Source organism: Clostridium lacusfryxellense, assembly GCF_018861735.1.
Lineage (GTDB): Bacteria > Bacillota > Clostridia > Clostridiales > Clostridiaceae > Clostridium_AD > Clostridium_AD lacusfryxellense.
Genome location: NZ_JAHLEB010000004.1, coordinates 57,672 through 162,909 on the forward strand (window position 1 = coordinate 57,672; position 105,238 = coordinate 162,909).

The 105,238-nt window shown below is 30.1% G+C and carries 95 protein-coding genes, 4 pseudogenes and 1 riboswitch; of the genes and pseudogenes, 92 read left to right on the top strand and 7 right to left on the bottom strand.

Annotated elements, in window-relative coordinates:
* The first annotated feature begins 45 nt into the window (after positions 1-45).
* Entirely contained in the window at positions 46-216 is a 171-nt protein-coding gene (locus KPL55_RS04145) for a hypothetical protein (protein ID WP_216305447.1), read from the top strand.
* A gap of 306 nt (positions 217-522) precedes the next feature.
* On the opposite strand, the gene rpmB is transcribed toward KPL55_RS04145, so the two are convergent.
* Positions 523-714: a 50S ribosomal protein L28 gene (gene rpmB, locus KPL55_RS04150; protein ID WP_216305448.1), complete on the bottom strand. Its 192-nt coding sequence runs from the start codon at positions 712-714 to the stop codon at positions 523-525.
* A gap of 209 nt (positions 715-923) precedes the next feature.
* Here rpmB and KPL55_RS04155 point away from each other — a divergent pair, with 209 nt between their 5' ends.
* From KPL55_RS04155 to KPL55_RS04180, 6 genes are all read left to right on the top strand, one after another.
* Entirely contained in the window at positions 924-1,274 is a 351-nt protein-coding gene (locus tag KPL55_RS04155) for an Asp23/Gls24 family envelope stress response protein (protein WP_216305449.1), read from the top strand.
* Positions 1,275-1,287: 13 nt separating this feature from the next.
* On the top strand, positions 1,288-2,937 hold the full coding sequence (locus KPL55_RS04160) for a fatty acid kinase ATP-binding subunit FakA (protein ID WP_216305450.1): 1,650 nt from the start codon (positions 1,288-1,290) through the stop codon (positions 2,935-2,937).
* A 97-nt stretch (positions 2,938-3,034) separates the two neighbouring features.
* The gene (gene recG, locus KPL55_RS04165) at positions 3,035-5,071 is read left to right on the top strand and encodes an ATP-dependent DNA helicase RecG (protein WP_216305451.1); all 2,037 of its coding nucleotides are present in this window, start codon (positions 3,035-3,037) and stop codon (positions 5,069-5,071) included.
* Between the two features lie 77 nt (positions 5,072-5,148).
* On the top strand, positions 5,149-5,700 hold the full coding sequence (gene rsmD, locus KPL55_RS04170) for a 16S rRNA (guanine(966)-N(2))-methyltransferase RsmD (RefSeq protein WP_216305452.1): 552 nt from the start codon (positions 5,149-5,151) through the stop codon (positions 5,698-5,700).
* A 96-nt stretch (positions 5,701-5,796) separates the two neighbouring features.
* Positions 5,797-6,279 (top strand): pantetheine-phosphate adenylyltransferase, encoded by a 483-nt coding sequence (coaD, locus tag KPL55_RS04175; protein WP_216305453.1) that lies wholly within the window; start codon positions 5,797-5,799, stop codon positions 6,277-6,279.
* 17 nt (positions 6,280-6,296) lie between these two features.
* A complete protein-coding gene (locus KPL55_RS04180; protein ID WP_216305541.1) occupies positions 6,297-6,821 on the top strand; it encodes an ATPase in 525 nt (174 codons plus the stop codon).
* On the opposite strand, the gene spoVV is transcribed toward KPL55_RS04180, so the two are convergent.
* Positions 6,804-7,982 (bottom strand): dipicolinic acid transporter SpoVV, encoded by a 1,179-nt coding sequence (spoVV, locus tag KPL55_RS04185; protein WP_216305454.1) that lies wholly within the window; start codon positions 7,980-7,982, stop codon positions 6,804-6,806. The genes KPL55_RS04180 and spoVV overlap by 18 nt on opposite strands.
* Before the next feature lie 126 nt (positions 7,983-8,108).
* Positions 8,109-9,332 (bottom strand): nucleotidyltransferase, encoded by a 1,224-nt coding sequence (locus KPL55_RS04190; RefSeq protein WP_216305455.1) that lies wholly within the window; start codon positions 9,330-9,332, stop codon positions 8,109-8,111.
* Positions 9,333-9,712: 380 nt separating this feature from the next.
* Here KPL55_RS04190 and pta point away from each other — a divergent pair, with 380 nt between their 5' ends.
* The 31 genes from pta (at position 9,713) to KPL55_RS04350 (ending at position 39,271) form a co-directional block, all read left to right on the top strand.
* Positions 9,713-10,714, top strand: coding sequence for a phosphate acetyltransferase (gene pta / locus KPL55_RS04195; protein WP_216305456.1), 1,002 nt, complete (start codon positions 9,713-9,715; stop codon positions 10,712-10,714).
* 49 nt (positions 10,715-10,763) lie between these two features.
* Positions 10,764-11,954 carry an acetate/propionate family kinase gene (locus tag KPL55_RS04200; protein WP_216305457.1) on the top strand — a complete coding sequence of 397 codons (1,191 nt, stop codon included), beginning with the start codon at positions 10,764-10,766 and terminating at the stop codon, positions 11,952-11,954.
* Between the two features lie 213 nt (positions 11,955-12,167).
* A complete protein-coding gene (locus tag KPL55_RS04205; protein WP_216305458.1) occupies positions 12,168-12,668 on the top strand; it encodes a YceD family protein in 501 nt (166 codons plus the stop codon).
* Between the two features lie 12 nt (positions 12,669-12,680).
* A complete protein-coding gene (gene rpmF, locus KPL55_RS04210) occupies positions 12,681-12,866 on the top strand; it encodes a 50S ribosomal protein L32 (protein ID WP_216305459.1) in 186 nt (61 codons plus the stop codon).
* A 175-nt stretch (positions 12,867-13,041) separates the two neighbouring features.
* Positions 13,042-14,064: a phosphate acyltransferase PlsX gene (gene plsX, locus KPL55_RS04215; protein ID WP_216305460.1), complete on the top strand. Its 1,023-nt coding sequence runs from the start codon at positions 13,042-13,044 to the stop codon at positions 14,062-14,064.
* Between the two features lie 37 nt (positions 14,065-14,101).
* On the top strand, positions 14,102-14,335 hold the full coding sequence (acpP, locus tag KPL55_RS04220; RefSeq protein ID WP_312887213.1) for an acyl carrier protein: 234 nt from the start codon (positions 14,102-14,104) through the stop codon (positions 14,333-14,335).
* 156 nt (positions 14,336-14,491) lie between these two features.
* Positions 14,492-15,193 (top strand): ribonuclease III, encoded by a 702-nt coding sequence (rnc, locus tag KPL55_RS04225; RefSeq protein ID WP_216305462.1) that lies wholly within the window; start codon positions 14,492-14,494, stop codon positions 15,191-15,193.
* The gene (locus tag KPL55_RS04230; protein ID WP_216305463.1) at positions 15,186-16,283 is read left to right on the top strand and encodes an elongator complex protein 3; all 1,098 of its coding nucleotides are present in this window, start codon (positions 15,186-15,188) and stop codon (positions 16,281-16,283) included. The genes rnc and KPL55_RS04230 overlap by 8 nt, the downstream gene beginning before the upstream one ends.
* A 114-nt stretch (positions 16,284-16,397) precedes the next feature.
* Complete coding sequence (gene smc / locus KPL55_RS04240; protein WP_216305465.1) at positions 16,398-19,952, top strand: chromosome segregation protein SMC; 3,555 nt, start codon at positions 16,398-16,400, stop codon at positions 19,950-19,952.
* Between the two features lie 51 nt (positions 19,953-20,003).
* Complete coding sequence (gene ftsY, locus KPL55_RS04245; protein ID WP_216305466.1) at positions 20,004-20,915, top strand: signal recognition particle-docking protein FtsY; 912 nt, start codon at positions 20,004-20,006, stop codon at positions 20,913-20,915.
* A 108-nt stretch (positions 20,916-21,023) separates the two neighbouring features.
* Entirely contained in the window at positions 21,024-21,386 is a 363-nt protein-coding gene (locus KPL55_RS04250) for a putative DNA-binding protein (RefSeq protein WP_312887210.1), read from the top strand.
* 10 nt (positions 21,387-21,396) lie between these two features.
* Positions 21,397-22,746, top strand: a complete 1,350-nt coding sequence (gene ffh / locus KPL55_RS04255) for a signal recognition particle protein (protein WP_216305467.1) — start codon at positions 21,397-21,399, stop codon at positions 22,744-22,746.
* A gap of 49 nt (positions 22,747-22,795) precedes the next feature.
* Positions 22,796-23,038, top strand: a complete 243-nt coding sequence (gene rpsP, locus KPL55_RS04260) for a 30S ribosomal protein S16 (RefSeq protein WP_071613237.1) — start codon at positions 22,796-22,798, stop codon at positions 23,036-23,038.
* A gap of 34 nt (positions 23,039-23,072) precedes the next feature.
* Positions 23,073-23,300: a KH domain-containing protein gene (locus KPL55_RS04265; protein WP_216305468.1), complete on the top strand. Its 228-nt coding sequence runs from the start codon at positions 23,073-23,075 to the stop codon at positions 23,298-23,300.
* A gap of 84 nt (positions 23,301-23,384) precedes the next feature.
* Complete coding sequence (gene rimM, locus KPL55_RS04270) at positions 23,385-23,882, top strand: ribosome maturation factor RimM (protein ID WP_216305469.1); 498 nt, start codon at positions 23,385-23,387, stop codon at positions 23,880-23,882.
* Complete coding sequence (gene trmD, locus KPL55_RS04275; RefSeq protein ID WP_216305470.1) at positions 23,879-24,598, top strand: tRNA (guanosine(37)-N1)-methyltransferase TrmD; 720 nt, start codon at positions 23,879-23,881, stop codon at positions 24,596-24,598. The genes rimM and trmD overlap by 4 nt, the downstream gene beginning before the upstream one ends.
* 122 nt (positions 24,599-24,720) lie before the next feature.
* Entirely contained in the window at positions 24,721-25,068 is a 348-nt protein-coding gene (rplS, locus tag KPL55_RS04280; protein ID WP_216305543.1) for a 50S ribosomal protein L19, read from the top strand.
* 83 nt (positions 25,069-25,151) lie between these two features.
* Positions 25,152-25,664 carry a signal peptidase I gene (gene lepB / locus KPL55_RS04285; RefSeq protein WP_216305471.1) on the top strand — a complete coding sequence of 171 codons (513 nt, stop codon included), beginning with the start codon at positions 25,152-25,154 and terminating at the stop codon, positions 25,662-25,664.
* A gap of 8 nt (positions 25,665-25,672) precedes the next feature.
* Positions 25,673-26,524: a ribosome biogenesis GTPase YlqF gene (gene ylqF / locus KPL55_RS04290; protein ID WP_216305544.1), complete on the top strand. Its 852-nt coding sequence runs from the start codon at positions 25,673-25,675 to the stop codon at positions 26,522-26,524.
* A gap of 155 nt (positions 26,525-26,679) precedes the next feature.
* Complete coding sequence (rnhB, locus tag KPL55_RS04295) at positions 26,680-27,510, top strand: ribonuclease HII (RefSeq protein ID WP_216305472.1); 831 nt, start codon at positions 26,680-26,682, stop codon at positions 27,508-27,510.
* Between the two features lie 129 nt (positions 27,511-27,639).
* Positions 27,640-27,722: riboswitch (cyclic di-GMP riboswitch) on the top strand.
* A 114-nt stretch (positions 27,723-27,836) separates the two neighbouring features.
* Positions 27,837-28,436 (top strand): sugar transferase, encoded by a 600-nt coding sequence (locus tag KPL55_RS04300; protein ID WP_216305473.1) that lies wholly within the window; start codon positions 27,837-27,839, stop codon positions 28,434-28,436.
* A 21-nt stretch (positions 28,437-28,457) separates the two neighbouring features.
* Positions 28,458-29,381, top strand: a complete 924-nt coding sequence (locus KPL55_RS04305; protein ID WP_216305474.1) for an NAD-dependent epimerase/dehydratase family protein — start codon at positions 28,458-28,460, stop codon at positions 29,379-29,381.
* A gap of 21 nt (positions 29,382-29,402) precedes the next feature.
* Complete coding sequence (locus tag KPL55_RS04310; protein WP_216305475.1) at positions 29,403-30,521, top strand: glycosyltransferase family 4 protein; 1,119 nt, start codon at positions 29,403-29,405, stop codon at positions 30,519-30,521.
* A complete protein-coding gene (locus tag KPL55_RS04315) occupies positions 30,518-31,675 on the top strand; it encodes a glycosyltransferase family 4 protein (protein ID WP_216305476.1) in 1,158 nt (385 codons plus the stop codon). The genes KPL55_RS04310 and KPL55_RS04315 overlap by 4 nt, the downstream gene beginning before the upstream one ends.
* Positions 31,676-31,770: 95 nt before the next feature.
* Positions 31,771-32,919, top strand: a complete 1,149-nt coding sequence (locus tag KPL55_RS04320; protein ID WP_216305477.1) for a glycosyltransferase — start codon at positions 31,771-31,773, stop codon at positions 32,917-32,919.
* Positions 32,912-34,237, top strand: coding sequence for a hypothetical protein (locus KPL55_RS04325; RefSeq protein WP_216305478.1), 1,326 nt, complete (start codon positions 32,912-32,914; stop codon positions 34,235-34,237). The genes KPL55_RS04320 and KPL55_RS04325 overlap by 8 nt, the downstream gene beginning before the upstream one ends.
* A gap of 24 nt (positions 34,238-34,261) precedes the next feature.
* Positions 34,262-34,789, top strand: a complete 528-nt coding sequence (locus tag KPL55_RS04330; RefSeq protein WP_216305479.1) for a DapH/DapD/GlmU-related protein — start codon at positions 34,262-34,264, stop codon at positions 34,787-34,789.
* A 66-nt stretch (positions 34,790-34,855) separates the two neighbouring features.
* Positions 34,856-36,376, top strand: a complete 1,521-nt coding sequence (locus KPL55_RS04335) for a polysaccharide biosynthesis protein (protein ID WP_216305480.1) — start codon at positions 34,856-34,858, stop codon at positions 36,374-36,376.
* Between the two features lie 257 nt (positions 36,377-36,633).
* Entirely contained in the window at positions 36,634-37,608 is a 975-nt protein-coding gene (locus KPL55_RS04340; protein WP_216305481.1) for an LCP family protein, read from the top strand.
* Between the two features lie 281 nt (positions 37,609-37,889).
* Positions 37,890-38,612, top strand: coding sequence for a YveK family protein (locus KPL55_RS04345; RefSeq protein WP_216305482.1), 723 nt, complete (start codon positions 37,890-37,892; stop codon positions 38,610-38,612).
* Entirely contained in the window at positions 38,609-39,271 is a 663-nt protein-coding gene (locus KPL55_RS04350; RefSeq protein WP_216305483.1) for a CpsD/CapB family tyrosine-protein kinase, read from the top strand. Before KPL55_RS04345 ends, KPL55_RS04350 begins: the two co-directional genes overlap by 4 nt.
* A gap of 42 nt (positions 39,272-39,313) precedes the next feature.
* On the opposite strand, the gene KPL55_RS04355 is transcribed toward KPL55_RS04350, so the two are convergent.
* The gene (locus KPL55_RS04355) at positions 39,314-39,682 is read right to left on the bottom strand and encodes a YraN family protein (protein ID WP_216305484.1); all 369 of its coding nucleotides are present in this window, start codon (positions 39,680-39,682) and stop codon (positions 39,314-39,316) included.
* A gap of 249 nt (positions 39,683-39,931) precedes the next feature.
* Here KPL55_RS04355 and KPL55_RS04360 point away from each other — a divergent pair, with 249 nt between their 5' ends.
* The 41 genes and pseudogenes from KPL55_RS04360 (at position 39,932) to msrA (ending at position 86,758) form a co-directional block, all read left to right on the top strand.
* Complete coding sequence (locus tag KPL55_RS04360; RefSeq protein WP_216305485.1) at positions 39,932-40,318, top strand: YsnF/AvaK domain-containing protein; 387 nt, start codon at positions 39,932-39,934, stop codon at positions 40,316-40,318.
* A gap of 134 nt (positions 40,319-40,452) precedes the next feature.
* A pseudogene (locus KPL55_RS04365) lies at positions 40,453-42,015 on the top strand (YifB family Mg chelatase-like AAA ATPase); the annotation flags it as partial.
* A gap of 44 nt (positions 42,016-42,059) precedes the next feature.
* Positions 42,060-43,142 (top strand): DNA-processing protein DprA, encoded by a 1,083-nt coding sequence (gene dprA, locus KPL55_RS04370; protein WP_216305486.1) that lies wholly within the window; start codon positions 42,060-42,062, stop codon positions 43,140-43,142.
* An 83-nt stretch (positions 43,143-43,225) separates the two neighbouring features.
* Positions 43,226-45,337, top strand: a complete 2,112-nt coding sequence (gene topA, locus KPL55_RS04375) for a type I DNA topoisomerase (protein ID WP_216305487.1) — start codon at positions 43,226-43,228, stop codon at positions 45,335-45,337.
* A gap of 221 nt (positions 45,338-45,558) precedes the next feature.
* A complete protein-coding gene (codY, locus tag KPL55_RS04380; RefSeq protein ID WP_216305546.1) occupies positions 45,559-46,335 on the top strand; it encodes a GTP-sensing pleiotropic transcriptional regulator CodY in 777 nt (258 codons plus the stop codon).
* A gap of 193 nt (positions 46,336-46,528) precedes the next feature.
* Positions 46,529-47,230: a 30S ribosomal protein S2 gene (rpsB, locus tag KPL55_RS04385; protein WP_216305488.1), complete on the top strand. Its 702-nt coding sequence runs from the start codon at positions 46,529-46,531 to the stop codon at positions 47,228-47,230.
* 94 nt (positions 47,231-47,324) lie between these two features.
* Positions 47,325-48,245 (top strand): translation elongation factor Ts, encoded by a 921-nt coding sequence (gene tsf, locus KPL55_RS04390; protein WP_216305489.1) that lies wholly within the window; start codon positions 47,325-47,327, stop codon positions 48,243-48,245.
* A gap of 119 nt (positions 48,246-48,364) precedes the next feature.
* Complete coding sequence (pyrH, locus tag KPL55_RS04395; protein ID WP_216305490.1) at positions 48,365-49,093, top strand: UMP kinase; 729 nt, start codon at positions 48,365-48,367, stop codon at positions 49,091-49,093.
* Positions 49,094-49,108: 15 nt separating this feature from the next.
* Positions 49,109-49,666 carry a ribosome recycling factor gene (gene frr / locus KPL55_RS04400; RefSeq protein ID WP_216305491.1) on the top strand — a complete coding sequence of 186 codons (558 nt, stop codon included), beginning with the start codon at positions 49,109-49,111 and terminating at the stop codon, positions 49,664-49,666.
* 81 nt (positions 49,667-49,747) lie between these two features.
* On the top strand, positions 49,748-50,512 hold the full coding sequence (uppS, locus tag KPL55_RS04405; RefSeq protein WP_246599292.1) for an undecaprenyl pyrophosphate synthase: 765 nt from the start codon (positions 49,748-49,750) through the stop codon (positions 50,510-50,512).
* An 11-nt stretch (positions 50,513-50,523) separates the two neighbouring features.
* Complete coding sequence (locus KPL55_RS04410) at positions 50,524-51,330, top strand: phosphatidate cytidylyltransferase (RefSeq protein ID WP_216305492.1); 807 nt, start codon at positions 50,524-50,526, stop codon at positions 51,328-51,330.
* 392 nt (positions 51,331-51,722) lie between these two features.
* A complete protein-coding gene (locus KPL55_RS04415) occupies positions 51,723-52,883 on the top strand; it encodes a 1-deoxy-D-xylulose-5-phosphate reductoisomerase (RefSeq protein WP_216305493.1) in 1,161 nt (386 codons plus the stop codon).
* A gap of 14 nt (positions 52,884-52,897) precedes the next feature.
* Positions 52,898-53,947, top strand: a complete 1,050-nt coding sequence (gene rseP, locus KPL55_RS04420) for an RIP metalloprotease RseP (RefSeq protein WP_216305494.1) — start codon at positions 52,898-52,900, stop codon at positions 53,945-53,947.
* A 12-nt stretch (positions 53,948-53,959) separates the two neighbouring features.
* Complete coding sequence (gene ispG, locus KPL55_RS04425) at positions 53,960-55,018, top strand: flavodoxin-dependent (E)-4-hydroxy-3-methylbut-2-enyl-diphosphate synthase (protein WP_216305495.1); 1,059 nt, start codon at positions 53,960-53,962, stop codon at positions 55,016-55,018.
* Between the two features lie 24 nt (positions 55,019-55,042).
* Positions 55,043-59,365 carry a PolC-type DNA polymerase III gene (locus tag KPL55_RS04430; protein WP_216305496.1) on the top strand — a complete coding sequence of 1,441 codons (4,323 nt, stop codon included), beginning with the start codon at positions 55,043-55,045 and terminating at the stop codon, positions 59,363-59,365.
* A 203-nt stretch (positions 59,366-59,568) separates the two neighbouring features.
* The gene (gene rimP / locus KPL55_RS04435; protein WP_216305497.1) at positions 59,569-60,030 is read left to right on the top strand and encodes a ribosome maturation factor RimP; all 462 of its coding nucleotides are present in this window, start codon (positions 59,569-59,571) and stop codon (positions 60,028-60,030) included.
* Positions 60,031-60,043: 13 nt separating this feature from the next.
* Positions 60,044-61,156, top strand: a complete 1,113-nt coding sequence (gene nusA / locus KPL55_RS04440; protein WP_216305498.1) for a transcription termination factor NusA — start codon at positions 60,044-60,046, stop codon at positions 61,154-61,156.
* 10 nt (positions 61,157-61,166) lie between these two features.
* The gene (gene rnpM, locus KPL55_RS04445) at positions 61,167-61,433 is read left to right on the top strand and encodes an RNase P modulator RnpM (RefSeq protein WP_216305499.1); all 267 of its coding nucleotides are present in this window, start codon (positions 61,167-61,169) and stop codon (positions 61,431-61,433) included.
* Positions 61,426-61,734, top strand: a pseudogene (locus KPL55_RS04450) (ribosomal L7Ae/L30e/S12e/Gadd45 family protein); the annotation flags it as partial. The gene rnpM and the pseudogene KPL55_RS04450, both read left to right, overlap by 8 nt.
* A gap of 89 nt (positions 61,735-61,823) precedes the next feature.
* The gene (gene infB / locus KPL55_RS04455) at positions 61,824-63,899 is read left to right on the top strand and encodes a translation initiation factor IF-2 (protein WP_216305500.1); all 2,076 of its coding nucleotides are present in this window, start codon (positions 61,824-61,826) and stop codon (positions 63,897-63,899) included.
* 21 nt (positions 63,900-63,920) lie between these two features.
* Positions 63,921-64,277: pseudogene (gene rbfA, locus KPL55_RS04460) on the top strand (30S ribosome-binding factor RbfA); the annotation flags it as partial.
* Between the two features lie 70 nt (positions 64,278-64,347).
* Entirely contained in the window at positions 64,348-65,310 is a 963-nt protein-coding gene (locus KPL55_RS04465; RefSeq protein WP_216305502.1) for a DHH family phosphoesterase, read from the top strand.
* On the top strand, positions 65,307-66,176 hold the full coding sequence (gene truB / locus KPL55_RS04470; protein ID WP_216305503.1) for a tRNA pseudouridine(55) synthase TruB: 870 nt from the start codon (positions 65,307-65,309) through the stop codon (positions 66,174-66,176). Before KPL55_RS04465 ends, truB begins: the two co-directional genes overlap by 4 nt.
* Before the next feature lie 11 nt (positions 66,177-66,187).
* The gene (locus KPL55_RS04475; protein ID WP_216305504.1) at positions 66,188-67,105 is read left to right on the top strand and encodes a bifunctional riboflavin kinase/FAD synthetase; all 918 of its coding nucleotides are present in this window, start codon (positions 66,188-66,190) and stop codon (positions 67,103-67,105) included.
* Between the two features lie 140 nt (positions 67,106-67,245).
* Positions 67,246-67,509, top strand: a complete 264-nt coding sequence (rpsO, locus tag KPL55_RS04480) for a 30S ribosomal protein S15 (RefSeq protein ID WP_216305505.1) — start codon at positions 67,246-67,248, stop codon at positions 67,507-67,509.
* A 104-nt stretch (positions 67,510-67,613) separates the two neighbouring features.
* Positions 67,614-69,740, top strand: a complete 2,127-nt coding sequence (locus tag KPL55_RS04485) for a polyribonucleotide nucleotidyltransferase (protein ID WP_216305506.1) — start codon at positions 67,614-67,616, stop codon at positions 69,738-69,740.
* 95 nt (positions 69,741-69,835) lie between these two features.
* Positions 69,836-71,110, top strand: a complete 1,275-nt coding sequence (locus KPL55_RS04490; protein WP_216305507.1) for a M16 family metallopeptidase — start codon at positions 69,836-69,838, stop codon at positions 71,108-71,110.
* Between the two features lie 88 nt (positions 71,111-71,198).
* Positions 71,199-71,474, top strand: coding sequence for a YlmC/YmxH family sporulation protein (locus KPL55_RS04495; RefSeq protein WP_216305508.1), 276 nt, complete (start codon positions 71,199-71,201; stop codon positions 71,472-71,474).
* A 15-nt stretch (positions 71,475-71,489) separates the two neighbouring features.
* On the top strand, positions 71,490-72,680 hold the full coding sequence (gene dapG / locus KPL55_RS04500) for an aspartate kinase (RefSeq protein WP_216305509.1): 1,191 nt from the start codon (positions 71,490-71,492) through the stop codon (positions 72,678-72,680).
* A 56-nt stretch (positions 72,681-72,736) separates the two neighbouring features.
* Positions 72,737-73,417, top strand: coding sequence for a ClpP family protease (locus KPL55_RS04505; protein ID WP_216305510.1), 681 nt, complete (start codon positions 72,737-72,739; stop codon positions 73,415-73,417).
* A 213-nt stretch (positions 73,418-73,630) separates the two neighbouring features.
* Positions 73,631-75,928, top strand: a complete 2,298-nt coding sequence (locus tag KPL55_RS04510) for an FtsK/SpoIIIE family DNA translocase (RefSeq protein ID WP_216305511.1) — start codon at positions 73,631-73,633, stop codon at positions 75,926-75,928.
* Between the two features lie 187 nt (positions 75,929-76,115).
* Positions 76,116-77,453: a 30S ribosomal protein S12 methylthiotransferase RimO gene (gene rimO, locus KPL55_RS04515; protein ID WP_216305512.1), complete on the top strand. Its 1,338-nt coding sequence runs from the start codon at positions 76,116-76,118 to the stop codon at positions 77,451-77,453.
* Positions 77,437-77,982 (top strand): CDP-diacylglycerol--glycerol-3-phosphate 3-phosphatidyltransferase, encoded by a 546-nt coding sequence (pgsA, locus tag KPL55_RS04520; protein WP_216305513.1) that lies wholly within the window; start codon positions 77,437-77,439, stop codon positions 77,980-77,982. The genes rimO and pgsA overlap by 17 nt, the downstream gene beginning before the upstream one ends.
* A 173-nt stretch (positions 77,983-78,155) precedes the next feature.
* Positions 78,156-79,229 (top strand): recombinase RecA, encoded by a 1,074-nt coding sequence (gene recA / locus KPL55_RS04525; protein WP_216305514.1) that lies wholly within the window; start codon positions 78,156-78,158, stop codon positions 79,227-79,229.
* 260 nt (positions 79,230-79,489) lie between these two features.
* Positions 79,490-81,025, top strand: a complete 1,536-nt coding sequence (gene rny / locus KPL55_RS04530; protein WP_376770425.1) for a ribonuclease Y — start codon at positions 79,490-79,492, stop codon at positions 81,023-81,025.
* Positions 81,026-81,301: 276 nt separating this feature from the next.
* A complete protein-coding gene (locus KPL55_RS04535; protein WP_216305516.1) occupies positions 81,302-82,492 on the top strand; it encodes a pyridoxal phosphate-dependent aminotransferase in 1,191 nt (396 codons plus the stop codon).
* Positions 82,493-82,579: 87 nt separating this feature from the next.
* Positions 82,580-82,840 (top strand): HPr family phosphocarrier protein, encoded by a 261-nt coding sequence (locus tag KPL55_RS04540; RefSeq protein ID WP_216305517.1) that lies wholly within the window; start codon positions 82,580-82,582, stop codon positions 82,838-82,840.
* 92 nt (positions 82,841-82,932) lie between these two features.
* Complete coding sequence (locus KPL55_RS04545; RefSeq protein WP_216305518.1) at positions 82,933-83,910, top strand: tyrosine-type recombinase/integrase; 978 nt, start codon at positions 82,933-82,935, stop codon at positions 83,908-83,910.
* Between the two features lie 430 nt (positions 83,911-84,340).
* Positions 84,341-85,585, top strand: a complete 1,245-nt coding sequence (gene uvsE, locus KPL55_RS04555) for a UV DNA damage repair endonuclease UvsE (protein ID WP_216305520.1) — start codon at positions 84,341-84,343, stop codon at positions 85,583-85,585.
* Between the two features lie 296 nt (positions 85,586-85,881).
* A complete protein-coding gene (locus KPL55_RS04560; protein WP_216305521.1) occupies positions 85,882-86,211 on the top strand; it encodes a single-stranded DNA-binding protein in 330 nt (109 codons plus the stop codon).
* A gap of 67 nt (positions 86,212-86,278) precedes the next feature.
* On the top strand, positions 86,279-86,758 hold the full coding sequence (gene msrA, locus KPL55_RS04565) for a peptide-methionine (S)-S-oxide reductase MsrA (protein WP_216305522.1): 480 nt from the start codon (positions 86,279-86,281) through the stop codon (positions 86,756-86,758).
* A 123-nt stretch (positions 86,759-86,881) separates the two neighbouring features.
* Here msrA and KPL55_RS04570 read toward each other — a convergent pair whose 3' ends face one another.
* The gene (locus KPL55_RS04570) at positions 86,882-87,982 is read right to left on the bottom strand and encodes an iron-containing alcohol dehydrogenase family protein (RefSeq protein WP_216305523.1); all 1,101 of its coding nucleotides are present in this window, start codon (positions 87,980-87,982) and stop codon (positions 86,882-86,884) included.
* Between the two features lie 249 nt (positions 87,983-88,231).
* On the opposite strand from KPL55_RS04570, the gene KPL55_RS04575 reads away from it, so the two are divergent.
* From KPL55_RS04575 to KPL55_RS04600, 6 genes and pseudogenes are all read left to right on the top strand, one after another.
* On the top strand, positions 88,232-88,942 hold the full coding sequence (locus KPL55_RS04575) for a pseudouridine synthase (RefSeq protein ID WP_216305524.1): 711 nt from the start codon (positions 88,232-88,234) through the stop codon (positions 88,940-88,942).
* A gap of 204 nt (positions 88,943-89,146) precedes the next feature.
* Complete coding sequence (locus tag KPL55_RS04580) at positions 89,147-90,028, top strand: MurR/RpiR family transcriptional regulator (RefSeq protein WP_216305525.1); 882 nt, start codon at positions 89,147-89,149, stop codon at positions 90,026-90,028.
* Between the two features lie 141 nt (positions 90,029-90,169).
* Positions 90,170-91,396, top strand: a complete 1,227-nt coding sequence (locus KPL55_RS04585) for a BaiN/RdsA family NAD(P)/FAD-dependent oxidoreductase (RefSeq protein ID WP_216305526.1) — start codon at positions 90,170-90,172, stop codon at positions 91,394-91,396.
* A 50-nt stretch (positions 91,397-91,446) separates the two neighbouring features.
* Complete coding sequence (gene cmk, locus KPL55_RS04590) at positions 91,447-92,121, top strand: (d)CMP kinase (protein WP_216305527.1); 675 nt, start codon at positions 91,447-91,449, stop codon at positions 92,119-92,121.
* A gap of 24 nt (positions 92,122-92,145) precedes the next feature.
* Positions 92,146-92,982: pseudogene (locus tag KPL55_RS04595) on the top strand (4-hydroxy-3-methylbut-2-enyl diphosphate reductase); the annotation flags it as partial.
* 271 nt (positions 92,983-93,253) lie between these two features.
* On the top strand, positions 93,254-94,144 hold the full coding sequence (locus KPL55_RS04600) for a GNAT family N-acetyltransferase (protein WP_216305529.1): 891 nt from the start codon (positions 93,254-93,256) through the stop codon (positions 94,142-94,144).
* A 59-nt stretch (positions 94,145-94,203) separates the two neighbouring features.
* On the opposite strand, the gene KPL55_RS04605 is transcribed toward KPL55_RS04600, so the two are convergent.
* Together KPL55_RS04605 and KPL55_RS04610 are read right to left on the bottom strand one after the other, a co-directional pair.
* A complete protein-coding gene (locus KPL55_RS04605; RefSeq protein ID WP_216305530.1) occupies positions 94,204-95,400 on the bottom strand; it encodes a pyridoxal phosphate-dependent aminotransferase in 1,197 nt (398 codons plus the stop codon).
* Positions 95,401-95,428: 28 nt separating this feature from the next.
* Positions 95,429-95,587, bottom strand: coding sequence for a hypothetical protein (locus KPL55_RS04610; protein ID WP_216305531.1), 159 nt, complete (start codon positions 95,585-95,587; stop codon positions 95,429-95,431).
* A gap of 276 nt (positions 95,588-95,863) precedes the next feature.
* Here KPL55_RS04610 and miaB point away from each other — a divergent pair, with 276 nt between their 5' ends.
* The 7 genes from miaB (at position 95,864) to KPL55_RS04645 (ending at position 105,059) form a co-directional block, all read left to right on the top strand.
* Positions 95,864-97,189 carry a tRNA (N6-isopentenyl adenosine(37)-C2)-methylthiotransferase MiaB gene (gene miaB / locus KPL55_RS04615; protein ID WP_216305532.1) on the top strand — a complete coding sequence of 442 codons (1,326 nt, stop codon included), beginning with the start codon at positions 95,864-95,866 and terminating at the stop codon, positions 97,187-97,189.
* An 86-nt stretch (positions 97,190-97,275) separates the two neighbouring features.
* On the top strand, positions 97,276-99,966 hold the full coding sequence (gene mutS / locus KPL55_RS04620) for a DNA mismatch repair protein MutS (RefSeq protein ID WP_216305533.1): 2,691 nt from the start codon (positions 97,276-97,278) through the stop codon (positions 99,964-99,966).
* Positions 99,967-100,066: 100 nt separating this feature from the next.
* On the top strand, positions 100,067-102,079 hold the full coding sequence (gene mutL / locus KPL55_RS04625; protein WP_216305534.1) for a DNA mismatch repair endonuclease MutL: 2,013 nt from the start codon (positions 100,067-100,069) through the stop codon (positions 102,077-102,079).
* 13 nt (positions 102,080-102,092) lie between these two features.
* A complete protein-coding gene (miaA, locus tag KPL55_RS04630; RefSeq protein WP_216305535.1) occupies positions 102,093-103,022 on the top strand; it encodes a tRNA (adenosine(37)-N6)-dimethylallyltransferase MiaA in 930 nt (309 codons plus the stop codon).
* Between the two features lie 53 nt (positions 103,023-103,075).
* Positions 103,076-103,309 (top strand): RNA chaperone Hfq, encoded by a 234-nt coding sequence (gene hfq / locus KPL55_RS04635; RefSeq protein ID WP_216305536.1) that lies wholly within the window; start codon positions 103,076-103,078, stop codon positions 103,307-103,309.
* Between the two features lie 112 nt (positions 103,310-103,421).
* The gene (locus KPL55_RS04640; RefSeq protein WP_216305537.1) at positions 103,422-104,315 is read left to right on the top strand and encodes an MYG1 family protein; all 894 of its coding nucleotides are present in this window, start codon (positions 103,422-103,424) and stop codon (positions 104,313-104,315) included.
* 90 nt (positions 104,316-104,405) lie between these two features.
* Positions 104,406-105,059, top strand: coding sequence for a (Fe-S)-binding protein (locus tag KPL55_RS04645; protein WP_216305538.1), 654 nt, complete (start codon positions 104,406-104,408; stop codon positions 105,057-105,059).
* Positions 105,060-105,238 lie beyond the last annotated feature (179 nt).

A 105,238-nucleotide genomic window follows, 5' to 3' on the forward strand; every position in this document is an offset into this window, starting at 1 on the left:
GCGAGTCATATAATAATACTGGAGTACTTTGAGAGGGGAATACTTATGAGAAGGTGGTTTAGGTTTTTACAACGGCAACTTGGAGTAATCATAACATGTTTAGGCATAGGAATAATAACAGTAGTAATAGTACCATTTTGGTGGTGGATAATTGTTGTGGGAGGAGGAATTGTTTATTGTGGCTTTTGTATAATGAATCATAACAATCATTGTTAGTGTTGCATTATATTTAGGAGGAATTAAAAGAATTTATTGAAGTGTTTAGGGAATTATAATCAATATATTATATTTGAAGTATATATATTAAACGGAGGTAAGAGAGATGAAAATTATGGCAATTAAATTACCGAGATTTATGTCTCGAATAATTAGGTTTTTTCTAAGAAAATAACATAGAAAAAGAAATAGTTAGACTGAATTTAAAAAAATTCGGCTGTTAAGCTGAATTTAAATAAAAAATGCAGCTGTTAGGCTGAATTTAAATAAAAAATGCAGCTGTTAGGCTGCATCTTTATTTTTTAATTATATAGCACGTTGTACTTTACCTGAACGAAGACATCTAGTACATACATGTATAGATTTAGGCGTTCCGCTTACTATAGCTTTAACTTTTTGAATATTTGGAGCCCATTTTCTTTTTGACTCACGGTGTGAGTGACTATATTGGCTACCTGAAATAACACCTTTATCGCATATTTCGCATTTTCTTGACAATGAAAACACCTCCTTAAGACTATGAAGAACAAAATCTTCTCAATTGAAACACGCATTATTGTAACATAGATAGCACTATGCTTGCAAGTGAAATTCAAAAGTATTAATAACTAAACCAATTATTAAATTAATTTTGTTGAAAAAATTGCTAATATAATATAAAATAATCTATATGGAACTATAAGAGATAAGTATAAGGAGGAATTGCAATGAAAGGTAACATTACGAATGAGAATGGTACTATATATTATTCAGAGGAAGCATTAGCCAATATCGTTGGCATTTCTACAACTGAGTGTTATGGAGTTGTAGGAATGGCACTCAAAGATGCTAAGGATGGATTTTGGCAATTAATTAAGAATGATAGTTTAAATAAAGGAGTTAAAATTAGTTCTAAGGAAAATAAACTATTTATTGAACTGTATATAATAGTTGAATACGGAACAAAAATATCTGTAATAGCAAACAATATAATTCAAAAAACAAGATATAATGTTGAAAATTATACAGGACTGGGCGTTGCAGCAATAACAGTGAACGTTCAAGGTGTAAGGGTCTAAGGAGGAATAAACAGTGGAATACTTTAAAATAAATGGACAAAACTTTCGTAACATGGTAATAAATGCATCGAATAGGTTAGAAGAAAAAAAAGAATACGTAAATGCGCTGAATGTATTTCCAGTTCCAGATGGAGACACAGGTACTAATATGTCAATGACATTTAAATCAGCAGTACAAGAAATTGAAAACATGGAAGATGAGTCTATCGCAGAGGTGTCAAAGAAGATAGCTAGAGGCGCTCTCATGGGTGCAAGAGGTAATTCAGGTGTCATACTATCACAAATATTTAGAGGCATTGCAAAGGGATTAGAGGGGAAATCAGATGCCACAACTCAGGAATTAGCTAAAAGTATTCTAGAAGGTGCAAATTTTGCTTACAAGGCAGTAATGAGACCCACTGAAGGAACTATTTTAACTATTATTAGAGCTGCAGGGGAATGCGCAGTTAATAGCGAGGCGGAAAATATCATTCAACTTATGCAAGAGGTATGCAAGCATAGTGAAATAGTGTTAGATAAAACTCCAGACATGCTTCCAGCACTAAAGGAGGCAAAGGTAGTTGATGCAGGTGGAATGGGACTTCTAATATTGTTTAAAGGAATGTATGAAGCTTTAAGCAATAACATACAGGCTACAATTAATCAGGTTGACAAGCTAAATACTAAAGTAGAAACAACACCATCTGCGGCATCTAATATACCTGTAAACATAAAGTTTGGTTACTGCACTGAATTGTTAGTAATAGCTCCAAATGTTGATACCAATAAACTTGAAAAATATTTAGAAAAATTTGGAGACTCGATGGTTGTAGTTTCCCAGGATGAGTTTCTTAAAATCCATATACACACAAATGATCCAGGTCTTGTGCTATCAAAAGCAGTTACACTGGGAGAATTGTCTAAAGTGAAGATTGAAAATATGAGAGAACAACATAGAAATTTATTAGGAATATATAATGAGGAAACAAAGGAAATAGATAAACCAAAAGAAAATAATTCTGAAAATAAAAAATATGGATTTGTATCTGTTGCTCTTGGGGAAGGTATTAGGAGTATATTCGAGGATTTAGGTGTGGATGTTGTAATTGAAGGCGGCCAAACTATGAATCCAAGTACGCAAGACATATTAGATAGTATTAATAAAATTAATGCTGAGAATATATTTATATTGCCTAATAATAAAAATATAATTATGGCTGCAATGCAAGCTGTTGAATTATCAGATAAAAATGTAATGGTTATTCCATCGAAAACTATACCACAAGGAATAACAGCTGTTACAATGTTTAATGCAGAAGTAAGTGTAGAGGAAAATGAGAAAGCGTTAAAAGAAGCAATTAGAAATGTTGCAACAGCTTCTGTAACATATGCTATAAAGGATACTGAATCTGATGGAATTATTATAAAAGAAGGAAATATTTTAGGTCTAGTTGAGCAAGAAATTAAAGAAGTTGGAACGGATATTTATAAAGTTTGCTCAGATATTATTGCCGGTATGATTACTAGCGACAGCGAACTTATTACAATTTTCTATGGTGAAGATTGTGTTACTACTCAAGTAGAAGAATTTATTTCTGAATTAGAACGCAAATATCCAGATATAGACATTCAACATTATAATGGAAAACAACCCTTATATTATTTTATTGCGTCAGTTGAATAAAAGCCCTAGGGCTTTTTTTCTTGTGGAGATGTGCCTAGCATGGACGTTATATAATAAACAGGGTCTTTATTAAAATCTTATTCTTGGAGTGGTATTTATGGATATTTATAGCGATATAAAATATATAAAGGGCGTTGGCCCTAAAATGGCAGAGAATCTGAATATGTGTGGGATTTTTAATGTATTAGATATACTATTATATTTTCCAAGAGATTATGAGAATGTATCTGTCCATAAAAGCATTCTAGAATGCGTAGAAAGCGAAAATGTTATTATAGAGTGTAATGTTTTAAATATATTAAAAGATGTTAGATTAAAAAATAATAAAACACTCTCGACTATAGTTTTTTCTCAAGGTGAAAATAAGTTTAAAGGTAAATGGTTTAATCAGAAATATGCAAAAAATAGCTTTAAGGTTTCAAATAATTATATTATTACAGGCAAAGTGAACAAATTTAAGGAAGAAATAACTATTATGAATCCCAAAATAGTAAAAAATACATCAATGGATTCAAATAAGATTATTGCAAAATACCCCCTTAAAAACAATATTACAAATAATTTCTTCAATAAAATTATATCAGGAGTGCTTAGTGATATTAATATAACAGAGAGTTTGCCTTTATGGATTGTGGACAAATATGGATTTTGCTCTTTGGAGGATGCGGTGCGCAATATACATAGTCCTAAAAGTTCAGAACTACTTGATGAATCCAGAAGAAGACTTAAATTCCAAGAGTTATTTACATATTCATTGAAGATATTAATGTTAAAAGAATTTATAAAATTTCATAATGATGGTATTCAGTTTAAAATAGCACCAGAACTTACATTGCTTAAGGATCAACTCCCATTTGAACTTACTAGGGCCCAAAGTAGAGTTGTAAGAGAGATTCTAATAGATCAAAAAAGAGATAAAGGCATGAATAGACTTCTTCAAGGAGATGTTGGTAGTGGCAAAACTATAGTCGCTATAATTACTATGTTTAATGTGGTGAAGAATGGGTACCAAACTTCTATGATGGCGCCTACCGAAATTTTGGCAAAACAACATTATGCAGAAATTCAAAATGTATTAAAAGATTTTCCATTAAATATTAAATTATTAAGCGGAAGTACATCAGCTAAAAACAAACAATTGATTAAAGATGAATTAAAAAATGGAACCATTGATATTATTATAGGAACACACGCACTTATTGAAGATAATGTAGAATTTAAAAACTTAGGAATGGTAGTTACTGATGAGCAACATCGCTTTGGGGTATCACAAAGGAATAGATTCTCAAACAAGGGTAAAAACATAGATATTCTTGTAATGACAGCTACCCCGATTCCTAGAACATTGTCATTATATTTATATGGTGATTTAGACGTTTCTATCATTGATGAATTGCCACCTGGAAGGCAAAAAATAGATACAAGTTATGAAAATATGTCCTCAAGTGATCATGTGTATGATTTTGCACTAAATGAGATTAATAAAGGAAGACAAGTTTACATAGTTTGTCCGCTAGTAGAAGAAAATGAAGATATGAAGTTAAGCTCAGTTGAAATGCTTTATGAAAAGTTAAAGAAAGAACAATTTAAGGATACAAATATAGCAATGATATATGGTAAAATGCCCAGTAAGCTTAAGAATGAAGTAATGGATAAATTTAAAGATGGAGAAATTAAAGTGCTAGTTTCTACTACGGTAATTGAAGTGGGAGTAAATGTGCCTAACGCCACAGTTATGATAATTGAAAACTCAGAAAGATTTGGGCTTGCACAACTTCATCAACTTAGAGGAAGAGTAGGGAGAGGAAAGTATAAGTCCTATTGTATACTACTGGCTAAAATTACAAATAATATAGTTAGAAAAAGACTAGAGGTACTTATAAAAAGTAATGATGGCTTTTATATCGCCGAAGAAGATTTAAAAACTAGAGGTGCAGGAGAATTATTTGGAATTAGGCAGTCTGGTGAATCAGGTTTAATTCTAGCAGATGTGATTTGTGACATCGATATTTTAAAGCTGGCAAATAATGAAGCAAAGAATTTAATACAAAGCAATAATAGTGAAGATGTGGTTGTGAAAAATGATATAATAGAAAAAATAAAGAAAAGTTCTAACTACATTTGTTTTAATTAAGAAAAAAATAGTTTTGTATAAATTACATATATATGTTAAAATATTATCGAAACTTGCTTAGATGGAGGAATAAACGTATGAGAATTATCGCAGGAAATGCAAGAGGAAGAAAATTATTATCGCCTGTTGGAATGGGAACAAGGCCAACATTAGATAGAATAAAAGAAGCTATGTTTAATATAATTCAAAATAGGCTAGTTGGAGCTGTAGTTGTAGATATGTTTTCGGGTACAGGTAGCTTAGGACTCGAGGCAGCAAGTAGAGGAGCGTCCAAATGTTATTTAATTGACATGGGGGATACTACATTTGAAATGCTACAAAAAAATGTAGATAATCTAAAGTTTAACGATAAATGTGAATGTTTAAAAGGTGATACATATAAATACATGGAACAGTTTGCAAATGATAAAATTGTATTTGATTTAATTTTTATAGATCCACCATATGCCAAAGAAATGATTCCACCAGCTATTGAAATAATTGGTGCAAATAGTCTTTTAAGAAAAGATGGATTGATTGTTTGTAAAATAGATTCGTCAGAGGAAATATATGAAGGTAATTCTATTATTCAGCTTTCGAGTTCAAGAAAATATGGTAACACTACTGTATTGTTTTATGAATACAAGTAAGATAATATTAAAGGATTAGTAGCTCATTTGGAGTAAATACATGGATGGTAACAATTGTAATTGTAATCTATCCAAAGGAAGACATGGAGGAACAACATGAAAAAAGCAATTTGCCCTGGAAGTTTCGATCCAATAACGAATGGACATTTAGACATTATTGAGAGAGCGTCTAGAGTTTTTGATGAATTAATAGTAGGTGTAGTTGTTAACCCAGAGAAAAAATGTCTCTTCTCTGTAGATGAGAGGGTTGAACAAATAAAAAATATAGTGAAAAATTTAACTAATGTAAAGGTTAAGAAGTTTAGTGGGTTACTTGTACACTTAATGAATGAGGAGAACGTCACAGTAATTGTGAAAGGGCTCAGAAGTGTATCAGATTTCGAATATGAGTTTCAAATGGCATCAATGAACAATAAATTGGATCCAAGCAAGGAAACTATATTTATGATGGCAAAGGCGGAGTATTGCTATATAAGTTCTTCATCGGTTAAGCAGGTTGCAATGCTTGGTGGAGTAATTAATGGGTTAGTACCTGAAGAAATAATTCCAGACATTATAAAGAAAATTAATTTAAAATAGGTGGTGGAAATATGGATATGGATGTAATTAAACTTTTAGAATATCTTCAAGGAATTATTGAAAGTTCATCTAAAATACCTGTAACAGGTAAAGCTGTTATAAATAAAAAAGAAATAATGGATATAATAGATCAAATTATAAATCACTTGCCAGATGAGTTTAAGAAGGCTCAGTGGATTTGTGATGAAAAAGAGCGAATTCTAGTTGACGCACAAAAACAAGCTAAGAATTTTGAAGAAGAGACTATTGATAAAATAAGAAGAAGAGTTGAAAAGCAAGATTTAGTCAAAGAAGCACAGACAAGAGCTGAAGAAATTATAGCATCATCTCAAAGGGATGCCAAAATTATGAGGCTAGGGGCTAAAGACTATGCTGATGAAATATTATCACAGTTAGATAAAGAGATTGAATTAAAAGGTCAGAAAATGCTCCATAAGATTAAAGGGGATGTTCAAGACTTTTTAATATCTTTGCAAGGAGAGGTTACGGATACAACAACCTCAATAAGAGAGAATGTAAAAGAACTAAGAGGTATGAAATAATTTAATTATTTTTATAAGTAGTAGTGGTACAAATAAAATTAATAATATTAGAAAGTATAAATTACTACTTTTATAGGTACCCATATTATTAAAAGTTAATACAGATGATGTATGTAGAAATATAAAATATAATATAATTGTTAAGATTGATGATATTATAGCTTGAATAAATTTTCGAGCTATATATTTTTTTATAGAAATATCATATTTATATGTGTAACTATAAACTTGAGAAATGATAGACAAACCGCTAAAAGCAATTAAAAAACTCAAAACTGGAAGTTTTACATATAGATTTGAATTACTAGAGGCTATTAAAAAACATCCGTTAGTCATCTCAAGCATTCCGAGCAATAAACCTTCTATGAAATTACTAGAAGAGCCAATAATTAAGGAAAGCTTATTAAGGATAATGTTAAATAAGGCATTATCTTTAATCATTCCTGTAAGTACAGAGAATACTACGATGAAACCACCTATGCTTAGGGAGTTTTTCATAGCGTCTTCGATGCTGCTTTTTAATATCATACCAATATTTTCATTTGTTTTAATATTTATTGATGAACTTCTACTTCTATATTTGATTCTAAAAAAAGAATTCCTTGAGGGAATAATAAATCCCATAAAAATGCAAGATATAATATTAGATAGTAATAATATATAACCTATTTTACTACTTAACATCATAGAAGCACCTACTGATCCTATAATGAATAGAGGACTTGAATTAGAAGCAATACTTAGCAATCTTTCGCAGGTGTTCAAATCAATTATATTTTTTTCGTATAGGTCGCAGGTATATCTTGCACCCAAGGGATAACCACATAGTAGACTAATTAAAAGCGCAAAATTACATTCTTTTGGTAATTTCAAAGGTTTGCAAATAATGTTACCTAATAGTTTAGAGTAAATATGAATGCCATCATAGCTTATTATAATATTTATTATTACTAAAAACGGGAAAAGAGAAGGGAAAATTGCATTGAAAAATAGCTTTGCACCGGATATGGTGTATTGGATACAAATATTTGGGTCTAATATTATTTGAAGAATAATAAGAGAACAAATTAATGTTATAGATAAATTTATCTTCAAAGTTTTAAATAGTTTAATTAATAATAGTATTATTAAAATTAGTAATATAATTAATAGTAATTTCAAATGCTAAACCCCTTTTCAAAGTATTACTGTATTAAATATATTTGAATCTTAATAAACTTATGTGTTGAAAACACTAATTTAAAATAAAATAAATGCTACTATCTATTAAAGATAGTAGCATTTATTTTATTCTATAATAATAGGGGATATCAAATAATCACTATTAGGATTTATGCTGCTATTTATAATACTGTAAGCCTTAGTAGACTGTATATCTAACCTCATGGTATCATTTAATTCTTTAGGCATTTTAGTGTAAAGTGGAATACTACTGTTCAATTTAATTGATTTTAGAATTGATTTTCCATTTGAATTAAATCCTAAAATCCGAGCATAGGGACAAGGCATAGATCTTAATTCGTTTGTATTAAAATTATCAAACCCTATAAAATATTGGCATAATATTCTACTGATTCTGCTATAAGTGTAACGCTTACTTTTTATAGCTTCCATTGCACTAGAATAGCTTAGACTATTTTGTAAGGATTTTATAATCTTATTATCGAGACCTTCAGACACATCTGGCAAATTAACCAAAGTATTCTTTGATGTTTCAGATTTATATTTAATGAATGGGAACATTGAATCTTCAGATATAAATTTGCCATTCTTAGAATATATCTTTTGAATCTCATCTAATACTGAATTTGGTACATGACCGGCAAGATTTGATAAAGAGCCATCCTCTTTCACAAATTTTCTTATAGCACTAGCACTTGAAAATTCATTATTTAATAAATTACTGTCATAAGCTGCTCCTTGTCTTTTTAAGGTGTAGGGGATAATAGAACTATTTAATTTGATTAGGCTTTTGCAATACTCTATACCAAGTATATTATTAGAAGAATTTAAAAAATCACCTAACAATAAGTTTGATAAATCTTTGTCAGAGTTTTTCAAGTAATCGTAAAGCGCTTTAGCTCTTGCTAAGGGGTAACCAATACCACTAGATAAATAGGATTTTAACATAGATTTAAATTCGATGGGTTCTTCAAGTAAAATATTAGATATGGTGTATATATCATGAATATCTCCATGTTCACTACCAAAGCAAATATTATTTACTATTCCAAGACTGTTTAGAAGACTGACAGCGCCATATGAAAAAAATTCTGCTGAGGATATGCTATAAATAGCAGGTAGTTCTATTACCAAATCTACACCATTATTTAATGCCATTTTAGTTTTCGTCCATTTATCTATACTTGATGGTATTCCACGTTGAGCAAAGTTTCCACTCATAACGCAAATTAAGGCATCACAATTTGTTAGTTCTTTGGTTTTATTTATATGATATACGTGACCGTTATGCAATGGATTATATTCAACAATTATACCGGAAATATTCATTAATTCACCTCAAGAAAGCTTTTATTAATAAATTAAATATATTATTTTTATATTAATCGTAAGCTAATATTTTATATATAAAGAGAAATTATTAAAAAATATGTTACATATTTTGATTAAAGCGATAATTAAATAGCACTTTAGGGAATGCTACTAAAACAAGTGTTACTGGTATATTATATAGTATAAAACGAATTAATAAAAGTAAATATACTAATGTATAAAGCTAAAAAGAGCGAAAATTAAGAATAGATTGAATATATTGAATGGTGATGATTTTAATATTTTATGTTGAAATGTGTAGGTGAAAAGGTGTATATTATTAATATTGTATATTATTAATGATTATAAGTTAATAATAACTGAGAGGAGATATAAGAATGACATTTATAGAGAAAATATGTTTAAAAGCACAAGCAGATAAAAAAAGAATAGTACTTCCAGAAGGTGAAGAAGAAAGAACTATAAGAGCTAGTGAGGTAATCAAAAACAAATCATTGGCGGAGGTAGTATTAATCGGGGATATAAGTGTAATTAAAGCAAAAGCTGCTAAATTCGGAGTTAACATTGAAGGTATAGAAATCGTTGATCCAATAACTTCTGAAAAAGCTGAAATTTATGCAAAAGAATTTTATGAGTTAAGGAAAAAGAAAGGCATGACTATAGAAAAAGCAGCAGAGACAGTAAAAGACCCTGTCTATTTTGCAACTATGATGCTTAAAATGGGAGAAGTCGATGGAATGGTTTCCGGAGCAGTACATTATACTGGAGATTTACTTAGACCAGGAATGCAAATAATTAAAACAGCACCAGGAATGAAGATAGTTTCAAGTTTCTTTATAATTGAATTGCCTTACAATCATTTTGGAGAAAACGGACTTCTTTTATTTGGTGATTCTGCTGTTAATATAAACCCTAGTGCAGAAGAACTAGCAGATATAGCTATTAGTACTGCAGATAATGCAAAAGTATTATGTGATTTTGAACCTAAGGTTGCAATGTTATCATTTTCTACTAGAGGAAGTGCAAAACATGAATTTGTTGATAAAGTAGTAAAAGCTACTGAGATTGCAAGAGCTGCTAGACCGGATTTACAAATTGATGGCGAACTTCAGTTAGATGCTGCTATTGTATGTTCTGTAGCAAATCTAAAAGCGCCAGACAGTACAGTAGCCGGATACGCAAATGTTTTAATATTCCCAGATATACAATCCGGAAACATTGGATACAAATTAGTGCAAAGATTTGCTAAAGCAAAAGCTATTGGACCAATATGTCAAGGTTTTGCAAAACCTATAAATGATTTATCAAGAGGATGTAATGTAGAAGACATAGTTAATGTTGTTGCAGTAACTGCAGTGCAAGCTCAAACTCAAAAATAGTTTTACATATTAAAAACATATATTAATATAAAGTAGGGAGGCAAATTTTATGAAAATATTAGTTATAAATTGTGGAAGTTCATCACTTAAGTATCAATTAATAGACATGGAAAATGAAAAATGCTTAGCACTTGGACTTGTAGAAAGAATTGGAATAGAAGGATCAAAATTAACACAAAAGGTTAATGGTGAAAAGTTTATTATTCAAGAAGCAATGAAGGATCATACAGATGCTATTAGATTAGTAATTGGAGCACTTATAGACGCTCAGCACGGAGTTATTAAAGAATTATCAGAAATAGGCGCTGTTGGACATAGAGTAGTTCATGGTGGAGAAAAATATGCGCAATCAGTTAAAATTAATGATGATGTAATGAAGATTTTAGAAGAATGTTCAAAACTTGCACCTCTTCACAACCCAGCTAATATAATTGGAATCAATGCTTGTAAAGTACTTATGCCAAGTGTGCCAATGGTAGCTGTATTTGACACTGCGTTTCATCAAACAATGCCAGAAGTTGCATACATATACCCACTCCCATATGACCTTTATACTGAATACGGTGTTAGAAAATATGGATTCCACGGCACATCTCACAGATATGTTTCAAGCAAAGCGGCAGAGATGATGGGCAAGGATATAAAGGATTTAAAATTAATTACTTGCCACTTAGGAAATGGAGCAAGTGCTGCTGCCATTGAAAATGGTAAATCAGTAGAAACAAGTATGGGGTTCACTCCACTTGAGGGAATAGCTATGGGAACTAGATGCGGAAGTATAGATCCAGCTATATTAACATATATTATGAAAGAAAAAAATCTTACAATTGAACAAGTAAATGATATGATGAATAAAGAATCTGGAGTGTTCGGAATATCAGGAGTTAGCAGCGATTTTAGAGATATAGAAGATGCTGCATGGAAAGATGGTAATCATAGAGCACAACTTGCAATTGATGTATTCTGCTATAAAGTTAAGAAATTTATAGGTTCTTACGTTGCAGTAATGGGCGGAGTAGATGCTATTGTATTTACTGCTGGCCTTGGTGAAAACTCTCCAGAAACTAGGGAACAGATTTGTAAAGGACTAGAATTTTTAGGAGCAACTATAGATAATGCTAAGAATAATGTTAGAGGGAAAGAAGCAGAAATTAGCACTGATGATTCAACAACTAAAATATTTGTTATACCAACAAACGAAGAATTAGTAATTGCAAGAGATACATTAGAGTTAATATAATAAAATCATCTAAGAACTATGATAAATAAATCTTGACTTTTTACTGGATTGTTTATATAATAAACTGTGTTTGATGTAAGTAAAAAACAATTTAGTTAGGAGGGACGCAGAAGCTTTGCTCGAGCTGTATATTTATTTATACAAGGTATAAAGATTTTCATTTTCTTTATATGAGAAAAACCAAATTGAATTTAGTTTTTCAGAGTGGATAGTATGTTAATAGATATTTCAGAATTATTTAGTAATAAAAAAACAAGAAAAAAAATTCAATTAGATTTAGAAAAAGAAAAGTTTTTCTATGATAATGAATTTATAGGGTTTTCTAAGCCAGTTAAGTTAGATTTACTTTTGAAGCCTGATGGTGACGAAATAGAGTTAACTGGGAATATTGAGACTGAACTATTACTTGCTTGTTCTAGGTGTCTTGAGACCTTTTCTTATTCAATACATATTGAATTAAATGAAAGACTATCGAAAACTCTAAAGAGTGAAGATGAGGATATTATTTTTATTGAAGATGATAGATTAGATCTAAATGAAATTGTTGAAAATAATATCATTTCTATTCTGCCTATAAAAAAACTTTGTAATAAAAATTGTAAAGGCTTATGCCATCAGTGCGGTATCAATTTAAATCATAGTACATGTAAATGTGAATTTGATGATGTTGATCCAAGGTTGGCAAAATTAAAAAATTTGTTTTCAACTGATTAAGGAGGTGTTACAATGGGAAATCCTGCTAGAAAATTTTCAAAAGGTAGAAGAGATTCTCGAAGAGCGCAGACATTTAAACTTGGTTTACCAGGAATAGTTGAGTGCCCTCAATGCCACGATATGAAGCTTGCTCATAGAGTATGTAAAAACTGTGGATATTACAAAAATAGAGAAGTAGTTGTTATGGAAGCAAAATAAAAAGAAAGTCGAAAGACTTTCTTTTTATTTTTTTAAGGGAAATATAAAAAAAGTATAATAATATTCCCTGCTAACATTATTAATGCTAGGAATATTTAAACAATATGGTATATAATAAAGATAAATAAATATTAATACTATATATTTATAAGGCACATTTAAAGTGGGGTTTAGAATGGTAGTTGTTGTAGATGGAATGGGTGGAGATTTTTCTCCAAGTTCTGTGGTTGAGGGTTGTGTTGCAGCTATAAAAGAATATAACATAAACATATTAATAACAGGGCCAGAGGATTTAATTAAGGCTGAACTAAAAAAGTATAGTTATGACAATAATAAAATTAAAATTATTGATGCTATAGAAGTTATAGGTACAAATGAACATCCCGTAATGGCGATTAAACGTAAAAAGAACTCTAGTTTAGTTAAAGCATTAAACCTTGTAAAAAGTGGTGAGGCGGATGCTATTATTTCAGCTGGAAGCACGGGTGCTTTTTTAGCTGGTTGTACTTTAATAGTAGGAAGGATAAAAGGCATAGATAGACCTGCTTTAGCTCCAGTGGTACCTGGTAAAAAAGGACCATTTATGATAATAGATGCTGGAGCAAATGCAGAATGTAAACCTCATTATTTAGTTCAATTTGGACTTATGGGAAAAATATATTTTGAAAATATTTTAAAGGTTAATAATCCAACTGTCGGCCTTGTAAATATAGGAACTGAAGAAGAAAAGGGTAATGAACTTTCAAAATTAACTCATAAATTATTAAAAGAAGCGGATGTGAATTTTGTAGGAAACGTTGAAGCTAGAGAAATACCAAGTGGAAATGTTAATGTTTTAGTTTGCGATGGTTTCACAGGAAACGTAATACTAAAATTATATGAGGGCACAGTTGCTACAATATTTGAGCTGCTGAAAGAGGAAATAATGAAATCCTTCAAAACTAAAATTGGTGGAATTCTATTAAAACCAGTTTTTAGTAAGTTTAAAAAAGATTTTGATTATAAAGAATATGGTGGGGCTGCCTTTCTTGGTGTAAATGGAATTTGTATAAAAGCTCACGGAAGCTCAGATGCAAAGGCTTTTAAGAATTCAATTAAAGAGGCCACAATATTTTACGATAACAATGTTATAGAGAAATTAAAAGCTGAAATAAAAAAATTATCTGAGCAGGAAAAAGAGACAAATCAAGATTTATAATAATTGTTATAACATATAAAGCAAAGGAGGTGAAAATATTATGTTTGAAAAAATTAGAGCATGCATTGCATCACAATTAAGCATAGATGAAGAAGAAATAAAAATGGAATCCTCTTTTATGAATAATTTAGGTGCTGATTCCCTTGATATAGTCGAATTAATTATGGCGTTAGAGGAAGAATACGAGATAGAAATTCCAGATGAAGACGTTGAAAAAATTGTGACAGTTGGAGATATAGTAGAATATATTAAAGCCCACTCAGAGGAATAACATAGGGCTCCGAAATAATCGGGGCCTTGGTTTTTTTTTCAAGCTTATTTTTGAATTTACTATAGGAAATTAAGTAAATTGAATAATAAACTTGAAGAATCTTTTTTAAATATTGATAAAAGTTTTTAAATAAACTTCCGATAAGGAGTAATAATTATGAAAAATGATATAAAATTACAGGATCTTGAGAAGGAACTTAAATTAGATTTTAGTAATAAAGAACTATTAAAAACAGCAATAACCCATAGTTCCTTCGCAAATCAGAAGAAAAAAGTTGGGTTTAATGAAAGACTTGAGTTTCTGGGTGACTCAGTATTACAACTTGTAATATCTGAATATCTGTACATACGATTTACACAGGAACCAGAGGGTTTTTTAACTAAAATCAGGTCCTTGATCGTTTGTGAGAATTCATTATGCGATATTGCAACGGGTTGGGATCTAGGAAAGTATATGAATATGAGCAAAGGTGAAGAAATAACTGGTGGTAGAGATAGAGTTTCAATACTGGCTGATTGTGTTGAAGCAATAATTGCGGCTATATATTTGGACAAAGGGATTGAGTATTCTAGGACATTTATACTTAATAACTTTAAGGAAACAATTGAGAAAGCAATCAGTAATAAGATAGTACTGGATTATAAGACTAAACTCCAAGAAATATTTCAGCAAAATGGAGAAATTAATATTCGTTATGAACTTGTAAAGTTTGAAGGACCACCACATAGAAGAGAGTTTTTTGTTAATATATTAATAAATGATTCGATAAAAGGATCTGGGCAAGGCTTTAGTAAAAAGGAAGCAGAACAAAATGCAGCAAAAGAGGTTATGACTCGTCAGGGGGATGTAAATGAGTAATTCGCATTACATTATTCCTATTTTCGTTCCTCATGAAGGTTGCCCACATGATTGTGTATTTTGTAATCAAAATAGCATAACGGGTACATCGTCAAAAGTTGATTCAATGTTTGTTGAGACAACGGTAAATGAGTATTTAAAAACAATAAAGCAAGATGATGCTGTAATCGAGGTATCATTTTTCGGAGGAACCTTCACTGCCATAAAAATGGAAAAGCAGATAGAACTTTTAACTGTCGCAAAGAAGTTTAAAGATAATAATAAAATAAAATATATTAGATTGTCTACGAGGCCAGATTATATTGACGATAATATATTAATCAATTTAAAAAAATACTCTGTAGATATTATAGAATTAGGGGTACAATCATTAGATGATGAGGTGTTATTACAATCAGGGAGAGGGCATACTACACTTGATGTAGAGAAGGCATCTAAGCTTATAAAGCAGTATGGATTTATCCTAGGACATCAAATGATGATAGGCCTTCCTGGTGACAATATTAATAAAGATATTGAAACTGCTAAAGGGGTTATCGCACTTAAACCAGATATTTGTAGAATATATCCCGCTCTTATAATTAAGGATACACAAATGGAGAGAATGTATATAGATAAGAAATTCAATCCATATTCATTAAATGAAGCAGTAAACATAAGTAAGATTATGTATATTATGATGGTTGCAAATAAAATTAATGTGATTAGAATAGGACTTCAGCCAACTGAAGAGATTTCTGAAGGAAATGATTTAATAGCCGGACCATTTCATCCTGCATTTAGGGAACTCGTTGAAGGTAGCTTATATAATGATTTATTATATGATGTTATTACTAACGATTTTGAAAAGAACATTAATATTAATAAAGTTTTAGTGAAAATTAATCCAAAAGATATTTCAAAACTTTATGCTAATGGTAAAAGTTATTTTAATAATATGAAAAAACAAATGAAGTCAATTATAATAGATGTATCCCAAGACGACCACATTCAGCGAGGAAGTATTGGTATTGATACAGGTAATAAATGTATTATAATGACTATATATGAATATGCAAAGGCTAAAAATAAATTAAGAGGTGAATTATGAAGAAGAAAAAAAGAGATAAATTTACAAAGGTAATGGTCTACGGTATAGTTATAATTTTCATTATAGGTTTCATATTACCAGTACTATCTAGGTAAAATATAGGAGTGTGTTTTAATGTTCTTAAAATCTATTGAAATAAGAGGATTTAAATCCTTTGCAGATAAAACAGAATTAACATTTAAGAAGGGCATTACAGCGGTAGTAGGACCTAATGGAAGTGGTAAAAGCAATATATCTGATGCTGTTAGATGGGTACTAGGTGAACAGAGTGCACGAAGCCTTCGTGGCGATAAGATGGAGGACGTTATTTTTGCAGGTACACAATTCAGGAGACCAGTTGGGCTTGCACAAGTTTCTCTTACACTTGATAACAGTGAGAATGAACTAAATATCGATTATGCGAATGTAACCATATCTAGGAGGTTATATAGGTCGGGAGAGAGTGATTATTTAATAAATAACACATCTTGTAGATTGAAAGATGTCCAACAACTATTCATGGATACCGGTATAGGTAAAGAAGGATATTCAATTATAGGGCAAGGCAAAATTGATGCTATTTTAAGCGGCAAAACTGAAGAAAGGAGAAAACTTTTTGAAGAGGCTGCAGGAATTGTTAAATTTAAAACTAGAAAAGAAGAAGCAGAAAAAAGATTGGACAATACAGATCTGAATTTGGTTAGAATAGAAGATATTTTAAGTACTTATGAAGAAAGACTAGAACCATTAAAGAATGAAAGTGAAAAAGCAAAGAATTTTTTAAAACTTTTCGAAGAATTGAAAAGCAAAGAGGTTAGCATAATAATCGATTCCATTAATAAAGTGGAACAAAAGGTTAAAACGTTACAAAACGAATCGACTAAATTAAATATAGAAATATTAAAAAATACTGAGGATAAAAAGCAGTTAAGAGAAAATGTCCAATTAGCCAGTAGTGAGTCTGAAATGTTTGAGAGTAAAAGTCAGCAGAAAAAGCAATTATATTATGATAATAAGTTGGTTTATCAAAATAATGTCTCAGAAATAAATATTTTAAATGAGAGAATAGGAAATTTAGAAAAGGTCATAAATAAAACAACAAGCGACAGCGATGAGATTCATAAAAGAGTTTCGGAATTTAAATCTAATATTAATAATGAAGATGATGCAATAAACAATATAAAGAATATGCAAATAGAAATTATAGAAAAAATTCAGTCGGAAGAATTAAAAATTAAAGGTATTCAAGAAAATATAGCTATTGAAAGTAATGAAGCTAAAAATTTAAAGGAAAAAGAGCAAAACAATCTTTATAAAACTATTAAAACAAGTAATAATTTATTAATTTTAAATAATAATATAGATATATCTAAAGCGAGAATAGATTTATTAAAAAATACTATTGAAAACTTTAGTAATTCAATAAATATTAATAAAGATTCAGAAATAACGTTCCAGGGAGATATGAAAGAGCTTAAAGACAAAATAATTAATTATCAGATTAAACTTAATGAGAATAATAAAGAGACTTTAAGCTGTAAGGATATTTTAACCACTGATGAGCAAATTATGAAAAACTGCAATTTTAAAATTAATAAAGCAGAAGCCAACTTTAATGTACTTCAAGCATTAGAAAAAAAACATGAAGGTTATAATAAATCAGTAAAAAATTTAATGCAACATGTTAGTGAAGGAAAAGTAGGAAATATTCATGAATGTTTTGTGCTTGGAGAAATAATAAAAGTTGAAAAGAATCTAGAAGTAGCTGTAGAAATTGCATTGGGCGGTACTATCTCACACATAATAACTAAAGATGAAATAGTGGCTAAAACATTAATTAATTATTTGAAGGTTAATAATTTAGGCCGTGCAACATTTTTACCTCTTAATATTATTAAAGGTAAAAAGATTACAGTTGATCATGAAACAAAAAATAGTAATGGATTTGTTGGAATTGCTAGTGAATTAATAGGTTATGAGGAGAAGTTTAGTGAAGTTATAGCATTTATTTTAGGTCGTACAATTATATGTAAGGATATGGATTCTGCTCTTGAAATATCTAGGCGCAATAATTTTAGATATAAAATTGTAACTTTAACAGGCGAGGTTATTAATGTTGGTGGGTCATTAACTGGTGGAAGTATTTATTCAAAGACTTCAAGTATAATTGGAAGAAAAAGAGAAATTCAAGAGTTAGCTAAGGATTTAAGCGTATATAAGAAAGATGCACTTATTAACTTAGAAAAAATAAAACAAAGTAAAGCTCAAATTTTAAAGTTAGGTCAAGAGAACTTAAATATTAAAGATGAAATTCATTTTGAAAACATTGCAATTACGAAGGTTGAAGCTAAAATAAATGCAATAGAAAATGAAATAAATAGATTAAATAATAATATTAAAAATTCAAGTAATGAAAAAAATACTCAGGAAAGTAAACTAAATCAAGCAAATAATGAAATAGAAGAAACTAATATATCTATGGAAAAATTAAAAAAAGAGAAAGATGAAACGCAGAAAGATTTGGATAAAGTTGATTTTAAATTAAAAGATAAATTAGAAGAAATCGAAAGCATTAAGGAATTAACTATTGCTGCGAAGATAAAAAAAGCTCAAATTGATGAAGCAATGAATAACAAGAATTATGAAATTCAAAGATTAAAAGAGGAAATGTTAGTATATAGTCAAAAAATAATTGCATTTTCTAGAGAAATAGAAGAAGCTATTAAAAATAAAAATATAAGTCAATTGGCAATTAAAATTTCACAGAGTAAAGTAACTGAAATAAAAATAGTTCTTGAAAAAATGGAAAAAGAATCTGAAGATAATGAGATTGAAAGAATTAAAATTAAAGAACATATAAAAATAAGTACAGAGCAATTAGATGATGTTTCACTAATGCTTGAAAAAACTGAAAAAGAAGAGCACAAATGTGAACTTTCTCTTGCTAAGGTAGGAATGGAAAAGGATAATTATTATTTAAAATTGAATGAGGACTTTGAATTAACATATGCAGAAGCATTACAATATAAAAGTGAAATTGAGGACATTGTTAGTCTACGTAAAGAGATAATTGAGCTTAAAGCTGCAATATCTTTACTTGGTAAAATTAATGTAAGTGCTATTGAAGAATATAAAGAAGTCAAAGAGAAGTTTACTTTTATGAATGGTCAGAAGGAAGACTTAGTTCTTGCTAAAAATGAATTATTAACTGTGATACAAGAAATGACTGAAAATATGAAAAAAATATTTGCGGAGAATTTTATAATTCTCAGGCAAAATTTCAATGAAACATTCATGGAATTGTTTCAAGGTGGAAGTGCAGACCTAATACTTACAGATGGAGATGAACTTACAGCTAAAATTGATATTAATGTTCAACCGCCAGGTAAAAAACTTCAAAACATAAATCTAATGTCTGGTGGTGAAAAAGTTTTATCAGCAATTGCCTTACTATTTGCAATATTAAAGATGAAGCCAACACCTTTTTGTATTTTAGATGAAATAGAGGCGGCGCTTGATGATGCAAACGTAGTTAGATATGCAGATTTTTTAAAAAGATTTTCGGATAATGTTCAGTTTATTATAATAACACACAGAAAAGGAACTATGGAGGCTGGAGATGTTTTGTATGGAGTTACCATGGAAGAAAAGGGAGTTTCAAAAATAGTATCTGTAGACTTTAAAAAGTAAAGAAATAATAATAATCACTTTATGCTAAAAGATGACCAAGGAGGATTAAAAATGTTTGGAGGATTTTTTGATAAATTAAAAGATGGGTTAAGCAAAACTAGGAATAGTATTGCAGACAAAGTCAGTGACGTATTAAAGTTAGCGGTGGTGATTGATGACGATTTATATGAAGAACTAGAAGAAATATTAATCACATCAGATATAGGTGTAGAGACTTCAGTTTATGTAATTGAAAAACTTAGGAAAAGAGTTAGGGAATATAAAATTAAAGACCCAGCAGAAATTATACCATGTTTAAAAGAAGTTTTAATGGATATATTAGGCAATGATGAAAATCTGATTGAGAATGAAAAGTTGCCCAGAGTGATTTTGGTAATTGGAGTTAATGGAGTTGGTAAAACCACATCAATTGGTAAAATGGCTTCGATTTTTAAGAATAGTAAACATAAAGTCTTAATAGCAGCAGCAGATACATTTAGAGCCGCAGCAATTGATCAGTTAGAGGTATGGAGTACTCGGGCAGGCGTTGCACTTGTGAAACATCAAGAGGGATCTGATCCAGCTGCTGTAGTTTTTGATGCTGTTCAAGCAGCCAAAGCAAGGAAAATTGATGTGTTGATTTGTGATACAGCAGGTAGACTTCATAATAAAAAGAATCTTATGGATGAGCTTGCCAAAATAGATAGGGTGATTAAGCGCGAATATAGTGAAGCTCAAATGGAAACTTTACTAGTTATTGATAGTACCACGGGTCAAAATGGAATACAACAAGCTAAACAATTTATGGAGATATGCACAATCGACGGTATTATATTAACTAAATTAGATGGTACGGCTAAAGGTGGAGTAGTAATATCAATAAAAAATCAGCTCAATATACCAGTTAAGTATATTGGCGTTGGTGAAGGTATAGATGATTTACAAGAATTTAATCCAAGAGATTTTGTAGAAGCATTATTCTGAAAATAGCTATAAAATACTAATTCATATAAAATAAATGCCCTGTTAAGTAAAAGTACTTGACAGGGCAAATAAACTCTGATAATATATGATTTGTGAGTCGGTGATTATATGCAAGAAAAAGAAATGGAAAAAAGATTTGAGATATCCTTATTACTAGATTTTTATGGAGAACTGCTTACACAAAAGCAAAGAGACATAATGGATTTGTATTTTAATAATGATTTATCTTTATCAGAAATAGCAGAGATAAATAATACTAGTAGGCAAGCTATTCATGATACCATAAAAAGAGCTGATAACGTGCTGTTAGTATATGAGGAAAAATTAAAATTACTAAATAAAGAGCATGTACTTAAAGAAAACCTAAAAAATATTATATTAAAATTAGATGATTTGCAAAATAGTATAAAAGATGAAGAAATGAGTCAAATTATACGTGATATAAAAACCCAGATTATTGAAAATATTTAGGAGGTTTATTATGGCTTTTGAAGGGTTATCTTCTAAGTTACAGGATACCATAAAAAAATTAAAAGGTAAGGGTAAGCTTTCCGAAAAAGATATTAAAGATGCAATGAGAGAAGTTAAACTTGCACTACTTGAAGCAGATGTTAACTATAAGGTAGTTAAGGATTTTGTAAAAAAGGTTAGTGAAAAATGTTTAGGTAATGGAGTAATGCAGAGTCTTACACCTGGTCAACAGGTTATAAAAATTGTTAATGAAGAGTTGACCGATTTAATGGGAAATACAGAAAGTAAATTGGAGTTTTCAATAAATGGGCTAACAGTTATAATGCTTGTTGGACTTCAAGGTGCTGGTAAAACAACAATGGGTGGAAAACTAGCTCTTTCAATGAAAAGAAAAAACAAAAAACCATTATTGGTTGCTTGTGATGTATATAGACCAGCTGCAATTAAGCAGTTACAGGTAGTAGGAAAACAAATAGATGTTCCTGTATTTACTATGGGAGATAAAGTTAGTCCTGTAGATATAGCAAAAGCATCATTAGCATTTGCTAAAGATAATGGTAACAATGTAGTTATAATAGATACAGCAGGAAGACTTCATATAGATGAGAATTTAATGAATGAACTTCAAGATATAAAAACAAGTGTTACTCCAAGTGAAATATTACTTGTTGTAGATTCTATGACTGGTCAGGATGCAGTAAATGTAGCAGAGAGTTTTAATTCTCAGCTAGATATAACTGGAGTTGTTTTGACTAAATTGGACGGAGATACAAGAGGTGGTGCTGCACTATCAATTAAGGCGATAACCGGTAAAGCTATAAAATTTGTTGGAGCCGGAGAAAAGATGAATGATCTAGAAGTCTTCTATCCAGATAGAATGGCCTCAAGGATACTTGGTATGGGTGATGTACTTTCATTAATAGAAAAAGCACAGCTAGCTATAAATGAAGATGAAGCCAAAGAACTTGGAAATAGAATGATGTCTCAAGAATTTAATTTAGATGATTTTTTAGCAATGATGCAACAAATGAAAAAACTTGGACCACTTAATAAATTAATCGAAATGATGCCAGGTGCTAATAAAAAAGAATTAAAGGGTATAGATCTTTCTCAGAGTGAAAAAGAAATGGGAAAAGTTGAAGCTATTGTAAGGTCAATGACGGCATCAGAAAGAAAACATCCTAGCTTAGTTAGTGGATCTTCATCTAGAAAAAAAAGAATTGCTAATGGGTCAGGAACTTTGGTACAACAAGTTAATAAGGTGTTAAAAGATTTCGAGATGTCAAAGAAATTTATGAAGCAAGCAAAAGGATTCCAAAAACCTGGTAAAAAAGGTATGTTTGGTAAAATGCCTTTCTAATAAAACAACTTGGATAAAAACTAGAATTACATTTAAGGAGGTGATATACATGGCAGTTAAAATAAGATTAAAAAGAATGGGTGCTAAACATGCTCCATTTTATAGAGTAGTAGTCGCAGATTCAAGATCTCCTAGAGATGGTAGATTTATTGAAGAAATAGGATACTACAATCCAACTACAGAACCAACTACTATTAAAATAGATGTTGAAAAAGCAACTAAGTGGATGAAGAATGGTGCACAACCATCTGATACAGTTAAAAGGTTACTTAGCAAAATAGCAGTCAACTAGAACAGTTTGTAAGTAATGAATGGAGGAGTTTTCCATGAAACAGTTACTTGAAGTATTGGCAAGGTATTTAGTTGATAAACCAGAGATGGTAGTAGTAAACGAAATAACACATGAGCATATGGTACTTCTTGAATTATCAGTCGCACATGGTGATATGGGTAAAGTTATAGGAAAACAAGGGCGAATTGCGAAAGCTATTCGAACTGTTGTAAAGGCAGCTGCTGTAAAAGAAAATAAAAAAGTGGTTGTTGAAATAAAGTAAGAGTTAGGTTCAACCTAACTCTTATTTTAATTAAATTTTAAATTTGGTATATCTAGTAGAGTGATTATGGAAGGAGGATTTTAGATGGAAGAATTTATGAGTGTAGGTAAAATAGGTAAAACACATGGATTAAAGGGTGAAGTTAAAGTTTTTTCACTAACTGATGATCTTGAAAGATTTAAAACATTAAAAAGTGTGTATATTGATGGACAGCTCAGAAAAGTTGAAGGTTGTAAACTTCAACACGATAGAGGAATACTTAAAATCGAAGGTATAGACAGCATAGAACAGGCCGAGTTATATAGGAATAAGTTCTTAATGGTTAAAAGAGAAGATGCGGTTGAATTAGAAGAGGATAGTTATTATGTGGCTGATCTGATTGATTGCTCAGTTTATGATGATGCTGGAGTTGAGCTTGGAAAAGTATTTGATGTTCTTCATACACCAGGAAACGATGTATATTGGGTTAAGGGGAATAATAAAGAAGAAGTACTTATTCCAGTGCTTAAAGATATTGTAGTTAGTGTAGATATTACTAAACGCAAAATTGTGATTAAGCCAGTAAAAGAATGGCAAGAATGAAAATAGATATATTGACTTTATTTCCTGAAATGTTTGACGTTTTCAATTATAGTATGATTGGAAAAGCAATGGAGAAAAGTTTACTTAATATTTCATCGCACAATATTCGAGATTACACAACAAACAAACATAAGAAAGTTGATGATTATCCCTATGGCGGTGGAGCTGGTATGGTTATGCAAACTCAACCGTTAGTTGATTGTATTAAGGATATCAAATTGAATAATTCTGGGAAGGTAATATTTTTGGGACCACGGGGAAAGACGTTTAACCAAAATATGGCAAAAGAGTTATGCAAGGAAAAAGAATTAATATTTGTTTGTGGCCATTATGAAGGTATTGATGAGAGGACGTATGACTATATAGACATGGAAATTTCCTTAGGTGATTACGTTTTGACTGGTGGAGAAATGGCATGCATTCCAATAGTAGATAGCATCTGTAGGTTAGTTCCAGGTGTATTATCATGCGTTGAGAGTTTTACAGAAGAATCTTTTTATGATGGCGTACTAGAGTACCCTCATTATACAAGGCCAGAGTGTTTTGAAGGGAAAAGTGTACCTGAAGTATTGATCTCTGGACATCATGAGAACATACGCAAATGGAGAAGGCTTAAATCACTTCAAATAACTAAGCAAAAAAGGCCTGACCTATTTGAGAAACTTAATCTTACCAAGGAAGATAAAAAACTATTAAGTAAAGCAAACATAGAATAACAACGTTTTATGTTGATAAATATTCATTGTTATGGTATAGTAGAGTTTGTGCTAGTACGGACGGTCCTCTGTCATAATGTAATGGTCAAGAACGTCACAATAAAATTTAGGAGGGAATGCACATGTTAGACATTATAAGAGCAATAGAAGCAGAACAAATCAGAACTGATTTACCAGTATTTAACGTAGGTGATACTGTTAAGGTTCACATCAAAATTAGTGAAGGTAACAAGGAGAGAGTCCAAGTATTCGAAGGAACCGTTTTAAAAAGACAACACGGTGGTTCAAGAGAAACTTTCACAGTAAGAAGAGTTGCATCTGGTGTTGGTGTTGAAAAAACATTCCCAGTTAATGCTCCAGTAATAGATAAAATCGAAGTTGTAAGACTCGGTAAAGTTAGAAGAGCTAAACTATTCTACTTAAGAGATAGAGTAGGTAAGTCTGCTAAGGTTAAAGAAAGAATGAGATAAAAATGGGGGGCTGAAAAGTCCCTTTTTACATTTAAAAATAATTAATTTTCTATAAATAATTAAATTTTAAGTGGGTGTTTATATTGATAAAAAAGATTTTTGAATTAGCAAAATCTATAGCAATTTCACTTATAATTGCTGTATTCATTATAAATTTCATGTTTCAAATAGTAATAGTAAATGGTGAGTCTATGCTACCTACACTGCAAAATAATGATAAATTAGTACTTGAAAAAATATCAAAGAGGATTACTGCTACTAAGCGAAACGATATTGTAGTAATAAAGTATCCTGCAGACATTAGTCAAAGATTAATAAAAAGGGTTATAGCGGTTGCCGGAGATACAGTTAAAATTAATAATAATACATTGTACATAAATGATAAAATTGTTAATGAGTACTATAAAAATGAAAATTTTATGATGGACTTTGATAAAATTGAGGTACCTAAAGATTCGATATTTGTGCTTGGAGATAATAGAAATTTTAGTAAAGATAGTAGAAGTCACGATGTAGGGTTTGTAAAACTCAATCTTTTGGAAGGAAAAGCAGTTATAAGGCTTTATCCATTCAATAAAATGGGAAGGATTAGATAAATATGGCAATGACGATAAATTGGTTTCCAGGTCACATGGCTAAAACAAGAAGACAAATTCAAGAAAGTTTAAAACTTGTTGATGCTGTAATAGAAATTAGAGATGCAAGGATAGTTAAATCAAGTGCAAATCCACAAATTGATGAAATATGCAAAGATAAGCCTAGGGTTATCTTGCTCAATAAGAGTGATTTAGCTGAAGATAAAGTGACTAAACAATGGATAGAAAAACTTACAACTGAAAATGTAAGGCCTCTCGCTGTAAATTGTATTACAGGTCAAGGTCTAAAAAGTATAAAAATAACTCTTGATGAGTTATTGAAACAAAAGCACGATAGACAAAGAAAAAAAGGATTAGTTAATATAGTTATAAGAGTTATGGTAGTTGGTATACCTAATGTTGGTAAGTCTTCTTTTATAAACAAACTAGGGAAAAATAACATTACTAAAACTGGGGATAGACCAGGTGTTACTAAAAGTAAGCAATGGGTAAGAACTAACTTAGGAATAGAACTAATGGATACTCCGGGTGTATTATGGCCTAGATTTGAAGACGAGACAGTAGGACTTAATTTGGCATTTACAGGTGCTGTAAAAGATGAAGTAATAGATATCGAGGAATTAGCACTTAGATTAGTAGAAAGACTCCAAGTTAATAATGGACAAAGGCTAATGGAAAGATATAAACTTGATGAAATCATGGAGAATCCTTTAGACAATTTAGATAATATAGCTAAAAAAAGGGGATCTGTAATTTCTAGGGGTAATATTGACTATAATAGAGTCGCAGTTATGCTTTTAGATGAATTTAGAGGTGGGAAATTAGGGCCTATATCTTTAGAAAGAGTAGAGGAAGTTTAAATTTAATATAAGATTTATTTATGTGTGAATGTTATTTTAGGTATATAGGGCATCTTAAATGATAGCTGGTAAGTTATCTTGTTAGTTGTAAGATGCCCAATTAAGATATATTATGCGATGCATGCGAAAATTACTAAGACTAAGGAGAAAAAACTATGAAATTAAATATTGATTTTTCTAATATGAATTATAAAGAAATATGTGAATTTGTGTTAAGTTTAGAGAATGTTGAAAACGTTTACGATAATGAAGATAAAATAAATATAATAAATATGTTGCTGAAAGACAATAGAAAAACGGTTCAAAAGCTAGGTGGTAGAATGTCTAAAAAAATTGAGTTGAAAGAGAAAGAGATACAAAGAGTAAGAAAGATGTATGATTTTGATAGAAGTTTTGGTAGCTATAAGTACGTAGCTGGGGTAGATGAGGTCGGTAGAGGGCCTTTAGCTGGACCTATAGTTGCGGCAGCAGTGGTATTAGACTTAAAAGCTAATGAGGATAAAGATTTAATATTAAGAGCAAATGATTCCAAAAAATTATCAATAGCTTGTAGAAAAGAACTCGCTGAGATTATTAAAGAAAAAGCAGTAGCCTATAAAATTTTTGCAATAGACAATAAAGAGATTGATGAAAAAGGTATTGGTTGGTGTAATAATCAAATATTTATAGAATCATGCGCTGGGTTAAAGGTAAAACCAGATTTGGTTTTATCTGATGGATATAAAATAAAAAATTTCTCAGGCTTAAATGAATTTGTAATAAAGGGAGACACCTTAAGTATAAGTATAGCTTGTGCATCTATTATTGCAAAAGTATATAGAGATGAGCTGATGCTTGATTATCATAATGAGTATAAAAATTACGGGTTTGATAGGAATGTTGGTTATGGAACAGAGGAACATGTACTTGCGATTAAAAAATTTGGACCAATTCCCATACATAGAAGAAGTTTTTTGAAAAATATTTTAAGTCAGAATAAAAAATAAATAAATTAATAAATTAATATTCTTTGAGGTCTAGTAGGCGCATAAATTTATTTATGCGCTTATTTTAGTGTAAAAAAATACATTGTAACAAAATTCTAACAGCAGCATAAAATACCAATAAAAGAGAATAAAATAATTGAAAGCAATGAATCATATTTTAAATTGGTCACTTTGAATATGAGGAGCTAGTAGTGAATCCACTCCTTTTTCATAGAATCGTCTATGCAATTGGAGTTTATTTTTTTCTATCAATAGGAAGTTAAGTCACTCGGAATATATGGAGATAATATTGAAACTACTCCATAAAGGAGATGGGTTAAATATAAATGAAAGAATTAGAAAACAGAGCAATTTATGAGTTTCTCAAAAGATTTTCAGATATTATCCTATGTATCATTGCTACTATAATAGCCATGCCCGTAATGATCATTACCTGTGTTTTTGTTGTTTTAGAGTCAAATGGGAACCCTATTTATTCACAAGAAAGATTAGGGAAATACGGAAGGCCATTCACACTATATAAGATAAGATCTATGGGTTTTGATGCTGAAAAAAATGGACCACAATGGGCAGATATAAATGATGCACGAGTAACTAATATAGGTAAGTTTATACGAAAGACAAGAATAGATGAATTACCTCAACTTTATAATATATTGAAAGGTGATATGACAATAGTAGGTCCTAGACCAGAAAGATCTGTATTCACTTATGAATTTGAAAAGAGTATTCCAGGCTTCACAAATAGATTGGAAGTTAAACCTGGGCTTACGGGACTCGCACAGGTTAATGGAGGATATGATTTGACTCCGAGTGAGAAGCTTAATTTGGATTTAAGATATATTGAAGAAAGAAATTTTAAGAATGACCTAAAAATAATTTTTAAAACTGTAATAGTAGTATTTACGGGACATGGATCAAGATAATTAAATAAAAGGGGTAATTTTATGAGAATTTTAGTTACTGGAGGCGCAGGGTTTATAGCTTCTCACATAGTAGATAGACTAATCGACTTAAATCACCATGTGTGCATAGTAGATAATCTTTTTACTGGTAAAGAAGACAATATAAATGATAGAGCAATATTTTATAAATGTGATATAACAGAAATGGAAAAGTTGAAGATGATTTTTAAAGTTGAAAAACCAGAAATAGTGATACACCACGCAGCTCAAATAGATATACAAACCTCTCTTAAAAAACCAGTGTTTGACGCTGAAACTAATATAATTGGGACTATAAATATTTTAGAATGCTGTAGAGAATTTGGAGTGAAAAAAATAATATATCCTTCATCAGCTGCAGTATATGGACACCCAAAGTATCTTCCAGTAGAGGAGAGTCATGGGGTAAATCCAATATCTTTTTATGGAATTTCAAAACACACACCAGAGCATTATATAAAAATATATGCACAGTTATATGGCCTTAAGTATACTATATTTAGATATGCAAATGTCTATGGTGAAAGGCAAGATTCCAAAGGAGAAGGGGGTGTGGTTTCAATATTTGTTGATAGATTATTAAATAATCAACCACCTTTTATTTTTGGAAATGGTGAGCAAACACGAGACTTTATATATGTTAAGGATATAGCAGAAGCTAATATACTTGCATTATATAAAGGCGATAATGAAATTATGAATATAAGTAGCAATAAAGCAACTACTGTTAACGAGTTGTTTATGGTAATGAGAGATATAGCAGGAAGCAATGTAGAGGCTATATATAAGGATGAAAGAAAAGGGGATATAGAGCATAGCTATTTGAATAATAGGATAGCGAGAATAACGTTAGGTTGGAAGGTTAGGTTTAAGTTAGAAGATGGAGTTAGGGAGACGGTTCAGTATTATAAAAAGGTGCTCAAATAAGGATAGAGAGGGTGATATGGCATGAAAAAAGTTTTGTTTACGGCTACTATTGATAGTCATATATTGAATTTTCATATACCCTATCTTAAATGGTTTAAAGAACAAGGATATGAAGTACATGTTGCAAGCAATGGGGAGGAAAAAATTCCCTTTGTGGATGTGAAGCATAATATTCTATTTGAGAGGTCCCCATATAGTATTAAAAATATAAATGCATATATAACTTTAAAAAAAGTAATAGAGCAGAATGATTTTAACATCATCCATTGCAATACACCTATTGGTGGAGTATTAACCAGATTAGCAGCAAGAAAGGTGAGATCAATGGGTACAAAAGTTATTTATACTGCTCATGGATTTCATTTTTATAAGGGAGCTTCATTAATAAATTGGACAGTTTATTATCTTATTGAAAAATGGTTAGCTAAATATACAGACTGTTTGATTACAATAAACGAAGAGGACTATATAAGGTGTACAAATAATAAATTTAAAGCTAAGTCTATAAAGATTGTAAATGGTATTGGTATTGATTTAAACAAATTTCAAAATCAAACTCTTGTAAAGAAAACTGAATTAAGAAAAAAGTATGGATACAGAGAGGACGACTTTATTTTAATATATGTAGCTGAACTTAGCTATAGAAAACACCAAGATTTAATTATAGATGCTGTTAACTTATTAAGTAGAAAAATTCCTAATATAAAACTTTTAATCGTGGGTTCAGGAAAATTGTCGCAACAATATGTAAAACAGGTTAATAAACTTAATTTACAGGAGAATGTTCATTTTTTAGGATATAGAAAAGATATTGAATGTCTTATGAATATGTCTGATATTGCTGTATCATCCTCTAGGCAAGAAGGCTTACCTGTTAATGTTATGGAAGCAATGGCAACGGGATTACCAATTGTGGTTACAGATGTTAGGGGTAACCGTGACTTAGTTCATAATGGTGAAAATGGATATGTTGTTGATATAGAAGATGTAGAAATGTTTAGTAGTTCACTTGAAAGTCTTTATAGATCAGAAGATTTAAGAAAAGAATTTGGGGAAAAAAGTCTTGAACTTATTAAAATCTACTCGCTTGAAAATGTTATGAAAGAAATGAAGAAAAATTATGAGGAGTGTATGAATTGAAGATATGTGAAGATAAAAAAGGCATAATTTTTATTAGATCTACTTCAATAATATCAGATTCAAGAGTGATAAAGGAAGCTGATACAGCGCTAAAGGGTGGCTTTAGAGTATTTATTTTAGGGTGGAATAGAGAGCAAAAACTAAGGATTACTTCAAATTTGCAATTAAATAACGGAATAGCTGAACTTAAGGTGTTTAATGTAAAATGCGGGTATGGAAATGGTTTAAAAAGTTTACCTAAATTAATACTCTTTCAATTCTGGATATTGTTTCAACTTTTAGTTGTAAAAAATCAGTATTCGATAATACATTCATGTGATTTGGATACTGTCATTCCTTGTTTTTGGATAAAAAAAATATTTAATTTGAAACTAGTTTATGATATTTTTGACTACTATATTCATTCGCACCATATTCCAGTAAAAATGAAAAATTTTGTTGAACGTATAGATGTAAGAATAATAAATTCAGCAGATGCTGTGATTATATGTAATGAAGGGCGTTATAAACAAATAGAAAAGTCTACCCCTAAAAGAGTCGAAGTGATTCATAATTCACCTAATCTAGATTTTATAGAGAATACCTGTAAAATATGTAAAAGTCCAAATGAAAAGTTCAAAATAGTATATGTTGGAATACTTCAAAGTAACAGGTTGTTAATCGAAATAGCTGAGTTAATAACAAATTACAATAACATTGAATTACACATAGGTGGATTTGGTTGTTTTGAAAACTATTTTGAAGCATTATCTGTAAAATCAGATAATATATACTATTATGGACAGTTAAATTATAGGGATGTATTGCAGTTGGAATCTGAATGTGATGTTTTATTTGCAACATATGACCCAAAAGTTATAAATCATAAATTTTCAGCACCAAATAAGATATATGAAGCAATGGCTTTAAATAAGCCCATAGTTGTATGTAATAATACTGGCGTTGATGAATTAATAAATATATATAATATGGGACTAGCTATTGACTATAAAGCTGAGGAGTTTATTCATGCAATGTTATTTATGAAAGAAAATGAAAGTATGAGAATGAAGATGGGACAAAATGGTAGAAAAGCTTATGACGAAAAGTTTTCGTGGAATATAATGGAGAAAAAAATATTGACATTGTATTCAAATTTATTGAGCGATATTTAATATTTGAAATAAAATTTTAAAAGAATAAGTAGGTGAGATATATTAAAATATTAGTTACGGGTATAAATTTAAATACTGGGGGTATACAGACTGCTTTGATAAATACATTAAAGGAATTGACTAAAAGTAGAAAAGATTTGGCGATTGATTTGTTTTTATTTTCACATGAAGGAGAATTAATGTCTCAAATACCTCAAAAAGTAAAAGTCATAAAAGGTAATTATTGTTTGAACCTTATAGGGAATTCATTTACTAACGTAGTTAATACAAAAAATATAGTGAAAATTTTTGTTAGAATATTTATGATGATATTAGTCAGGTTTATTGGGAGTGAAAGGTTTTATGATTTAATATTTTTGATGGGAAAAAAGTTTGATAGATATGATATTGCAATATCATATTTTAATGATGTTTCTCCAAATTTATATTTTAATAGAGGATGTAATCAATTTGTAGCTAATTTTATAGATGCTAACCAAAAGATAGCATGGATTCATACAGATCCTGATAATGCTAAATTAAATAAAGAAGTTTGTTTGAAAACATATTTTAAATTTGATCATATCGTAGTAGTATCCAAAGCATGCAAGTCGAAACTTGATAAAATTGTACCCGAATTCAAAGACAAGATTTCTGTTGTATATAACTTATTTCCAATTAAAGAAATATTGAAAAAATCAAGAGTATACGGTGTAGGTTACAGTAAAGGTAAAATAAATATTGTAACAGTTGCTAGAATTGATAACAGTACAAAGCGAATAGATAGAATAATAGAGGTTTGTTCTTTATTCAAAACGAATAACATATCAAACTATAAATGGTATATAGTTGGTGACGGTCCAGATTTAAATATAAACATTACTTTAGCAAAAGAGAAAGGATTGATTGAATTCATAGAATTTATAGGAAATAAAAAGAACCCATATCCATATATAGCTAATGCAGATTTGTTTGTATTAACTTCAGATTATGAGGGATATCCAATGGTAGTAGGGGAGTCATTGATATTAAAAACACCAGTTATTACTACAAATTACATTGCCGCACAAGAGCAAATCAAAAATAACTATAATGGATTAATTGTAGAGATGAGTGTTGATGAATTATATAGTGCAATGTATAGTTTAATAACTGATTATAACAAAATAAATAAATTAAAAAATAATTTAACTTATTCTAAATTTTCTAACGAGGTAGCTTTGTTTCAAATAAATAGTCTTCTAAAAGAAGTTAATAATGAATAATAAAATAATATTCCCATATAAAACATTTTTTGTAATTTTACTTGCTACTGCATTAATTGTACTATATATGGTGACAAGCAACAAGTTAATAGTATTTTTAAGCTTTTTTATAATAGTAGTAGCTATTATATGTGATAAAATCCAGAATAAAATTTGTTACTTGTTATTTTTCGTTTCATGGATATATGTATTCAAATATGATTTAACAAAGCAATCATTATATTCATTTTTAGTAGTTGCTTTTATTATAATTTGTTTATTTTCTAAAAAATTCACTATTGATTTAGATCTTGCAATTTCGTTTATCTTTTTTTCTATTTACGTATTTATAATAGGGGTTATATCAACTGATTTTGAATTAATGGCGAATTTGAATTTCGTTTGTAACAATTGTATCGTTCTTATTTTTGCTGGTTTGAGCAAAAACATACCTAAAGGTAATTATAGAAATTATTTCATCTTTTATGCCATTGGTGTAGCTTCAGCGGCTTTAGTTGGATATACCGGTCAGAATTTTATGCAAATCAATAATTATTTAATGAATATGCGTTTTGTTAATACTGTGATTGTAGACGGAAGTCTTATTATGAGAACTTCTGGACTTGATATTGATCCAAATTACTATGCTGTACAGATACTTATGGCTATAAGCGTTTTATTGGTAACTAAATATAAGAGAAAAACAAAAACACTGGAAAAGTTTTTGCTTGTTATTTTGGTTATGTTTGGTTTTTTATCTTTATCTAAAATGTACTTGATTTCGATTATATTTATCATTATATTCTATTTGGTAATATATTTTAAAGAGGGCATTTTTAAGGGAATTAAATATATTGGGATTTTATTCATTTCTACAGGTGTAGCTTTGATGATAAATTACAATTATTTTTATAATATATATTTAATGAGATTTGCTGGTGGGAATATTGATTTTTCAACTGTTACAACAGGTAGGTCTTTTATTTGGAAGAATTATATTAATGAAATATTTTTTAATATTAAAACCTTATTTTTGGGGCAAGGAATATCTAGTTTCTTAAATTCAATCGGCGCACATAATATTTATTTGAGCACATGGTATAAAATTGGATTTTTGGGGATTTGCTTATATATAATATATATTTTTACATGCAGCAAAATTATAGGAAACAAAACGGGAGAGAAAAATAAAATAAAGCTTATAGATATACGTTTGTTGCCAATATATATGATTTTATTTGCTAATTTTGCATTGGATGCATCTGTATTTTCTTATTTTCCTATACACATTTTGTTAGCAATTTTAGCTATAAATTATCCATATAGAACTAAAATTTAGATTGTAGAAGGAGTAGGTCAGTAGATGAAAAAGTTCATAGCATTTATATTTCATAATTATTTTGCAACATATTTACCTAGCTCTGATTCAAAAATCATGGGTCATATCAGTAAGAAAATTAGAGGCTTTTTATTCAAAATGTATACACAAAGTGATGGGAATAATATAAATATTCAAAGGAAAACAATATATTCATCAAAAGTTAATATTGGTAGTAATTCGGGAATAGGCATTGGATGTATTATAACGGGTCCAACAATAATAGGGAACAATGTAATGATGGGTCCAGATGTTTTAATATATACGACAAATCATGAGACAAGCGATGTAAATATACCTATGTGTGAGCAGGGATTTAAAACTGCAAAGGTGGTTAAAATCGGGAATGATGTGTGGATTGGTGCGAGAGTTATTATATTACCAGGTGTGACAATAGGGGACGGCGTTATAATTGGTAGTGGCACGGTTGTAACTAAGGATGTATCACCTTATGTTGTTTTCGCTGGAAACCCTGGAAGGGTTGTAAAGAATAGAAAACAATTAAGGAGCTAAATCCAATTTTCCATCAAAAGCAAAACTAAGATATATATATATATAAATTATAAATGAGGGAAAATAATGAAAGCTAAACGAAGTTTTTATAATATAATATTCGGATTTATAAGCCAGGTAGTTGCAATTACTTTTGGCATAGTTATACCCAGACTTTTTATAGTAAAATTCGGATCTGAAGTAAATGGATTTATGGCTTCAATGGCACAAATACTTGTTTATATGAGCATTTTAGAAGCGGGTGTGGGGACAGCTACTATTCAGTCACTTTACAAACCTATAGGTGAAGAGGACAAATATAGCATAAATAGCATACTGTCAGCAACTTCAAAATATTATAAGAAAACAGGAAAAGTTTATTTATTAGCTGTTATAGCTCTGTCAATATTATATCCTTTATGTATAAAATCAAAAATTGGTAACTTAACTGTATTTCTAGTAATATTATTGACTGGTATGGTCGGTGTTGTAAATTACTTTTTTCAATCTAAATTTAAACTACTTTTAACAGCGGAAGGAAAAGGATATATTATATCAAACATTGGTATTATTGTAACCATATTCACTAATATAATTAAAATATCGTTATTAATACTAGGTTATAACCTAATATTAATTCAACTATCATATTTTATAATAAATCTTTTACAAATGTTTATGATTTGGATTTATATAAAGAAAGGGTATAAGTGGATTGATTTAAACGTAAAACCAAACTATTCTGCTTTATCACAAAAAAACTCAGTACTAATACATCAGATATCATATATGATATTTAATAATACTGATGTATTTATACTAACTATTTTTTGTGGATTGAAAATAGTTAGTATTTATGTAATGTATAATTTAATATTTCAGATGATAAATAGTTTGGTTTCAAATATAAACTCGGGTGTTGTATTTATACTTGGCTCAACTTACTATGAAGATAAAACAAAATTTTTAAATTTGTATGATTCATATGAATTATATTATATGGCAATAGTATTTGCTTTATATTCTATAACGTATATACTAATAATACCATTTATGAGGCTTTATACAGTCGGAATGACAGATGTAAATTATATTGATCCTTTACTCCCTGTTCTCTTTGTCGCATTAAATTTGATGTCTTTTGCAAGAACATCTGGTGTTAATGCAATAAATATTGCAGGTCATTTTAAAAAGACACAATATAGGGCAATTATTGAGGCAATAATTAATATTGTGATATCACTCATATGCGTAAATAAATTTGGAATTTATGGTGTTTTGATAGGAACTATCGCTGCGCTACTATACAGAACAAATGATATAATCATTTATGCAAATAAATATATTCTTAATAGAGGTTCATTAGTTACATATAAAAGATGGGCTGTGGATACAATTTTATTTCTAAGTATAGTCATTACAGCTAATAAAGTTAATATACAAACTAATTCATATATTAACTTTGTAAAAACTGCGGTTATTTTATTAATTATTATAGTTCCTTTATTTTTTATAGTTGCATCTATTTTTGATATTAAATCTTATAAATATACTTTTAAATATGTAAAAAAGTACTCCAATTTGCTGATTGTTAAATTAAAATGGTAATAGTAAATATCTCCATGGTTAACGCAAAAGGTTAAATAAATTAAAAGCTACTGAGATTATATATTAGGTAGTATTTTTGTTGTTAAAATATAGTTTATTCTATATTTATATAATGAACATAATAGTGTTTAGGTAAATAGCGCACAAACTAAATAAAGTGGACATATAACATAATAAGCGGAGTAATATAGAAAAAATATTTTATTATGATACACTTCTTTTTTTAAGTTTTATATAATATTAAAGTAGGTGAAAACATGAAGAAAATGAGACTATGGATAAAGCTCGTTTTGAGTGTGATTATTATTATTTTACTAGTTTTTGGAGCAACCTTTGGTTATACTTTTTATCAACTTAGCAAAATAAAGACTACAAAAATATCAAAAACGTATGAGGATTTAGGAATTAAACCTGAAGTAACTCTAAAAAAAGAATTGTCACTTAAAAAGGAAATTCCTCTAATAAGAGAAGAACCCTTAAATAAAGAAGATAGTAACAAAATAATAAATATTGCTTTCTTCGGCTTAGATAGAAGAGAGGTAAATCAACAAAGTCGTTCAGATTCTATAATGATACTTTCGATAGATGAAAAGCACAAGAAAATAAAAATCGTTTCTATTATGAGAGACACCTATGTAGAAATAAAAAATTATGGTAAAACAAAGATTAACCATGCATATTCTTATGGTGGACCACAGCTTGCCATAAGAACTCTAAATGAAAATTTTAATTTGGATATAAGAGATTATGTGACGGTTGATTTTTCTAATTTTGAAAAGCTAATCAATGCTATTGGTGGAGTAACTATAGATGTTAAACAAGATGAAATTAGTTTAATACCTCAAATTACGAAACCTGGACCACAGATTTTAAATGGGCTTCAGGCTGTTGCATATTCACGAATACGTCATACTGTTGGAGATGATTTTCGCAGAACAGAAAGACAAAGAACGGTACTATCAGTTATGCTCACAAAGATTCAGTCATTAGGGGTAATGAAATTTCCATCTGTTGTTTCTAAGCTTTTACCTTTTACCGAAACAAGCATGAATAATATGGATATAATAAAGCTTGGTACAAATGTGTTTACGTCAAATATAAAAACGTTGGATCAAAAGAGATTTCCAGTGGATGGTTATTGGACGGCGAAAATGCTAGGTGGTGTGTGGTATTTGGTTGCTAATATGAAGGCCACTGTAGTCCAACTTCATAAATTTATTTACGATGACTAATCCTATGAAGTATGATCCTTGAGTTTAAAATATAGTTCTTAAATAAGGGTGCGATATGTATTCCGAAGTGGAATACAAAGCGTACCCTTATTACTACCATAAAGTACAGATAGTAACATTAAGGTTTATAAGGAATATACTATTTAATATCATTAAAAAATGTTGGAATAGTAAAAAAAAATTATAATTAATATATTTTTAATGATAATTTTTGTGTACTTATTAGTGAAAATAAATGCAAGGCAAAGTGAAAATGTAAATAATACTTATGGGAGAGTAATATGGAGTTAAAAGAGCTATTTGATATACTAAAAAAAAGGCTGATTTTAATAATTCTAATAACTTTAGTTGCAACTTCAACCGTTGGTCTTTTAAGCTATTTTGTAATTAAGCCGAAGTATAAGGCTGATATTTCTGTGATAATTGGTAAAACACAATCAGAGGTAAGTAATTCGACATCAAATTACTATGATGTCATGCTATATCAAACAATGGTTAAAACTTATAGTAAATTAACCATTTCTAGGGCGGTTGCACAGGATGTAATAAAAAAATTAGATCTACAGTCAATGAATGTACAATCATTAAAGTTGGAATCGATGAAGCTATCTGATTTGCTAGATATGGTAACTGTTACACCGGATCAAGACACTCAGTTTTTAACAATTACTGTTTTATCAAATCAGCCAAAACTAGCAATGAATATTGCAAATCAATTTGCTCTATCACTAAAGGAGATTAGTATAAAGATTAATAAGGTTGATATTGTTATGGTTATAGATATGGCTGATTTACCTACAGTTCAATATAGTCCAAAACCACTTGTCAATATAGGTATAACAATTTTTTTAGGTGTTTTATTATCTGTTGGGATAGCATTTTTATTAGAGTATTTGGATAATACAATTAAAACAAAAGAAGATGTCGAAATAATAGTTGGACTTCCTGTTATAGGAATGATTTCTTTAGTTAAAATAAAGCATAAGGAGGAGGTATTGTATTGAACAAAAGTAAAACATTAAAGAAATTAAAAAATCAAGTAGCAGAGCAATTTAGAAGTCTTAGGACAAATATAGTTTTTTCTTTTTTAGGTGATGAGATTAAGAGCATTGTTGTTACTTCAAGTCTTTCTGGTGAGGGGAAAAGTACTATTGTTTCTAATCTAGCAGTTACATTAGCTAGCAGTGGAAAACGAGTGGTTATAGTTGATTGTGATCTTAGGAAGCCAACTATTCATAAAAAGTTTTTATTAAGTAATTCTAAAGGGTTAACAAATATATTAATTAAAGATGGAAAAATTGAAGATATTCTTATTGCCTCTAATGTTCCTAATCTATTTGTTTTACCAAGCGGACCCATTCCACCAAATCCATCAGAGCTTTTAGGTAGTAAAAACATGAAAGAAATTTTAGATGAACTTACTAATGGTTTTGACATAGTGTTAATAGATTCTCCTCCTGTTTTATATGTATCAGATGCTCAAATTTTATCAGTGTTATCACAGGGTATAATAATTGTTACATCTTATGGCAAATCAGATAAAAATGCATTAGCAAACGCAAAAGAGAAAATTGAAAAAGTTGGAGGAAAGATTTTAGGTGTTGTAATAAATGGAATACCTGATATATATAATGGTAGAAATTACGATTATTACAACGACTAAATTAAAGGGTGACTCATGCGAGTCATCCACAGTTCTTCAAAACTATAATTGAAAAGCGTCTACGATATGATTAACTAAAAAATTATCATTTTCGTTATTAAGTATAATTTCCATAACATCAAACCTAAAATTAGAGTCGAAAATATATTTCCATGAAATGTATACTTGAGCTGTTTTATAAATTTTTCTCTGTTTTGAATAAGTAACTGCCTCAGCGGGCAATCCAAAATTTATTCCATATCTAGTTTTCACTTCTATAAAGCAAACATAACCTTTATGCATTGCTATAAGATCAATCTCACCACACTTGCAACTAAAATTTTTTTCTAGAATTGTATATCCTAAATCTTTCAAATAATTCTCAGATATATTCTCACCGAGTGCACCAATACTTTTATTGAATGCCTTCATCTAAAACATCCTCCTTTAACCGACTCCTAATTTTGAAATTGGAACTTTTGAGTAAAACATGCTATTTTATTATGCTATTTAAGGATAGTATATCCAATTTATGAAGAAAATATTTAATTCACTTTAGTTATTAAAACTTTATGTATGAGAAATCTTTCTAGATTTATTTAATCAAAAGGATAATTATTTCTTTGAAGGGTAAAATATAATTAGATTAAAAATATTGGTTAATGGAGGTGTTTTTAATAAATGAAGGACGAATGCAAGGCAACATTTCAAATAAAAAAAGAGGAGCTTGATATAGCAAAAGAATGGATGCAAACATCGGAAGTAAACATTTGTAGGCAAACTATCACGGAGGATAGGAGTTTTATTGTGCCAGTTAAACGAGAAGAACTCGTAATAACGAAAAAAAATCTTGCCTCAGCTACCACAGAACATGACGATATGCCCCCAGAAATTATTCGTATAATACTTAATGAAGAACACGTCGAATTCAATAAACATACAGTTAAGTTAGAGGATGTATCCATTTATAAACAACAGCTACAAGATATAAAACACATTGAAGAGATATTGAAGAGGGAGGTGCCTATAGTCAAGATTTCTAATGCCCTAGATTATAGGCATAATTAAAATTAAGCTAGTAAGGTGTAGCACAGGACATGATATTATGCCTGTGCTATTGTTTTTTTATTTTTAAGGACTCTAATATAATTAAATAAAAAAATAAATTTACTTGTAGTTATTTTGTTGATAATTATGTCAATAATTATGAAATAAGAAATAATAAAGGTAAAGGTGATAATATGGCAATACAAATCATGTCTGCTGCATTTACAGGAATTAAAGGAGTTATAGTTACTGTTGAAGTTGATATAACACGTGGATTACCTGCTTTGAACATTGTTGGCCTTGCAGATATTTCAGTTAAAGAGTCAAAAGAAAGAGTGAGATCTGCAATACTAAACTCGGGCTTTGATTTTCCAGTAAATAGGGTAACTATAAATCTAGCACCGGCAGATTTAAAAAAAGAAGGATCTTTATTTGATTTACCCATAGCAATAGGTATTTTACTAGTAACTAAACAAATAAATGTAAATGATATTGATGATTATCTTTTTATAGGAGAACTTTCTTTATCGGGAAGGCTAAAAAAAGTGAGGGGTTCGTTACCCGTTGTTATGGAAGGCATGGAAAACAGTATTGAAAAGTTTATTGTTCCTACTAATAATGCTAGAGAATGTAGCCTTGTTAAAGCTGCAAAAATATTTCCACTAGATAATTTAAAGCAAGTAGTAGAGTTTTTAAACTATAAGGATTTAATGCCTTATGAGAATATAAATGATGAGGAGATATTAGTTAATGAGAAGTTAGATTATGAAGATGTATTGGGACAGGAGAGTTCAAAACGAGCTATTGAAGTAGCAGCAGCCGGCGGCCATAATGTTCTAATGTATGGACCGCCAGGTTCTGGAAAATCAATGATGGCTAAGAGAATACCAACTATACTACCTTCACTAAGCCCTGCGGAGTCACTCGAGGTTACTAAAATTTATAGTGTTTCTGGAAAACTTGGTGATAGTGAAGGAATTGTTTTGCAAAGGCCTTTCAGAAGTCCACACCATACTATTTCAAGAATTGCTTTGGTTGGAGGTGGGAATAAAATAATACCTGGTGAAATCTCGTTGGCTCATAGAGGGGTATTGTTTTTAGATGAAATATTAGAATTTAAAAAAAATGTGTTAGAGATACTAAGGCAACCTCTAGAGGAGAGGAAAATTAGTATTTCAAGAATTAATGGAACAATAGAATACCCGTCAAATTTTATGTTCGTAAGTGCCTTAAATCCTTGTCCTTGTGGTTATTACGGATCTTATGAGAAGCAATGTACTTGTAGTGAGTATGAGAGACGGAGATATTTGAGTAAACTCAGTGGGCCATTACTTGACAGAATCGACGTTTTTACGGCAGTTAACTTTATTCCTTATGACAAAATAGTTAGTGAAAATAGTAGTGAAAAATCTGATGTTATTAAAAAAAGAGTAGAGCAAGCTAGAGCTATCCAAGGAAAAAGATTTAGAATGGATGAGATTCATTGCAATGCTGAGATGAGTCAAAAGCAAATCAAAAAGTACTGCCATTTAGATAAAAAGGCTAGTAAAATCATGGAGCTTATGTATAATAAATTTACATTAAGTACAAGAGCTTATTCTAGAATTCTTAAGGTAGCAAGAACTATTGCAGATTTAGACTCCAGCGAAAATATTTTAGATAAACATATTATTGAAGCAATGCAATATAGAAGATTTATAGATGAAAGGATAGTTTAAATATATAAATAAAAGAATACAAAGGAATGAGGTTAGTAAAAAGAATGAATGACTACGATATATGGTTCTCTTTAGTTAAATTATCACCTAAAAATAAATTAAAATTAATAAAAGATTTCCATTATACTGAGCAAATATGGTATTATGGTGTACATAATAAAAAAACTGAATATTTTAATAATAATTTAATAAACGTCTTAACTAGTGCCTGGAATGAAAATGAAATTGCTAATGTACAAAAACATTTAGATGATAATAACATAAAATCAATATGTTATTATGAAGATAATTATCCTAAAAAATTAAAAAATTACGATGATGCGCCATATGTTTTATTTTATAAAGGTAACATATTGCCATTAAATGAGGGGTATAATATTTCGATAGTAGGATCAAGGAAATATTCAAATTATGGTAAAGACGTTACTAAAATTATTTGCTCAGATTTATGTGCTAATAATTTTAATATTATTAGTGGAATGGCTAAGGGTATTGATACGTTTGCACATGTGAGTTGTTTGGACAATGGGGGGTATACGTGTGCAGTATTAGGTTCAGGGCTAGATATAGTATATCCTAAAGAAAATATTAAAATTTTCAATAAAATAATTGAAAAGGGATGCGTTATATCAGAATTTTTACCGGGAACACAACCATATGCATACAACTTTCCTCAAAGGAACAGAATAATAAGTGCTCTGAGTGATATTATTATTGTAATAGAGGCTGGAGAAAAAAGTGGATCATTAATTACTGCAAATCTAGCGCTTGATCAAGGCAAGGATGTTATGGCAGTTCCAGGATCCATATTTTCATTTGAAAGTAAAGGAACAAATAAATTAATAAAAGATGGAGCATACCCTCTGACTTGTACAAATGATATATTTAATTTAATTGGAATAGAAATGAAAGATGGAAAAGAAACCACTGTAAGCTCCTTTACTAGCAAGCTTAGCAAAGAAATTTATAATATTATAAATGATAGTCCACTACATATTAATGACATTATTAGAATAACTAAAGTTGACATAAAACAATTATATGAGGTATTATTTGAAATGCAGATTAAAAATGAAATATTATGTCTATCAGGAAACTATTATGTAAAAGTAAATGACAAAATATAAGTAAATAGATTATAACTATAAATGACATGATATAAGTAGATGTATATTTACTTATATTAGAATACATTGATGGAGGGGATAAGATGGGACAAAAACTTGTTATAGTTGAGTCACCTGCAAAAGCCAAAACTATAAAAAAATATTTAGGAAGTAATTATATAGTAGAAGCTTCCATGGGACATGTTAGAGATTTACCAAAAAGCCAATTGGGTGTTGACATAGAAAATAATTACGAACCCAAATATATAACTATTCGTGGTAAAGGGGAACTCTTAGATAAACTAAGAAAAGCAGCTAAGAAAAGCGAAAAAATTTATCTGGCGACAGATCCTGATAGGGAAGGCGAGGCAATAGCCTGGCATTTAGCAAAAGCCCTTAAAATTGATGAGAAAGATAAGTGCAGGATAGAATTTAATGAGATAACTAAAACAGCTGTTAAAAATGCAATAAAATCTCCAAGAGCAATAAATGAAACTCTTGTAGATGCACAACAGGCAAGACGTATACTCGATAGATTGGTTGGATATGAAATTAGTCCTATACTTTGGAGAAAAGTTAAATGGGGACTTAGTGCAGGAAGGGTTCAATCTGTTACTCTTAAAATAATCTGTGATAGGCAAAAGGAAATAGAAAAATTTATAACTAAAGAGTATTGGACTATAGAATGTGAATTAGGCAAAAAAGGAGAACCTCAGAAGTTAATTGTAAAATTGACCTCAAAAGGAAAAGATAAAGTAGAAATAAATTCTAAAGAAGAAAGTGACAATATTATCTCTGAACTTAATAAAAATGAGTTTGTTGTAAGTAAAACTAAAAAATCTTCAAAGAGTAAAAATCCATTACCACCATTTATAACAAGCACACTTCAGCAAGATGCATATAGAAAACTTAATTTTGCAACTAAAAGAACAATGTCTATTGCACAACAGTTGTATGAAGGAATGGAAGTAGAAGGTCATGGAACGGTAGGGTTAATTACATATATGAGAACGGATTCTACTAGAATAGCCGCGGAAGCTCAATTAAGTGCAAAAGATTTTATTGAAACTAAGTATGGTAAGCAATATTATCCGAGTACCCCTAGAGTGTTTAAAAGTAAAAAGAACATACAAGATGGTCATGAAGCTATAAGGCCGTCGTATATTGAAATAACACCTGAGATAGCAAAGAAAACACTTAAAGCTCCACAATACAAATTGTACTCCTTGATATGGAATAGATATGTGGCGAGTCAAATGGAAGCATGTATGCTTGATACTATATCTATAACCGTAAACAACGGTGAATTTATACTTAAAGCTTCTGGTTCTAAAATATCTTTTGATGGTTTTCGAAAAGTATATAATGAAGATTTAGAGGAAGAAGAAAGTACTATGAAAATTCCAGAATTAAATGATGGTGTTATTTTGCAGAGTGAAAAAATTGAAGGTAAGCAGCATTTTACTCAACCGCCTGCAAAATTTTCAGAAGCATCTCTTGTAAAAACATTAGAAGAAAATGGAATAGGCAGACCTAGTACTTATGCTCCAATTATTACAACTCTTCTTAATAGGAGATATGTAGAAAAAGATAAAAAAATATTGGAAGTAACAGAACTTGGTCATATAGTAAATAATATTATGAGTGAATATTTCAAGCAGATTGTTGATATTGAATTCACAGCGCAAATGGAGAATAATTTAGATTATATAGAAGAAGGTCAAGAAAAATGGCGAAATATTGTCAATGAATTCTTTACTCCGCTTAAAATTGATATAGAAATTGCAGAGAAAGAGATAGCCAAAATTACTATTGAAGATGAAGTTACAGATGTAGAATGTGATAAATGTGGTAAGTTTATGGTAATTAAGCACGGAAGGTTCGGGGATTTCATGGCATGCCCCGGATATCCAGAGTGCAAAAATACAAAAGCAATTACTAAAGAATTGGACCTCCCTTGTCCTAAATGTGGTGGAACCATTTTGGAAAGAAGAAGTAAAAAGGGTACTAAATTTTTCGGTTGTAGTAATTATCCTAAATGTGATTTTGTAAGTTGGCATGAACCCACTGAAATAAAATGTCCTATGTGTAATACTTATATGGTAAAAAGATATAGTAAAACTAAAAACGATTATATGGAATGTTCAAATACAGAATGTAAACATAAGGAATACAAAGAAGAAGAAAATGCTGAAGAAAATACTGCTGATAAGTAAAAAATATATGAAAATTTTAACTGTTTTTTAGAATTGACTAAATATAATGTCGAAATTTACTACAACACTGTTGATATAGCATTAACAGTGTGATACTATTAAATATGGAAGAATGATTCTAAAAATTTCAAATATTTTGAATTATTACTATTTAAAAGTATGATAATATATTAATTGGCTTGGATAATATGAGCTATTTATAATATAAATGAGGAGGAAATATTGTGTCACTATTAGAGAAAACAAGAATGCTAAATAAAATTTTACAGAAATCAGGAACAGAACCAGTAGTTTTTGATGATATTTGTAATTTACTCAGCGACGTATTGCTATGTAATGTATACATAGTTAGCAGAAAAGGCAAAATATTGGGTTATAATTTATCCAGTGGATTTGAATGTGGTGTTGTAAAAGAGGAAATTTTGAAAACAATGAGATTTCCAGAAGACTACAACAATAGTTTGCTTAGTGTAAATGAAACTAAGTCTAACCTTACTAATAAAAATAATTGTGTATTCCAGGATAATAAGGAATGTGGAATAGAAAATAAAATGTCTACTATAGTGCCTATTAATGGAAATAGAGAAAGATTAGGTACTCTTCTCCTTGCAAGATTTGATAAAGAGTTTACAGAAGATGATTTAGTTTTAGTTGAATATAGTGCTACTATAGTTGGTCTTGAAATTTTGAGAGCTAAAAATGACTTGATAGAGGAAGAAGCAAGAAAGAAAGCAGTTGTACAACTTGCTATTGGAACATTATCTTATTCAGAACTTGAAGCCGTTCAACACATTTTTAATGAACTAGATGGAACAGAGGGATTACTTGTAGCATCAAGAATAGCGGATAAAGTTGGAATAACTAGATCTGTTATAGTAAATGCACTTAGAAAATTTGAAAGTGCAGGTGTAATAGAGTCTAGATCTCTTGGAATGAAAGGTACACATATTAAGATTTTAAATGAGAAACTAATGGATGAATTAAAAAAGATAAAATAATTTAAAGCAGAACATTTTGTTCTGCTTTAAATTTTTATGGATTATTTTGATATTTATATTGAAATAATTATTACTTTGTGCTATACTACACAAGTGAGAAAATACACACATTACTTAATTGTTGGAGGGTTCCAATTTTTGGGCTTCAATAAGATGATGGTAGTGGAGGTAAAAACCAAGGAGGTTATTATTAATGGCAGTTATTTCAATGAAGCAATTATTAGAGGCAGGTGTTCATTTTGGACATCAAACTAGAAGATGGAATCCTAAAATGGCTCCGTACATATTTACAGAAAGAAACGGAATATACATTATTGATTTACAGAAAACAGTTAGAAAAATCGATGAGGCATATGACTTTATTAAATCTGTATCTGAAGAGGGTAAGGATGTTCTATTCGTAGGAACAAAAAAACAAGCTCAAGAAGCTATTAAAGTTGAATCTGTAAGAGCTGGAATGCATTTTGTAAACAATAGATGGTTAGGTGGAATGCTTACAAACTTCAAAACTATCAAAACAAGAATAGCAAGATTAGAAACATTATATAAAATGGAAGAAGATGGAGTTTTTGAAGTCCTTCCTAAAAAAGAAGTTAGTAAACTTCTACATGAAAGAGAAAAACTAGAAAAGAACTTAGGCGGAATCAGAAGTATGGATGCAAACAAAATTGGAGCTATATTTGTTGTAGATCCAAGAAAAGAAAAGAATGCAATTTCTGAAGCTAAAATTCTTGGAATTCCTGTAGTTGCAATAGTTGACACAAACTGTGATCCAGATGAAGTTGATTATGTAATCCCAGGTAATGATGATGCTATAAGAGCAGTTAAACTAATAACAGAAAGATTAGCTGATGCTATTATAGAAGGAAGACAAGGCGAACAATTAGCTGAATAATAGTAACTATATATAGATAGAACAGTTTAGGGGTAGGTGGAGGTTAATTCTTTCATGTGCCCTTTAAATTAGATATGAATAGGAGGAATAATAAATGATTAGTGCAAGCATGGTTAAAGAGTTAAGAGAAAGAACTGGGGCTGGAATGATGGATTGTAAAAGAGCCTTAACTGAAACAGATGGTGATTTGGACAAAGCGGTTGAACTTTTAAGAGAAAAAGGTTTGGCAGCAGCAGCGAAAAAAGCTGGAAGAATAGCTGCAGAAGGATTAGTATTCACATATATTACAGAAGATATGAAAGTTGGATCTGTTGTAGAGGTTAATTGTGAAACTGATTTTGTTGCTGATAATGAAGAGTTTATTACTTTAACAAAGAATGTAGCAATGCAAGCAGCAGAAACTACATCAACTACTATCGATGAATTAATTTCTGAAAAATACATAGGTGATAAATCAGTTACTGTAAATGATGCTGTTTCAGCTTTGATTGCAAAACTTGGCGAGAATATGTCTGTAAGAAGATTTCAAAAGTTTTCAATTGACAATGGTATAGTTCAAAGCTACGTTCATGGTGGCGGAAGAATAGGTGTTTTAGTTGAACTTTCATGTGATAAGCAGGATGACGTTCTAACTCAAATTGCTAAAGATGTAGCAATGCAAATTGCAGCTGCTAGTCCTTTATTCTTGGACAACACATGTGTTGATACTGAAACTTTAGAAAAAGAAAAAGAAATATACAGAGTTCAAGCATTAAATGAAGGAAAACCAGAAAAAATTGTTGAGAAAATGGTAATGGGAAGAGTAAACAAATATTATAAAGAAGTTTGTTTACTTGAACAGGTATGGGTTAAGAATGCTGATTATACTATTACAAAATATCTTCAAGAAGAATCTAAAAAACTTGGTGCTGAAATAAAAATAACTAGGTTCGTAAGATTTGAAAGAGGAGAAGGCATAGAAAAGAAAGTAGAAGACTTTGCTGAGGAAGTTAGAAGACAAGTAGAAGGTAAATAATAATTAAAGGGAACACTAAGTGTTCTCTTTTTTAAAATAAGTAATGCTTTAAAATAGTAATACTTTAAAATAGTAATACATTAAATTAGTATTACTTTAAATTAGGAGGTATAATGTTTATGGACGTTGCTAAATATAAAAGAATAATGCTCAAAATATCTGGTGAAGCTTTAGCTGGTGATAAAGGGTTTGGAATAGATTTTGAAATCACTAATGTTATAGCACTTCAGATAAAAGAATTAGTTAGATTAGGTGTTGAAATAGGAATAGTTGTTGGAGCTGGAAATATATGGCGTGGTAGAAGTGGTGATGGTATGGACAGAACTACTGCGGATTATATGGGAATGATGGCAACATGTATTAATGCATTAGCGCTTCAAGATTCTTTGGAGAATATAGGCGTAAATACTAGAGTACAAACTGCAATTGAAATGAAGGCAGTAGCAGAACCATTTATAAGAAGAAGGGCAATGAGGCATTTAGAAAAAGGAAGAGTTGTTATATTTGCAGCTGGAACAGGAAATCCGTATTTTTCAACAGATACAGCAGCAGCACTTAGAGCGGCAGAAATAGAAGCTGAAGTAATTCTACTTGCTAAAAAAGTGGATGGAGTTTACGATAAAGATCCACATATATATGATGATGCCAAAAAGTTTGATAGTCTTACTTATCTTAATGTTCTTGAAAAAGGGTTACAAGTAATGGATTCTACAGCTACATCATTATGTATGGACAATAATATTCCGATATTAGTTTTTGGACTAGATAATCCTGAAAACATAAAGAAAGCAATTTTAGGAGAAAAAATTGGTACTTTAGTATCTGATTGTACTAAGGAATCAGTATAAAATGGAGGGAATTCTATGATTAAGCAAATTATTAGTCTTGCTGATGAAAAAATGAAAAAATCTATTTCAGTTTTAAAACACGAACTTGGAACTTTAAAAGCTGGTAGAGCGAATGTTTCAATGCTAGATAGACTTCGTATTGAGTCTTATGGAAGTCTTGTTCCAATAAGTCAAGTAGCAAACGTATCATCACCAGAAGCTAGGGTGCTTCTAATTCAGCCATGGGATAAAACAACTATGAAAGAAATAGAAAAAGCAATATTGAAATCTGATTTAGGATTAAATCCATCTAATGATGGATCTGCAATTAGATTGATTATTCCTGAACTTACTGAAGAAACAAGGAAAAATTTACTTAAAACTGTTAAAAAAACTGGTGAAGAAGCTAAAGTTGCGATTAGATCAATAAGGCGCGATGCAAATGATAAAATTAAGGCTTTGAAGAAGAATAGTGAAATTACAGAAGATGAAGTTAAAAAATCAGAAGATATCATTCAAAAAGAAACAGATAAATTTATTAAAGAAGTAGATCAATTAATTGACACCAAAGAAAAAGAAATAATGTCAGTTTAGTATATAATTTTAAATAGAACCTGCAATTATGCAGGTTCTATTTAAAATTATACTATAACTATAAAAAAGGAGAGAATTTTGTTGAAAAATTTATTCGCTTTTTTTAAAAAGGATAAAGATGTAAGTAATTTAGACATAGATATGTCGAAAATACCAAAACATATCGCAATTATAATGGATGGTAATGGTAGATGGGCGAAAGAACGTAATTTACCTAGAGCGCTTGGACACAAAGCCGGTGTAGAAGCAATAAGAAGAATTGTAAAAGAATGTAACAAATTAGGAGTTAAATATTTAACATTGTATGCATTTTCAACTGAAAATTGGAATAGACCTTTAAAAGAGATAGATGCTCTAATGAAATTATTAGTAGAATATTTAAAAAACGAGTTTGAAGAGTTAAATAAAAATGATGTCGTTATAAATTCTATTGGAAACATATCAAAATTACCTTTGATATGTCGAGAAGAACTTAACCATGCTTATGAAAAAACAAAAAATAATAAAGGTTTAATTTTAAATCTTGCCTTAAATTATGGTGGAAGAAATGAAATAGTTGATGCTGTAAAAGAAATTTCTTCAGATTTAGCATGTGGAAAGATATCTAAAGATAAAATAACTGAAGAATTACTTTCAAAATATATGTATACTAGCGATATGCCAGATCCAGATCTTATAATAAGGCCTAGTGGTGAGTTAAGATTAAGTAATTTCTTATTGTGGCAGAGTGCATATTCAGAACTTTGGTTTTCGGATATCAATTGGCCGGATTTTCATGAAGAACAGTTAAAACTTGCAATATCAGATTATCAAAAAAGAGATAGAAGATTTGGAAAGGTTAAATAGGTGAGAAAATCATGAATAATAGATATTTAGGTGCACTTGTTCTAGCTCCATTGGTAATATTTTTATTTTTAGGTGGTGAGTATTTAAAATATATCGTAATGGTGCTCTCACTTTTGGGTATGTATGAGTTCTATAAGGTTTCTAGAAAAAAACACTATAAGCCAATCGGCATTGTAGGTTACATTTTATGTATAATATATTACTTGAATATGGGAAATAGTTTTTTAAACAGTTTTAATTTATACATTTTAATAGCTACTATTTTTTTACTGCTATGTATTCCTGTTATAAATACAAGTTATAATATTTTAGATGTAGCACTAACTATATTTGGTTTTTTATATGTAGCGGTATTTTTTAGCTTTATAGTGTTTATAAACAATAAAACTTATGGTCAATATTTAGTATGGATTATATTTATTTGTTCATGGGTTTGCGATACATCTGCTTACTATTCTGGAAGAATTTTAGGCAAGGGCGGAAAACATAAGTTATGTCCAAAAGTTAGTCCTAATAAAACAATTGAGGGCTCAATAGGAGGCCTACTTGGAAGTACAATAGGGTGCACAATTTATGGATATATAATTTCTCAATATGGTGTTCATATTGAGTTATATCATTACGCTTTAATCGGTATTCTTTGCGGAGTTTTTGGACAATTTGGAGATTTAATTGCATCATCAATAAAAAGATTTGTTGGAGCAAAAGATTATTCTAGTCTAATACCAGGACATGGTGGGATTTTGGACAGATTTGATAGTATTTTGTTTGTATCGGTGGTTGCATTTTATTATATTACATTTATAATAGGAATATAGAATCAAATACAATCAAGTTTGAAAGTTAAAAAAAGCTTCATTTAATAATTTTAAATTAATAAATCATATATTTATATGATGCTAAAAGCAAGTAGTTGTGATTTAGTATTATGATAGTATATGGTTTTATTTATAAATAAAATACTTTTAAAAACTATTGTTTCGTACATAATATTTAAATTTGTATCGGGAGCAAATATAATGTTACAAATACTTACATTTGCTTTATTTTAGTAGATAATTATGTTATATTAAATGCTGTAGAAGAATTAATTGCTTATTTTATGTGGTGTTTTGGATATAAATTAATAGTACAGATGCTTTTGTAGTATTTATAAACTTAAATACATATATATAATAAATCATAGTTTTACAGGAATGAGGAGATTTACGTGAAGAGACTTACTATTTTAGGAGTTACTGGGTCGATAGGAACTCAAACTTTAGATGTTATTAGAAATGATATTAAAAATTTTAGTGTTGTGGGTATTTCAGCTAATACTAGTTGGGAAAAAATTATACCTATTATAGAGGAATTTAAACCGAAATATGTTGCCATGATGGATGAGTTAGCATCGTTAATGCTTAAAAAATATTGCGCTCAGAAAAAAGACACTACTGAAATCTTGCATGGGTTAGAAGGATTAAATTATATAAGCACTTTACCGGAAGTTGATATTGTAGTAACTTCTGTTGTAGGGATGATTGGACTTGTTCCAACTATGAAAGCTATTAATGCAGGAAAGGATATTGCTTTAGCTAATAAGGAAACACTAGTTGCAGCAGGTGGGATTGTAATTGATGCAGCTAAAAAAAACAATGTAAAAATTTTGCCTGTTGATTCAGAACATGGTGCTATTTTTCAATGCTTGCAAGGTAATAGGTTAGAAACAGTTAATAAAATAATATTAACTGCATCAGGTGGACCATTTAGAGGTAAAAATAGACAAGAATTGATTGAGATAAAACCAGAAGAAGCACTTAAACATCCTAAATGGAATATGGGTAAAAAAATATCGATAGATTCTTCAACACTTATGAATAAAGGACTAGAAGTTATAGAGGCACATTGGTTATTTGGAGTTGATTATGACGATATCCAAGTGGTAGTTCATCCTCAAAGTATTATACATTCTATGGTTGAGTACATAGATGGGAGTGTAATAGCTCAAATGGGCGCAGCGGATATGAAACTTCCTATTCAATATGCTCTTAACTACCCTACACGAAAAAATCCCGTTATAGATAAATTGGATTTTTATAATATGGCTAACTTAACTTTTGAAAAACCGGATATGGATACTTTCAATTGTCTCAAATTAGCATATAAAGCAGGAAGAATGGGTGGCAACATGCCTGCTATAATGAATGCAGCTAATGAAATTGCTGTTGAACTGTTTTTAGAATATAAAATTAAATATCTTCAAATAGAAGAAATCATAGAAAAATGTATGAACGAATTTGATCACAAGATTAATCCGAGTCTTGAAGGTATTTTAGAAGTTGATTTAAAGGTAAGGGGATATGTAAGAAATAATTATGATAAAAGATAGGAAGGAGAAACAGTATGGCTAGCTCAATAACAGGCGTTTTAACAAACATACCATATTATATTATGGCTATGTTAGCATTTAGTCTTTTAATTATAATACATGAATTAGGACATTTCGCTCTATGCAAGCTAAATGGAGTAAAAGTAAGCGAATTTTCACTCGGAATGGGTCCAAAACTTTTTGGAATAAAAGGGAAGGAAACAGAGTATTTAATTAAAGCTTTTCCTATTGGTGGGTATGTTAAAATGGAGGGAGAGGAAGGTGGAAGTGATGATCCAAGAGCTTTCAGTAATAAAACTCCACTTCAAAAACTAAGTATAGTATCTGCTGGTGCCATTATGAACTTAGTTTTAGCAGTAGTTTTATTTGCTATTGTAGGTGGTGCAAAAGGATATATATTGCCAATAATAGGTGAGGTAAGTGCAAATGGGCCAGCCCAAAAAGCTGGAATGCAGGCAGGGGATGAAATTACTAAGGTTAATAAGGTTAATATAGATAGATGGGATGAATTAATTAATGTGATATACGCTTCAAAAGGTGAAAGTATGAATATTGAGGTACTTAGGAATTCAAAAGTGCAAAAAATAACATTGAAACCAGTTAAAAATGAGAAAGAAAAAACATTCATGATAGGAGTACGTGTTTCTGGCGTAGAAAAGAAATTAAACTTAGGAGAGTCTGTTGTTTATGGATTTGACCAAACAATTGATACAGCAAAACAAACTTTTGGATTTTTTGGAACATTATTTAAAGGTAAAGCTTCTGCTGACGATGTTGGAGGGCCAATAAGCATAATAAAAATCTCTACAAAAGCAGCACAATCTGGAGTCACAACATTATTGTACTTTACTGCATTAATGAGTGTACAACTTGGAATATTTAATGTAATACCTTTTCCAGCTTTGGATGGCGGATGGATTTTCATGTTGTTATTTGAGATAATAACAGGTAAAAAATTAGATGATAATAAAGTTGGTGTTATAAATTATATTGGATTTATGATTTTAATGGCATTCATGGTGGTAATAATAATTAAGGATATAGTTAGTCCACTAAAATTCTAGGAGATGAAGACTATGGATAATTTAAGGGTTAGTAAAACAAAGAAGATAAAAATAGGAAATATATATATTGGTGGAGATTCAAAAGTCACAACGCAGTCAATGACCAATACAGACACTAGAGATGTTGATGCTACGATAAATCAAATTCTTGATCTAGAAAAGGTTGGATGTGACATTGTGCGCTGTGCTGTGCCTGATATGGAAGCTGCGGAGGCTCTTAAAGACATCATTAAAGGAATTCATATACCGCTAGTGGCAGATATCCATTTCGACTATAGACTTGCTTTGAAGTCTATTGAGAATGGAATAGCCAAATTGAGGATTAATCCAGGGAATATCGGAAGCATTGATAAAATAAAATTGGTTGCAGATGCGGCAAAAGCTAAAGGCATACCTATTAGAATTGGTGTAAACTCTGGGTCGCTAGAAAAAGATATTCTTGAAAAGCACGGACATGTATGTGCAGAAGCATTGGTTGAAAGTGCACTAAGACATGTTAAAATACTAGAAAGTTTAAATTTTTATGACATAGTTATTTCAATAAAGTCATCAGATGTTGTTATGATGATTAAAAGTTATAAATTATTAGCAGATAAAGTGAATTATCCGCTGCATCTAGGTGTTACTGAAGCTGGTACTACATGGAGAGGGACAATAAAATCAAGTATAGGTATCGGAGCACTACTTGCAGAGGGTATTGGAGATACTATAAGGGTATCACTAACTGGAGACGTATTAGATGAAGTTAAAGTTGGCAAAGAAATCTTAAAATCATTAGGGTATATTAATGATGGAGTTAAATTTGTATCATGTCCAACTTGCGGTAGAACTCAAATTAATCTTATTGCAATTGCAAATGAAGTAGAGGAAAGACTAAAAGAATGTAATAAGAATATAAAGATTGCAATAATGGGGTGCGTTGTTAATGGCCCAGGTGAGGCAAGAGAAGCTGATATTGGAATAGCAGGGGGGAACGGTGTTGGCCTCATATTTAAAAAAGGTGAAATAATTAAAACCGTTAAGGAAGAAGAGCTAGTCGAAGAACTTATTCGCGAGATAGATAAACTATAAAATGTCTTTTCAGGAGGAATATAAATGGATGTCAGCTTAGCTGAGATGCTTAAAAATGATTTTAATTTAAATGAAGAAACATTAAAAGATGATATTAAGGTATTAAGAGTTCAATACCTTAAAAAAAGCAATAAGTTAAGAGTTTTAATAAAATCTTTTGATGATATAGATGATAATAAAAAACTACATATAAAAAATATTATTTCAAAGCGATTATGTAGTTTTGAAGATATACAGTTGGTTTGTTACAGGGATGTATCAGATGCTACTATAGAAGATGTAAAAGATAAGTTTTGGTTGGATGTAGTTAACGTAATAGCAACCTCGCAACCATCAAGCAAAGATAGTTTGCTTAAATCTTCTAGGATAATTGAAAATGGAATGCTTAAAATACAGTGCGGTAATGATTTTATGTGCAAAATTTTAAGGGATAAAAATATAGAAATCCTTATAAAGAATACTATAAATGATATGTTTGGAATTAATTCCGTGATTAAATTAGAACATAATGGTGAACTTTCTAAAGAAGATTATTTTGGTAAAAAAGAAAAAGAAAATGAGGTTATAATAAAAGAAATAATTAAAAATATTAGTACAGAAAAGAAAGATAAGCCTGCGAATAGTGGTCAAAACAATGAAAAAGATAATAAATTTAGCAGACCAGGATTTAGGAAAGATGAAGCTGCTGATGCAAACACTATAATGGGTAGAAATATAAAAAGCGATACTATAGAAATAAATGAGATAGATGAAGCTTCAGGAATTGTCAGCATATGCGGAGATATTTTCAAAATCAAAATTATTGAAACAAAAACTGGTAGAATAATTATTACATTTTATATAACAGATTATACAAGTTCAATTACAGTGAAATGTTTTCCAAAACCTAAAGATGTGGAAAAAATAATGGATGAAATTAAAGTTGGACTTTTTTGCAAGGTGCGTGGAGAAGCAAGTTATGACACATATGCAAGAGAAATTGTTATAATGGCAAAAGATATAGTAAAACTTAAGAAAATAGAGAGAATGGATACGGCAGTTGAAAAAAGAGTGGAGCTTCATTTGCACACACAAATGAGTGCTATGGATGGAATATGCCCTGCATCTAAACTTGTTGAAAGAGCAGCTAAATGGGGACATAATGCAGTGGCAATAACTGACCATGGCGTGGTTCAGGCTTTTCCAGAAGCTATGGATGCAGCTAAAAAAAATAAGATAAAGGTTTTATACGGCGTTGAGGGTTATTTAGTAGATGATGGTGTGCCAATTGTTATTAATAATCATAATGAAAATTTAGATGATATTTTTGTGGTTTTTGATTTAGAGACCACGGGACTTTCTAGTGAAAATGATAGAATTACAGAAATTGGTGCGGTTAAGATTGAAAATGGAAAAATAATTGATAGATTTAATGAGTTTGTAAATCCAGGAAGAGACATACCCTATAAGATTACAGAACTAACTGGAATTACAAATGATATGGTTGCTGGTGCAGAATCTATTGAAGAAATACTCCCGAAATTCCTAGAGTTTGCTAGTGGTAGTGTAGTAGTGGCACATAATGCTGATTTTGATGCTTCTTTTATAAAGAAAAACTCCCAGAGACTTAATTTAAAGTTTGAAAATGCAATTATGGATACAATACCACTAGCTAAATATTTACTTCCTGAGCTTAAAACATTTAAGTTAAATGTAGTAGCTAAATATCTAGGCATCTCGCTTGAAAATCATCACAGAGCGGTAGATGATGCTAAAGCAACTGCGGATATACTATTACATTGTTTTGGACTACTTAGAGAAAAAAACATTTTAGATTTGGATACTTTAAATAAAGAATTCTTAGGGGATTTTAATGTAAAAAAGGCAAACACTTATCATGTTATTATTTTAGTTAAAAATCTTGTGGGGCTTAAAAATTTATATAAGTTAATTTCATTTTCAAATTTAGATTATTTTCACAGAAGACCAAGGCTTCCTAAAACTTTAGTGGAAGAATATAGGGAAGGTCTTATAGTTGGGTCCGCTTGTGAAGCTGGACAAGTCTACAAGGAAGTTCTTCAAGGAAAATCTGAAGATGAACTTAAGAAAATTATAAAATTCTATGATTATTTAGAAATACAGCCTCTTTTAAATAACAAATTCATGATTAAAAATGGTACCGTAAAAGATGAAAATGAACTAATGGATATTAATAGAAAAATTTGTGATTTAGGAGAAAAAAATAATTTGCCTGTAGTTGCTACAGGAGATGTACATTTTTTAGATCCGTCAGATGAGGTGTTTAGAAAAATTTTAATGGCTGGTAAAGGTTTTTCAGATGCCGATGACCAACCACCACTATATTTTAAAACTACTAATGAAATGTTAAAGGAATTTTCATATTTAGGTGATAAAAAATGTAGAGAGGTTGTTATTTATAACCCAAATAAAATTGCAGATATGATAGAAGTTATAAAACCTATACCTGATGGTACGTTTACTCCTACAATACCAGGCGCAGAAGATGATATTCGAAAGATGACTTCAGATAAAGTTCATTCTATATACGGGGAAATATTACCGGAGATAGTAGAAAAAAGGTTGGATAAGGAATTAAACTCTATTATAGGAAATGGATATGCCGTACTTTATCTAATAGCTGAAAAATTGGTAGCAAAATCTCTTGCAGATGGTTATTTAGTAGGATCAAGAGGTTCGGTTGGATCTTCTTTTGCGGCTAATATGTCTAACATAACAGAGGTAAATGGGCTTCCACCTCATTATGTATGTCCTAATTGTAAAAAGAGTGAATTTATTTTGGATGGATCTGTTGGTTCAGGAGCTGATTTACCTGATAAAGAGTGTCCAAGTTGTGGCACGTTATATGTGAAAGACGGTCATGATATTCCGTTTGAAACTTTTTTAGGGTTTGAAGGGGATAAAGAGCCAGATATAGATTTGAATTTCTCAGGAGATAATCAAGCAGATATTCATAGGTATACAGAGGTTTTGTTTGGTAAAGGGCATACTTTCAAGGCAGGAACAATTGGAACAATTGCTGATAAAACTGCTTATGGATATGTAAAGAAATATTTAGGACAAAAGGATATTATGGTCCCACAAGCTGAGATAGAAAGACTCGTCCAGGGCTGTACTGGGGTTAAAAGAACATCGGGGCAACATCCAGGTGGAATAATGGTTGTGCCAAGTGACAATGAAATATATAATTTTTGTCCAGTACAACACCCTGCTGATGACCCTAATTCAGATATTATTACAACGCATTTTGATTATCATTCTATAAGTGGAAGGCTGCTTAAACTAGATATCCTTGGACATGATGATCCTACAATGCTTAAAATGCTTGAAGATTTAACGGGACTTGACCCGCTAACTATTCCACTATCTGACGCTAAGGTTATAAGTTTATTTACTTCTCCTGCAGCGCTTGGGTTAACTATCAAGGAACTGGGTTGCGAAGTTGGAAGTTATGGTGTTCCAGAGTTTGGTACAAAATTTGTTAAACAAATGCTTTTAGATACTCAACCAAAATCATTTTCAGATTTAGTTAGAATTTCAGGGCTGTCTCATGGTACAGATGTATGGATTAATAATGCACAATATTATATTAAAGAAGGATTTACGACACTTAAAGATTGTATATCTACTAGAGATGATATTATGGTTTATCTAATACAAAAAAATCTTGAACCTAAGACTGCATTTACTATAATGGAGAAGGTGCGAAAAGGTAAAGGGCTTACTGAAGATGATGAGGCAGTAATGAGAGAACATGATGTACCGGATTGGTACATTGGTTCATGTAAAAAGATAAAGTATATGTTCCCAAAAGGACATGCAGTAGCATATGTAATGATGGCTGTAAGAATAGCATACTATAAGGTTTATTTCCCAAAGGAATATTATTGCACGTTCTTTACAATAAGAGCAGATGACTTCGATGCTAATTTAATTTCAAAAGGCGAGAGTGCAATAAAGATGAAAATGGATGAACTAACAGCATTAGGTAAGGATATAGGAAACAAAGAAAAAGGACTTCTTACAGCACTTGAGTTGTCTTACGAAATGTTTAAAAGAGGGATAAAGTTATTAAATGTAGATTTATATAAGTCAGAGGCTGTTAAATTTACAATTGAAGATGATTCGATAAGACCACCACTCAGTGGACTTGAAGGTGTAGGTGAAAATGCTGCCAAAAGCATAGTCTTGGTAAGACAGGAGGGGGAGTTTATATCTAAAGAAGATTTGAGAATCCGTTGTAAGATATCAAAAACAGTAATTGAATCATTTGATAAACATGGATGTTTAAAAGATCTTCCAGATACAAATCAGTTGTCGTTTTTTTAGCTAAATGCAATTAACCCTTGAATTAGCAAATTTTATATGATAGAATAATATATATTAGTTACCGTTGGTAATTTTATTGTATGAGAGTAGGCCCGCCTACTCTCTATTTATTGAAACGCAACTCATGGTTGCGTTTTAATTATAATATTATGTATAATTATGCTAATAATTGTAGAAAATACTAATAAAAGGAGGGTGTTAAAATGAGAAATGATACCTTGTTGCAAAAACTCCAAAAAATAGCTCAGCCAATAGTTGAAAAAAATAATTGCGAATTATATCATTTGGAATATGTTAAAGAAGCAGGAGAAAATTACCTGAGGATTTATATAGATAGTTCTAATGGAATATCTTTAGAAGATTGTGAGAAAACAAGTAGAGGAATCAGTGAAATATTAGATGTAGAGGATCCGATAACTGATAGTTATTGTTTAGAGGTTTCTTCTCCAGGAATTGAAAGAGTTTTATACGATGATAATCATCTAAATAAATACATAGGCCAAAATGTACTAGTTAATTTAAATAGTCTGTATGAAGGCGTTAAAAAGCTTGAGGGCAATTTATTAGGATTTTCTGATGTGCAAATAGAAATTCAATATGATGGGAATAATATATCTATTCCAAAAGATAAGATTTCCGTTGTGAGTTTGAAACCGGAACTGTAAGGAGGAAGTTAAAATGAATCAGGAATTTATTGAAGCACTAAGAGAAATTGTAGACCAAAAGGGAGTAAGTGAAGATTTACTTTTTGAAACTCTTGAAGATGCATTAGTTGCAGCTTATAAGAAAAACTTTGCTACGCTGTCTAATGCTAGCCAAAATGTAAAGGTAACAATGAATAGAGAAACAGGAGAAATACACGTTTATGGTCAAAAGACAGTTGTAGAAGAAGTAGTTGAAGAGGTTAATGAGATATCACTTGAGGATGCTAAAGAATATAGCCCTAAATATCAAATGGGTGACATTGTTGATATCGAAGTTACTCCGAGAAAATTTGGTAGAATAGCTGCGCAATCTGCAAAACAAGTTGTTATTCAAAGAATTAAAGAAGCTGAAAGAAATATAATATACAATGAGTTTATAACAAAAGAATTTGATATTATTACCGGAAGTGTTATAAGAAAAGATAGAGGTAATGTATTTATAGATTTAGGTAAAATAGAAGCTGTACTTGGAGCTACTGAACAAATGCCAGGCGAGGAATATAATTTCAATGAAAAATTGAAACTATATATTGTTGAGGTTAAAAATACTACAAAAGGTGCTCAAGTAGGAGTATCAAGAACTCATCCAGGTCTTGTGAAGCGTTTATTTGAACTTGAGGTTCCAGAAGTTTTTGGTGGAATAGTTGAAATAAAAAGTATTTCAAGGGAAGCTGGTTCAAGAACTAAAATTGCAGTATATTCTAATGATGAAAATGTTGATGCTATGGGAGCCTGTGTTGGACCGAAAGGTATTAGAGTTCAAAACATAGTTAATGAATTAAGAAACGAGAAAATTGATATTATAAAATGGAGCAAAAAGTCTGAAGAATATATTTCCAATGCCTTAAGCCCTGCAAAGGTATTAAATGTTGTAGTTGAAGAGAATTCTAAATCTGCAAAGGTTATTGTAGAAGACAATCAATTATCTCTGGCTATTGGAAAAGAAGGTCAAAATGTTAGACTTGCTGCAAGATTAACAGGATGGAAAATTGATATTAAAAGTAGAACTCAAGCACAATATAACATGGAACACATTGAAAGTGAAGATGTTGAAAATGAAGTAATTGAAACCATAACTGAAAAGTAGGTGACGCTTTATGAAAGTTAAAAAAATACCTCAGCGCATGTGTACGGGTTGTATGGAAATGAAAAGCAAGAAAGAACTATTACGTATAGTTAATAGTAAAGAAGGCGAAATATCTGTAGATTTAACTGGTAAAAAGCCAGGTAGAGGTGCATATATTTGTAAGAGTATTGAATGTTTTGAAAAATCTTTTAAGACGAAAAGATTAGAGCGGAATTTAGGCGGAAAAGTAAGCGAAGAAATTTATGGTAAATTAAAGGATGAGATAAATCATGAATAATAAATTTTTTCAATTTTTAGGTTTAACTAAAAAAGCTGGGAAACTTATAGAAGGTTATAATCAATGTGAAGATGCGCTGTCACATGGTAGAGGAAGTCTTATAATTTTATCGCAGGAAAGTGCTACAAATACAAAAGATAAATTTAAAAGATTAGCAAGTAAAAACTGTATACCTCTTATAGAGGGAGTGTCTAATGAGACACTAGGTAAGGCCCTAGGTAGGGATGAAATTAATGTTTTGTGTGTATATGATAAAAAAATGAGTAATAAGTTACTAAGCTTATGGAATGAATTGAATGAAAGTGTCGAAATCATTGAAAGTACTGAAAGTATCGAAGAGATCGAAAGTAAGGAAAACAATGAATAAATTAAATTTCGGGGGTGAATGATTTGGCAAAAGTCAGAATATATGAATTAGCAAAAGAATTAGAAGTGTCAAGTAAAGAATTAATTAATGTACTATTTGAAGAATTTAGTATAAAGGCCAAAAATCATATGAGTGTGATTGAGGAAGAGGATGCTGAATTAATAAAGGAACTTTATAGTGATGAAAATTCAGGACTTAAGGATAATAAAAACGAAACTGTAGAACACTATGAGAATCTTGCTAATGAAGATGCTAACAAAGTTGTTATTAGAAAAAGAGGTAGAAAAGGAAGAGACGAACTAGGTAATGGTAATAATGGTGTTGAGGCGATAGATGATGAAGTTGTCGTAATCGATAGTACTATTACAGTTAAAGATTTAGCTGAAACTTTGAAGAGACCATATGTTGAAGTAATTAAACAACTTATTTTTATAGGAGTTATGGCTGGAATGAACCAAGAAATTGATTTTGCTACAGCTGAAAAAGTAATAGAAAAATATGGTGCTCTTGCAGTACTCAGAGAAGTAGAAGAAGGCAAAATTGCTGATGATGAAGATATTGATGACTCTGAAACTGAAATAGACACAGATAAAAAACCAGCTGTTGTTACTGTTATGGGTCACGTTGATCACGGCAAGACATCACTTCTTGACTGTATTAGAAAGTCTAAAGTTACAGAATCAGAAGCAGGCGGAATAACACAACACATAGGTGCATATACTGTTGATATTAAGGGTGAAAAGATCACATTCTTAGATACACCAGGTCATGAAGCGTTCACAGCAATGAGAGCAAGAGGAGCCCAAATAACAGATATAGTTATACTTGTAGTAGCTGCAGATGATGGTATTATGCCACAAACTGAAGAAGCTATAAATCATTGTAAGGCTGCTAATGTACCAATTATAGTAGCTATAAACAAGATAGATAGACCAGGAGCTAATCCAGATAAAGTTAAACAAGAATTAACAGAGTTTGGTCTTGTAGCAGAAGATTGGGGCGGAGATACTATATGTGTTCCAGTATCAGCTCATACTAAAGAGGGTATAGATACTTTACTTGAAATGGTAGTGATTACAGCTGAAATGTTAGAGCTTAAAGCAAATCATAAGAGAAAAGCAAAAGGAACAGTTATAGAAGGTAAATTAGACAAAGGTCGTGGACCACTTGCTACATTACTTATACAAAATGGTACACTCAAAACTGGAGATTCTATAATAGTTGGATCTACTTACGGAAGAATAAGAGCAATGTTTGATGATAAGGGTAAAAAAATCAAATCAGCAGGACCTTCTATACCAGTAGAAATACTTGGATTATCAGATGTTCCAGCAGCTGGAGATAGATTTAATGTAGTTAAAGATGAGAAAACTGCAAGAAATATGGCTGAAACTAGAAAAGCAAACTTAAGAGAAGAACATTTTGAAACTAGTAATAGAGTTTCTATGGAGAACTTATATAGCCAAATACAAGAAGGATCTGTTAAAGAACTTGGAGTAATAGTTAAAGCTGATGTTCAAGGGTCTGTAGAGGCAGTAAGACAATCTCTTGAAAAACTATCTACTGATAATGTTAAAGTAAGAGTTTTACATTCTGGAGTGGGAGCTATTACAGAAACAGACGTTGTTCTAGCAGCTGCATCAAACGCAATAATTATTGGGTTTAATGTAAGACCAGATAATAATGCAGCAGCAATAGGAGAAAAAGAGAAAGTAGAAATTAAAACTTACAGAATAATTTATGATGCTCTTGACGACATAAAAGCTGCAATGCTTGGAATGCTTGATCCTGTATATAAAGAAGTTGTTTTGGGTAGAGTTGAAATAAGACAAATATATAAAGTTTCTAATGTTGGAACAATAGCTGGGTCTTATGTATTAACAGGTAAAATTACTAGAAGTAGTTCTGTACGTGTACTTAGAAATGGAATAGTTATAACTGAATCAACTTTAGCTTCATTAAAAAGATTTAAAGATGATGCAAAAGAAGTTGCTGCTGGATATGAATGTGGATTAAGCGTAGAAAAATTCAATGACATTAAAGAAGGCGACATTATTGAAGCATTCATTATGGAAGAAATAAAACCAAAATTAACATAAGTGTAAGGAGTAGTGGGTTGTATGGTTAGTTATAGAAACGGTAGAATAAATGAAGAAATAAAAAAAGATGTAAGCAATACAATTCAGAACAAGATTAAAGATCCTAGGTTAAGTGCTATGGTAAGTGTAACAAAAGTAGACACAACAAAAGACTTAAGTTATACAAAAATCTATGTTAGCATATTTGGTAATGAGCTTGCTAAAAAAGAATCAATTCAAGCACTAAAAAGTTCAACTGGACTTATTAGAAAGGAACTTGGGGCTCATGTTAAATTAAGACATGTTCCTCAAATTATCATAGAAGTGGATGAAACTATAGAACGTGCTATTCATTTAGAAACTCTTTTTCATCAAATTAAGGAAAAAGATAAGAATGAACAAGTAAAGGACAATGATGATATAATAAAAGATGATGTAAATGAAGAAGGTATAGCAGAAGAAAATAGCGATGAAGATTAACGGTATTGTTGAAAAAATAATTACGTTTAAAAAAATTGCTATTACTTTTCATACTTCTCCAGATGGTGATTCATTAGGTAGTGCACTTGCACTGCTTATTGGACTTAGAAAGTTGAAGAAGGATGTGTGTATAATTTCAAAAGAAATTATCCCACAAACTTTTTCTTTTTTGCCATATTCAAATGAAATTAATGCTGAAATAAGTCAACCACCTGAAGGAACTGATTGCGTTATAGTACTAGACTGTGGTAATTTTAAAAGAGTTAATGCCGATTTAAAGTTACATGATAAGAAGTATGAATTAATTAATATAGATCACCACCTATCTAATGATTTGTATGGTGACATAAATTTTATTGATGTATTAGCCTCGGCTGTTGGAGAAATTATATATGAAGTGTTAAGACTTCTTAATGTGGAATTAGATAAGGAAATAGGCACATGTTTGTATACTTCATTACTTACAGATACAGGATGTTTTAGACACTCGAGTACCACGGAGTTAACTCATAACATTGCTGGAAGGCTTATTAATACAGGGATAGATTTTAGTGATATTTACAGAATGATTTTTGAAAATAAGAAATTTGAGGAAATAAAATTTTTTGGAGAAATTATTAGTAATATGACATTAGAACTTAATGGTAAAGTATCTGTTATGTATATCTCTAAAACTGTACTTGAAAAATATAACCTAGAAGCAGTTGATACATCGGATGTTATTAATTCTGGGGTTTCAATAGATACTGTTGAAGTCGCTATTCTTATAAAAGAATTGGGAAACGGTGTTAAAGTGAGTTTAAGATCTAAATATTTAGTAAATGTAAGCAAAATTGCTGAAGATTTTAACGGTGGGGGACATATTAGAGCAGCAGGTTTTTATGCACAGGCAAGTTTTGATAATACTAAAGTTAAATTAATAGAAATCATAGAAAAAGAGTTGATGAAATGAATGGTATAATAAATGTATTTAAACCTACAGGGATTACTTCTTTTGATGTAGTCCGTACAATAAGAAAAATTAGTAATATAAAAAAAGTAGGCCACGCTGGTACTCTAGATCCTGAGGCTAGCGGGGTTTTACCTGTTTGTATTGGAAGAGCAACAAAGGCAATTGACTATATAATGGGCGATTTTAAAATCTATGAAGTTGAGCTTAAATTAGGAGTAACTACAGATACTTATGATAGAGAAGGTAAGATTTTAAGTGAGAGTGAAGTAGCTCTGAGTGATGAGGAAATTACTGGGGCTATTAATTCTTTTATTGGTGAAATAAAACAAATTCCACCAATGTACTCAGCTCTAAAGGTAAATGGGAAAAAGCTTTATGAATTAGCAAGAGCAGGAATAGAAATAGAAAGAGCGGCAAGACCTATAACGATCTATGAAATAGATATTACAAATTTAGAGTCGCCATACGTAAAGTTTAGGGTTAAATGCTCTAAGGGTACTTATATTAGAAGTTTATGTTATGACATCGGAGAATTACTAAAATGTGGCGGAATGATGTGGAATTTGCGTAGGACTGCTACTGGTCAATTTCATATTGATGATGCTATAAATATAGAGGATTTAAATGAAGAAAATATAAGTAAACATGTTATGCCTATTGAAAAGATTTTTCAAAATAATTCTAAAATTATCATAGAGGATAAGTTTGTTAAGTTTTTGCTCAATGGCGTTGTGGTAAAGGATAAAGCATTAACTTGTAAGTTTGAGATGGGTACTATGTATAGTATATATAATAATGAAAATGATTTTATTGGGATTGCGGATAAAGGCAATGATGGTGTTAGGCTAATAAAATCATTTATATAGGAGTATATTAAATGATAGTTATAAAAGATAATTTTAAAAGAAAACTTGAATATTCAACATACATTGCTTTAGGAAGTTTTGATGGCATACATTTAGGCCATATGTCTCTTATAAACAAAACTGTGGAACTTGCAAAAACAAATAACGCTAAAAGCATGATTTGTACATTTAAAAATCACCCTTTATCTGTTATAAACAAAGAGATTTGTCCGAAGTTAATAATGGACAATGACACCAAATTAAATTTATTAGAAAAAACTGGTATTGATATAGTTAATTTAGTTAATTTTGATAAAAAATTTATGAAGATAACCCCAGAAGAATTTATAAATAATATGGTGAAATTATATAATGCAAAAGGTATAGTTGTTGGGTTCAATTATAGATTTGGATATAAAAATTTAGGCGATGTAGAAATGATTAAAACATATAGTGAGCTATTAGGATATAAGCTTTATGTTTGTGATGCCATTACTATTAATGATGAGGTTGTTAGTAGTTCGAAGATACGTCATCTCATTGCTGAAGGCAATATCATAAAAGCAAATGAACTTTTAGGGAGGCCGCATTCTATTATTGGAAAAGTTATAGAGGGAAAACAACTCGGCAGAACTATTGGATTCCCTACTGTGAATTTAAATTACAATAAGGAATATATTCTTCCTAAGGGAGGAGTATACTACACTGTAGTTGAATACGAGAATGTTTTTTATAAAGCTATAACTAATATAGGATATAATCCTACTGTAGAAGGTGGAAAGTTATCGGTTGAAACACATATTCTAAACTTTAATAAACAAATCTATGGTGAAGTAGTTAAAATAAACTTTATAGACAGAATAAGAGATGAAGTTAAATTTGAGACTGTTGATAAGTTAAAGCAGCAGCTGTTAAAGGATAAGAATTATGTTATAAATGAAAAAATATAATAAAAATACAGATTTAGATGTAAAAACTAATTTACAATTTAATGTTAGTTTGTTATAATTGATATGAACCTTATGCTAAGTTCACCGAATCACCAACGGTATACTTGGAATATGGGGATTATATTCGGAGGTGTTGTAAAATGGAAAAAGCTACAAAACAAGCAATAATGGTAAAACATGCAAGACATGAAGGAGATACAGGTTCTCCAGAAGTGCAAATAGCACTACTTACTGCTAGAATCCAAGAGTTAAATGAACATTTGAAAGTTCATAAAAAAGATCACCATTCTAGAAGAGGTCTATTAATGATGGTTGGACAAAGAAAAGGAATGTTAGGTTACTTAAAGAACCAGGATATTGAAAGATATCGTGCAATTCTTGCGGAACTTGGACTAAGAAAGTAATTCAGAGCGGCTTTGCCGCTCTGTTATTTTAGGTTAGGAAAATAATATATACAATTAATTAATAATAATAATAATATTAATATAAATTTAGGGGAGGCAAATATATGATTCATATTATGGAAACTACTGTTGCAGGTAGAACTCTTAAAGTTGAATATGGTAAGGTTGGAATGTTATCTGACTGTGCATTATTCATGAGTTATGGAGAAACAGTAGTTTTAGTTAATGCAAATGCATCAGAAAAACCAAGGGATGGTATTGATTTCTTTCCATTAAGTGTAGAATATGAAGAAAAACTTTATGCTGTTGGTAAAATTCCTGGTGGATTCATAAAAAGGGAAGCAAGACCATCTGAAAAAGCTATTTTAACTGCAAGAGGAATTGATAGGCCTCTAAGACCATTATTTCCTAAAGGTTATAAAAATGATGTTCAAATCGTTTGTACTGTATTATCAGTTGAACAAGATAATTCACCTGAAATACTTGCTATGAATGCAGCATCACTAGCTCTATGTGTATCTAGTATACCATTTACGGATGCTGTTGCAACAGTTTCAGTAGGTCTTATTGATGGTAAATTCATATTAAGTCCTACACAAGAAGAAAGAAATTTAACTTCTCTAAAACTTACAGTTTGCGCAACAAAAGACAACGTAACAATGATAGAAGCAAGTGGTGATGAAATAGCTGAAGATATAATGATAGCTGCAATCGACTTTGCTTTTGAAGCATGTAAAAAAATAGTAGCTTTCCAAGAAGAAGCTGTTGCTAAATTTGGAAAGAAGAAAAATATTCCTGAATTTGCGAAAATAGATGAAACTCTCGAAGCTGATGTTAGAAATTTCTGTTTTGATATGGTAAAGACAGCAATGTACATAATGGATAAAGATGAGAGAAATGTAATGGTTGATGAAATAAAAGAGAAAATAAAAGTTGAATTTAATGAAAAGTATGCTGATAAAAAATCAGATATTGGTGAAGTTTTCTATAATATTCAAAAAGAAATAGTTAGAAACATGATGTTAAATGAAGATAGAAGACCTGATGGAAGAGCTTTTGACGAAGTTAGAAAAATAAGCTGTGAAGTAGGAATACTTCCAAGAACTCATGGAACTGGTTTATTCACTAGGGGACTAACTCAGGTACTTGGAGTTGCAACTCTTGGAGCTTTAAAAGAAGCTCAGATACTAGATGGAATAGGTGATGAAGATACTAAAAGGTATATGCATCATTATAATTTTCCAGCTTATAGTGTTGGAGAAACTAAACCAATGCGTGGACCTGGTAGACGTGAAATAGGTCATGGTGCATTATCTGAAAAAGCAGTAGAACCACTTTTACCATCTGTAGAAGATTTCCCATATGCTATTAGAGTTGTATCAGAAGTATTAAGTTCTAATGGTTCAACATCTCAAGCGAGTGTTAGTGCAAGTATTTTAGCATTACTAGATGCTGGTGTTCCAATTAAGAGACCTGCAGCGGGAATTGCAATGGGATTAATTACAAATGCAGATTTATCTAAAGAAAAGGTATTAACTGATATTCAGGGCATTGAAGATTTCTTTGGTGATATGGATTTTAAAGTAGCAGGAACAGTTAAAGGTATTACTGCTATTCAAGTTGATACAAAGCTTCATGGATTATCTAATTACTGCATTAAAACAGCAATTATAGATGCTAAAAAAGCTAGACTTCATATAATAGAAAAAATGAACGAATGTATACCAGCACCAAGAAGTGAAATGTCAGCATATGCTCCTAGAATGTATGTTCTAAACGTAGCACCTGACAAGATTCGTGATGTAATAGGTAAAGGCGGAGCAACTATAAAGAAAATTATAGCAGAAACCGGCGTTAAAATAGATACTAGCGATGATGGAAAAATTGTAATTATGTCAAGCGATAGCGTTAGCGCAAATAAAGCAGTAAAAATTATTGAAGAGCTAACTAAATCGGTTAAAGTTGGAGAAATATATTTAGGAAAAGTAACTAAAATAGCTGCATTTGGTGCATTTGTTGAAATACTACCTAATAAAGAAGGCCTAGTGCATATATCTAAACTTGATTTTGCTAGAGTAAATAAAGTAGAAGATATTGTTGCTGTTGGTGATGAAATATTAGTAAAAGTAATGGAAATAGATAACCAAGGAAGAGTTAATCTTTCAAGAAGAGATGCTATTAAAGATAGTGAAACAGAGAAAAAAGAGACTGATAAAAAAGAGAATGCATAATGATGAAAGGGCTTAGATGCCTTTTTATTTTTTTTTAATAATATTACTCTAATATGCACATAGTAAATACAAATTCTCATTAAGGAGAGGCGCATATGTATAATTTATTTAAGTTGGACAATGGGTTAAGAGTTGTAGTTGAAAACATTGAATACGTAAACTCTGTAAGTGTAGGTTTATGGGTAGAAAATGGGTCAAGAAATGAAGACATAAATAACAGTGGAATATCACATTTTATCGAACATATGCTTTTTAAAGGAACGGTTACAAGATCTGCAAAACAAATTGCAGAAGAAATTGAGGACGTGGGTGGTCAATTAAATGCATTTACAGGAAGAGAAGCTACCTGCTTTTATGTAAAGGCATTAGATACTCATTTAGATTTGTCATTAGATATTCTCTCAGATATGCTTTTTAATAGTAATTTAGCAGAAGAGGATATAGAAAAAGAAAAAAGTGTAATATATGAAGAAATAAATATGAGTGAAGATTCACCGGAAGATGTTTTATCAGATTTACACACCAAAGCAATTTGGGATTTGGACTCTATATCGTTACCTATTTTGGGAACAATGGATACTGTAAAATCTTTTAGCAGAAAAGTGATATTAGATTATATAGATTCATATTATATACCAGAGAATTCAGTTATATCTATTTCTGGTAAATTTGATATGAAAAATATAGAAACCCTTGTTGAAAAATTCTTCGGTAAATGGCGTTGTAAAAACAAAAAGATAACTGAATATAGTAGCCCATTAATATTAAATAAACATTATTTTAGAAAAAAAGATATTGAACAACTACATGTAAGTCTTGGGATTCCGGGCATAGAACTTGATAATGAGGATACCTATACATTGATTTTATTAAGCAATATATTAGGCGGAGGAGCATCATCACGATTATTTCAAAAGATACGTGAAGATTTAGGTTTGTGTTATTCAATTTATTGTTATATATCTGCGTTTAAAAACACTGGAATTGTAAGTATTTATGCAGGAATTAACCCGACCAATGTGAGAGTTGCTATTGAAGCTATCAAGGAAGAAGTCAGTAATTTTGCTAAGGTAGGGATTGATAATGAAAGATTAAATAAAGCTAAAGAACAGTTAAAGGGGAGTTATATTTTAGGCCTTGAAAGCACAAGTAGTAGAATGTTTAGTAACGGAAGATCTGTAATGTTTTTAAATAAAATTAATACGCCTGAAGATGTATTAGAAAAAATTAATAAAATAGATATGGCAAGGGTAAACTCTGTAATGGAGAAGACATTTAAAAAAGGTATAATAAATTCTGCTTACGTTGGCAAAGATAAGGAAATGCTTAAAGATGTTTTTGAAGGTAATATTATCTCTGTAGATAAATAAATTTATTTATGAAAATATAAAAATCATGCATAACTCCTTAGTAAATTTCATATTATCTTATGAGAAATATTAAGGAGATGTTGTTTATATGGAAGATAACATAAAGTTATATAGTGAAATGGAAAGATATGAAATTATTAATATTAATGATGGTGATAAATATAGTAATTTAGGTAGTAATGATGTAGTTATTGATGAGAATGGACTATTAAAATTTCTTATTATAAACGAAGGTAGTTCAAAATTTAGTTTCTTTCGTAATAATGAGATTATTGAGGTTCCATGGGATTACGTTAAAAAAATAGGATCTAGAACTATAATAATTGATGTTGATAATGAATTTCTAAAAAAATCTCATATCTAATTTTGGAGGATAGTAATGAAGATATTAGTTCAAAAATTCGGAGGTACATCTGTTTCCACCGAGGATAAAAGGAAACTTGTAGCAAGTAAGGTATTAAGTGCAAAAGCCCTAGGGTATTCCCCAGTGATTGTAGTATCTGCAATGGGAAGAAAGGGCGAACCTTATGCTACGGATACGCTTTTGTCATTGATTGATGAGAGTTTAAAAGTTGCAAGTCCATTAGCGGTAGATTTGCTAATGAGTTGTGGTGAAACAATAAGCACTGTGGTAATGTGCAATGAATTAAATAGATTTAAAATTAATGCAGTTCCATTAACTGGCGGACAAGCAGGTATAATTACAGATTCTAATTATTCAAATGCTGCAATACTAGATGTAGACACGAAGAAGATATTAGATATTCTAAAAGCTGGAAAAACTCCTGTAATAGCAGGATTTCAGGGGATGGATGATAAAGGCTATGTTACGACTATTGGGAGAGGTGGAAGTGATGTCACTGCTGCAGTTCTGGGAGCCAAACTTAACGCTTGTGAGACCCAAATATACACTGATGTAGATGGAATCATGACAGCGGATCCTAGAATAGTTTCTGAAGCAACCTTAATAGAAAAAATAAGTTACGATGAAATCTTTCAATTTGCAGATCAAGGGGCAAAGGTTATACACCCAAGGGCTGTTGAAATATCTAGAAAATATAATATACCACTGGTAATAAAAAATACTATGAGTGAATGCGTCGGAACAGTAATTAGTAATATGGGGAGTGAAACCACCGAAAATATAATTACTGGAATTACGCATATGAATAATAGAGTTCAAATAAAAATTAATAAAAATTCAGGTTCTAGTTATGATGACATTTTTGATATTTTAGCGCAAAATCTTATAAGTATAGATTTAATAAATATTTTCCCAAAGGAAAAAATATTCACTATTGATAAAAAAGACTTTAATAAGTTTGCTGATTTATTGAAAGAGCTTAATATGACTTATTGCTTTATGAAGGATTGCAGTAAACTTTCAATCATAGGTTCAAAAATGCAAGGGATACCTGGTGTTATGGCTAAAATACTTAAAGCCTTAACTAGAGAAAATATTGAAGTTCTTCAAACGGCTGATTCACATATGACTATATGGTGTCTTGTAGAAACGGGATATGTTGAAAAAGCTATTAATGCTCTTCATAGGGAATTTAAATTAGGATAAAAAATGTATAGAGTTTCTCTTAATGCACAAAATAAAATGGATTAGGAGGAATGCAAATGTTGAAAACTGAAAGTAACAAAAGTGGTTCGAATGAACAAGTAGAAAATATCAAAGAATTAGGAACAACTAATATTCCGACTCAAGATGATAAAATCCAGGTTTTACCTATTATAGGCCAAATAGAAGGACATATGACTTTATCGCCACAAACTAAAGCCACTAAATATGAACATGTTATCCCAGAACTTATTGCTATGGAGAGAGATGAAAAAGTAAAAGGCATTCTTATAGTTCTAAATACAGTAGGAGGGGACGTAGAAGCGGGCCTTGCTATAGCAGAGATGATTAGAAGCGTAAGTAAACCTACTGTATCACTAGTGGTCGGAGGAGGCCATTCAATAGGGATACCACTGGCAACGGCTGCTAAGTACTCATTCATTTCTCCATCTGCAACTATGATAATTCATCCTATAAGGATGAATGGTTTAATAATTGGGGTGCCTCAAACTTTTGATTACTTTAACAAAATGCAAGAAAGAATAACTGAATTTATTATTAGAACTTCTAAAATTGATAAGGAAACGGTAAATAGATTAATGATTCAAACTGATGAGCTTCTAAATGATATGGGGACTATACTTATAGGAAAACAAGCAGTTGAAAATGGTTTAATAGATGAGGTCGGTGGCATTAGTGAAGCATTAACAAAGTTAAACGAAATGATAGATAAAGTATAAAAGTAGATATAAATAGGTCGATATGGCCTATTTATATCTATTTTTAATGATTTGTTTTTCATAAAATAGAATTATGTAAAAATCACTTTTTATGAAATTAATTCAAAATTCATGTATAAATCTCAGCACAGTTAGAGGAGATTTATAAAATTTGTAGAAATAATAAAGGTAGAACTAATAAATTATAGAACTAAGAAGGATAGAGGTGATACTTTGGCTAGGAAAAAAACTAAATCAAAAGTTATAAAGAATGTAAATGCTGATAGTGAGATTTTAGGTATTATATTAATTACAATAGGAATATTAATTTTATTAAGTATATTCTCAACTGTCTTTTCGGGATCTGAGTCTATATCAGGCATGATTGGGAAGTTTATTAATAATATACTTTTTGCAATATTAGGGGTGGGCGCATATCTTTCGCCATTTCTGATAATATTTATTGGTGTCTGCAACATTACTAAAAAAGGTAAAATAAATTTTAGTAAAAAATTCTATGGAATAGTACTTTTTATAATTAATACATTACTATTCATACAAATGCTAGTTTTAGATAAGTATTATTATAAAGGAAGTTTTTCTCTTGGAATAAATAAAATATATAATTCAAAAAGTATGCTGCATGGTGGAATTATTAGCTATTTTATTGATGTGCCGATGTATACACTGTTTGGTATAGTGGGAAGTTGTATAATTTTTATTGCTATTTATGTTATATGTATGATTATAATATTGGACATATCAATACATGATACTTTCTTTTATTTAAAGGATAGATTTATGGTTAGAAAAATTTCTAAGGAAAACGATAGTAAGGAATTATATATTGAAAATAATGATAAGCAAGAAGAATTAATAGTTAATAATGAAGATAAAAATAAATTCATTAAAAATATTAGTAATAAAATTAAGATAATAGATTTTATAAAATCAAATGAACTAGCATCCGATGAGGATGAACCTGGTAAAGAAGAAAATATTAAAACAGGAACCACTCGAGGATCGAAGAATGGTCATATAGATAATTCGATCAATCAGGAGTTAGAGAAAGAAATTCAATTAAATAGTGCAAGTTCAAATCAAAACTATAAATATGAATATCCGACGCTAGACTTATTAAATGAAAATACTACCTCGCAAATGAACAAAAACGATAAAAAGGAATTGCTTAACAATGCAAATAAGCTACAAGAAACATTAAGTAGTTTCGGAGTTGAAGCAAAAGTTATTCAAGTTACAAAAGGACCTTCAGTTACAAGATTTGAGCTTCAACCAAATGCTGGTGTTAAGGTGAGTAAAATTGTTAACCTAGCAGATGATATTGCGCTGAATTTAGCTTCTTCAGGGGTGAGAATTGAGGCGCCAATACCTGGTAAGGCAGCGGTAGGTATAGAAGTGCCTAACAAAGAACTAAGTGCCGTATACCTAAGAGAAGTAATAGAGTCTAATGAATTTACAGCAACAAACAAAAATTTATCCTTTAGTCTCGGAAAAGACATAGGAGGTAATTGCGTTGTTTCAGATTTAACGAAGATGCCACATTTATTGGTTGCTGGAGCAACAGGGTCTGGTAAGAGTGTTTGTATAAACTCACTTATAATAAGTTTACTATATAAATATTCTCCAGAGGATGTCAAACTATTACTAATTGATCCTAAAGTTGTTGAATTAAATATTTATAATGGAATTCCGCATTTGTTGATACCGGTAGTTACTGACCCGAAAAAATCAGCAGGAGCCTTAAATTGGGCTGTAAATGAAATGGTAAGAAGATATAAAAGTTTTGCTGAAAATAATGTAAGAAGTATTGAAGGATATAATGAATTAGTCAATAAAGGAATCGTTGAAAATAAATTACCTTGGATTGTAATTATTATTGACGAGCTTGCGGACCTAATGACGGTTTGTGCGAATGATGTAGAAGAGCATATTGGAAGACTCGCACAAATGGCAAGAGCGGCGGGAATGCATTTAGTAATAGCGACGCAAAGACCATCGGTTGATGTTATAACAGGTGTTATAAAAGCTAATATACCTTCAAGAATATCTTTTGCAGTTTCTAGTCAAATAGATTCACGGACAATTTTAGATTCCGCTGGTGCAGAAAAGTTACTTGGTAAAGGGGACATGCTCTTTTATCCAGTAGGGGAACCTAAACCTATTAGAATACAAGGAGCATTTGTATCAGAAGAAGAAGTTGAGCGAGTTGTTAATTTTATAAAGGATCAGATGCAAGAAGTAAACTATGAAAAAGAAATTATAGATGAAATAGAAAGTAGCTCAGGTAATAAAAATGATGAAAATGATATTGATGAATTATTAAATGAAGCAATAAAAATAGTAATTGAAAATGGTCAAGCCTCCACTTCCTTATTGCAACGCAAGCTAAAAATAGGGTATAATAGAGCAGCAAGAATTATAGAACAAATGGAGGAACGTAGAATAATTTCAGGTAGAAATGGAAGCAAACCTAGAGAAATATTAGTAAGTGATAGTGATTTAAAGGGGTAATTAAATTAATTTTAAAGAAAAATTGTAAATACCCTTGTTTAATTTGTCAATCACATTTACAATAATTTATGTGTGCAAATGTAGGAAGAAAACAATTATTTACTATATCTTGCATTCAAATTCAAGTAATGAGGATAATAGACAATAAATGAGATTTACTTAGGATTACAAACAAGGAGGATGACTGGTGGAAAAATTAAAAGTTGGAGTTATAAATTTAGGTTGTGATAAAAATAGAATTGATAGTGAAATTGTAATAAGCAGTTTAAGTGAAAGATATAATATGACAAATGATCCTAAACTGGCAGATATAATTTTAGTTAATACTTGTGGATTCATAGAATCGTCAAAACAAGAATCCATAGATACTATTTTAGAGATGTCAGAATACAAAAAGAAATATAAGTGTACAGTACTTATTGCAACAGGTTGTCTTACTCAGCGGTATGGCGCGGAACTGATTGAACTAATGCCGGAACTTGATATAATGCTCGGTGTTAATGATTATAACAAGTTATTAAGTAGTATAGAGGATGTTCTTTTGAAAAATATTAAAGTGCAACATTTTAATTATAGTGATGATAATATTAATGAAGGACAAAGAGTATTAACTACAGGAACATACTCTGCTTATATTAGAATTTCAGAAGGTTGTGATAATGCATGTACATATTGTGCTATACCTAATATTAGAGGGAAATATAGAAGTAGAAAGATGGAGAATATAGTACAAGAAGCTAAAGATCTAAGTGATCATGGCTGCAAGGAAATTATTTTAGTTGCTCAAGACACTACTAGGTATGGAATTGATTTATATGGTAGAAAAACATTACATACGTTGATTAACAAAATATCTAAAATAAGTGGAATTGAATGGATTAGAATACTTTACTGCTATGCAGAGGAAATTACAGACGAAATTATTAATGAAATATCTTTAAATGATAAAGTTTGCAAATACGTAGATATACCAATTCAACATATAAGCGACGATATTCTTAAATCGATGAAAAGAAAAGGTAGAAAGAAAATTATAACAGAAAATATACGTAAGATGAGGGAAAATATAAATGGCTTAATCCTCAGAACTACTTTAATTGTTGGGTTTCCAGGTGAGACAAATGAAGATTTTGAAGAATTAAAACAATTTATTAAAGAAATTAAATTTGATAAATTGGGAGTGTTTAAGTATTCGAAAGAAGATGGAACTTTAGCTGCACTTATGGAAGACCAGATTCCTGAAGAAGTAAAAGTAGAACGGGAAGAGGAATTAATGATTATGCAACAAAGTATATCAAAAGAATTAAATAATATTAAAATAGGTAAGATTTATAATGTTTTAGTGGAAGATGTTGATGGTAAAAATTACTCTGGTAGAAATTGTGAAATGGCGCCAGAAGTCGATGGAACTTTTTTCTTTGAATCTGATAAAGTCTATAATAAAGGGCAATTTGTTAAGGTACGGGTAACCAAAGCCTTAGAATATGATTTAATAGGAGTTGTGTGCAATGAATCTTGCGAATAAACTTACAATGTTAAGAATTTTTTTGGTGCCAATGTTTTTACTGTTTATTGCAGCTAAGGATATTCCATATGGAAGAGAACTTGCTACAATCATTTTCATAGTAGCTTCTCTTACTGATAAATTGGATGGTTACATAGCTAGAAGTAGGAATCAAATAACTAATTTCGGTAAATTTATGGACCCTTTAGCTGATAAATTATTAGTAACTGCAGCACTTGTATCATTAGTGGAACTTCAGCTTGTGCATGCTTGGGTAGCTATGATTATAATTGCTAGAGAATTTGCAGTCACAGGACTTCGAACAATAGCTGCATCTGACGGAAAAGTAATTGCTGCTAGTAAGTGGGGAAAACTTAAAACAGTTATTCAAATAGTAGCTATAATTGCAGCATTGATTAATTTATCGTATGTAAATACAATGTTAACTACATTTGCTGATGTTTCTATGGGGGCGGCTGTAATTGTTACAATAATATCAGGTGTTGACTATTTTGTTAAAAACAAAGGAACTATTAGAGTTGATAAGTGATTAAATTCTTAAAGTTTGTTAATAATACAAATGAAAGGCCTATATTTTAAGGTCTTATAAAAACATAATGGAAAAATTTATTTTATATGTTGACCATATAAAATAAATAGTGTATACTTATTTTAGAACAAACGTTCGTTAAATAAAGGATGGTGAACCCGAAAGGGAATTTTATGAATAATGAAAAAATAAAAGCATTAGAAGCAGCTATGGGTCAAATAGAGAAACAATTCGGTAAAGGTGCAGTAATGAAACTTGGAGAAAATAGTAAATTAAACGTAGAGGCTATATCTACTGGTTGTTTAAGTCTTGACATAGGCCTAGGCATAGGTGGTGTACCTAGAGGAAGGATAATTGAAATTTTTGGACCGGAATCTTCAGGTAAAACTACACTTGCTCTTCATATAGTTGCAGAAGCTCAAAAGAATGGTGGCTCAGCTGCGTTTATAGACGTAGAGAATGCACTAGATCCTGAGTATGCGAAAGCACTAGGAATAGATATAGAAAACCTAATAGTATCTCAACCAGACACCGGTGAACAAGCACTAGAGATTACAGAAGCCCTAGTTAGATCTGGAGCTATAGATGTCATTGTAGTAGATTCAGTAGCAGCACTAGTTCCTAAGGCTGAAATAGAAGGCGAAATGGGAGACTCTCATATAGGTCTTCAAGCAAGACTTATGTCCCAAGCTTTAAGAAAACTTGCTGGTTCTATAAATAAATCTCAATGTGTTCTTGTGTTTATAAATCAATTAAGAGAAAAAGTAGGAGTAATGTTTGGTAGCCCAGAAGTAACCCCTGGTGGTCGTGCACTTAAATTTTATGCTTCTGTTAGAATGGATATTAGAAAAATAGATACAATTAAACAAGGCGACGAATTTATGGGTAATAGAACAAGAATAAAAATAGTTAAAAACAAAGTATCACCTCCATTTAAGAAAACTGAATTTGATATTATGTATGGTCACGGAATATCTCGTGAGGGTGATGTTCTAGATATGGGAGTTACAGAAGAAATTGTACAAAAGAGTGGAGCATGGTTCTCATATGGTGATATAAGACTTGGACAGGGAAGAGAAAATTCAAAACAATATTTTAAAGAAAATCCTCTTGTTATGTTAGAGATAGAAAATAAAATTAGAGAAAAACATGATCTACCATTATATAAAAATTTTGAAGTTAAAAAAGAATCTGCTAGTGAAAAAAAAGAATCATCAAAAAAAGAAGTTAATAAAAAGGAAGCATAAAAGCAAGTTTTTACTTGCTTTTTTCTTTAATTAATAATTATTTGAAAATAGCACAAGTAAAATAACCAATTTGGATGTTATAATCTTGACATTAACTCAAAAATAATATAAGATAAATACAAATACTGGTTTAACATATTTTAATTGTTACGAATTGAATAAATATAGCACCTTTTCTATATTTCATATTTACTCTTAAATAGATTTGAAAATAGGCAAGGAGGTGTTGATAATCAATGGGTATTATTAGTGGTTTAACAATGTTCATAGTAGTTTCTACTATTTTGATTGTTGTTTTTTTAGGTATTTTTGTTGGAATTTATACAAGAAAAAATAAATCTCAAGCCAATATTTCTATGGCAGAAAAAGAAGCTAAAAAAATTCTTGATGATAGTGTAAAAGAAGCTGAATCAAGAAAAAAAGAAGCTATTTTAGAGGCTAAAGAAGAAGTTCACAGACTTAGAACTGATTTAGAAAAAGAATCAAGAGAAAGACGTAATGAAGTTCAAAGGTTAGAAAGAAGAAATATCCAAAGAGAAGAATCTTTAGATAAAAAAAGTGATGTGCTAGAGAGAAAAGAAGAAAATCTAAATAAAAAACAACAGCAAATTGAAATGTTAGAAGCAAGCGTACAGGATTTATACACGAAACAAAGAGGCGAACTAGAAAGATTATCAGGACTCACAGCAGATGAGGCAAAACAAGTTCTGCTTGATGAAATTAAAAAAGAAATTAAGCACGATGCAGCAATTATGATTAAAGAAATTGAAACTAAAGCAAAAGAAGAAGCTGACAAAAAAGCAAGAGAGATTATTACTTATGCTATTCAAAGATGTGCAGCTGATCATGTTGCGGAAACAACAGTTCATGTGGTTTCGCTTCCTAATGATGAGATGAAGGGAAGAATAATTGGTAGAGAGGGTAGAAATATTCGAACGCTAGAAACACTTACAGGCGTAGATTTAATAATAGATGATACACCTGAAGCAGTAATTCTTTCAGCATTTGACCCTATAAGACGCGAAGTTGCTAGAATAGCACTTGAAAAGTTAATAGTGGATGGAAGAATTCATCCTGCAAGAATTGAAGAAATGGTAGAAAAAGCTAAAAAGGAAGTAGATAGTGATATAAGAGAAGAAGGGGAACAAGCAACTTTTGAAACAGGGGTTCATGGACTTCACTCTGAGATTATTAGGTTACTAGGAAGACTTAAATACAGAACTAGTTATGGTCAAAATGTATTGAAACATTCTATAGAAGTATCGTATTTAGCTGGACTTATGGCATCTGAGCTTGGAATTGATCCAACACTTGCTAAAAGATGTGGGTTACTTCATGATATAGGTAAAGCTGTAGATCATGAGGTTGAAGGACCACATGCACTTATAGGTTCAGAAATAGCTAAAAAACACCATGAATCAGCTATTGTAGTAAACGCTATCGCAGCGCATCATGGTGACGTTGAGTTACAATCTCTTGAAGCAATACTAGTTCAAGCAGCAGATGCTATATCAGCTGCAAGACCAGGTGCAAGAAGAGAAACTTTAGAAGCCTATATTAAGAGATTAGAAAAATTAGAAGAAATTGCAAACTCCTATGAAGGCGTTGAAAAGTCATATGCTATTCAAGCTGGAAGAGAAGTGCGAATTATGATTAAGCCTGATGTAATCGATGATGCAGGTGCTGTTGAAATGGCAAGAAATCTAGTTAAGAGAATTGAAAATGAACTAGAATATCCAGGTCAAATAAAAGTAAATGTTATTCGTGAAACTCGAGCTATTGATTATGCAAAATAATTAAATATAATACTAAAATACCCCTTGAGATTAAAGGTATATTAAATCTCAAGGGGTGTTTTTTGCCTGGGATTGTAATATAAATACTATTTAAATTCAATTTAATAACTAAAAATCGGTCAGTTTTATTTACATCACAAAAAAAAGATGATATATTAATTAAGTACGAATTATGTCGTAAATTTTTATTTAAGCTCAAATGATGAAATAAATATAAGATTACATTAAAATTAATATAAAAATATACCTATAATATAGGTATTGGGGGTTAGAAAAATGGTATTATCTACTAAAGCAAAACAAATATCAACATCTTTAACATTAGAGATAACTGCAAAGGCTAAGAAAATGAAGGCCGATGGGATAGATGTAATAGGATTTGGTGCTGGTGAACCTGATTTTAATACACCCAAAAATATTAGAGACGCAGCAATAAGAGCAATTAATGATGGGATGACTAAGTATACAGCTGCTTCAGGCATTATTGAACTCAAACAGTCAATAATTAATAAATTAAAGCAGGATAACGATTTGACCTATATACCATCTCAGATTATTGTTTCATCTGGAGCAAAACAATGTCTAGCTAATGTATTTCAAGCAATTTTAAATCCTGGAGACGAAGTTTTGATTGGATCACCATACTGGGTTAGTTACCCTGAATTAGTTAAATTAGCAGATGGGAAACCTGTGTATGTAGAAACAAAGGAAATAACCAAGTTTAAATTAACAATTGAGAATCTTAATAAATCGGTAACTTCAAAATCTAAAGCAATTGTATTAAATAGCCCGAATAATCCTACAGGAACAGTTTATTCAAAAGAAGAACTTATTGAAATTGCTGATTTTGCAAAAATAAATAACTTAATTATAATCTCAGATGAAATTTATGAAAAATTAATATATGCAAATAATCCTCATATTAGTATAGCAAGTCTTTCAGAGGATGCTTACGCAAGGACTATAGTAATTAATGGTGTGTCTAAAGCTTATGCTATGACAGGGTGGAGAATTGGATATGCTGCAGGTAGTGCGGAAATAGTAGCATTAATGTCTAATATCCAAAGTCATACCACATCTAATCCAAATTCAATTGCTCAATACGCATCAGTTGAAGCATTGACTGGAGATCAAGGTGACATGGACAAGATGATTGTACAATTTAAGCTAAGGCGAGATTATATGGTAGAAAGAATTAATACTATAAATAATTTATCATGTATAAAACCTGAAGGTGCTTTTTACGTTATGGTAAATATAAGTCGAGTAATAAACAAATCAGTTATGGGGAAAGTTATAAAAAATTCAATTGATTTTTCAGATATTCTACTTGAAAAAGAAAAAGTTGCTGTTGTACCAGGTATAGCATTTGGAGCAGATAATTATATTAGGTTATCCTATGCAACTTCAATGGAGAATATAAAAAATGGACTTAATAGAATAGCTAATTTTGTTGAAAATATTTAAAATTGATTTACATAGTTTTTAATGATATTATAGTAGCATGGGTTAGTACTAACTCATGCTACTATTAAAGTATTGGGGTGAAGTGGATTGGTAACAAGAGAGGTTTTAGTTAATAATTCTAGAGGATTGCATGCTAGACCAGCTACATTATTAGTAAGAAAAGCAGCTTCTTTTAAATCAGATATAGGTATAGAATATATGGGCAAAAAAGCAAATATCAAGAGTTTAATAGGTATTTTATCTTTAGGTGTTGGTCCAAATACTATTGTAAACGTTATATCAAATGGTCTTGATGAAAAATTAGCCTTAGAAGAAATAATAACATTAATTAAATCTTTAGAAGACTAATTATAGCCTATACATTTTAAAAAGCTGCTAACTTACTGTTTGCAGCTTTTTAAAATGTTTAGAATTTAAGAAAATATTAAAGGAGATTATATATGGTAAATAATCTTATAGAGTTTAATTGGAATGCAGATGTAACAGTTGGTAATAAACACTTTATATCATATTTCCTTGAGATTAAAGCTAGGAAAAGTATTTATACATCCAAAAGCTATGAACGTGATATAAAAGATTTCTTTAACGTTGACTCTATTTCTGAAATTTATATTGAAGAGATTAAAAAGGTGTCTATTTTACATACACAAAACTACATAATGAAATTAATGGATAAAAACATGTCTTCGGCAACTATAAACAGAAAAATATCATCTTTGAGTGCTCTTTATAAATGGTTACTTAAATTCCAAGATAATTCAACAGGTATACAAATAATTAAATATAATCCTTTTGGAAATTTAAAAGAAGAAAAACCTGTAATTAATAATAAGGAAACAGAGTTCTTAACAAAAGAAGAGTGTAAAATATTATTAGAGAGCATAGATACATCTACTATACTAGGGTATAGAAATAAAACTATATTGGCACTTGCATTAACTACTGCACTTAGAAAATCTGAGATTATAAATATTAAAATAAAACATATTACTACGCATACAGGCTATGATGTAATAAAGGTGAGGCGAAAAGGTGGTAAGGACGACATAGTCAAAATTCAATTAAGCATTCTCACAATGCTAAATGAATATATCATGTTAACTAATAGAAGTAGAATAGCTAGTGGTGAGGAATATTTATTTATAGGTCACTCAACTAATGGGAATAATAAAGAAAAGTTAGATTCAAGTACATTAAATTACATGATTAAAAAAGCATGCAAAAATGCTGGTATAGAAAAAAACATAAGAGTTCATTCAACTAGGCATACAGCAATTACACTAGCAATTTTAGCAGGAGCCACTGTAGAAAAAGTTAGAGATTTTGCTGCACACAAAAATTTAGCAACTACTAATAGATATATTCACTCAGTAGATAAACTAAAAAATAATGCAGGAGATTTAATAGATGTTCTTTAATTAAGAAGTTTGCCTTTAATATAATGAAAATACGGATACAGAGGCGTCTAAAGACAATGGCATAAAGATACACCTTTCGACAGTGTTTAACACCATTATAGAGGCGTGAATGCGGTTAAAAGTGATACTAGACATACTATTATAAATAAATTAGTATTTTATTATAAATTAATATCTAAGTATGTTACAAAAATCACAGCTTTTATTTTTGTATTTAAAAAAACAGGGTGTTTGCAGTGTACATTTATCAACATGCATTAGGGCATCATGTCCTTATTACAATGAATTTATCAAAGAACTTTCAAAGAATTTTGAGGTAATTGGATATACTCATGGGGTAAAAAAATAGTAGAAAGTATATATATAATTTTTAAATCTAATTTTAATGTATTTAAATATAAAATTATTGAAACATGAATAGGAGTAAATTATGAAAATAGGTTATGCATGTTTACCACTTACTACAAATGCAAAAACAAATAGAAGATTAACTATTAAAAAGTTTTCTGAAAAGGTATTTCTAGAATTGCTTGCGGAAAATTTAATAGATTTAAGAAGAATACTTGAGAATAATGAGTTGTACAATATTAAATTATTTAGGATAAGCTCGGATATAGTACCATTAGCTAGTCATAGTATTAATCAAGTCCCATGGCATAAACATTTTCAAAAGGAATTAAGTGAAATAGGAGAATATATAAAAAAATGTGATATGCGGGTTTCTATGCATCCAGGTCAGTATACAGTGCTTAATGCTGAAAAAGAAGAGATTGTAATAAATGCTATTAAAGATTTAGAATATCATGCTTTATTACTCGATTCACTAGGTGTGGACTCAAGTAATAAGATTATACTTCATATTGGTGGAGGTTATGGAGATAAAATTGCAGCTATGAATAGGTTTATTAAAAATTTCGAGAGATTATCGAATTCAGTAAAAAATAGACTTGTAATTGAAAATGATGATAAAACATTTAACATAGATGATGTACTTTTTGTAAGTAGTGAAATTAATATACCGGTAATCTTTGATAACCTTCACCATGAGTGTAATCATGTAGTAGAAAAACCCATAAATGAAATAATGAAGAATGTAGCCAAAACTTGGAAAGATAAAGATGGAAATATAAAAGTCCATTATAGTCAGCAAAACGACGATAAACAAGTAGGAGCTCACTCGAATAGTATAGTAGTTAAAGAGTTTTTAAAATACTACGATGAGGTTAAAGAATTTAATCTTGATATAATGCTTGAGGTAAAAGATAAAGATATTTCAGCTATAAAATGTAATATATTAGTTGATAATATGGGAAAAAAATTAAAGAACACAATAATTGAAAAACAGTGGGCAAAATATAAATATGTACTTATGGAGAGAAATTATAAATACTATAAAGCTTGTAGTAAATTAGTAAAAGAACATTGTAGTATAGAAGAATTTTATGCGTACACGGATGAAATAATAGGTTATGATGTGGAGAGTGGAGGTTTTATAAATACTGCAGAACATGTATGGGGATATGTTAAAAACCATGTTAATGAAAAAGAAAAAAATCACTTTGAGAAACTTATTTTGGATATGACACGTAAAGATAAGGTTAAACTTTACTTGAAAAAATTATGTGAAAAGTACAATGCTGAATATATAATTAACTCATACTATTTTAATTATTAGTAAAATAAAAAACTATGAGCGTTAATAAAAACCACATGAAATCATGTGGTTTTTATTAACGTTAATTATAAAATTAAGCATATTTATTATATAATAACGATGAATTAAATAATTGTATTTACATAACTAAGATTATGTAAACCTATATTTAAAATGTAAACAAAAATTAATAACTAATGCTTTTGAAATAATTTGAAAAACCAAACGTTTGTTTGTATAGAATATATTTTTATTGTCAATAATTTAAAAAGTTATCAATAATTTTAAAAAATATTAAATAAAAGGAGAGATAATATATGAATACAGTATCAATAATAGGAAGAATAACAAGAGAATTAGAGCTCAAGAGTTTTAATGAGGGAAAAGGGTTTTATACTAGATTTACACTGGCAATTAATAGAGTATCACATAAGGATTTACAGCCAGAAGCTGATTTTATAAATGTAGTAGCGTGGAATGGAGCTGCAGAAACCATGTGTAAACATTTAAAAAAGGGAAGTCAAATTGGTATAACAGGAAGACTCTCTAGTAGTAGTTACACAGATAAAGATGGAAATAAAAAATATAGCACTGAAGTTGTAGCTGAAGATTTTAAATTCTTAGACAATAAACAACAGATAGTATAGTGTTCATAAGATTATTGCTGTGGTATAATTTAGAAAACAGTAATAATATAAAAGGTGAGGTAGTCTAATGAAAAGTATTGTTATAGCAGGAGGGTGTTTTTGGGGTGTAGATGCTTATATGTCAAGAATAAATGGTATTATTGAAACGAAGGTTGGATATGCCAATGGCACAAAAAAGAACCCTACATATGATGAGGTTTGTAGTGGAACTACTGGGCACGCAGAAGCATGTTTGATAAGTTATGATGAATCCATTGTATCTCTAAATGAAGTGCTAAATAAGTTTTGGGGAATAATAGATCCTACTGCTTCAAACAGACAAGGAGCAGATGTAGGGACTCAATACAGAAGTGGTATTTATTATACTGATAAGATAGATTTAGATGTTATATTAAGAACAAAGGACGAAGTTCAAAAAAGAAATAGTAAACAAATAGTTACAGAGATAGAACCTCTTATCTGTTTTTATGATGCTGAAGATTATCATCAAAAGTATCTACAAAAAAACCCAGGAGGTTATTGCCATATTAATTTAGACGATAACTAAATTAAAATAATAAAAACATTTACATTAAAATCATAAAAACAAGGAAGTGACCTTCACTTCCTTGTTTTTAAAAGTTAAATACATAATTATTTTAATACTAATAGATAAAAAATATAATATAAGCTATATTTTTAATGAGTCTTTATACATTTTTATTATATCTTCTCTTATTACTAGGTCAGGATGATTTTTTAATTTATATGTATTTGACATCATTTCGTCAGAATACGAAGATATGTCTGTAGAAGTAACACTATCCACACATCCGAGCATATCATTTAAAAAATTCCCGAGTTCATCTAAATTTTCTAGAGTTAATAAATATAAAATTTTCCTTACTTTATGTCCATCTACGCAAAATTCTAAATAAGACTTTAAGAGTATACCATTAGCTTTACCATGTGGCACATTATGAAAATAAGTAAGTGCATATCCCATTCCGTGAGGAAGGGAAGTACCTGCCTGTGCTATTACCATGCCAGCAATAGTAGAAGCTAACATTAATTTTTCTCTCACAACATAAGTAAAATCTTTTTCTTTTATCATGTTTAAACATTCACCAAATAATTTCAAACCCTTTTCTGCTAAGGCATCACTCACTATATTTGATTTTGCAGATAAATAACCTTCTATTAAATGGGATAAAGCATCTATTGAAGTATTAACAGTTATTCTCTCAGGCAAAAACATTAGATATTTTACATCAAGTAGTGCAACTTCAGGAAACACCTTTTGACATATACCATGTTTTGTTTGAAGTTCATTATCTGTAAGTATTGCATAAGGAGTTGTTTCAGTTCCAGTACCGGCTGTGGTTGGAACTGCAATAATAGGTACAGATTTTAAATTTGGACTATTAAACAAATCATATCTTGTAGCGGTTTGAGTTTTTATTAGTATACCGGCTGCTTTTGCGGCATCTATAGGAGAGCCTCCTCCAATACCAATAATAAAATTTGATTTTTGGTTTCTACCAAGTTTCGCAATGGCTTCTACGGTTTCTAAAGAAGGATTTTCTTCTACATCATTAAAAATATCGTAAGAAATTCCTTCTTTTTTAAGTGCGTTAGTAACATCTTCTAATGAACCATTTTTAATTGAAGAGGTTTTACCGGTTACAATTAAAGCTTTGTCCCCATAAGTGGAAAATAAAGCACAGTTTTTTAAAACTACGTCTTCATCTAATAATATTTTAGTTGGCATGTGATAATTAATAAACTTCATTATGTATCCTCCTTTTATAATATAATATATTATAACATTATAACATTATAACGTTATTAGTATTAATATAAATAATAAGCAAAAATAAATCTATAATAATTAGTCTAATTATAGAAAATAAACAAAAAATAATTATGAGCAATTGATTTTGTGTTAATATATATATATAATTCTACATGAAGACTTATATACATATATATTTAATTTGAATTTTATATAGTAAATAAAATAATATTAGGAAGTGGTATAGTGGAAGAACGTTTGCAAAAATTTATGGCAAGGTGTGGTGTTGCCTCACGTAGAAAATGTGAGGATATAATTACAGCTGGGAGAGTAAAAGTAAATGATTTAGAAGTTACAGAACTTGGACATAAAATAGATCCTGAGGAAGATGTTGTACAGGTAGATAATAAAATTATCAATATAGAAGAAAATAAAGTATATATTGCATTAAATAAACCTGAAGGAATTGTCTCTACTGTAAAGGATGAGAAAGATAGAAAAACCATTTTAGATTTAGTTAAGGTAAAAGAAAGAATATATCCTATAGGGCGTTTGGATTATGATACATGTGGTTTAATTATATTAACTAATGATGGTGATATCTATAACAGAGTTATTCATCCAAGGCAAGCAATTAACAAAGTATACATAGCAATCTTAGAAGGATGCCCAAATCAAGAAGAAATAGATAAATTTTGTAATGGTATTGATATTGATGGATATACTACAGCGAAAGCAAATTTTGAAATGACTAAAAGAGTTGGGTTTAACTGCAGGGCTACAATTACAATACATGAAGGTAAAAATCGCCAAATTAGAAAAATGTGCGATGCGATAGATCATCCGGTTATTGCACTCAAGAGAATTTCTGTTGGTGACATTAAACTCGGAGATATGGAAAAGGGGTCATGGAGAAATTTAACTGAAGATGAAATAGATTATTTGAAGAATTTATAATTAAATCATGCAATATATATGGAATAAAATTGAATTATTTAGCTGTATATAACAAAATTATAGATAAAAACGTTATATAAATGAATAATCCATTGAAAGTATCTTCAATAGATGATAAAATGAAATAAAAAAATTCATTTTATTGTCTATTGAAATTTTTATTTCATTAAATTGAGTTTTAAGATAGAAAGGATTGAGTTTATAATGGAAAATAACAAACAAGATTTGATGCGCGCTATTCAAGTCAAGTTTCCTCGCTTAAGTAAAGGTCAGAAGTTAATAGCAGAATACATATTAAAACACTATGACAAGGCTGCATTTATGACAGCAGCTAAATTAGGTATTAGCGTAGGAGTTAGTGAATCCACTGTTGTAAGATTTGCTAATGAGTTAGGATTTAGTGGTTATCCAAAACTACAGAAATCACTACAAGAATTAATTAAAAACAAATTGACAACCGTTCAAAGAATTGAATTATCTAATGACTTTATTACGCAAGAAAATGCGCTGAAAGGTGTACTTAAAGCTGATATGGAAAATATTAGAGCTACACTTGATAAAATAAATCACAAAACTTTTGAGGATATAGTAAATTCATTATTTAAAGCTAAAAAGATATATATAATTGGGCTTAGAAGCTCATCAGCACTCGCAGAATTTCTAGCTTTTTATTTGAATTTAATTTTAGATAATGTTAAGGTTGTTGCTTATGGTGTAAGTGATATATTTGAGCAAATGCTAAATGTTTCTGAGGAAGATGTTGTAATTGGAATAGGATTTCCTAGATATACAACAAGAACAATAGAAGCATTAGCTTTCGCTAAAAGTAGAAATGCTAATGTTGTAGCAATAACAGATAGTTTATTATCTCCGATAGCAGCTAAAGCAGATTATACATTGATAGCACAAAGTAATATGGCCTCATTTGTTGATTCTTTAGTAGCACCACTTAGTGTAATAAATGCTTTAATTATTGCTGTGGGTTTAAGAGAAAAAGAAAAAATTTCAAGTACATTTTCTACTTTAGAAGAGATTTGGGAAGAATATCAAGTTTATTCTTTTAAAGATAAAGAAGATAGAGAATAAATCTAATAAAATAATTCTTAGTAACACGTTCTATGAGAATCCTTTTATTGGGATTTTCTTTTGATTTTTTGTAATTTTGAATTAGGTTAAATAAAATAATATATTAAGTTATAATAGTAAACATAATAAGGGAGTGATTTTGTGTCAAAGGTAATTATTATTGGAGGAGGACCAGCAGGAATGATGGCAGCTGTTACAGCTTCATCAAAACATCATGTGGTACTCATAGAAAAGAATGATAAATTAGGAAGAAAACTTTATATAACTGGTAAGGGTAGATGTAACATTACAAATGCAAAGGATATTGGGGATTTCTTCGAAAATATACCATGCAATCCTAATTTTTTATATAGTTCTTTATATTCATTTACAAATGAAGATACAATGAATTTCTTTAAGGCGTTAGGGGTTAATCTTAAAGTTGAAAGAGGAGATAGAGTATTCCCTGAATCAGATAAATCTTCTGATATAATAAAAGCTTTTAATAACGAATTAGCAAATAAAAATGTTGAAGTATTATTAAATTCAAAAGTGAAAAAGCTAATTCGCGATAATCAGAGGATAGTTGGTGTTGAACTTGCTAACGGAAATATCATATATGGAGATTATTTCATATTATGTACTGGTGGCTTATCATATCCGAAAACTGGTTCATCTGGTGAAGGACTAACTTACACTCGTGGTTTAGGGCACAACATTATTACACCTAGACCATCCCTTGTGCCAATTGAAGTAGAAGAACTATGGATTACAGATTTACAGGGTCTTTCTCTAAAAAATGTAGAATTAAAGATTATGAATAGTAAAAATAAGAATATATATAAAGAATTTGGAGAAATGATTTTTACTCATTATGGTATTTCAGGACCTATTGTCTTAAGTGCCAGTAGTTTTGTGAAAGATGGAGAAAAATTAATGGCTTTGATAAATTTAAAACCTGCTTTAAGTGAAATCCAACTTGATAAAAGAGTTCAAAGTGATTTCTTAAAATATGCAAATAAAGCTTTTAAAAATTCATTAAATGATTTACTTCCTAGCAAATTGATTAATACAATAATTCAATTATCGAATATTGACGAAGATAAACAAGTTAATTCGGTTACTAAAGAAGAAAGAAGAACACTAGTTAATTTACTTCAAAATTTACCACTTCACATAAAGGGTCTTCGCCCAATAGAAGAAGCAATTATAACTAGTGGTGGTGTAGATACTTTAGAAATAGATGCCTCTACCATGAAATCAAAGAAAATTGACAATTTATCTTTTGCAGGTGAAATGATAGATGTAGATGCATACACAGGCGGTTACAATCTTCAAATAGCATTATCAACTGGAAGTTTAGCTGGAAATAATGTAGGGATAGATTAACTACTTAATTTAAGTAGTAGTAGTTTAATAAAGGTCGGGAGGAGAGTATAATGATATTTTCTGTTGCCATAGATGGACCTGCAGGTGCAGGCAAAAGTACTATAGCAAAAATAGTAGGTGAAAAATTCAATCTTATGTATATTAACACAGGTGCAATGTATAGAGCAGTTACACTTAAGGCTATGAATGCAAATATCTCAGAAAATAATGTAGATGGGTTAATAAAACTAGTTAAGTCTTTAGAAATGCATTTTGAAGAGGATCATATAATTGTTAATAATGAAGATTTGACGGACATGATAAATATGCCTGTTATAAGCAATAATGTTTCAAAGTACGCAGCTGTTCCTGAAATCAGAGAAATTCTTGTTGACTTGCAACAAGATATAGCTAAGAAATACAATGTTATTATGGATGGACGAGATATTGGTACTGTAGTACTTAAGGATGCACTATTTAAATTTTACTTAACAGCATCTGGTGAAAAAAGAGCCCAAAGAAGGTATGAAGAATTAATCGCTAAAGGATTACAAGTTGATTATAATACGATTCTAAATGATATTATAAAAAGAGATTATAGCGATACACACAGAGCGGTTAATCCACTTACAAAAGCCAAAGATGCAATTGAAATAGATTCTTCGAATTTAGACATTGATGGAGTAGTTCAAGTAATAACATTACGGATGAATTCAGAGATTATAAATAATAAGTCAAGCATCTAAGACACGCTTTAAGGAGATGTCCCAATGAGACAAATAATACTTGCAGATTCAGCTGGTTTTTGTTTTGGAGTGAAACGAGCGGTAGATACAGCTATTAACATGAGGAAAAAGTATAATAATAAAATATATACATTAGGTCCACTTATACATAACAATGATGTTGTGGATTTTTTGAAAGAAAATTTAATATATCCAATAGAACTTAATAATATTGATAGTTTAAAAGAAAACGATACTTTAATTATAAGATCACATGGAGTATCTGAGGACACTATAAATATTTTAAAAAATACTAACCTTAATGTAATAGATGCAACATGCCCGTATGTTTCAAATATTCATAAAAAGGTGAAAAAATATTACGATCTAGGGTATCATATAATTATTGTAGGAGATAAAAGTCATCCTGAAGTAATTGGGATTAATGGATGGTGTAAAAACAACGCAATAATACTTAAGAGTGGTGATGAGTTAGATTTAATAGCAAATAGGGTATGTGTAGTAGCACAGACGACAGAAACACAAGCTACTTGGGAGAATGTATTGACTAAAGTTATAAAAACTAGCAAAGAAATAGTTGCTTTTAATACTATTTGCAGTGCAACAGAAGTGCGCCAAAAATCTGCAGAGGAACTTTCAAAAAAGGTTGATGCTATGATTGTTATTGGTGGATTTAATAGCTCTAATACTACAAAACTTTATGAAATATGCAAGAAATATTGTAAAAATACAATATATGTTGAGAATGTATTAGGTATACCAGATGAATTTATAAAAGATAAAAACCTAAGGATTATTGGAGTTACAGCAGGAGCTTCAACCCCAAATTGGATTATAGATGAGGCAATTTTAAAAATGAGTTAAATATTGTTTTCGAATTAGATTAAAAATAAAAGCGTGTAACATAAATTTATGTTTACACGTTTTTATATTTTTCATATATGAGTTGATATATTTGCATGATATAAGTAATATATAAGTATATGAAAAATACATATCTGTATTTTAGGATTATTGAATAATAAATAAAATTAATAATATAGTATTAGTAATAGATTTATAATTAGAAAAGTATTATACTTTTATAGATAATCAAATTCGGTTAAAATAAAAATTAATGGAGTAAGGATAAATGCATAAGTTAATAAGTCTAAGTTTGAAAAATATTGATAATTTCAGAAAGCTTAATCAATTTAATACTAATTTTAGTCTATCAAACAAAAATTTCTTTGAGTTATATGATAATAGTAATATTTTTCAAAGATTGTTTCTAAGAAAAAATGTTAACTTACTATTAGAAGAAAATAATTATATAGGTTATATATGGTTTGAAAAGCAAAATAAATATCATAGTGATATAAATTCAATGAATGTAATAGAGGATAACAATACAATATTTCTTTATAAAACCTTAATTAGTTCACTTGTGAATAATAATTTGATAACTTATGAATGTGAAGATAATATAACGAATATGAATATTTTAAATAAGTTAGGGTTTGAGAAAAGCAAAGGATTTATTGAACTAGAAAAAGAGTTCAAAGAATACCTTAATACATTTTCTGATGATAGAATTAGTTTTTCTGTAGTGAAAAAGGATAAAGATGAAAAGGCACGATGTTTACTACAAAATGAAATATTTAAAAATGATGATAGAATTCCGATAAATATAGAAGATATTTATTATGATGAAGCACAGGAATATTATTTTGATAAAGGCGCAATATTTATTAAATTTGATAACATACCCATTGGATATGGACAAATAATTATTGAAGATAAAGTTGCAAGTATAGTGAATTTTGGAATAATAGAAAAATACAGAAAAAAAGGATATGGAAAAGTGTTTTTAAGACATTTACTTAATATAGCTGTGGATAATGAATTTTCTAGGGTATCTTTAAAGGTTGATTCCAATAATGTTATAGCTTTGAATTTATATATTGATTTAGGATTTAATATTAAAAAAGAATTTTATACTTGGCAAAAACTGAAGTTAAATAATATAAAAAGAGATAGATAATGGTTCATAAAATGAACCCTCATCTATCTCTTTTTATGTTGTTTATTTTTTACTTGAAACTACTTTTTAATTTCGATATATTTTTTAATAGCTATTGCTAAAATTTCCATAGCATCTTGTAATGCAGTTGTATTTAAGCAGTAGGATAACCTGATTTCATCTACTCCTAATCCTTTAGTACCATAAAAACCTTCTGCAGGGGCAACCATTATTGTTTTATTATTATGCTCAAAATCTGTCAATAACCATTTAGCAAAGTCTTCGCAATTGTCTATTGGAAGTTTTGCTACAACATAAAAAGCACCTGTTGGTTTTTGGCAAATTACTCCTGGTATTTTAGTTAAGTATTTATGTAATATATTTCTTCTTTGCTCATATTCGTTTTTTACATCTTCAAAATAAGATTTAGGAGTGTTTATTAAATTAGCAGCGGCCGCTTGCTCAATTGCAGGTACACAGAGCCTAGTTTGTCCTAATTTAAGAATCTCACTCATAAGTTCTTTGTTTTTTGATGCAACTAAACCAATTCTAGCACCACATGCACTGTAACGTTTAGAGATACTATCAATTAAAATTATGTTGTCTAAGACATCGGTCATATATAAAGCAGATGTATATTTTAAATCATCATAAACAAACTCTCTATAAACTTCATCAGCAATAAGAAATATATTGTTTTCTTTTGCAATATTAGCTAGCATTCTTATTTCATCTTTAGTGTATACAACGCCAGTAGGATTTCCTGGGTTTGACACCATTATTGCTTTAGTTTTATTTGTAATTTTACTAGTAATATTTTCTTTACAAGGTAGATGAAATCCCTCTTCTGCTTTTGTAATAAATGGAACGATTTTAACTGATGCAACATCAGCTAATCCATTGTAATTTGTATAAAATGGTTCAGGAACTACAATTTCATCACCAGGGTCACAGATGGCCATAAGAGTAAACATTATTGCTTCAGAGCCACCATTAGTTATCATAATTTCATCTTTGGTAAAATCTATTCCCCATTCTTTATAATACTTTATAAAACTTTCAATTAATGGGTCGGTACCTCTAGAATTAACATATTTAAGTACCTTATCAGTATAGTGTTTCATACCCTCCATGAATGTTTCAGGAGTATTTATATCTGGTTGCCCTATGTTAAGATGATATACACTAACACCTCTTTTTTTAGCTTCATCGGCAAATGGAGCTAGTTTACGAATCGTTGAAAATTGCATTGCGCTAATTCTGTTAGATAATTTCATATTGTTACCCTCCCATCCAAATTTAAAACTAACTAAATTCTTTTATTATGTTTTCGACAGGCGCACTTGATACTTTCATGTCTACCATATTGCTATAGTTACACTTAGAGTAATAACATCTGTCAACTATACAATCAAATCGTATTTTTTTATCTCTAACGCTTTCTTCTTTTTTTGCATCATACATATTAAATCACCCCTTTTAGGTAGTATTTCCTAAAATTCGGATTTAATTTAAAAAGCAAAAATAAATGTTAGAGCTAATTTAAAAAAACTGATTCAATTGTATATTATTTTCTAAATTACATTAGAAAAACAATTATTAATATTATAAACTAGTTTTTACATATAGTCCAAGTAAATTAATTAAATATTCTCAATTAGTAAAAATGACTTTAAAAATGCATTGAAATTATATATAATGATAGATAGTAATACTTTTTTTAAAAAGGAGAATACACTAATGAATGAAATGCTTAAATACTATATAGAAACATGGGGTTGTCAAATGAATGAGGAGGACTCCGAAAAATTATCCGGTATGTTAATACCAGTAGGGTATAAAAGAACTACAGAAAAGGCCGCTGCTGACATAATTATATTTAATACCTGTTGTGTTAGAGAAAATGCAGAGCAAAAGGTTGACGGGAATATAGGTGCTTTAAAAACAATGAAAAAAGAGAATCCAAAGCTTGTAATTGCTGTTATTGGCTGTATGATGCAACAAGATGGAATGGCAAAACATATTATCACTAAATTTCCATTTGTAGACATCATAATTGGGACACATAATGCGCATAAATTCCCAGAGTACTTAAAAAGAATACAAAACGGTGATTCATCAATAGTTGAAATTTGGGATAAAGAAGAGAAGATAATCGAAGGAATTCCAATAGATAGGCAAAGTAATATAAAAGGTTTTGTAACTATTATGTATGGTTGCAACAATTTCTGTACTTATTGTATAGTGCCTTATGTAAGAGGAAGAGAGAGAAGCCGTAATCCAGAAGATATTATAAATGAGATAATCACTATGGTAGGACAAGGGTATAAAGAAATAACTTTACTTGGCCAAAATGTTAACTCTTATGGAAAGGGATTAATTCCTAATATAAATTTTGCAGAGCTGCTTAGGAGAATTAATGAGATTCAAGATTTAGAAAGAATTAGATTTATGACATCTCATCCAAAAGATTTATCCGATGAGGTAATAGAGGTAATTGCTGCGAGTGATAAACTTTGTGAGCAAATTCATTTACCGGTGCAATCAGGTTCATCAAATCTCCTTGGTAGAATGAATAGACATTATGATAGGCAGCAGTATTTGGACTTAGTTAAAAAAATAAGAAAAACTATACCTAATGTAGGATTAAGCACAGATATTATAGTTGGATTCCCAGGAGAAACTGAAGAGGATTTTGCAGAGACTCTAAGTCTTATGGAAGAGGTAAGATTTAATTTAGCATTTACGTACCTTTACTCTAAAAGGAAGGGCACGCCAGCAGATGAAATGCTAGAGCAAGTTCCTGAGGATGTTAAACATGAAAGATTTAACAGATTAGTTGAAGTTGTTAATAGAAACTGCGCAGAGAGAAACAAGGAATGTGTTGGTAAAATTGTAGAAGTGCTTATAGAAGGTTATAGTAAAAATGACAAGAATAGATTAGCAGGAAGAACTAGAAATGGAAAATTAGTAAACTTTGAGGGTAACCATAAAGCTATTGGTGATCTTGTATCAGTTCTTATAACGGATGCTCACTCATTCTCACTTATTGGTGAAGAAATATAATTTATATGAAAAATAAATATTAACTTTTATGGGTATATAATAATTATATATTATGTACTCATGAAGAAAAGCAAGGTGGAATAACAATGGCATTAACACCAATGATGATACAATATTTTGAAATAAAAGACACATGTAAGGATTGTATATTGTTTTTTAGGTTAGGCGATTTTTATGAAATGTTTTTTACCGATGCAGAAGTTGCGGCAAAAGAGCTAGAACTTGTTCTTACAGGGCGTGATTGTGGACTTGAAAAAAGAGCACCTATGTGTGGAATCCCTTATCATGCTGCAAATAATTATGTTCGAAGGCTAATTGAAAAAGGATTTAAGGTTGCAATATGTGAACAGGTAGAAGATCCAGCAACGGCAAAAGGCATTGTTAAAAGAGGTATTATTAAGATAATAACACCAGGAACATATACAGATTCTTCATTTTTAGAAGAATCCAAAAATAATTATGTTATGAGCATCTACATTGACGTAAAAACTGATTTCTGCGGATTATGTTTTTGCGATGTCTCAACAGGGGAGTTTAGTTGCACAGAGGCTAAACTTAATCTAGTTACAATATTAGATGAAATTTCTAAGTTTACACCAAAAGAAATTATTATATCTGAGGATATACCAGAAGAAATTTTAAAGGCTATAAAGGAAAGATTTAATGTATTGTATTCAGCTTACCCTAATGAATATTTTATTAAAAATAATGATGACTTGATTAAAAAACAATTTAACAATTATAAAGTAAATTCATTTTCAAAAACTTTAATTAGTAGTATTTCAGGACTACTTAGTTATATTATAGATACACAAAAAAGCTCACTATCTCATATAGACACTATTGAATACTATGATATTTTAGACCATGTAAGTTTAGATACAAATTCTAGAAGGAATCTAGAACTTACTGAAACATTGAGAGATAAAACAAAGAAAGGTTCACTGCTATGGGTATTAGATAGAACTAATACTGCAATGGGAGCTAGAAGACTACGCAAATGGTTAGATCAACCGTTAATAAATAAAAGTCTAATAGACCAGCGATTAGAAGCTGTTTGCGAACTCAAAAATAATACAAGCTCTCATGAAGATTTAAAAGATGTTCTGGTTGATATTTATGACATAGAAAGACTAGTAGGGAAAATTTCATCTAAAAATGTTAATGCAAAAGAACTTATGTCGCTTAAAAACTCTATTGAAAAAATACCAAAGGTTAAAGCTATTTTAGCTAGTTTAGATAGCAAATTAATGAAGGAAATATATCAGGAACTTGACAATTTACAAGATATATATATTACTTTAGATAATTCTTTAATTGAAAATCCAGCAATTTCAATTAAAGAAGGAAATATTATTAAAGAAGGTTTTAATAGTGAAATAGATGAGTTAAGACTTGCTAAAGCTCATGGCAAGGAATGGATTGCTCGTTTAGAAAGTGATGAAAAGAGCATAACTGGTATAAAATCATTAAAAGTTGGGTATAACAGAGTCTTTGGTTATTATATAGAAGTAACCAAATTAAATATTCCTTCAATTCCTGAGGGCAGGTATATAAGAAAACAAACTTTGTCAAACGCCGAGAGATACATTACTCCAGAACTTAAAGAAATGGAAGAAAAGATTTTAGGTGCACAAGACAAATTAGTGAGTATCGAATATGAGGTGTTTACGGGTATAAGGGAAGAGATAGAAACTCATATAGAAAGAATGAAAAATACTGCAAAACTTATATCAGAAATTGATTGTTTAAGTTCTTTAAGCACAGTTGCTTTAGAAAACAACTATACAAAACCTAAAATAAATACAACTGGTACTATGAATATAAAAGGCGGCAGGCACCCTGTAGTTGAGAAAATGATGCCTACAAATACGTTTATTGATAATGATACTTATATGGATACGATGGATAATCAACTACTATTGATAACTGGACCTAATATGGCAGGTAAATCAACTTATATGAGGCAAGTAGCACTAATAACGATTATGGCACAAATGGGAAGTTTTGTTCCATGTGAAGATGCAGATATATCTATTTGTGATAAGATATTTACTAGAATCGGAGCTTCAGACGATCTTGCTGCAGGTAAAAGTACTTTTATGGTAGAGATGTGGGAAGTATCCAATATATTAGAAAATGCAACAAATAAAAGTCTAGTTTTACTAGATGAGGTTGGCCGTGGCACTAGTACTTATGATGGATTAAGTATTGCTTGGTCAGTAATTGAATATATTTGTAAAAAAACTAAGTTAAGATGTAAAACCTTATTTGCTACCCATTATCATGAATTAACAAAACTTGAGGGTATGATTAATGGGGTTAAAAATTATTCTGTAGCTGTAAAGAAAATAGATAATGAAATTGTATTTCTTCGAAAAATTGTACCTGGTGGAGCTGATGAATCCTATGGGATAGAAGTTGCAAAACTTGCAGGGATACCAAAGGATGTAATAAACAGAGCAAATGAAATTTTAGCATCTCTAGAGAATAATAAAAATACAGCTGAAATTGATTTAATAGATCAAAAAATATCTAAGAGTAAAAAAAATAATAAAGTTAAAAACATCGAGAGTATTGAAAGCATTGTGCAAAAAGAAGCGGCTGTGGATTATGTATCTAATATAGCAAATGATGAAGTAACTCAAATTAGTTTTACAGACATAGAAAAAGATAATATATTAAAGGAAATTAAAAATATAAATATTCTTAACCTAACACCTATGGATGGGTTTAATAAGCTATATGAGATTATAAATAGAGCTAAGTTACTATAAGAATAGTCAGGTACTATAAGAATAGTCAGGTACTATTAATATACTAAGTTATTATAAAGATAGCTAAATTGTTATAAGGTAGTAGAGGAGGTGACGTGTAATGAGAATTAATATGTTAGAAGTTGAAACTTCCAATAAAATTGCTGCTGGGGAGGTTGTAGAAAGACCTTCCTCAGTAGTGAAGGAGTTAGTTGAAAATAGCATAGATGCGGGTGCTAAAAATATTAGCATAGAGATTTTTGAGGGTGGCCAAAAAAATATAAAGATAACAGATGATGGGTCTGGAATACACATAGACGATATCGAAAAGGCATTTTTGCCACATGCTACTAGTAAAATAAAATATGTTGAGGATATTTATAAAATACATACTTTAGGTTTTAGGGGTGAGGCATTAGCAAGTATTGCTTCTGTATCTCGAACAACACTTAGTAGTAGAACTAACGAATCAACAGTTGGCAAGGAGATATCTCAGTCATCAGGGGATATACTCTACATTAAAGAAACTGGATGTAATGTAGGTACAACAATTGAAGTTAAAGATCTATTTTTTAATGTCCCTGCAAGGCAAAAGTTCTTAAAAACGCCCCAAAGAGAATCAGCTTTAATATCGGATATTTTAGGAAGGCTTGCACTTGCAAACAATGATATATCTTTTAAATTACTTAATAATGATAAAAAAGTTTTCGCAACTTACAGCTCGCCAAATCTCTCTGATACTATCAGGTATATTTATGGTAAAGAAGTAGTAGATAACATTATAAGTTTTGAAAATTTTGGCGATACAATGTCTGTCCATGGGTATATTGGGAAAGCAGACATAAGTCGTGGAAGCCGTAACAGGCAAAGTATTTTCGTTAATAAAAGATATATTAAAAGTGGGTTAATTACTGCAGCAGTTGAAAATGCATTTAAATCATTTTTGACAATTAACAAATTCCCTTTCTTTGTTATATTTTTGGATATTTTTCCTGAGTTTATTGATATCAATGTTCACCCACAAAAAACTGAAATTAAGTTTGAGGAAGATAAGGCTGTATTTAAAATTGTTTTTGATGCAGTTCATTCAGCAATTGCTGCTAGTTTAAGAGGTGATTTTGATATACCAGAAGGAAATAACGGTCATACTGAAAGTAGTAAAAATACAGGAAATGATAGTGAAAAAGAAGATGTTAAAAATACTTTAAGAAAAGAAATTTATGATTTTAATAAGATAGTGATAGATGAAAAAACTAAAGAAGAACTAGAAAAGAATGTTCAAATTCCAATAGATTTCAAGTATAGTTCTATAAATAAGGAAAGACATCATTTTGATGAATCACCTTACAGGCATGAGAGTGTTACCAGAACAATAGGCAATGTAGGTAGAGAGACTAATAATGATATGGTAATCGATAGCGAAGTAATAAACATTAAAGAAAACGATGATACTAGTTACGAAAACAGTAGAGTAACATCTGACAATGGGGTTTCTAAAGAGATTTTTAACGAAAGCCCTAATGAAAGCTCTAATGAAATCACTAAAATTTCTAAATTCCCTGAGCTTAGAATTATTGGACAATTTAATAAAACCTATATAATTGGTGAAGTTTATAATGAGCTGTATTTAATTGATCAACATGCAGCACATGAAAAAGTACTATTTGAGAAATTTAAAAAAGAAATTAAAAATCGTGAAGTTGTCTCTCAATTTTTAGTAGTGCCAATTGTAATTGAATTAAGTCAAGATGATTATTCTTATTATGTTGAAAATGAAGCCGTGTTTACTAATACTGGGTTTGAGATTATAGAATTTGGGGAAAATACAATAAGTATAAAAGAAGTACCTATTTTACTTGGGAAACCTGATGTTAAGAATCTCTTTAATGAGATATTGGATAATTTGAAAAATATGGGTTCAGGTGAAACTGTGGAAGTCAAGTATAATCGTATAGCATCACTTGCATGTAAAGCAGCAGTAAAAGCCAATAATCAACTATCAGAGATGGAAATGAGTAGATTAATTAGCGACTTAAGATATCTTGACGAACCATTCACTTGTCCACATGGAAGACCTACAATAGTGAAAATGACACTTAATGAATTAGAAAAGAAATTTAAAAGAATACAATAGAAAAGGTGGAAACATGAAAGATTTATTTATTTTAGCAGGCCCTACAGCTGTAGGGAAAACAGAAATTTCAATAAAACTTGCGCAAAAACTAAATGGAGAAATAATATCAGCTGATTCAATGCAGATATATAAGTATATGGATGTTGGCTCTGCTAAAATTTCAGCTCCCGAGATGAATGGAATTCCTCATCATATAGTAGATATAATATCACCTAGTGAAGAGTTTAGCGTTGCTGATTTTAAAGAAAGAGCACAAAGTGCAATTGATGAAATAACAAATAAAAATAAGCTCCCAATGTTAGTTGGTGGAACTGGTTTTTATATAAATTCATTAATATATAATTATAGCTTTGCATCAACTAATAAAGATGAGGAATATAGAGCGTATCTTGCATTGCTAGCAGATGAAAAAGGAAACGAACATGTACATGATATGCTTAAAGATATTGATGAGGTATCTTATAATAAATTATATCCTAATGACTTAAAAAGAGTTATTAGAGCTTTAGAGGTCTACAAAGTCAGCGGGAAAGCTATAAGTGCATTTTCAGCAGATCAAAATATTTTAGATATACCGTATAACGTACATTATTTTGTACTAAACATGGACAGACAGGAATTATATGATAGAATAAATAAACGAGTAGATATAATGATGAAAAACAATTTAGTTGATGAAGTTATAAAATTAAAAGAAATGGGCTATAATTCTGATATGCAGTCAATGAAGGGGATAGGTTACAAAGAAATATTATATTATTTAAATGATGAAATATCCTTAGAAGAGGCAGTAGAGATGATTAAACAGGGAAGTAGAAATTACGCAAAAAGGCAGCTTACTTGGTTTAGGAAAGATTCAAGGGTAAATTGGATAAACAAAGATGAGTTCAGCAGTGATGATGAGATTGTAGAATATATCGCTAATAAATTATCTTTTCTATAAAACTATAAATTAATATTATTTTATAAATAAAAATGAGTGGGGGATGTGCAGTAATGACTAAATCTACAAATAATCTACAAGATATATTTTTAAATGGAGCAAGAAAAAATAAAATACCTGTGATTTTATATTTAATAAATGGTTTCCAATTAAAAGGTTATGTAACAGGTTTTGATAGTTTTACAGTGGTACTTGACAGTGATGGTAAACAAATGATGGTATATAAACATGCTATTTCTACCATAACCCCAATAAAACTAATATCTTTAAGTAGTGGAGAAGAATAAAGTATTAACATTTAACCCCTGCTTATAAAAGTAGGGGCTTTTATTATGAAATGTACTAAAGATAGTGTATAGGATACTATATGCTTAAATATAAATACGAAAGAGGTAAATGATGATTGATGAAAAGAGTATTAAAACTATAGGAACACATAACGGGAAATTTCATGCAGATGATGTTATGGCTGCAGCTATGCTTAATCTACTATTTGGAGATATAAAGATAGTACGAACTAGGGATGAGGAAATCCTTAATAAATTAGACTTTGTTTTTGATATATGTCTAGGAGAGTTTGACCATCACCAACTAGATAAGGAAGTAAGAGAAAATAGTATCCCTTATGCGGCTTCTGGTTTAGTTTGGAGAGAGTTTGGTTCAAGGATAATACAAAAGTTTAACCCAGAGTTTGATGAAAATGATATAAGTTCAATTTTTGATTATATTGATAAAAATTTAGTGCAGGGAATTGATGCTACAGATAATGGTGTAGATATAAAAACTGAAATTAAAGTAACCTCAATAAGTGATATTGTTCAATGTTTTAATCCTTCATGGGATTCAAATGATTCTAAAGATGAGGCATTTGAAGAAGCTGTAGGATATTGTTTAGAGGTAATAAAAAGAATGATAAGTAGACAGGTTTCCGTTATAAACGCAAGGATTATAGTAGATGAAGCATTCAAAAATAGAACTATTAATGAAATAATGGTTTTGGAAAAAGGGTGCCCTTGGCTTCAACAATTACTTAAAATAGATACAGATAGTGAAGTATTGTTTGTTATTTCTCCAGGTGATGCTAGTGTTGATTATAAGATTCAGACTGTAAAGAAAACACCAGGTACGTTTGAAGCAAGACAAGATATATTAGAATCAATTAGAGGTAAATCAAGTGAAGAAATAAATTCTATAATTAAAATAGACGATGCTATATTTTGCCACAAAGCAGGATTTATAGCTTCAGCTAAAAGTTTGGAGAGTGTTTTAAAAATAGCAAAATTGTCGATTTAGGACCTGTATAAGAATAATTTTAAGGAGCAAGGGCGTCGTCTTTGCTCCTATCTCTATTTGGAAAAATCATAAGTTTGGGAGGGGAGTGTTATGAAAAAAGTATTTGCACCTGGGTGTGCTTTAATGATCTACAAACCAAAGTTAGAGGAAAAGGTGTTAGAATTTTTAAATAATAAATTAGGAGATATAGAAGAATATTTAATTTGCTGTAGACATAAACCTAATTTAGAAAAAGGGACGCAAATAATAAATATCTGTGCTGGTTGTGATAGGCGTTATAGAGAGCTCTATGAAGGAATAACAACAATTTCACTTTGGGAGGTATTGGCTGAGGTAAAAGAGTTCCCGTTTCCTGATTATAAAGGAAAGGAAATGACTATACTTGATGCATGTCCTACGCGAGATCAGGAAAGGATACATAATGCAGTAAGAGTGCTACTAAAAAAAATGAACATCACTTTGGTAGAACCAGAAAAAACTAAAACAAAGGGAATTTGTTGCGGAGATAGTTTTTATGGTTCTCTTCCTGTAGAACAAGTTAAGGAACATATGAAAAAACGTGCTGAGGACATGCATGTTGAAGATGTTGTTGTTTATTGTGTTTCTTGCTCTAAATCAATGTATATAGGTGGTAAAACGCCACGATATTTAGTAGACCTTTTATTTGGAGAGGACACAGACCAGGGGACTTTTGAACCTGATGATTGGCATAAGCAACTTAATGATTTTATAGATGAACATTAAATACTGTTTGTAGAATGTTGTTTTAAATATAAAATAAAGACTTATTTTAATAGGTCTTATTTTTTTTGGTGCGCCCAGCATGGGCGCAATCTAATGGGTGAAAGTCCCTAGCACGGGTTAATAGTGCCAAGTGCATAGCTTAAGACAAGGGTGTCCATGGTGACGTGGAATCTGAAGGA

What these genes read in the sequence shown, in the direction of transcription:
- KPL55_RS04345 (WP_216305482.1), top strand. Translation starts at nt 37,890, where the DNA reads ATGGAGTTAAAAGAGCTATTTGATATACTAAAAAAAAGGCTGATTTTA.
- tsf (WP_216305489.1), top strand. Translation starts at nt 47,325, where the DNA reads ATGATTAGTGCAAGCATGGTTAAAGAGTTAAGAGAAAGAACTGGGGCT.
- KPL55_RS04190 (WP_216305455.1), bottom strand. Translation starts at nt 9,332, where the DNA reads ATGAATATTTCCGGTATAATTGTTGAATATAATCCATTGCATAACGGT.
- KPL55_RS04325 (WP_216305478.1), top strand. Translation starts at nt 32,912, where the DNA reads ATGAATAATAAAATAATATTCCCATATAAAACATTTTTTGTAATTTTA.
- KPL55_RS04535 (WP_216305516.1), top strand. Translation starts at nt 81,302, where the DNA reads ATGGTATTATCTACTAAAGCAAAACAAATATCAACATCTTTAACATTA.
- KPL55_RS04410 (WP_216305492.1), top strand. Translation starts at nt 50,524, where the DNA reads ATGAATAATAGATATTTAGGTGCACTTGTTCTAGCTCCATTGGTAATA.
- rpsB (WP_216305488.1), top strand. Translation starts at nt 46,529, where the DNA reads ATGGCAGTTATTTCAATGAAGCAATTATTAGAGGCAGGTGTTCATTTT.
- rseP (WP_216305494.1), top strand. Translation starts at nt 52,898, where the DNA reads ATGGCTAGCTCAATAACAGGCGTTTTAACAAACATACCATATTATATT.
- KPL55_RS04485 (WP_216305506.1), top strand. Translation starts at nt 67,614, where the DNA reads ATGATTCATATTATGGAAACTACTGTTGCAGGTAGAACTCTTAAAGTT.
- rimM (WP_216305469.1), top strand. Translation starts at nt 23,385, where the DNA reads ATGGAAGAATTTATGAGTGTAGGTAAAATAGGTAAAACACATGGATTA.
- KPL55_RS04200 (WP_216305457.1), top strand. Translation starts at nt 10,764, where the DNA reads ATGAAAATATTAGTTATAAATTGTGGAAGTTCATCACTTAAGTATCAA.
- KPL55_RS04335 (WP_216305480.1), top strand. Translation starts at nt 34,856, where the DNA reads ATGAAAGCTAAACGAAGTTTTTATAATATAATATTCGGATTTATAAGC.
- KPL55_RS04265 (WP_216305468.1), top strand. Translation starts at nt 23,073, where the DNA reads ATGAAACAGTTACTTGAAGTATTGGCAAGGTATTTAGTTGATAAACCA.
- rpsP (WP_071613237.1), top strand. Translation starts at nt 22,796, where the DNA reads ATGGCAGTTAAAATAAGATTAAAAAGAATGGGTGCTAAACATGCTCCA.
- nusA (WP_216305498.1), top strand. Translation starts at nt 60,044, where the DNA reads ATGAATCAGGAATTTATTGAAGCACTAAGAGAAATTGTAGACCAAAAG.
- pgsA (WP_216305513.1), top strand. Translation starts at nt 77,437, where the DNA reads ATGAATCTTGCGAATAAACTTACAATGTTAAGAATTTTTTTGGTGCCA.
- KPL55_RS04310 (WP_216305475.1), top strand. Translation starts at nt 29,403, where the DNA reads ATGAAAAAAGTTTTGTTTACGGCTACTATTGATAGTCATATATTGAAT.
- KPL55_RS04355 (WP_216305484.1), bottom strand. Translation starts at nt 39,682, where the DNA reads ATGAAGGCATTCAATAAAAGTATTGGTGCACTCGGTGAGAATATATCT.
- miaA (WP_216305535.1), top strand. Translation starts at nt 102,093, where the DNA reads ATGAAAGATTTATTTATTTTAGCAGGCCCTACAGCTGTAGGGAAAACA.
- mutS (WP_216305533.1), top strand. Translation starts at nt 97,276, where the DNA reads ATGGCATTAACACCAATGATGATACAATATTTTGAAATAAAAGACACA.
- mutL (WP_216305534.1), top strand. Translation starts at nt 100,067, where the DNA reads ATGAGAATTAATATGTTAGAAGTTGAAACTTCCAATAAAATTGCTGCT.
- KPL55_RS04560 (WP_216305521.1), top strand. Translation starts at nt 85,882, where the DNA reads ATGAATACAGTATCAATAATAGGAAGAATAACAAGAGAATTAGAGCTC.
- KPL55_RS04230 (WP_216305463.1), top strand. Translation starts at nt 15,186, where the DNA reads ATGAGTAATTCGCATTACATTATTCCTATTTTCGTTCCTCATGAAGGT.
- rsmD (WP_216305452.1), top strand. Translation starts at nt 5,149, where the DNA reads ATGAGAATTATCGCAGGAAATGCAAGAGGAAGAAAATTATTATCGCCT.
- KPL55_RS04360 (WP_216305485.1), top strand. Translation starts at nt 39,932, where the DNA reads ATGAAGGACGAATGCAAGGCAACATTTCAAATAAAAAAAGAGGAGCTT.
- coaD (WP_216305453.1), top strand. Translation starts at nt 5,797, where the DNA reads ATGAAAAAAGCAATTTGCCCTGGAAGTTTCGATCCAATAACGAATGGA.
- cmk (WP_216305527.1), top strand. Translation starts at nt 91,447, where the DNA reads ATGATATTTTCTGTTGCCATAGATGGACCTGCAGGTGCAGGCAAAAGT.
- rnhB (WP_216305472.1), top strand. Translation starts at nt 26,680, where the DNA reads ATGAAATTAAATATTGATTTTTCTAATATGAATTATAAAGAAATATGT.
- KPL55_RS04640 (WP_216305537.1), top strand. Translation starts at nt 103,422, where the DNA reads ATGATTGATGAAAAGAGTATTAAAACTATAGGAACACATAACGGGAAA.
- KPL55_RS04180 (WP_216305541.1), top strand. Translation starts at nt 6,297, where the DNA reads ATGGATGTAATTAAACTTTTAGAATATCTTCAAGGAATTATTGAAAGT.
- KPL55_RS04430 (WP_216305496.1), top strand. Translation starts at nt 55,043, where the DNA reads ATGGATGTCAGCTTAGCTGAGATGCTTAAAAATGATTTTAATTTAAAT.
- plsX (WP_216305460.1), top strand. Translation starts at nt 13,042, where the DNA reads ATGGTAGTTGTTGTAGATGGAATGGGTGGAGATTTTTCTCCAAGTTCT.
- pta (WP_216305456.1), top strand. Translation starts at nt 9,713, where the DNA reads ATGACATTTATAGAGAAAATATGTTTAAAAGCACAAGCAGATAAAAAA.
- KPL55_RS04300 (WP_216305473.1), top strand. Translation starts at nt 27,837, where the DNA reads ATGAAAGAATTAGAAAACAGAGCAATTTATGAGTTTCTCAAAAGATTT.
- rimP (WP_216305497.1), top strand. Translation starts at nt 59,569, where the DNA reads ATGAGAAATGATACCTTGTTGCAAAAACTCCAAAAAATAGCTCAGCCA.
- KPL55_RS04250 (WP_312887210.1), top strand. Translation starts at nt 21,024, where the DNA reads ATGCAAGAAAAAGAAATGGAAAAAAGATTTGAGATATCCTTATTACTA.
- rpmF (WP_216305459.1), top strand. Translation starts at nt 12,681, where the DNA reads ATGGGAAATCCTGCTAGAAAATTTTCAAAAGGTAGAAGAGATTCTCGA.
- trmD (WP_216305470.1), top strand. Translation starts at nt 23,879, where the DNA reads ATGAAAATAGATATATTGACTTTATTTCCTGAAATGTTTGACGTTTTC.
- rnc (WP_216305462.1), top strand. Translation starts at nt 14,492, where the DNA reads ATGAAAAATGATATAAAATTACAGGATCTTGAGAAGGAACTTAAATTA.
- msrA (WP_216305522.1), top strand. Translation starts at nt 86,279, where the DNA reads ATGAAAAGTATTGTTATAGCAGGAGGGTGTTTTTGGGGTGTAGATGCT.
- truB (WP_216305503.1), top strand. Translation starts at nt 65,307, where the DNA reads ATGAATGGTATAATAAATGTATTTAAACCTACAGGGATTACTTCTTTT.
- dapG (WP_216305509.1), top strand. Translation starts at nt 71,490, where the DNA reads ATGAAGATATTAGTTCAAAAATTCGGAGGTACATCTGTTTCCACCGAG.
- topA (WP_216305487.1), top strand. Translation starts at nt 43,226, where the DNA reads ATGGGACAAAAACTTGTTATAGTTGAGTCACCTGCAAAAGCCAAAACT.
- KPL55_RS04305 (WP_216305474.1), top strand. Translation starts at nt 28,458, where the DNA reads ATGAGAATTTTAGTTACTGGAGGCGCAGGGTTTATAGCTTCTCACATA.
- uvsE (WP_216305520.1), top strand. Translation starts at nt 84,341, where the DNA reads ATGAAAATAGGTTATGCATGTTTACCACTTACTACAAATGCAAAAACA.
- pyrH (WP_216305490.1), top strand. Translation starts at nt 48,365, where the DNA reads ATGGACGTTGCTAAATATAAAAGAATAATGCTCAAAATATCTGGTGAA.
- rnpM (WP_216305499.1), top strand. Translation starts at nt 61,167, where the DNA reads ATGAAAGTTAAAAAAATACCTCAGCGCATGTGTACGGGTTGTATGGAA.
- ftsY (WP_216305466.1), top strand. Translation starts at nt 20,004, where the DNA reads ATGTTTGGAGGATTTTTTGATAAATTAAAAGATGGGTTAAGCAAAACT.
- KPL55_RS04605 (WP_216305530.1), bottom strand. Translation starts at nt 95,400, where the DNA reads ATGAAATTATCTAACAGAATTAGCGCAATGCAATTTTCAACGATTCGT.
- KPL55_RS04145 (WP_216305447.1), top strand. Translation starts at nt 46, where the DNA reads ATGAGAAGGTGGTTTAGGTTTTTACAACGGCAACTTGGAGTAATCATA.
- recA (WP_216305514.1), top strand. Translation starts at nt 78,156, where the DNA reads ATGAATAATGAAAAAATAAAAGCATTAGAAGCAGCTATGGGTCAAATA.
- miaB (WP_216305532.1), top strand. Translation starts at nt 95,864, where the DNA reads ATGAATGAAATGCTTAAATACTATATAGAAACATGGGGTTGTCAAATG.
- KPL55_RS04545 (WP_216305518.1), top strand. Translation starts at nt 82,933, where the DNA reads ATGGTAAATAATCTTATAGAGTTTAATTGGAATGCAGATGTAACAGTT.
- KPL55_RS04340 (WP_216305481.1), top strand. Translation starts at nt 36,634, where the DNA reads ATGAAGAAAATGAGACTATGGATAAAGCTCGTTTTGAGTGTGATTATT.
- recG (WP_216305451.1), top strand. Translation starts at nt 3,035, where the DNA reads ATGGATATTTATAGCGATATAAAATATATAAAGGGCGTTGGCCCTAAA.
- KPL55_RS04645 (WP_216305538.1), top strand. Translation starts at nt 104,406, where the DNA reads ATGAAAAAAGTATTTGCACCTGGGTGTGCTTTAATGATCTACAAACCA.
- KPL55_RS04490 (WP_216305507.1), top strand. Translation starts at nt 69,836, where the DNA reads ATGTATAATTTATTTAAGTTGGACAATGGGTTAAGAGTTGTAGTTGAA.
- KPL55_RS04475 (WP_216305504.1), top strand. Translation starts at nt 66,188, where the DNA reads ATGATAGTTATAAAAGATAATTTTAAAAGAAAACTTGAATATTCAACA.
- hfq (WP_216305536.1), top strand. Translation starts at nt 103,076, where the DNA reads ATGACTAAATCTACAAATAATCTACAAGATATATTTTTAAATGGAGCA.
- KPL55_RS04495 (WP_216305508.1), top strand. Translation starts at nt 71,199, where the DNA reads ATGGAAGATAACATAAAGTTATATAGTGAAATGGAAAGATATGAAATT.
- dprA (WP_216305486.1), top strand. Translation starts at nt 42,060, where the DNA reads ATGAATGACTACGATATATGGTTCTCTTTAGTTAAATTATCACCTAAA.
- KPL55_RS04155 (WP_216305449.1), top strand. Translation starts at nt 924, where the DNA reads ATGAAAGGTAACATTACGAATGAGAATGGTACTATATATTATTCAGAG.
- KPL55_RS04330 (WP_216305479.1), top strand. Translation starts at nt 34,262, where the DNA reads ATGAAAAAGTTCATAGCATTTATATTTCATAATTATTTTGCAACATAT.
- frr (WP_216305491.1), top strand. Translation starts at nt 49,109, where the DNA reads ATGATTAAGCAAATTATTAGTCTTGCTGATGAAAAAATGAAAAAATCT.
- KPL55_RS04505 (WP_216305510.1), top strand. Translation starts at nt 72,737, where the DNA reads ATGTTGAAAACTGAAAGTAACAAAAGTGGTTCGAATGAACAAGTAGAA.
- KPL55_RS04205 (WP_216305458.1), top strand. Translation starts at nt 12,168, where the DNA reads ATGTTAATAGATATTTCAGAATTATTTAGTAATAAAAAAACAAGAAAA.
- rpsO (WP_216305505.1), top strand. Translation starts at nt 67,246, where the DNA reads ATGGAAAAAGCTACAAAACAAGCAATAATGGTAAAACATGCAAGACAT.
- rplS (WP_216305543.1), top strand. Translation starts at nt 24,721, where the DNA reads ATGTTAGACATTATAAGAGCAATAGAAGCAGAACAAATCAGAACTGAT.
- KPL55_RS04570 (WP_216305523.1), bottom strand. Translation starts at nt 87,982, where the DNA reads ATGAAGTTTATTAATTATCACATGCCAACTAAAATATTATTAGATGAA.
- KPL55_RS04600 (WP_216305529.1), top strand. Translation starts at nt 93,254, where the DNA reads ATGCATAAGTTAATAAGTCTAAGTTTGAAAAATATTGATAATTTCAGA.
- rny (WP_376770425.1), top strand. Translation starts at nt 79,490, where the DNA reads ATGTTCATAGTAGTTTCTACTATTTTGATTGTTGTTTTTTTAGGTATT.
- smc (WP_216305465.1), top strand. Translation starts at nt 16,398, where the DNA reads ATGTTCTTAAAATCTATTGAAATAAGAGGATTTAAATCCTTTGCAGAT.
- KPL55_RS04580 (WP_216305525.1), top strand. Translation starts at nt 89,147, where the DNA reads ATGGAAAATAACAAACAAGATTTGATGCGCGCTATTCAAGTCAAGTTT.
- KPL55_RS04465 (WP_216305502.1), top strand. Translation starts at nt 64,348, where the DNA reads ATGAAGATTAACGGTATTGTTGAAAAAATAATTACGTTTAAAAAAATT.
- KPL55_RS04610 (WP_216305531.1), bottom strand. Translation starts at nt 95,587, where the DNA reads ATGTATGATGCAAAAAAAGAAGAAAGCGTTAGAGATAAAAAAATACGA.
- ispG (WP_216305495.1), top strand. Translation starts at nt 53,960, where the DNA reads ATGGATAATTTAAGGGTTAGTAAAACAAAGAAGATAAAAATAGGAAAT.
- ylqF (WP_216305544.1), top strand. Translation starts at nt 25,673, where the DNA reads ATGACGATAAATTGGTTTCCAGGTCACATGGCTAAAACAAGAAGACAA.
- ffh (WP_216305467.1), top strand. Translation starts at nt 21,397, where the DNA reads ATGGCTTTTGAAGGGTTATCTTCTAAGTTACAGGATACCATAAAAAAA.